The sequence below is a fragment of the Runella limosa DSM 17973 genome, from assembly GCF_000482465.1.
Taxonomy (GTDB): Bacteria; Bacteroidota; Bacteroidia; order Cytophagales; family Spirosomataceae; genus Runella; species Runella limosa.
In genome coordinates this window covers 1-115,343 of sequence record NZ_KI519428.1, presented here as the reverse complement: position 1 = coordinate 115,343, position 115,343 = coordinate 1, and the positions used below count along the sequence as shown (strand labels likewise).

71 protein-coding genes (1 of these 71 running past the window's edge) are annotated in these 115,343 nt (G+C 44.0%); 41 read left to right on the top strand and 30 right to left on the bottom strand.

Annotated elements, in window-relative coordinates:
- Positions 1–492: the 3' portion of an NADH-quinone oxidoreductase subunit J family protein gene (locus tag K339_RS0127950; protein ID WP_051398303.1), read on the top strand. Its footprint begins 54 nt before the window's first position; 492 of the gene's 546 nt are visible here — the last part of the coding sequence; the start codon falls outside the window, past its left edge; it ends in the stop codon at positions 490–492.
- Between the two features lie 11 nt (positions 493–503).
- Positions 504–1,700 (top strand): anhydro-N-acetylmuramic acid kinase, encoded by a 1,197-nt coding sequence (locus tag K339_RS0127945; protein ID WP_028526548.1) that lies wholly within the window; start codon positions 504–506, stop codon positions 1,698–1,700.
- 45 nt (positions 1,701–1,745) lie between these two features.
- On the opposite strand, the gene K339_RS0127940 is transcribed toward K339_RS0127945, so the two are convergent.
- A complete protein-coding gene (locus K339_RS0127940) occupies positions 1,746–3,002 on the bottom strand; it encodes an aspartyl protease family protein (protein ID WP_028526547.1) in 1,257 nt (418 codons plus the stop codon).
- A gap of 247 nt (positions 3,003–3,249) precedes the next feature.
- Between K339_RS0127940 and tpiA the strand changes: the two genes are divergently transcribed.
- The 6 genes from tpiA (at position 3,250) to K339_RS0127910 (ending at position 9,614) form a co-directional block, all read left to right on the top strand.
- On the top strand, positions 3,250–4,014 hold the full coding sequence (gene tpiA / locus K339_RS0127935) for a triose-phosphate isomerase (protein ID WP_028526546.1): 765 nt from the start codon (positions 3,250–3,252) through the stop codon (positions 4,012–4,014).
- Positions 4,015–4,095: 81 nt separating this feature from the next.
- Positions 4,096–5,187, top strand: a complete 1,092-nt coding sequence (locus K339_RS0127930; protein WP_028526545.1) for a hypothetical protein — start codon at positions 4,096–4,098, stop codon at positions 5,185–5,187.
- Between the two features lie 44 nt (positions 5,188–5,231).
- Positions 5,232–6,185 carry a YihY/virulence factor BrkB family protein gene (locus K339_RS0127925; RefSeq protein WP_028526544.1) on the top strand — a complete coding sequence of 318 codons (954 nt, stop codon included), beginning with the start codon at positions 5,232–5,234 and terminating at the stop codon, positions 6,183–6,185.
- A 372-nt stretch (positions 6,186–6,557) separates the two neighbouring features.
- Entirely contained in the window at positions 6,558–7,562 is a 1,005-nt protein-coding gene (locus K339_RS0127920; protein ID WP_028526543.1) for a glycosyltransferase family 2 protein, read from the top strand.
- A gap of 101 nt (positions 7,563–7,663) precedes the next feature.
- Positions 7,664–8,281, top strand: coding sequence for an L-threonylcarbamoyladenylate synthase (locus K339_RS0127915; protein ID WP_028526542.1), 618 nt, complete (start codon positions 7,664–7,666; stop codon positions 8,279–8,281).
- Position 8,282: 1 nt separating this feature from the next.
- Positions 8,283–9,614, top strand: coding sequence for a DUF58 domain-containing protein (locus K339_RS0127910; protein ID WP_028526541.1), 1,332 nt, complete (start codon positions 8,283–8,285; stop codon positions 9,612–9,614).
- A 4-nt stretch (positions 9,615–9,618) separates the two neighbouring features.
- Here the strand turns inward: K339_RS0127910 and K339_RS0127905 are convergent, their stop codons facing one another.
- The 4 genes from K339_RS0127905 to K339_RS0127890 form a co-directional block, all read right to left on the bottom strand.
- The gene (locus tag K339_RS0127905) at positions 9,619–11,490 is read right to left on the bottom strand and encodes a gamma-glutamyltransferase family protein (RefSeq protein ID WP_028526540.1); all 1,872 of its coding nucleotides are present in this window, start codon (positions 11,488–11,490) and stop codon (positions 9,619–9,621) included.
- A 30-nt stretch (positions 11,491–11,520) separates the two neighbouring features.
- The gene (locus K339_RS35080) at positions 11,521–12,207 is read right to left on the bottom strand and encodes a polysaccharide deacetylase family protein (RefSeq protein WP_037302084.1); all 687 of its coding nucleotides are present in this window, start codon (positions 12,205–12,207) and stop codon (positions 11,521–11,523) included.
- Positions 12,208–12,327: 120 nt separating this feature from the next.
- Positions 12,328–13,479, bottom strand: a complete 1,152-nt coding sequence (locus K339_RS0127895) for a glycosyltransferase (RefSeq protein ID WP_028526539.1) — start codon at positions 13,477–13,479, stop codon at positions 12,328–12,330.
- A 3-nt stretch (positions 13,480–13,482) separates the two neighbouring features.
- Positions 13,483–13,944, bottom strand: coding sequence for an Lrp/AsnC family transcriptional regulator (locus K339_RS0127890; RefSeq protein ID WP_028526538.1), 462 nt, complete (start codon positions 13,942–13,944; stop codon positions 13,483–13,485).
- A 217-nt stretch (positions 13,945–14,161) separates the two neighbouring features.
- Here K339_RS0127890 and metH point away from each other — a divergent pair, with 217 nt between their 5' ends.
- The 4 genes from metH (at position 14,162) to K339_RS36295 (ending at position 23,761) form a co-directional block, all read left to right on the top strand.
- Positions 14,162–17,953, top strand: a complete 3,792-nt coding sequence (gene metH, locus K339_RS0127885; RefSeq protein WP_028526537.1) for a methionine synthase — start codon at positions 14,162–14,164, stop codon at positions 17,951–17,953.
- A gap of 209 nt (positions 17,954–18,162) precedes the next feature.
- Positions 18,163–18,615: a D-aminoacyl-tRNA deacylase gene (dtd, locus tag K339_RS0127880; RefSeq protein ID WP_028526536.1), complete on the top strand. Its 453-nt coding sequence runs from the start codon at positions 18,163–18,165 to the stop codon at positions 18,613–18,615.
- 332 nt (positions 18,616–18,947) lie between these two features.
- Positions 18,948–20,723 (top strand): T9SS type B sorting domain-containing protein, encoded by a 1,776-nt coding sequence (locus tag K339_RS0127870; RefSeq protein WP_028526534.1) that lies wholly within the window; start codon positions 18,948–18,950, stop codon positions 20,721–20,723.
- Between the two features lie 107 nt (positions 20,724–20,830).
- Positions 20,831–23,761, top strand: a complete 2,931-nt coding sequence (locus K339_RS36295) for an ATP-binding protein (protein ID WP_028526533.1) — start codon at positions 20,831–20,833, stop codon at positions 23,759–23,761.
- A 2-nt stretch (positions 23,762–23,763) separates the two neighbouring features.
- Here K339_RS36295 and K339_RS0127860 read toward each other — a convergent pair whose 3' ends face one another.
- Entirely contained in the window at positions 23,764–24,909 is a 1,146-nt protein-coding gene (locus tag K339_RS0127860; RefSeq protein ID WP_028526532.1) for a TIGR03364 family FAD-dependent oxidoreductase, read from the bottom strand.
- 65 nt (positions 24,910–24,974) lie between these two features.
- Positions 24,975–25,661 (bottom strand): phosphonatase-like hydrolase, encoded by a 687-nt coding sequence (locus K339_RS0127855; protein ID WP_028526531.1) that lies wholly within the window; start codon positions 25,659–25,661, stop codon positions 24,975–24,977.
- 141 nt (positions 25,662–25,802) lie between these two features.
- Here K339_RS0127855 and K339_RS0127850 point away from each other — a divergent pair, with 141 nt between their 5' ends.
- The 3 genes from K339_RS0127850 (at position 25,803) to K339_RS0127840 (ending at position 36,881) form a co-directional block, all read left to right on the top strand.
- On the top strand, positions 25,803–26,879 hold the full coding sequence (locus K339_RS0127850; protein ID WP_028526530.1) for an alkaline phosphatase family protein: 1,077 nt from the start codon (positions 25,803–25,805) through the stop codon (positions 26,877–26,879).
- Positions 26,880–26,969: 90 nt separating this feature from the next.
- The gene (locus tag K339_RS0127845; RefSeq protein ID WP_037302082.1) at positions 26,970–27,518 is read left to right on the top strand and encodes a phosphonate degradation HD-domain oxygenase; all 549 of its coding nucleotides are present in this window, start codon (positions 26,970–26,972) and stop codon (positions 27,516–27,518) included.
- A gap of 156 nt (positions 27,519–27,674) precedes the next feature.
- Positions 27,675–36,881, top strand: coding sequence for a choice-of-anchor D domain-containing protein (locus tag K339_RS0127840; RefSeq protein ID WP_028526528.1), 9,207 nt, complete (start codon positions 27,675–27,677; stop codon positions 36,879–36,881).
- A 67-nt stretch (positions 36,882–36,948) separates the two neighbouring features.
- Here the strand turns inward: K339_RS0127840 and K339_RS35070 are convergent, their stop codons facing one another.
- Positions 36,949–37,149: a hypothetical protein gene (locus K339_RS35070; protein ID WP_211243855.1), complete on the bottom strand. Its 201-nt coding sequence runs from the start codon at positions 37,147–37,149 to the stop codon at positions 36,949–36,951.
- Between the two features lie 329 nt (positions 37,150–37,478).
- Here K339_RS35070 and K339_RS0127830 point away from each other — a divergent pair, with 329 nt between their 5' ends.
- The gene (locus K339_RS0127830; protein WP_028526527.1) at positions 37,479–40,034 is read left to right on the top strand and encodes a phosphocholine-specific phospholipase C; all 2,556 of its coding nucleotides are present in this window, start codon (positions 37,479–37,481) and stop codon (positions 40,032–40,034) included.
- Positions 40,035–40,129: 95 nt separating this feature from the next.
- Here K339_RS0127830 and yidC read toward each other — a convergent pair whose 3' ends face one another.
- The gene (gene yidC / locus K339_RS0127825; protein WP_028526526.1) at positions 40,130–42,001 is read right to left on the bottom strand and encodes a membrane protein insertase YidC; all 1,872 of its coding nucleotides are present in this window, start codon (positions 41,999–42,001) and stop codon (positions 40,130–40,132) included.
- Positions 42,002–42,439: 438 nt separating this feature from the next.
- Between yidC and rho the strand changes: the two genes are divergently transcribed.
- A complete protein-coding gene (rho, locus tag K339_RS0127815; RefSeq protein WP_028526524.1) occupies positions 42,440–44,251 on the top strand; it encodes a transcription termination factor Rho in 1,812 nt (603 codons plus the stop codon).
- Positions 44,252–44,339: 88 nt separating this feature from the next.
- Here the strand turns inward: rho and K339_RS0127810 are convergent, their stop codons facing one another.
- The 5 genes from K339_RS0127810 to K339_RS0127790 all read right to left on the bottom strand — a co-directional run bounded on the left by K339_RS0127810 (position 44,340) and on the right by K339_RS0127790 (position 49,350).
- Positions 44,340–45,041: an SAM-dependent methyltransferase gene (locus K339_RS0127810; protein ID WP_028526523.1), complete on the bottom strand. Its 702-nt coding sequence runs from the start codon at positions 45,039–45,041 to the stop codon at positions 44,340–44,342.
- Positions 45,038–45,802, bottom strand: a complete 765-nt coding sequence (locus K339_RS0127805) for an alpha/beta fold hydrolase (RefSeq protein WP_028526522.1) — start codon at positions 45,800–45,802, stop codon at positions 45,038–45,040. The genes K339_RS0127810 and K339_RS0127805 overlap by 4 nt, the downstream gene beginning before the upstream one ends.
- Before the next feature lie 16 nt (positions 45,803–45,818).
- Positions 45,819–47,849 carry a M23 family metallopeptidase gene (locus K339_RS35065; protein ID WP_084332337.1) on the bottom strand — a complete coding sequence of 677 codons (2,031 nt, stop codon included), beginning with the start codon at positions 47,847–47,849 and terminating at the stop codon, positions 45,819–45,821.
- 12 nt (positions 47,850–47,861) lie between these two features.
- Positions 47,862–48,638 (bottom strand): Fic family protein, encoded by a 777-nt coding sequence (locus K339_RS0127795; protein ID WP_051398300.1) that lies wholly within the window; start codon positions 48,636–48,638, stop codon positions 47,862–47,864.
- Positions 48,639–48,738: 100 nt separating this feature from the next.
- Entirely contained in the window at positions 48,739–49,350 is a 612-nt protein-coding gene (locus K339_RS0127790) for a fumarylacetoacetate hydrolase family protein (protein WP_028526520.1), read from the bottom strand.
- A 74-nt stretch (positions 49,351–49,424) separates the two neighbouring features.
- Here K339_RS0127790 and K339_RS35060 point away from each other — a divergent pair, with 74 nt between their 5' ends.
- From K339_RS35060 to pfkA, 10 genes are all read left to right on the top strand, one after another.
- A complete protein-coding gene (locus K339_RS35060; protein ID WP_051398299.1) occupies positions 49,425–49,985 on the top strand; it encodes a hypothetical protein in 561 nt (186 codons plus the stop codon).
- 292 nt (positions 49,986–50,277) lie between these two features.
- Positions 50,278–53,205, top strand: coding sequence for a T9SS type A sorting domain-containing protein (locus K339_RS0127780; RefSeq protein ID WP_169731908.1), 2,928 nt, complete (start codon positions 50,278–50,280; stop codon positions 53,203–53,205).
- Between the two features lie 76 nt (positions 53,206–53,281).
- Positions 53,282–54,490, top strand: coding sequence for an acetyl-CoA C-acetyltransferase (locus K339_RS0127775; protein WP_028526518.1), 1,209 nt, complete (start codon positions 53,282–53,284; stop codon positions 54,488–54,490).
- 86 nt (positions 54,491–54,576) lie between these two features.
- A complete protein-coding gene (locus K339_RS0127770; protein WP_028526517.1) occupies positions 54,577–56,061 on the top strand; it encodes a capsule assembly Wzi family protein in 1,485 nt (494 codons plus the stop codon).
- 69 nt (positions 56,062–56,130) lie between these two features.
- A complete protein-coding gene (locus K339_RS37960) occupies positions 56,131–58,554 on the top strand; it encodes an exo-alpha-sialidase (RefSeq protein ID WP_084332336.1) in 2,424 nt (807 codons plus the stop codon).
- A gap of 165 nt (positions 58,555–58,719) precedes the next feature.
- Positions 58,720–60,249 carry a DUF4394 domain-containing protein gene (locus tag K339_RS0127760; RefSeq protein WP_037302080.1) on the top strand — a complete coding sequence of 510 codons (1,530 nt, stop codon included), beginning with the start codon at positions 58,720–58,722 and terminating at the stop codon, positions 60,247–60,249.
- Between the two features lie 315 nt (positions 60,250–60,564).
- A complete protein-coding gene (locus K339_RS0127755; RefSeq protein ID WP_211243854.1) occupies positions 60,565–62,040 on the top strand; it encodes a hypothetical protein in 1,476 nt (491 codons plus the stop codon).
- A gap of 188 nt (positions 62,041–62,228) precedes the next feature.
- Complete coding sequence (locus K339_RS0127750; protein WP_028526514.1) at positions 62,229–63,881, top strand: hypothetical protein; 1,653 nt, start codon at positions 62,229–62,231, stop codon at positions 63,879–63,881.
- Between the two features lie 48 nt (positions 63,882–63,929).
- Positions 63,930–65,579, top strand: a complete 1,650-nt coding sequence (locus K339_RS0127745; protein ID WP_028526513.1) for a hypothetical protein — start codon at positions 63,930–63,932, stop codon at positions 65,577–65,579.
- Between the two features lie 269 nt (positions 65,580–65,848).
- Positions 65,849–66,823 carry a 6-phosphofructokinase gene (gene pfkA / locus K339_RS0127740; RefSeq protein ID WP_028526512.1) on the top strand — a complete coding sequence of 325 codons (975 nt, stop codon included), beginning with the start codon at positions 65,849–65,851 and terminating at the stop codon, positions 66,821–66,823.
- Positions 66,824–66,881: 58 nt separating this feature from the next.
- Here the strand turns inward: pfkA and K339_RS0127735 are convergent, their stop codons facing one another.
- Positions 66,882–67,502, bottom strand: a complete 621-nt coding sequence (locus K339_RS0127735; protein WP_169731907.1) for a YdcF family protein — start codon at positions 67,500–67,502, stop codon at positions 66,882–66,884.
- A gap of 243 nt (positions 67,503–67,745) precedes the next feature.
- Here K339_RS0127735 and K339_RS0127730 point away from each other — a divergent pair, with 243 nt between their 5' ends.
- Together K339_RS0127730 and K339_RS35050 are read left to right on the top strand one after the other, a co-directional pair.
- Entirely contained in the window at positions 67,746–69,164 is a 1,419-nt protein-coding gene (locus K339_RS0127730; protein ID WP_028526510.1) for a TlpA family protein disulfide reductase, read from the top strand.
- Positions 69,165–69,227: 63 nt separating this feature from the next.
- Positions 69,228–70,637 carry a TlpA family protein disulfide reductase gene (locus tag K339_RS35050; RefSeq protein ID WP_037302078.1) on the top strand — a complete coding sequence of 470 codons (1,410 nt, stop codon included), beginning with the start codon at positions 69,228–69,230 and terminating at the stop codon, positions 70,635–70,637.
- A gap of 70 nt (positions 70,638–70,707) precedes the next feature.
- Here K339_RS35050 and hisS read toward each other — a convergent pair whose 3' ends face one another.
- Positions 70,708–72,069: a histidine--tRNA ligase gene (gene hisS, locus K339_RS0127720; RefSeq protein ID WP_028526509.1), complete on the bottom strand. Its 1,362-nt coding sequence runs from the start codon at positions 72,067–72,069 to the stop codon at positions 70,708–70,710.
- Positions 72,070–72,435: 366 nt separating this feature from the next.
- Complete coding sequence (locus K339_RS0127710) at positions 72,436–72,744, bottom strand: hypothetical protein (protein WP_084332335.1); 309 nt, start codon at positions 72,742–72,744, stop codon at positions 72,436–72,438.
- 141 nt (positions 72,745–72,885) lie between these two features.
- Between K339_RS0127710 and K339_RS0127705 the strand changes: the two genes are divergently transcribed.
- Positions 72,886–73,653, top strand: coding sequence for a class I SAM-dependent methyltransferase (locus K339_RS0127705; protein ID WP_028526507.1), 768 nt, complete (start codon positions 72,886–72,888; stop codon positions 73,651–73,653).
- 119 nt (positions 73,654–73,772) lie between these two features.
- Here K339_RS0127705 and K339_RS0127700 read toward each other — a convergent pair whose 3' ends face one another.
- From K339_RS0127700 to rbp, 3 genes are all read right to left on the bottom strand, one after another.
- Positions 73,773–74,162, bottom strand: coding sequence for a hypothetical protein (locus K339_RS0127700; RefSeq protein ID WP_037302075.1), 390 nt, complete (start codon positions 74,160–74,162; stop codon positions 73,773–73,775).
- Positions 74,163–74,282: 120 nt separating this feature from the next.
- Positions 74,283–76,643, bottom strand: coding sequence for a T9SS type A sorting domain-containing protein (locus K339_RS0127690; protein WP_028526505.1), 2,361 nt, complete (start codon positions 76,641–76,643; stop codon positions 74,283–74,285).
- A 138-nt stretch (positions 76,644–76,781) separates the two neighbouring features.
- Positions 76,782–77,168 carry an RNA-binding regulator gene (gene rbp / locus K339_RS0127685; protein ID WP_028526504.1) on the bottom strand — a complete coding sequence of 129 codons (387 nt, stop codon included), beginning with the start codon at positions 77,166–77,168 and terminating at the stop codon, positions 76,782–76,784.
- 454 nt (positions 77,169–77,622) lie between these two features.
- Between rbp and murA the strand changes: the two genes are divergently transcribed.
- The 3 genes from murA (at position 77,623) to K339_RS0127670 (ending at position 82,048) form a co-directional block, all read left to right on the top strand.
- Positions 77,623–78,930, top strand: coding sequence for a UDP-N-acetylglucosamine 1-carboxyvinyltransferase (gene murA / locus K339_RS0127680; protein WP_028526503.1), 1,308 nt, complete (start codon positions 77,623–77,625; stop codon positions 78,928–78,930).
- Between the two features lie 66 nt (positions 78,931–78,996).
- Positions 78,997–80,787 (top strand): 3-keto-alpha-glucoside-1,2-lyase-like domain-containing protein, encoded by a 1,791-nt coding sequence (locus tag K339_RS0127675; RefSeq protein ID WP_028526502.1) that lies wholly within the window; start codon positions 78,997–78,999, stop codon positions 80,785–80,787.
- A 13-nt stretch (positions 80,788–80,800) separates the two neighbouring features.
- Positions 80,801–82,048: an MFS transporter gene (locus tag K339_RS0127670; RefSeq protein WP_028526501.1), complete on the top strand. Its 1,248-nt coding sequence runs from the start codon at positions 80,801–80,803 to the stop codon at positions 82,046–82,048.
- Positions 82,049–82,243: 195 nt separating this feature from the next.
- Here the strand turns inward: K339_RS0127670 and K339_RS0127665 are convergent, their stop codons facing one another.
- The 5 genes from K339_RS0127665 to K339_RS0127645 all read right to left on the bottom strand — a co-directional run bounded on the left by K339_RS0127665 (position 82,244) and on the right by K339_RS0127645 (position 90,517).
- Positions 82,244–83,677: a RagB/SusD family nutrient uptake outer membrane protein gene (locus K339_RS0127665; protein WP_028526500.1), complete on the bottom strand. Its 1,434-nt coding sequence runs from the start codon at positions 83,675–83,677 to the stop codon at positions 82,244–82,246.
- 19 nt (positions 83,678–83,696) lie between these two features.
- Positions 83,697–87,182, bottom strand: coding sequence for a TonB-dependent receptor (locus K339_RS0127660; RefSeq protein WP_229598832.1), 3,486 nt, complete (start codon positions 87,180–87,182; stop codon positions 83,697–83,699).
- A 133-nt stretch (positions 87,183–87,315) separates the two neighbouring features.
- A complete protein-coding gene (locus K339_RS0127655) occupies positions 87,316–88,404 on the bottom strand; it encodes a FecR family protein (RefSeq protein ID WP_028526498.1) in 1,089 nt (362 codons plus the stop codon).
- Positions 88,405–88,452: 48 nt separating this feature from the next.
- Positions 88,453–89,046, bottom strand: coding sequence for an RNA polymerase sigma factor (locus tag K339_RS0127650; RefSeq protein ID WP_028526497.1), 594 nt, complete (start codon positions 89,044–89,046; stop codon positions 88,453–88,455).
- 181 nt (positions 89,047–89,227) lie between these two features.
- Positions 89,228–90,517: an alpha/beta hydrolase family protein gene (locus K339_RS0127645; RefSeq protein WP_084332345.1), complete on the bottom strand. Its 1,290-nt coding sequence runs from the start codon at positions 90,515–90,517 to the stop codon at positions 89,228–89,230.
- 123 nt (positions 90,518–90,640) lie between these two features.
- Here K339_RS0127645 and K339_RS0127640 point away from each other — a divergent pair, with 123 nt between their 5' ends.
- Entirely contained in the window at positions 90,641–94,186 is a 3,546-nt protein-coding gene (locus K339_RS0127640) for a DEAD/DEAH box helicase (protein ID WP_028526495.1), read from the top strand.
- A 325-nt stretch (positions 94,187–94,511) separates the two neighbouring features.
- Here the strand turns inward: K339_RS0127640 and K339_RS0127635 are convergent, their stop codons facing one another.
- Positions 94,512–95,009 carry a GNAT family N-acetyltransferase gene (locus tag K339_RS0127635; protein WP_028526494.1) on the bottom strand — a complete coding sequence of 166 codons (498 nt, stop codon included), beginning with the start codon at positions 95,007–95,009 and terminating at the stop codon, positions 94,512–94,514.
- Positions 95,010–95,251: 242 nt separating this feature from the next.
- On the opposite strand from K339_RS0127635, the gene K339_RS0127630 reads away from it, so the two are divergent.
- The 4 genes from K339_RS0127630 to K339_RS0127615 all read left to right on the top strand — a co-directional run bounded on the left by K339_RS0127630 (position 95,252) and on the right by K339_RS0127615 (position 100,311).
- Entirely contained in the window at positions 95,252–96,028 is a 777-nt protein-coding gene (locus K339_RS0127630; RefSeq protein WP_028526493.1) for an ABC transporter ATP-binding protein, read from the top strand.
- A gap of 28 nt (positions 96,029–96,056) precedes the next feature.
- Positions 96,057–97,724: a hypothetical protein gene (locus K339_RS0127625; RefSeq protein ID WP_037302070.1), complete on the top strand. Its 1,668-nt coding sequence runs from the start codon at positions 96,057–96,059 to the stop codon at positions 97,722–97,724.
- 92 nt (positions 97,725–97,816) lie between these two features.
- A complete protein-coding gene (locus K339_RS0127620) occupies positions 97,817–98,809 on the top strand; it encodes a formylglycine-generating enzyme family protein (RefSeq protein ID WP_051398297.1) in 993 nt (330 codons plus the stop codon).
- A gap of 155 nt (positions 98,810–98,964) precedes the next feature.
- Positions 98,965–100,311 (top strand): Gfo/Idh/MocA family protein, encoded by a 1,347-nt coding sequence (locus tag K339_RS0127615; RefSeq protein WP_028526490.1) that lies wholly within the window; start codon positions 98,965–98,967, stop codon positions 100,309–100,311.
- 95 nt (positions 100,312–100,406) lie between these two features.
- Here K339_RS0127615 and K339_RS0127610 read toward each other — a convergent pair whose 3' ends face one another.
- The 3 genes from K339_RS0127610 to sufB all read right to left on the bottom strand — a co-directional run bounded on the left by K339_RS0127610 (position 100,407) and on the right by sufB (position 108,223).
- Entirely contained in the window at positions 100,407–104,177 is a 3,771-nt protein-coding gene (locus tag K339_RS0127610; protein ID WP_169731905.1) for a putative Ig domain-containing protein, read from the bottom strand.
- A 201-nt stretch (positions 104,178–104,378) separates the two neighbouring features.
- Positions 104,379–106,685, bottom strand: coding sequence for an FdhF/YdeP family oxidoreductase (locus K339_RS0127605; RefSeq protein WP_028526488.1), 2,307 nt, complete (start codon positions 106,683–106,685; stop codon positions 104,379–104,381).
- A 92-nt stretch (positions 106,686–106,777) separates the two neighbouring features.
- Positions 106,778–108,223 (bottom strand): Fe-S cluster assembly protein SufB, encoded by a 1,446-nt coding sequence (sufB, locus tag K339_RS0127600; RefSeq protein ID WP_028526487.1) that lies wholly within the window; start codon positions 108,221–108,223, stop codon positions 106,778–106,780.
- Positions 108,224–108,497: 274 nt separating this feature from the next.
- Between sufB and K339_RS0127590 the strand changes: the two genes are divergently transcribed.
- The 3 genes from K339_RS0127590 to K339_RS0127575 all read left to right on the top strand — a co-directional run bounded on the left by K339_RS0127590 (position 108,498) and on the right by K339_RS0127575 (position 115,034).
- A complete protein-coding gene (locus K339_RS0127590; protein ID WP_157607763.1) occupies positions 108,498–109,223 on the top strand; it encodes a hypothetical protein in 726 nt (241 codons plus the stop codon).
- 378 nt (positions 109,224–109,601) lie between these two features.
- Positions 109,602–114,530, top strand: coding sequence for a protein NO VEIN domain-containing protein (locus K339_RS0127580; RefSeq protein ID WP_028526484.1), 4,929 nt, complete (start codon positions 109,602–109,604; stop codon positions 114,528–114,530).
- Between the two features lie 174 nt (positions 114,531–114,704).
- Positions 114,705–115,034: a hypothetical protein gene (locus K339_RS0127575; protein ID WP_157607762.1), complete on the top strand. Its 330-nt coding sequence runs from the start codon at positions 114,705–114,707 to the stop codon at positions 115,032–115,034.
- Positions 115,035–115,069: 35 nt separating this feature from the next.
- Here K339_RS0127575 and K339_RS35040 read toward each other — a convergent pair.
- Positions 115,070–115,343, bottom strand: a 274-nt coding sequence (locus K339_RS35040; protein ID WP_037302067.1) for an integrase core domain-containing protein, incomplete at its 5' end; no start/stop codon positions are given.

The window sequence follows — 115,343 nt, the reverse complement described above, 5'->3', positions numbered from 1 at the left end:
GTACTTTCGTTTTTGACGATTTTGTGCGGGTTGATGGTCGTTTTAGCAAGAAATCCGATTCACAGCGTACTTTTTTTAATTGGCACTTTCTTTTGTTTATCAGGACACTATGTGCTTCTAAACGCCCAGTTTCTAGCTGCTGTCAATATCATCGTTTATGCAGGGGCTATCATGGTACTTTTCTTGTTTGTCATTATGTTCTTGAACTTAAAACAGGAAGACGAAGAATCGAAAACCAATTTAGTCAAAATTGCGGCTACCATTGTGGGTGGAACCCTCGGGGTTATCATGGTCGGTGTGCTACGTAAATCACAATTTGGCTCTTACAACCCTTACGAATTTGATTCGCAAGTAGGGATGGTAGAAAGCCTCGGAAATGTACTTTACACCGACTATTTACTTCCTTTTGAATTAGCGTCGGTATTGTTCCTTATTGCCATGGTAGGTGCCGTGATGCTGGGACGCCGCGAAGCTGGTGATAGACATTTTTAATCGATAGGCCAATGAATGCAAACCTCAGTAAATTAGTTGAGATTGCACAAAAGCCAACGCGACGAATCATAGGGCTTATGTCTGGGACATCCATGGATGGTTTAGACATAGCCCTTTGTCGTTTTAGTGGGCATGGTGCAAATACAACGCTTACCCTCGAAAAATTCGACACCATTGATTTTGGTGATGACATCAAAGATGAAATTCGTCGGGTTTTTGCAAAAAAAGAAATTGATTTCCAACACCTTTGTTTGCTTAACCCTTGGGTCGGAAATTTACACGGGAAACTCGTGTTGGAATGCTTGAAGAAATGGCAAATTTCCCCGCAAGACATTGATGTTGTCGCTAGTCACGGGCAAACAGTTTTTCATGCGCCCAAAATTTTGCATCGGCTAGATAAATACCCCAACGCTACCCTTCAAATTGGCGACGGTGATCATATCGCCGTTACGACGGGCATTATTACCCTGAGTGATTTTCGGCAAAAACACTGCGCGGCGGGTGGCGAAGGAGCGCCCCTTGCAGTCTATGGCGACTATTTTATTTTTTCCCAAAAAGGCGAAAACCGCATCATGCTCAACATGGGTGGAATTGCCAATTTTACGTACCTGCCAGGGTCGCTCAATGCCCAAGAGGTGTTTGTCACCGATACTGGGCCAGGCAATACCCTTATCGACGCTTTTATGCGTAAGTTTTTTAACTTGCCCTATGACAAAGATGGAAAAGTTGCCCTAAGTGGCCATGTCAATGAATCTTTGTTGGACGCGTTGAAAAAAGATGCCTTTTTTAAAGGGCCATTCCCCAAAACAACGGGCCCCGAATTATTCAGTTTGGAGTACGTACGCATTGCCCAACAACGCAGTAATACCACCTCACTATCGCCCGAAGATTTGGTCGCTACCCTTACTCAATTTTCGGCAGAAACCATCGCCGAGGCAATTTTGAAAGTGTGCCAAAAAGACCAAGAATATCGTTTGTATTTGAGCGGGGGAGGAATGCACAACCCTGCACTTATCAAAGCACTTCGCAAATTACTTCCCGACTTTCCGATGGATGCCACCGATTCCTTAGGTATATCAGGGGATGCCAAAGAGGCCGTTTTATTTGCTATTTTAGCCAACGAAACGCTTTGTGGCGATAACCTTGATTTTGGCACAAGAGAAGGAGTACCGAGTGTTTCTATGGGGAAAATTTCTTTTCCAAATTAAGCCTTGGCCTTTGTTTAAGTCTTGAACTTTAACAAAGGCCAAGGTTTAAATCATTCTTTTCAACTGAAATTTGGCAAAATGAATGACACCTTTGCGGCGAACTAACATCGCAATTTCTTTGCCCTCCCCTTTTTGAAGAAGTTTGTATATTTCACTGATAATCAAATCATCGGCTGATTTGTTATTGATAAAAAGGAGCTCGTCGCCTTCCTGCAAGCCCGCGTCCCAAGCGGGCGAATCTTCAACCACTTTATCAATAATATAGTCCTTAAAATCCTGACCTTGAGCCCGAAGTTCAATACCGCTCATATCGTGTTCAAAGGTTTCTTTCAAACGACGTTTGACGGGCTTGAGGACAATATACCGATCGGCATAGTTGAAAGTTACTTTAAAACGTCTCAAAAGCTCACAACCAATGTTTCCTTGGCGTTCGTTCCGGCTCGCAAATTTCATCCCAAATGATACACTATCAGGAAACGAAGCCAAGACGTTATCAAGCTCATATTTTCCAAAACGGACTTTATCAATTCGCCCCAAGTTCCCATTGATAACACCGTTTAACCCCCTGCCAAGCTGCGCACGTAGTACTTTTTCTGGAAGTCTGACTTGGTTATCAGCGTGTTTGTCAATCAACAACGCATGACCTGCCCCCGTGTCAATCACCACCCGAATGGGAAGTTCTTGTCCATTATCGACCAACGCAATCACGTCGGCATAAGGCTTGGTATCTTCTACCACAATCGGATAGCGATCCCCTTGGCGACTGCGGTATTTATAACTTTCAGGCTTCATCAATAACAACTCTTTGTTGACAAAATCAATCGTCACCACAAAATTATTAAACACTTCGTAACCAAAAATACCATCAATCGGAATCCCTACGTATTCCGACAGACGAAGCACGTCCTGTTCAAGAACGACGATATTCTGGTACGTTGCCCTCATTTTCCCCAATTCGAGCGTATTACCAATGGCCACCGAAGCCGTCAACGACTCTCCTTCACCAGCGCCAGTTAATACAACTTTTCGAGTAAATTTCAGTTTTTCTCTTTTCAGTGAATTGGGGTTAGTGATAATTACCGAACTCACACCCGTATCAAGAATAAAGTGAAGGGTATCTGAACCATTGATATGAACTGGAACAATGATTAGATTAGCGTGCATTTCAAAAGGGATGCGGGTAAACTTCATATTACCCTGCAAGAAGAAGCCAAATTTGTCTTCTTTTTTTTGACCTCGCTGGGCCAAAAGTAAAAGTGGCAAACAACAGGCTATTGCGAAAGATAAAAACCACCGTCTCATTGTCGTGCCGAAAAAAGGTAGGCTGTTAGTAAAGTTATGCTATTTTCTTAGAAAAACAAAAAATATACTACAAAAAGTGCCGTTTTGAATCAATTTATTCTTCTTAACTTCGCATCGAGTTTGATTGTTTTAGAAGGTTTGAGGCGGATTCTTTGGCAATTTGGACTAAGCTCAATGTAATATTGCCAAATACCTCGAAAAATCGAAATAAAATTACTCCCAAAAACTTTTAAAAATCACCCATCCAATGAGAAAAAAGATTGTAGCTGGTAACTGGAAAATGAACAAATCGCTTGAAGAAGCGTTGAGCCTTACGTCGGAAGTAGTAAATATGGTACGTGACGAGGTTCGTGGCGACGTTGAAGTCGTTTTGTGTACACCTTACATTTACTTGCCAGTTTTGCAGAAATATGTACAAGAAGTAGATCGTATTTCGCTCGGAGCCCAAAACTGCCACCACAAGGCATCTGGCGCTTTCACAGGCGAAATTTCCGCATCAATGCTTGCGGCGATTGAGGTTCCATACGTAATTATTGGCCACAGCGAACGTCGTCAGTATTTTGGAGAAACGGATGCGTTAATAGCAGAAAAAGTTAAAATTGCGTTGGAAAACGGCTTGAAGCCCATCTTTTGTTGCGGTGAGTTGTTGGAACAGCGTCAGAACGAGGATTTTATTGCCATCGTAAAAGACCAAATCACGGCAGCCTTGTTTGATTTGTCAGCCGAAGATTTTGGGAAAGTGGTCATCGCGTACGAGCCTGTGTGGGCCATCGGTACGGGCTTGACAGCCTCTTCTGCCCAAGCACAGGAAATGCACGCCGCACTGCGCGCGCACGTTGCGGAGAAATTTGGTGCTCAAGTAGCAGACGACACGACCATTTTGTACGGTGGAAGCTGCAACGAAAAAAATGCAGATGAACTTTTTGCTTGTCCCGACGTTGACGGTGGTTTGATTGGTGGTGCTTCCCTCAAATCGAGAGAGTTTACCAATATCATCAAATCGCGCATGTAATTCGTTTCAATAACATTCAAAACACAACGGAGAAACCGAGATACACCCAGTAACTCCGTTTCTCCGTCTTTTTTTACGGGTATGAAAAAGTTAATGCTTTACGCCTTGGCACTGTTGGCTTTTATAAGCTGCCAACGCCCCGCAAGTCGGGCTATTTCTGGGGCTAGTATTGTCAAAGAAGGCTTTATTGATTGCTTTCAAGCAGGACTACAAGCCTCGGGCCGTGAGCTTTGGTGCGAAGCTTCTGCCGTTTTGTACGATGGCCAAAACCTCACCCTTGCCAACGACAAAGACATGCCAAACAACGACGCTGCGGTGTTTTATTGGGCCTATTCGGAAACTGATATGTTTGCCAACAAGCCCACGTATTTGACCCAAAACCTGCTCAAAACTAGCCAGAAATACGAAGATTTTGCCCTTGCGCCCAATCGTTCTTTGGCTTTTTTAAGCACTGGCTTCGACCGTGTCAAAGAAGGAAGCAACGAATGGGATGGCTACAATGCCCTTCTCTATTGGAAAGTTGGCCCCGACCCTAAAAACATTCAACCCAAAGCTGCCCACTTGGTGGAAGGAGAAAAGTTTTCGATGAGTCTGCGTGCGGCTTTGTCGAAAGCCCTCCGTTCGGCCGATTTTCCTGACGGGATGCCTTATTTTAAAGTGGAAGGATTTGCGGCTACGCACGATAAATTATATTTTGGAATCCGTGAAGAAGGAAAAAAATACGATGATTTTAAGTACAAAGCCAAAGTACTTACTGTCTCCTATCGCTTCGCCAATGACTCTTTGATGATTTCCAATAATTTTGAAACATTGGCCGACATTGATATTGCAAGTTTAGAACCCAATTTGCCAAAGCCCTTGGCACTTTCGTGCATCGAATACGATGCCAAACGTCAGCTTTTTTGGGTACTTACTTCGATGGAAAGCGAAACACAGGGAAATAGCGCTTATCTATGGTGGGCAACAGAAGCCGACCTAAAAGCTAACAAACTAACCTTAGTCAAAGACCGTTCGACGGGGCAGCCGTTGAAGTTTACCCACAAAGCAGAAGACCTTACGCCAGTTGGGTCAAATACTTTGTTTGTCATTCACGACGACGACCGCAATCGCAGTAAAATTGGCGACCAAACCCGCCAACCACACCAAGCTGCTTATTCTATTGTGGCATTTTAAGGGAGTTTGAGCAGTCAAAAAATCACAAATTTTAAAACGGATCCATGCTCCAACACTGGTCAAAATCCAATCATCGGCAACTTCGAAAGTTACACCATTTTCTTCATCGTAAGCGGTTCTTTTCCCTTTCAGTTTCACTTGCTGACATCGTTACGATTCTGGTTGAAAAAATCCTTTTGTACAACATCGACCAACGAGCTACGGCGGTTGCTTATAATTTTACGTTGGCGGTTTTTCCCGCCACGCTTTTTTTGTTTACCCTCATTCCATACATCCCCATTGAAAACATGGAAGTGCAAATTATGGACTTTATGCACGATGCCATGCCCGAACCCCTCTATGAGTTTGCCGCCACCACGATTTATGACATCATCAGCCGAAAACAGGGAGGCATTTTGTCTTTTGGTTTTATTTTGGCACTTATCACCGCCACCAACGGCATGGGAGCCCTGATGACGGCCTTTAATACCGCCGATCAAGCCTCTGAAAATCGTGGTTATTTTAAAACCAAAGGCATTGCCATCATGCTCACGATTATGTTGTCTTTTGTGCTTTTTTTGGCAGTTTTAATCATTATTGTCGGTGGGTTTTTGGTCGATTGGCTTCACGATACCATCTTTCTTCGCGACAGCTTTACCGTTTTTTTACTAGATGTGGTGCGTTATGGCGTCATGTTTGCAACTTTTACGTTGGCAGTAGCTATTATTTATCGTTTTGCCCCAAAAATCAACCACGGCTGGCGATTTTTTAACCTTGGCGCAATCATCTCATCTTTCTTACTCATTGCGTCCACCTACGGGTTTTCGTTTTATTTATCCCATTTTGGCAGTTACAATAAGCTCTATGGCTCCATCGGAACCATCATTGCGCTGATGATTTGGTTTTACCTCGTTGCTTTGTTATTGATTTTTGGTTTTGAATTAAATTTGAGCATTTGGCGCGCCAAATACGAAACATCTACGCCCCCGTCGAAGCTTACGAAGGATACAAAAAAATAAATGCCGTACGCAGCGCGTGTCGGCATTTATGCACTACCCTAACCCATAAATATTGAAAGATGTTTTTCTACATCTTGATAATTACATAGAGAAAATCATGCCAAAGTATTTCTTTATGTTGAATAAAATTTCTTCTCTTTGGGACTAAAACACCCAATCCTCTGTTTTTCAGACCATTTGTAGTATTTAATATTTTTTCAAAAAAAATCATCAGACATTTTCCATAGCATTTTTTATGTCGAATAGTCCCTATTGCCGTGACCGTTTACTAAAAAGTAAGTATATCCCGAATAGAATTTGTAAATATTAGATTACTTTTACTAATCAAACAAATGCCCTTTTACGCAAAAGAAATAGCCTCAACGCCTCCTTATGAATCCAGAAGTGTCTGTCATCTGTACTTGCTACAACCATGCGCCGTTTATTTACGAGTGCCTGCAATCGGTAGCCAATCAAACGTATGACAATATTCAATTGATTGTAATTGATAATGCCAGTACGGATAATTCAAGACGGGTAATTTTACAGTTTATTGATCAGTACCCCAACACCATTTTTATCCGCAGCGTCAATAATATAGGTTTATGCAAAGCCTTTAATCAAGGACTGGGTGAAGCCAAAGGAAAGTACATCATTGACCTAGCAGCCGATGACGTCATGCCTCCTCAACGCATAGCACAGCAGGTCAAAGCGTTTGAAGAACTTCCCAAAGACTATGCTGTTGTATTTTCAAATGCTTCATACATAGATACTTCAGGAAAGCTTATTGGATACCACTATGCCTTAGGTAACGATGGGAAAGCCCAAGGAGTAGTTCCAACGGGCAATGTTTACAAAGAGATACTGCGACGCTATTTCATTTGTACTCCTTCTATTATGATGCGAAAATCCGTATTGATGAAACTCGGTGGGTACGACGAAACGCTGAGTTACGAAGATTTTGATTTTTTTGTTCGCTCAGCCCACGATTATAAATACCATTATATTGATGAAGTGTTAATGAGCAAGCGTGTTCTCGATGGTTCGATGGCTTCGCAATTTTATCTGGTTGGAAACGACATGTTAAAGTCCAGTTGGGCAGTTTGCAACAAAGCCTACGACCTCAGCCGTTCTCAAGAAGAATATGACTTATTAGCCGAAAGAATACGCCAATTCATCAAAAAGTGCTTCGTTGCAGAAGACGCCCAGCAAGCCACCGAATTTCGTAAGCTTCTCAATTACATCGAAGACCCAGGATGGGAAACCGAATTGCTCGTGTTTTTATGCCGTCTTCACCTTCCAGTCAATTGGATTTATCAATTTTACGCTAAGTGGCAAAGCAACCGAAAACGATCATTGATGCAGCAAGGCGTTCCGTTTGTACAGCTCGACTCTTAAAGTTCTTTGAATGACTTCCGTTATTTGTGTTCTCCAAATAAAATGATACGTTTGTAAAACAAAGCTTTTTCATTTATTTCGGAAACCAACTGAGTTGTCGAATGCCCGCAGAGTTCCTTAAAATACACCCCCAGAATCCCGAACCACGCAAAATTCAGCAAGTAATTCGCTGTCTTCAAGATGGTGGTTTGGTGATTTATCCTACCGATACCGTCTATGCCTTAGGTTGCGATATTCACAATGCCCGCGCCGTCGAGCGAATTGCACGTATCAAAGGCATCAAGCCCCAAAAAAATGATTTTTCTTTCATTTGCCATGACCTTAGCCACATTGCTGATTATGCCAAAGTGAGCAATTCGGCTTTTAAAGTTATGAAACGTATTCTGCCAGGGCCATTTACCTTTATCCTTTCGGCTGGTAGTCGCGTTCCCAAAGTATTGGCAAACCGCAAAACGGTGGGTATTCGGATACCCAACCACCCCATTCCGCTTCAAATTGTCCACGAATTGGGCAATCCCATCATCACTACGTCCATCAAAGACGATGATGATTTTATGGAATACCCAACCGACCCCGAAATCATGTTCGAACGTTTTCAACACCAAGTCGATATTGTAATTGACGGCGGATTTGGGGGGCTTATCGCTTCAACTATTATTGACGCCACCACCGACGATTTTGAGGTCATTCGCGAAGGAGCGGGAGAATTTATTTATTAGCATGAAAGTCATCAAAAACCTGTATTTTTCTCCGCTTTTCTGGACACTACTAATTGCTTTGGTAGCGGCTTTTTTGGCCTCTTACCTTTTTATCGGGCTATTTGGTTTGGTAAAATTGGCGGCAGCGGTGGCTTTGGTAGTAACTCTTGTGGATGCTTTTCTGCTATTTCGTGTCGATAAAGGTATTTTTGCCCGCCGTGATGTTGCTGATCGGCTTTCAAATGGCGACCCCAATCCCATCATTCTCCACCTTGAAAACCGTTATTCGTTCCGTACAAACCTTGACATTATCGACGAAATTCCTTTCCAATTTCAACGACGTGATGTTTTGTTTCAAACGAATTTGGCCCCCAACGAAAACCAACAACTTCGGTATGAACTCCGCCCCACCAAACGCGGCGAATATAGTTTTGGGGCCGTCAACGTTTTTGTTAAAAGTCCACTTGGTTTGTTAAAACGGCGTTACCAATTTTCACAAGACAAAATGGTGGCCGTGTATCCTTCGTATTTACAAATGCGGCAATACGAACTTTTGGCCATCTCAAATCGACTCACTGACATTGGCATCAAACGTCAGCGACGGTTGGGACATAGTATGGAGTTTGAACAAATTCGCCCCTACGTACAGGGCGATGATATACGCACCGTCAACTGGAAAGCCACCGCCCGTCGCAACGAGCTGATGGTAAACGCCTTTCAGGACGAACGCTCGCAAGCAGTGTATTGCTTGATTGACAAAGGAAGGGTGATGAAATCGCCGTTTGAGGGTCTAACACTGTTAGATTACGCCATCAACGCGTCGCTTGTACTAAGCAATATTGCCTTATTGAAGCAAGACAAAGCGGGAATTTTTACCTTTTCAGAAGTGATTGGGCAAGTTCTACCCGCTGACCGTCGAACGGGGCAAATGCAAAAGATTTTGGAAGTACTGTACAAACAAAAAACGCGGTATTTGGAAAGCGACTACGAAACGCTATATAGCCACGTCAAAAATCAGATTCGCCAACGTAGTTTGCTTTTATTATTCACCAATTTTGAAACTGTCAATGCCCTACATCGTCAGTTGCCTTATCTACGACAATTAGCAAAGCACCATCTACTTATAGTGATATTCTTTGAAAATACCGAAACCGCCGAATTGCTAAAAACACCCGCCGAAACCACCGAAACAATTTATTTGAAGACCATTGCCGAGCGGTTTTATTACGAAAAACGCCGTATCGTCAAGGAACTTGAACAATACGGCATTCAGTCAATTTTGACGGCTCCGCAGGACTTAAATGCGAATACAGTCAACAAATATTTAGAGTTAAAATCACGCGGGATGGTCTGATTTGTTACCAGCCAATGCCATAATCTTCACCGTGGTTGCTTGAGCCTCCCCAAAAACTACCGTGTTCCCAATCAAAGTAAATGGCGTTGATGGGGCCACTGGTTCGTTCTTGGTAGTTGATTTTATACCCCATTCTTCCGAGGTCTTTTCGTGTCCAAGAAGGCATAGCTTCGTTGAGGGTTAAACCGCCATTGATGCGTTCGTGGTTGCCAAAAGTCGAATACATCTGAAACGTTTTAAAACTTGGTGCTTCACACGACTCCTGAACCGTCATGTCAAACTCCACCATATTGAGAAAAAACTGGAGCAATAACTGGTCTTGTTCATCTCCTGCTTGTTTGGCAAACGACAAGTATGGCTTGCCATTTTTTAGGGCAAGGCTAGGTGTGAGCGTCACCCGTGGACGTTTCCCTGGCTCTACCACGTTGAAAGGATTTTCTTTCGGGTCAAGCACAAACGACTGCATCCGTTGACTCATTCCGATGCCCGTATTTCCTGCAATGCACGCAGGTACCCATCCGCCGCTTGGCGTCATCGAAACTACCCAACCTTCGGCATCTGCGGCCTCTACCGAGGTCGTTCCTGCCGTGAAACTTTCCTGAAATTTTTCATCCAGGGTTGCATTATTTTTAGGAGCCGTAAGGCTTGCACTTCCCCAATTTTTGAGCAAATCTAAATAGGGATTCGCTTTGCCCTCAAACGGATAAGGGTCGCCTGGGCCAATTTTGGGGTCGTTCATGTTGGGGTTAATCAACTTGCTACGCTCTTTGGCATATTCTTTAGAAAGTAATCCTTTCATGGGTTCTTCGGGGCCAAAAGCAGGGTCTCCGTAGTAAAAATCACGGTCAGCAAAGGCCAAATTCATGGCTTGGTACAACGTATGCACGTAACGAGTAGAGTTGTAGCCCATGCTTTTGAGGTCGAAGTTTTCCAAGATGTTCAACGTTTGAAGCATCGCAGGGCCTTGCGTCCACTGTTGGAGTTTATAAACTTCAATTCCTTTGTAGGTCGTCATCATTGGCTCTTCGATTTTGACCTTCCAATTGGCCAAATCTTGTTCCGTAATCAAGCCGCCTTGTTCTTGGCAACCTCTCGCAATTTCTTTGGCAATTTCACCACGATAAAAAAGGTCATTGGCCGCGTAAATCGCGTCCTTTCTCGATTTTCCTTTGGCTAAAGCTTGCTGTTCGGCATTTACGAGTTTTTTTAGGGTTTCCAATAAATCTTTTTGTACAAAAATCTCCCCCGCATCGGGTGCTTCGCGTTTGGCACCTAAGTGCGGTAAAAATACCTTTTTGGAATACGGCCACTGTTTGATAAGGTCTTTTTTCCCTTCGATTGAATTGGCCGTTTGGGCTTCGATGGGATAGCCTTCTGCCAATTGCATGGCAGGGGCGAGCACTTCTTTGAGCGACATGGTACCGTATTCGGCCAAAATGGTCATCAATCCTCCTGGTGTTCCAGGCGTGACGGCTGCCAAAGGCCCGTACTCAGGTGGGTACTTCATGCCTTTGTTTTTGAAGAAATCGGCCGTAGCTCCCGTTGGTGCTACACCCAAGGCATTAATGGCAATGACTTTTTTGGTTTTTGGATTGTAAATAAGGGCTTGCGTTTCACCGCCCCAGCTGAGTACATCCCACATGGTGCAGGTCGCGGCCAACATGGCACAGGCCGCATCCACGGCATTTCCTCCTTTGGTAAAAATCATTGCTCCCGCAGTAGCAGCCAAGGGTTTACCCGTAATGGCCATCCAGTGCTTGCCGTGCAAGGGTGGTTTTTGGGTAACAACGGGCAGGTTGTTGAACGACTGAGCGTGGGTTTGTGACCAAATCGCCACCAGTAAAAAAGTAAAAGGTAAAAGTTTTGTCCACTTCATCGGTTTTGGTTAGGTTATGATTCACTAAAATTAATGTACCAAATATGGCGAGCTTGTGGCATCGCCAAGGTTCATAGAAGGCGGAATGTGCTGCGGCAGGGCTTCAAAACGATACCCAAGACTGGAAAAATGATCCAGCATTCTAGGAAGGACATAACTCATGTTACGCCATGCTTTTAGGCTATCGTGCAACACCACAATCGAGCCTGCTTTGGTATATTTCAACGTTTTTTCAAGGCAACGCTCAGGGCTAAGGTATTTTTCAAAATCGCCCGTCAGTACATCCCACATCACTACATGGTAATTGTTAAGGAGAGGCCGCGCTTGGCTCAACTTTATCCGCCCATAAGGTGGACGAAAAAGCGACGTATCTACGGGCAAAATTTCACTACACTGCTTTACGTTTTCGAGGTAAGCCTCATCCTCCGTATTCCAGCCTTTCAAATGATTAAAGGTATGATTTCCAACGCTATGTCCTTTGGCAAGCAAGCTTGCAAACAACTCAGGGTATTTACGAACGTTATCGCCAATGCAGAAAAACGTGGCTTTTGCCAAATAGATGTCCAATTGCTCCAAAACCCACTCAGTTACGTCAGGAATAGGGCCATCGTCGAACGTCAAATAAATCACGGGTTCTTCCGTTGGAATTTCCCAAACGAAAGGCGAATAAAAAGACTTCAAGATTCGGGGCGACTTATGGACAAACAATGGAATCATAGCTGTTGATGATGTTAGTAAGACCCGTTAGTAATTGTAAAACTTTGGTTAAATTTTGCGAAATCAGCGGCATTAAAGCTGCGAAAATCAGCGGGTAAAATCAATATTGTAGGAGGCGATTTAACGCAAATTTCGCCCTTTCCAAACATAGCCTTTTCGTTGAGCAGCCAGTCCAAAAAACAGAACGTATATTGGATAAAAAAGTTGCACTATGGGAATGTACAAATCCCATGATTTTCTCCCCAAAAATCTGATAATCAAACGTAAAAACAAAAATTCAGGCACATATTTTAACAATAGAATTGTACAAAACTCAAAAGACACTACATTTTCGCAAAATGGTGCTATTAACAAAATTAGCGTCAGCAAATTGACTAAAAATACCCAAATCGCAACTAGCATGGTGGCAAGGCGTTTATTGACTGCCCATTTGCTGGCCCAACGAATGCGTTGATGGTAAAAACCCTGCCAAGAATCTTGCGCGTGGGTTGAGACGACAGCAGCCTCATTTTTTAGGAAATAAAGCTTTTCCACGCCAAAATGTTTTGAAATTTTTTGAAGTAAAAACTCATCATCGCCTGACGCAATTTGCTCCACTCCTGCAAAACCTCCAACTGCTTCAAAGGCGGCACATTCATACGCCAAATTTGCGCCGTTGCACATGGTTGGATGGCCCGCTTCTAGCAAACAAGCCCCCACGCCAATGAGGCTCGAAAATTCGATGGTTTGAGCCACCTCTCCCACCCTTTCCACAACACTTGTAGGCGCTGTTTCCAAGAACGTTACAGGGCCACTTATCAATTTCGCTCCCGTTTCTAGGTACGTTTGCGCGAACATTTCCAACCACCTTTCTCCTACCCTACAGTCTCCGTCGGTGGTGATAATCAATTGCCCACTAGCTCGCTTGAGTGCTTCCGTAATGGCCCTTTTTTTAGGCGAACTTACGGGAGCATTGACCAATGACACAAGCTGCAAATTCAACAATTTTTTTTGAATAAATTCATCAACAATCTCCGCAGTTTTGTCCGTAGAAGCATCATCCATCACCCACACTTCAAAATGCTGACTTGCTAAAGTTTGTCGCTCAAGGTCATTCAATAATACGCCAATGTGGGCGGCTTCGTTGCGCACTGGAATGATGACCGAAATTTTAAAATCAGGAGGCACGTCCAAGTGATTCAAAGGCCGCTTGGGAATACGTAACCATTGCCAACACAACCATAGACAAGCCACCGCATAGCCTCCAATCACCCCGCCAAACAAGTACAACATAGCTTATACTTTCAGGGCGGTTTCGTGTTTGATTTCGCTCATCACAAAGATGCTGTGGGTGTTTCCTATACTATCGAGTGAACCCAACTTTTCCATCAAAAACCGCTGATATTCAGGCATATCATTCACTACTACTTTCAACATAAAATCGTATTCTCCCGAAATGTTATAACATTCCATCACTTCTTCAAACGTCATCACGGCCGACACAAACTTTTCGCCGTTGGCGCGGCTGTGTTCTTTGAGAGAAACATTGCAGAACGCAATCAGGTTACGGCCTATTTTCTCGCGATTGACGAGCGCTACGTACTTTTTGATAATTCCTTCTTTTTCCAACTTTCTTACGCGCTCATAGACAGGCGTATATGACAAGTTAAGCTGCGCGGCCAATTCTTTGGTCGTTAAGAGCGCATTTTGTTGAAGGTAGCGCAAAAGGCCACGGTCGGTGGTGTCTAATTTTAACATAGTTGTATTTTGTACCGAAAAGGGAGCTAGACATTTTATCTATTTCGCGTATGATGCCTTTATCACTTCAGGGCATTTTATAGCATTTATTGCTTCAAAAGTATAAAATAAATCTAATTTTATGCTTTTATCCCCAATAATCGTCTAACGAATCAGGTTATCACTTCGTTTTGCGTTATTTTTGTACAATCCTAAGATGGCTATTTTCTCAAATTCAATGCAACAACCACCTATTCAAGAAATACTCAAATCGCGAATCCTTGTGCTTGATGGCGCGATGGGTTCGATGATTCAGCGTTATAAATTGACGGATGCTGATTACCGTGGCGAACGTTTCAAAGATTTCCCACACGAGGTCAAAGGCAATAACGATTTATTGTCGTTGACCCGCCCCGACGTTATCAGTGAAATCCACGAGGCTTACCTCGAAGCAGGTGCCGACATCATCGAAACCAATACGTTTAGCGGCACGACCATTGCCATGGCCGACTACCACATGGAAGACTTGGTGTATGAGCTTAATTACGAATCGGCACGTTTGGCACGGGAGGCTTGTGATAAATACACGGCCATGAACCCCGATAAGCCTCGTTTTGTGGCAGGTTCAATTGGCCCCACCAACCGTACGGCCTCACTCTCGCCCGACGTCAATGACCCAGGGTATCGCGCCGTTACGTTCGACGAATTAGTGGATGCTTACTACGAACAAGTTCAATCCCTTGCCGACGGTGGTGCTGATTTGTTTTTGGTCGAAACCATCTTCGATACACTCAATGCCAAAGCGGCGTTATTTGCGATTGATTTATACTTCTCAGACGTAAAAAAAAGAACTGTTCGCCCAATTCAAGGAAGTTTTCAACCAAAAACCGTAAACCAAAAACCTGAATTGCCCATCATGGTATCAGGTACGATTACGGACGCTTCGGGAAGAACCTTGTCAGGACAAACGACGGAAGCGTTTTTGACGTCGGTTTCGCACATGCCTTTGCTTTCAATTGGTCTCAACTGTGCGTTGGGAGCCGATTTGATGCGCCCCTACGTGCAAACCTTGGCCAACCAAGCGCCATTTTTTACCTCCGCTCACCCCAACGCAGGCTTACCCAATGAAATGGGTGAATACGACCAATCACCCGATGAAATGGCCGACATTGTTGAAGGCTTTTTGAAGGATAATTTTATCAATATCATCGGAGGATGCTGCGGAACTACGCCACCGCACATCAAGGCCATTGCCGAAGTAGCTGCCAAATACGAGCCTCGTGATTTGCCCGAAAACGACCATATTCAGAAACTTTCAGGACTTGAGCCCCTCAAAATCACGAAAGAAACCAATTTCGTAAACATCGGTGAGCGTTGTAACGTAACAGGCTCTAAGAAATTTGCTCGTTTGGTTCGTGAAAGCAAATACGATGAAGCCATCTCGGTAGCCCGCGAGCAGGTAGAAACGGGAGCCCAAGTCCTCGACATCAACATGGACGAAGGGATGATTGACGGCGCGCAAGCCATGACACGCTTCTGTAACTTGCTTATGGCCGAGCCAGACATTGCCCGCGTTCCTTTCATGGTGGATTCGTCCAAATGGGAGGTGATTGAGGCTGGTTTGAAATGTTTGCAAGGGAAAGCCATTGTGAACTCTATTTCACTCAAAGAAGGTGAAGAGAAGTTTATCGAACAAGCCGAAAAAGTAAAACGCTACGGAGCATCGGTGGTCGTAATGGCCTTTGACGAAGTAGGTCAGGCCGACAACTATGAGCGTCGTATCGAAATCTGTGAACGTGCTTATTGGATTTTAGTCAATAAAGTAGGTTTTTCTCCACAAGACATTATTTTCGACCCGAACATCCTTACGGTTGGTACGGGTATCGAAGAACACAATAACTACGCCGTTGATTTTATCAACGCAACCCGTTGGATTAAAGAACACTTACCGTACGCCAAAGTGAGCGGTGGGGTTTCCAACGTTTCGTTTTCGTTCCGTGGAAATGAGCCCGTGCGTGAAGCCATTCACACCGTTTTCTTGTACCACGCCATCAAGGCTGGGATGGACATGGGAATTGTAAACGCTGGTCAATTGGGGGTTTATGACGACCTTCCAAAAGACATGTTGGAGCACTGCGAAGACCTCATTCTCAATCGTCGCCCTGACGCAACGGAGCGGATGTTGGCTTTTGCCGAAACCGTAAAATCGAAAGGAAAAGAAATAGTTATTGATAACGCTTGGCGCGACCAACCTGTGTCAAAACGTTTGGAACATGCGTTAATCAAAGGACTTACTGAATACATCGACACCGACGTAGAAGAAGCGCGTCAGCAATCAAATCGCCCACTTGATGTGATTGAAGGGCCTTTGATGGACGGTATGAACGTCGTTGGAGATTTATTTGGGGAAGGAAAAATGTTCCTCCCACAAGTAGTAAAATCGGCGCGGGTAATGAAAAAAGCCGTGGCGTATTTAACCCCTTACATCGAAGCTGATAAAGCAGGCGGCGGCGCGGCGGCTGGAAAAATCCTGATGGCCACGGTAAAAGGCGACGTGCATGACATTGGCAAAAATATTGTGGGTGTAGTACTTGGTTGTAACAACTACGAAATCATCGACCTTGGGGTCATGGTGCCTACCGATAAAATTCTAGCAGCGGCCAAAGAACATAACGTTGACATCATCGGGCTTTCGGGTCTGATTACACCCTCCTTAGACGAAATGGTGGGTGTTGCCAAAGAAATGGAGCGCCAAGGCTTTACCATGCCTTTGTTGATTGGCGGCGCTACTACGTCTCGCATTCACACGGCCGTGAAAATTGACCCGCACTATTCAGGCCCCGTTATTCACGTATTGGACGCGAGCCGTGCAGTGCCTGTGGCTGGAAAATTGACGCAAAACGAGCAAACCTACGCGGATACGTTGGCCGACATCAAAAAAGAATACGCCAAACTTCGCGAAGACCACGCCAAGCGCCAACAAGCCAAAGAAGCGTTGTCGATTGTGGCTGCACGAGCCAATAAAACGAAGATTGATTGGGCGACTTTTGAACCCGTGAAACCCAAATTCTTGGGCAACAAGTACTTCCACGATTATCCGTTGGAAGAAATTGCCAAATACATCGACTGGACGCCGTTCTTCCAAACGTGGCAGTTGCACGGAAAATATCCAAAGATATTTAGCGATGCGACGGTAGGGGCAGAAGCAAAAAAATTGTACGATGATGCCAATGCCATGTTGGCCAACATCATCAAAAATAAATCCCTCAAGGCCAATGCCGTCATTGGTTTTTATCCTGCCAATTCGGTAGAAGACGACATTGTGCTTACCCAGCCAACTGCTTCTCGCAAGGGAAGTGTAGCGGCCCCTGACGAGCGCATGGGGGTTTGGCCAGCGGTGTTGCAACAAAACGAGACGCTTCGACTTCATAATTTGCGCCAGCAAAATCAGAAAGCGGCTAACTTACCTAACCTTTGTTTGAGCGATTTTATCGCCCCAAGTGGAAGTAAAGGAGGCGATTACATCGGGGCTTTTGCCGTAACGACAGGTATTGGAATTGAGGCATTGTTAGAAAAATACGAAGCCGACCACGACGACTATAACAGCATCATGCTCAAGGCCGTAGCCGATCGTTTAGCGGAAGCTTTCACTGAATTGATGCACGAACGCGTTCGTAAAGAATATTGGGGATATGCCCAAAACGAAACGTTTAGCAACGAGGAGTTGATCGCCGAAAAATACCAAGGGATTCGTCCAGCACCAGGATACCCAGCGTGCCCCGACCATACCGAAAAGCGTACGATGTTTGAGTTGTTGGATGCAGAAATACAAGTAGGTATTCAACTAACAGAAAGTTTTGCCATGTATCCTGCGAGTTCGGTCAGCGGTTGGTACTTTGCACATCCCGACAGCAAGTATTTTGCTCTCGGAAAAATTGCCAAAGACCAAGTGGAAGATTACGCTGTTCGTAAAGGAATGCCGCTCGAAGAAGTAGAAAAATGGCTTTCGCCTGTTTTGAATTACGATTAGTTGGTGAGTCGGGGTGCTTCCACCCCGACTTTTTTATTTTTCTTTTAATCTTACAAATGTTGCGCCTCTACCGAGGCTAATTTGATTTCCTCAAAAACTTTTAATCAAATACTACAAATGTTGCGCCTCTACCGAGGCTAATTTGATTTTCTCAAAAACTTTTAATCAAACACTACAAATGTTGCGCCTCTACCGAGGCTACTTTTTCTATGATTGCTGTTATCCAACGTGTTACTGAAGCATCTGTCACCATTGAGGGGCAAGTGAAAGGCCAAATTGGCTTGGGTTTTATGATTTTATTGGGAATTACCCATTCCGATACCCAAGAAGACATTGATTGGTTGTCAAAAAAAATTGTAGGAATGCGAATTTTCGGTGATGAAGAGGGAAAGATGAACCTTGACATCAAAACCGTTGGCGGTAACATTCTACTTATCAGCCAGTTTACCCTTCACGCCAGCACCAAAAAAGGGAATCGTCCTTCATTCATTGACGCAGCTCGCCCCGATGTAGCTATACCTTTGTACGAAAAAATGATTGAGCAACTTTCACTGGAATTAGGCCAACCCATTCAAACGGGAGAATTTGGCGCTGATATGAAAGTAGCACTCCTCAACGACGGCCCCGTGACCATTCTGATTGACTCCAAGAACCGCGTTTAACCTGTACCGATAACAGGTTGAACGCATTAAAATATAGAATGGCTATTCATTGCTCCAGAGGAGCTAAATCTTCGTAGAAAAATGAATCAAATCCCCCACAAAGCCCCATCTGAGCGGCCGACGTTCGGTGAAAGATGTCACCCCGATGGGGCTTTTGGATGGCCTTTACCCCTTTTTTTCTACTAAGATTTAGCCTCCCTGAGGCTACTTTTTTTAATGCGTTTAACCTGTACCGATAAGTATATTTCCAATCTTCCTGTATTTTGGGTAAAGCAACTCTTTCTACCTCAATGCGTGGTCGGCTTCTTTTAGTATGTTTCACGTTGTGGTGCATGGCATCAGGGCTACTTCATGCCCATAAACCCACTCGCTTTGCCGATTGCACTACCCCACCCACTCTTTTTGTATCAAAAGTAAAGCGCCCTTCCATTGTCAGTTCTACGACTGTTTGTCAAGATAGTTTGGTTCAACTCAATCTGCGAAACTACCCTCAAGGCAGTACATTTACGTGGCAAAAAGGTGGAACAGATATACCAAATGTTACTGATTCTGTTTTGGTAGTTCGTGGCAACCAGTCAGGCACTTACCATTGTATTGTTCGTTCTCCGCTTTGCTCCCTTCCCATTGTTTCCACCCCTTTAGTCATAACAACCAATTCCAAACCGTTGGTCAGCATTTCGGCAGGTAACCCGATTGGTGTTCCCTGCAAGGAAGGCACGATAAAATTAACAAGTAATTCAAGCGGAAACGGTACCTTAAAATATCAGTGGTATTTTGAAAATCAGCCCATTCCTAGTGCAACTAGCAACGTTTTTGATGCCATTGAGACGGGGGTTTATTCCCTCAAAGTCGTTGACGGTTTCGATTGCGCTAACGTGTCTGGAGCCTTAACGGCCATCACCTATACGCCTCCCAAGGCTGACTTGAGCACATCTCGCGCTGGGTTTTGTAAAGGTGAAAAAGTAACCCTCAAAGCCACCCAAGGACGCACCTACCTGTACCGTTGGCTACGCGATGGTCAAGAAATCAGCGGTATCAAAGATTCCATTTCGGTCGCGCAAACTGGTACATACACCGTCAAAATCACGTCTCCCAACGGATGCACCATGGAGTCAAACCAAATTTCGGTAGTACAATACGACGACCCAGTGGTATCAATTACCTCTCCAGGCAACCAGATTTGTCCAGGGGGAACCCTAGTACTAAAAGCCCAAGGAAAAGACTTAAAAACTTTTGAGTGGAAAAAAGAAGGGAAAATCGCTCAAAGTGGTGTCAAAAATGACTTCACGGTGACCCAAGCGGGAAGTTACACCGTCACAGTCAAAGATACTAACCGTTGCTTTACCACCTCAAAATCCATTGATATTGAATTAGTTACAAAAATAGAAACTACCCTAACTCCCATCCCTAATTTTTGTGGAACGACCTCGGCTCCATTTCGTCTAACAGGAACCCCAACGGGAGGAAGTTTTTCGGGAAAAGGGGTAATGGGAGATGTATTTGACCCTCAATTGGCGGGTTTAGGACAACATACCGTTAGTTACTCCGTCAAAGGAAGTGTAGCATGTATGAATGGAGAAAGCCGCCAAGATGTGACCGTTTCCCCTCCTCCTCAACTCGATTTAGGAGCCGACAAAGGCCTTATCAAAGGTAGTAGTATCGCCTTAAATGCTGACCTAGGGGCCGATTATCGTTACGAATGGTCTCCTAACACGGGCGTTAGTGACATCGCAAGTCCTACTCCAACAATGTCCCCCTCGAAATCGACAAAGTACGTTGTCAAAGCCATTGGCCCTTCTCGGTGCGTTGCCACTGATAGCATTTACATTACCGTTTTTACCCCACTTTACATCCCCGATGTGTTCAGTCCCAACAAAGACGGCGTCAATGATACGTGGGAAATTAAGGGCTTGGAAGACTATCCCGACGCTCAAATCAGTGTATATAATCGCTGGGGAGAACTTATTTATCACCGTCACCAAGTTTCATTGGCCTCCTTTGATGGGAACTGGAATGGCAATCCCCTTCCAATAGGAGTTTATACTTATCACATCTTGACCGAACCCAAAGGACAAGTCTATCGAGGTTTTGTAAATTTACTTCGTTGATTGCTTTCGTACACCATTTATTAACTTATTGGTACTTTTTCGTTTTTTTTAGTACGTTTTCCTATTTTAGCGTTCCCTTACCCTACAATTGAGTATATTTTAAAGGAATGTCGTTTGGTTCAAGATTCATTCGCAGCTACTTTCTTTCGCTTTTTTTGCAAGCGATTATCCCCTTTTTATTTTGCATTGTTTATGGACAACAGTCGCCTACCTCCATTCAAAAAAAGCGGGTTGATGAACTATATGTTCTTTTCCAAAAGAAAATCTTAACAGCTCACCTTGCTATACCCTCATGCCCTCCCTCCCATTTAAGCCATTCAAAAGCACTTGATTACGTACTGAATCACTCTGCCTTTGAAAGTCTGTACAAAAATGGGAGAATAAAATGCGCGGGAGAAATACTCACAACCGCCCGTCCAGCCAACAATTCCGCTTCGTATCCTCTTTGGTTGGTTTCACTTACCAAATTCTTACAGATTACCCAACAGCAAGATTCTGCGTCGAAATGTTTGGTACTTTTAGAACATTCTCTTCCTGCCCATTCTCCTTTAATAGGCACACTAAAATTATTCAAAACCGCTCAGTTTCGACGCCAAATTCAATTTGAAAAAGCCTTGCAAACAGCCAACGAAGCCTTACAATCCGCTCGTGCTACCAAGGATAAACGATTATCTGCCGCACTATTGAATGAAATTGGCAATACCTCCAGAGATATTTACCGCCAAGAACCCGATAAGTATTTGCCTATTTTTAAAGAAGCCCTCGAAATCGCTCAATCCCTCAACGACTCTTCGCTGATTAGTGATACCTATGAAAATCTTGTTTATACCTATTTTATGGACAATTCGATGGACATTGAACGTTCCCTCGAAAACCTAGAGCTGGCTTTAGCTACTTTTCCTAACCAAACTACCCTTTTTGGACGGTATCGTTTTACCAATACGGTAGTTGCGTTTTTAAGCTATTTATCGGGAGAAAACGAAAAAGTCATTGCTTTGTTTAAACATATCGTGCTTCTTTCGCGCCATCTTCAACGGCCTACCGACACCCGAGCTACGTTTCAGTATATTTCTGACCAATACATCAACTTAAAAAATTTCAAATTGGCCTCAATGTACTTAGATTCGGCCCAACGATACGATTCACCCGAATGGGAAAAAGATTATTTCTACGAAAACCGAGCACAAGTAGCCAAAGCATTAGGCGATTTTCAGGGAGCCAATGATTACTATAAAAAAGCGTTGGAAGAAAAAGAAAGGGTGTATTTACGACGCAATAACCAAACCATGACGCAATGGGAGACCCAATTCCGCACCCGCGAAACGGCTTTACAACTAGAACAAGAAAAGCGTCAACAATGGTTTTTGTGGGGAATTGTGGGTTTGGTAACCCTTCTTTTCTTTTTAGCAACGTTTTCTTTTTGGCGCAACCGAAAACAACTTCAGCAATTGGCGCGGCAACATGAAATCATTGAGCGCCAGAGCCAAGAACTTCGCCAACTCGACGAAGCGAAAACCCGCTTTTTTTCTAACATCACCCACGAATTTCGCACCCCACTGACCCTCATTATCAGTCCGCTCGAAACCCTTTTGAAGCAACAACCCAAACAACCTCTTTTAGGTATGATTCATGCCAATGCCTCTCGGTTGTTGGCCTTAATTAACCAGCTCCTTGATTTATCAAAAATCGATGCAGGTGCCTTACAGCCTTCATTAACCAAAGAAAACTTGGTACTTTTTCTTCGCCGCCAAGCCGAGCCTTTTGAAGCATTGGCCGACGAACGAGGCATTGAATTAAGTGTTTCCAAAAAAGTTTTGGAAATGCCATTTGGGTACATCGACACCGACAAACTCAGTAAAATCATTACCAATTTACTAAGTAATGCCCTGAAATTCACACCTCAAGGTGGAAAAGTACAGTATCACTGGGATATTAGCGACAAACTACTTTCTATCACACTGTCGGATTCAGGCATTGGCATTCCTCCCGAAAAGTTGAGCACCATCTTCGATCGCTTTTACCAAGTCGATTCCTCATCGCGACGGATGTACGAAGGTTCGGGCATTGGCTTGTCTTTGGTCAAAGAACTTGTAGGAGTACTAAAAGGAGAAATTACGGTGGAAAGTAGGCTCACCTCGGGCACAACTTTTCTCTTACGTTTTCCCATCGACGCACACGCATGGGGAATCGTTGAAACCGAAAACATTTTGGAAAAGCAGCCCGAAATCGTTCCCGATTTGGTCGAAACAGCTACTTCTGTTTTGGTAAACGAAATTACTACCCCCACTTCGGTCGTGCTTATCGTAGAAGACAATCCAGATTTGCGGACATACATTGCCAGTTTGTTTGACAATCAATGTCAAGTACTTACGGCCGTAGATGGGCAAGAGGGGTTAGAAAAAGCAATGGAAGCCATTCCTGATTTGATTATTTCTGACTGGATGATGCCTAATATGGACGGAATCAGCCTTTGTCAGCACCTCAAAAAAGGCGCCCAAACTAGCCACATTCCCGTCGTTTTGCTGACGGCTAAAACAGCGATTGAAAGTCGATTAACAGGTTTTGAAGGAGGAGCCGACGATTATATTGTTAAGCCTTTTCACGCAGCTGAGTTACAATTGAAAGTCAAAAACTGGCTCGCTAGGCAAGAAAAATTAAAGAAACATTACACAGAGTTGCTCCAAAAGCCCGTGCTCGTCCCTCCCACGCCTGAGTTGGAAGGAGCCTTTATGGAACGGTTGTTTGGAGTCATTGATAATCACCTTTCTGACACTACTTTCAGCGTGGACTCACTGGCCGATGCCTTGCAATTAAATCGGCGGACACTGCAACGAAAAGTAAACAGCTTGACAAATCTTTCACCCAACGAACTAATCCGCAATCATCGCTTACGGCGGGCCTTGACATTACTAAAACAAGGGGAATCGATTGCCGATGCGGCCTTTAAAGTCGGTTTCGAAAGCCCTTCTTATTTTACCAAATGCTTTAAAGAAACCTTTGGTATCAAGCCTTCGGAGCTTGATGTTTCATCACTTTGAAGCTAAGTAAACAATTTCTTTATATTTTCTTCGGAATATCCACCCGTTGAAGTCATTCCTTTTCCCCCAATCCCTGTGATAATTTGGATGTGATTGTCGATTTGACGTTCATAGATTTCCTCAGTGGTTTGGCTATAAAAACCTGCCCAAGTCGTACGAATTTTGTCCACCTCAAAAGTAACAATTCGCTCAGCTTCACTGATAATCAATCCATTAATATAATCGGTTGTATGGAAGCCCAAATCATCTACGTGTTGAGCATCTGCGTACTCATGCGAGTCGCCGATCACCACCGAACCATCTTCGGCTTGTTTAAATAACACGTGAATCCCCCACTTTTTAAGATCGGAATAATGCTCTGGAGTAGTCATTGACGCATACGAAGGCATTTGTTGGAAGGATTCATAACGGCGAATGGTCAAGCCCGTTAGGATATTTCCTTTCATTGATAAATTAGGAAAAGGTATCGTCTGCATCATTTGTAATTTGCTAACAATCAAACCGCTGTTGGCAAACAATTCGGGATACAACATCCTAAATTCGTGACCGTTGCAAATCAGCACTTTTTCAGCCTCAAATTCTTGTCGATTGGCCAAGCGTACCGTGGCTTTTCCGTTGGCACTCTGGCAATCAACCACCGTCGCATTGTTAAGAAAAGTAATGCCAATTTGTTCCTTACAATACCCCAACAATCGCTGCATCAATACAGGCGAATCGACACTCAACTCCTGCGGAAAAAACAATGCACCTACGGGATAGCTTGGTCGTAAGTAAGGATAGAGTTCAAGGCACTTTTTGCGGCTTAATAATTCGCAGGTGTAGCCTATTTTTTGGTAATAATCATACAGTTCATTGGCCAACTGCCATTCGTCGTCGTCAGACGCCACATAGACAGAACCATTGTTACGAACGGTCAAGTCCACCTTCGATTGCAACGCTTGGTATAGTTCTAGGCTACGTTGCCCATAATTAAACCACCGTCCCGACAGCCCCGAAGGCACCACTTGTCCAAAGTTACGGACGGTAGCTCCAACGGGAAAATTATCTTTTTCAAGCAATAAGACCGACTTGTTTTGGCGAGCTGCGTGATAGGCATGAAACGTGCCCATGATGCCACTTCCTACCACAATTAAATCAAATTTTTGCATAAATTAAGTATAATATGTGCCAATCGTCATGACGAGGCAAATGAAAACAAAACTAATACAATACATCAGATTTCCTCCAACAATTCTGTCAAATGCTCAAAAATATGGGTTGGATTTGCCGTAGCGAGTTGAGGGCGGGTTTGTGCGCCAGTAAGGACGCCCGCCACGAGCCCACAGCCCGCATTGTGGCCTTCTTCAAGGTCAATGCCCGAATCACCGATTTTGGCAACTGCCTTGGGCTCTCGTACGCCTACCAAGCGCATGGCTTCCAAAATCATGTCGGGATGCGGGCGGCCTTGGGTCACATCAGAGGCTGTCACCAGGGCATCAACTGTTTGTGGAACAGACCACCCCAACTGCTGCATCAATAAAGTAGCCACTTCACGCGAGTAACCTGTATTGAGCACTACTTTTATATTTCTGGCACGTAACTCCTCAAACACAGCCTCGGCATCGGGCATGGCGCGGGCGATACCGCTGGCGTAAACAGTATCTAACTTTTGCTTAAAATCTTTATGTACAACCCCCACCGCAGTATCGGATGGAACATGCCTATTTAGATGCGTAATCACATCTTTTATGGCTTGGAATTTTTCTTTACCTGCCGCAATTTCCAATACTAATTCTAAAGAGCAGTGATAACCCGCTTCATTAAGCGCTTGATGAATGGCCTTATATACGGCATTCTGCTCGTCTATGGTCGTTCCAGCCATGTCAAAAATGACTAATTCTATTTGATTTGCTTCCATCATTACTTTTTCAGCTTTAAGTGGGTCAAATGTATATAATTACTAAACAAAATTACACAAATTTCAAATAAATTCGAGTTAATTAATTTCATTATTTATTAACTTTTTATTAGTTTTACTAAATACTCTAAACCCTTTTATCCCATGAAGTTTACTCTTGCCTTGTTACTGTTGATTTCTATTGTACCAAAAAGCATCGCCCAGCGCCAAACCGAAAACGTCATTCTGATTACCACCGACGGCCTTCGGTGGCAAGAAATGTTTGGAGGTGCCGATTCTTCCCTGCTTTTTGACCCAACTTACACCAGCGACACCGCCAAGCTCATCAAGCAATTTTGGGCCAATACACCCGAAGAGCGACGTCAAAAACTGTTTCCTTTTTTCTGGAATACCATTGCTAAACAAGGCCAACTCTACGGAAATCGCTGGAATGGCAGCCGCATGAACGTCTCAAACACCTACTGGTTTAGCTACCCTGGCTACAATGAGATTTTGAGTGGCTTTGCCGACGAGCGTATCAACTCAAACGATAAAATTGACAATCCCAATACCACCGTATTTGAATTCATCAATAACCAACCCAAGTACAAAGGCAAGGTAGCCAGCTATGCTACTTGGGATGTGGTGCCTCACATTGTGAACGAAAAACGCACGGGCATTCCCGTCAATGCGGGGCACGAACCCGTAGCGAACCCCAACCCTCGCGAACAATTGCTGAATGACATTCAAGACAAATTGCCAAGTCCTTGGGGCGAAACTCGCCAAGATTTTATTACCTACTACATGGCCAAAGAGTACATTCAAAAAAATAAGCCTAAGGTATTTTTTCTTTCGTTTGACGAAACCGATGACTTTGCCCACACGGGAAAGTACGACCAGTATTTGTTAACGGCCAATATGGTCGATAAATTCATCGCAGATTTGTGGAGCTACCTCCAATCACAACCTGAGTACAAAGGAAAAACCACCATTTTACTGACCACCGATCACGGACGCGGACATACGCCTAAAGCGCGTTGGAAAGACCACGGCACCAAAACGCCCGATTGTTTTCAAATTTGGATGGGAGCACTTGGCCCCGATACCCCTGCGAAGGGAGAAGTAAAACACACGGAGGTGTTATTTCAAAACCAAATCGCTCAAACGCTCGCCAAAGCACTTGGGCTACATTTTACGTGTGAACATTCAGTAGGAGAAGCCATTCAAACTGTTTTTAAATGAGTTGTTCTTCGTCTGACGAAGAACAACAGTCAGACGAAAAAAACAGATAATCAGCTAAGGCGCAGATAATTCAAATTTTCATTCAAAAAAATGTCCGCAATCACCACCATTCGCCAGTTGTTTGAAGCACAAGGCGACGACCAATATTTTGGAGAAGACGTAAGTCAACTCGAACACGCGGCCCAAGGCGCCGATTTAGCCCGTAAAGGTGGCTTTGACACGGAGGTCCAAGTAGCAGCTTTCTTGCACGATATTGGACACCTCATGCCCACCGAATTAGAAGAAGAACTCATGGCCGAATATGGCCGTAAAGACCACGAAGAAGTAGCGGCGGAGTGGCTTCGGGCACAAGGGTTTCCCGAAAAAGTCTGCATTTTGGTAGCCAACCACGTCAATGCCAAACGGTACTTGACCTTCAAAAACCCCAAGTACTTCGCAGGCTTATCTGAGGCCAGCCTAAAAACTTTGGAGTTTCAAGGCGGGGCCATGTCGGCCGAAGAAGCAGCTGCCTTTGAGCAAAACCCGTATTTTGAGTTAATCATTCAGATGCGTCGCTGGGACGAAGCTGCGAAAGTGACAGGCTTGGCCAAACCCGATTTAGAGCACTACCTTCAACTGTGCGAAGAAGTACTGGTTTGAGTTTTTCTCGACTTTAAAAATGCTTTTTTGTGCGTTATTTCGACAAAAATGACACGTTAGAACAAATCGGACAGCAGTTGTCCGATTTGTTCTAACACATAACCCACTGAATTTAGCTGTTTTGCGAAGTACATAGATAATCACTTCGTGAAACGTATGAAAGCGAATCTCTACCCTTCTTTTCCGACCAAAAGCAACTACTTCTTTGTCATTTTTTGCTGCTGCTTTCTTGGTCTCTCGTTGGTTTTTACCCAACCCATTTTTGCCCAAATAACCATCACCGAAGACTTCGAGTATGGTGGAACCTCAGGCAACCTTACGGGGCAAAATGGTGGCACTGGCTTTGCCACAGCTTGGGCAAATGGCACCAATGCTTACACCAGTACGGGGCTTAGTTTTGGCGGATTATCCAGCCCAGGAGGGGCAATGACCGTCGCTAGTGGCCAATCTGCTTCTCGCAGTATTACTACGGGATTTTCTGCCTCTGGACCAATATCGGGCAGTTTTCTATTTAAGTTAAATTCTGCCCCTATACCAAGTTCGGTATTGATGCTCGGATTGGGAACAGCTGCATCTAGCAATAATCAAAATCATTACCTGGGCTTTATGCCCGCCAACGATGGTCAATCTGGCTTAGCTTCTTTAGGTATAAAGGGGACAGGGATACAAGGTATGACCAATGGAAACGCATTGAGTACCTCCACCACTTACCTGTATGCCTTCTCATACGATAACGGCTCTACTTCTGCATGGATACTAACCTTGGCCCAATACAATAACTTCTTTGACGGAACGACACTCAACCAAACGGCGATGAACGCTGCTAGCATCGGTTCAGCTTCGACCAATGTCACAGGTAAAGTCACCATCGCTACCTCTGCGTCCAATCTTGCGACGATGAATAATCTCTTTACCTACTTCTTCAGCAATGGTAGTTTGACCATCGATAGAATACGGCTTTCTGGAACAGCCGCCTTGGGCGGTTTAGGAAGTACAGCGGTCACATATACCTTCAACGGAACCACTGACATCAATTGGGCAACCGCTTCCAATTGGAGTGGAGGGGTCGTTCCTACCACAGCAACCCTCAATAGTGGCGAAGCCGTTGTCATAGCCTCCAATTGTACCATGTCGGGCGGGTCAATTTCCTTCCCTTCGGGCACTTCGTTTACGATTAATGCCTCCACTACTTTTACCATGAACGCTATGCCTACCATTACCATTCAATCGGGGGCAACGCTTAACATTGATGGTACTTTAGCAGCAGATAATGGTACTTTAAACAATGCGGGTACTATGACTACTGCCTCAACGGGAAACTTCTCAAATCTGAATGGCAGTTTTAACAATTCAGGAACGTTCAATCACAGTGGTACCAGTACCTCTACCTATGGCAGTTTTACAAACACGGGTACGATCAATAATTCGGGAACCTTGATCGCTGGTCAATATATCAATGTTCAAAACAATGGCACGTTTGTAAACAATAGTGGCGGTTCAGTTCAATTCAATGGCTTTATCAATGCGGCTAATAAAACTGTGACCAATAATGGGACAATGTCAGCAGGGCTCGACAATTCGGGGACGTTTACCAACAATAACACGTTTTCATTTAACTACCTGAATGTCACCAACAAATCAGGAGGCACAATAACCAACAGCCCAGGAGCAACCATGTCCCTCGGCCTATTACCTTTTAGTAACGCAGGTACGTTTAACAACGAAGGCGCTTTTTCAATGACCCAAGGAAGTGGATTAGCAAGCATAAGCAACACTGCTTCAGGGATAATCACCAACTCAGGTACCTTTACCGTAGGTTCTGCTGTCACGGCCACCAATTTGGGTACCATTACTACCCAAGCATCTGCAACGTTTACTAATAACGGCACCGTGACAGGTACGGGGACATTTAACAGCAACGGTACCTACAATGGCACGGGCACTTTTTCGAGTACGTTGTTTACCAATCCAGGCGGAGGAACGGTAGCCCCAGGTACCTCTCCAGGTTGCCTTACGTATTCAAATGGGTACACCAATAGCGGAACGCTCACGATTGAACTAGGAGGTACAACGGCCTGTACGCAGCACGACAAGCTCAACGTGACAGGGACAGCTACGCTTAATGGAACCCTCAACGTCTCACTCATAAATAGCTATACTGGAAGCAATGGTCATCAACTCACCATCATTAGTGCGACGTCTCTATCAGGTACGTTCTCAACGGTGAATCTGCCTAGTAATTGGTACATCAACTATAACTTACCTAGCGTTGGACAAGTGACGTTGTCATACAACTCTCCTCTTGTGGCAGGAGCAGCCCTTGACTTTGATGGAACCGACGATTACGTCAGTTTCCCGACGACAGGAATGACTTCAACGGCAGGGACGATTTCTTTTTGGATGAATGCAGCAACTTCTCAAACAGTAGGTGCACCAGTAATCGTTGAGCTTGGCACTGAAAACGTAGCTATTTTTCTTTATGATAATGGGACAAAAATATTTTTCCGAGCGGGCTGGACAGGCAATCAGTTTTCGGTACCTTTTTCAGGCTTAGACACTTGGAAGCACATTGCAATGACGTGGGAAGGCGACGGACAACTCATAAAAGGGTACGTGGACGGAGCACTTGTTGGCTCTTTTACGATGTCTGGTAATGCTAGTTTTGGTACGACAGGTTATTTAGGGAGAAGTTCGCTTTATAGCAATGGCAGTACCAACTTTAAAGGGGCTTTAGATGATATTCGATTCTATAACCGTGCGCTTTGCGCAGAAGAAATCAGTCAATTAAAAGGATGCGAAGTGGATGCCTTGTCTGCTAACTTGCAAGTGTATTTCAAGGGCAACCAAGGAGTAGCCGCGTCGAATAACACAAGCCTTACCACCCTTACCGACGACGCTACCCTCATCGGAGGCGCCAACGACGGTACTCTTTTTTCATTCTCCCTCAACGGCAGCAGTTCCAACTTCATCGGAGCGGGTGGGGTCGTTACTGGCACAAGTTGTCCTACGGTAGTCATGCCCGAAATCGACGTGCAGGGAGGTACGCCCTTGGTATCCATTTCTGATGGCACAACGTCAACCTCAACGACCAACAATACTGATTTTGGAGGGGCATTGGTCAACAGTCCTGTTGTTAAAACATTTACCATTAGTAATTCCACTGGTGTGAGCAACTTGGTCGTTAGCAGCATTGGAAAATCAGGTACTCACCAAAGCGAGTTTACGGTTGGTGGAGCCTCTTTCCCGTTGACCATCGCGACAGGTAATACAGCAACTTTTACAATTACGTTTGTCCCAACAGCGCTAGGGACGCGGACAGCGGCGATAGAAGTCAACAGCAATGACTGCGACGAGTCTTTGTATAATTTTGCGGTGACAGGCGTTGGCGCAAATGCTGGGGCTGCCCTTCACTTTGATGGCTCTAATGACCTTATTACAGCATCGGGCTTACTCCCAACCCCACCTACTCAGTTCACCGTCGAGTTTTGGCTAAAACCCGAATCATTAAGCGATTATAACCAAGAAATTTCGATTGGGAGTGCCTCTAGTGGGCACTGGAACGGCTTTACATTTCATTCCACGGCCAACGGCTCAGTGTATGTAGGTACTGATATAGCGAGCCGAATGACCCCCGCAGACATTCCTGCCAACACGGTTGTCCTTAATACCTGGCAGCACTTTGCGTATGTTTATAACAATGGGACGGGCTATTTTTATAAAAATGGCGTTTTGTTATATACCAAGGGCAACAGCGCCCCGCCTAGTTTTGATGTATTACGCATTGGCTCGGGCTGTTGCCTGCCAATTAAGGGAGCATTAGATGAATTGCGTATTTGGAACACAGCCCGTACTTGTGAACAAATTAATCAACAGCGTAATTGTGAATTGACGGGCACAGAAGCAAATCTAGTAGCTTATTACCCTTTCAATCAAGGACTTGCGAACAACGACAATAGCGGCACAACTACGCTAAACGATTTGGCCACAACGATTGGCGGAGCTAATAACGGTACTTTAACAGGCTTTGCTCTCACTGGAACTACTTCCAACTGGATTGCCTCTGGTGGGGTCATTTCAGGGACGAATTGCCCTGCGGTAGTCGCTCCCGAAATTAACGTACAGGGCGGCTCTCCTTTGGTTTCCATTTTGAACGGTAGTACATCCACCGCCACGGCCAATCATACTGATTTCGGCAGTGTGAACACCAGCAGCGCTTTGGGACGGACGTTTACCATTCAAAATACAGGCAATGATGTTTTGACCATTACTAACATTACGTCTAATAATGCTACGTTTGTGGTGAGCAATGTGCCCACAACGGTTGCAGCCAATAGCTCTGCTACGTTTACCCTGACCTTTACACCCACAGCCACAGGCGCCCAAAATGCTACCATTACGGTACTCAACAACGATTGCGACGAAGCCAATTATACGTTTAATATCTCTGGGACAGGAAGTTGCGTAGCACCGTCCTTCTCAGCTTGCCCTTCCAACCAAACAATGACAGTGGCATCAGGTAGCTGTACCGCCGATTATACCATAGCAGACCCGCTATCGGATAACTGTTCGGGAGCAACTTGGGGATATACGTTGAGCGGAGCAACTACAAGAACCATCAGCGGGATTGCCGATGGCACAAGTAGTGGGGCAATTAGCTTTAACATTGGTACTACCACAGTTACTTTAACAGGGACAGATGGTACCAATTCAGCCGTGGGCTGTACGTTCACAGTGACGGTAAATGCCCCTGAAATCAACATCAAAGGGAAAGATCAGGATATTCCCGATGGCACAACGGGTACGTCGGTATTGAATGATACAAATTTTGGCACTACTTCAGGAGCAGCCATTACGAGAACCTTTACCATTCAGAACACAGGAACCGCTCCGCTTGTGATTAGTGCCATCACGAGCAGCAATGCAAAATTCACAATAGGTAATCTGAGTTCGCCAAGTCCGCTTTCTTCTGGCATTTCTGTAACATTTACGGTTACTTTTTCCTCTAACTCAGCTACTACCCAAACCGCTATTATTTCGATTTTGAACAACGATTGTAACAAATCAACGTACGATTTTGAAGTATCCGCGACAAGTAGCTCGGTCAATGCCAATGCCCTACATTTTGACGGAAGTGATGATCTCATTGAAATTCCTATGCCAACCCCATTGTTTGGTACAAATTCAACCACCGTTGAGTTTTGGGCAAAAGGAGCACCTAATTTTTCATTTCCCATCAACTTTACTGGGGCTGGAACGACGTTAGTTTGGGGACCCACCCTGGCACTAGCTGTTTACGGGGACAATGCCTATGTCACGGATTATCACATCGAAGATTGCTGGCACCATTATGCTTTTACTTACAACGGGGCAACGAGCACAGTATATGCCTATGTGGATGGCCAACCGACACCTACGGCCAGCTTTCAAGGCAATTTCCCCACCGTTAGTACAGATATGTGGTTGGGTTCACGGGTAGGCGGTTATCCCTGGAATGGTACGATGGATGAGTTACGTATTTGGAATGTTCAACGAACGCAAGCGCAAATACAAGCCAATTTATTCAATGAGTTAGCAGGAAATGAAAGTGGCCTGGTGGCCTACTACAACTTCAACCAAGGTACGGCAGGCGGCGACAATACAGGCAACACCTCCCTTCTTGATGCACAAACCAATGGTACTGCTAGAACTGGAACCATGACGGGATTTGCGCTCAACGGAACAACTTCCAATTGGGTTGCTTCTGGTGGGTTGCAGCATTATCCCGAAATCGACATTCAAGGGAATACCACTTCGATTGTCGATGGAGACACCTCTCCTACTGACACGGATCATACAAGTTTTGGCGATGTATTTATTGGAAATTCGCTTGTGAGAACCTTTACTATCAAAAATACAGGAACCAAAGAATTGACCATCTCTTCCATCGGAAGTTCAAATTCTTTATTTACGGTGGGAAGTTTGAGTTCCGCCAGCCCATTAGCGGTAAACGCATCCGCTACTTTTACCGTTACCTTTACCCCCACTGCCGTTGGTGCTCAATCGGCAACCATCACGGTCAACAACGACGACTGCAACGAAGCAGTGTATGATTTCGCGGTTTCAGGCTTAAGCTCATGTGCAGCAACTGCTACCATCAGTCAAACCAATTCAGCCATTTGTGCGGGCAACAATGCCATTTTTACTCTGATGGGGACTAGCGGTGCCGTTGTTACTTACAACATCAACGATGGTTCTAATGCTACCACCACCCTCACGGGAGGAACCGCGACTATGACAATTTCGGGCGTTACTACAAACCAAACGCTCAAGTTGGTATCAGTCAATGACGGCGCTTGTACGCTGAACCTTTCAGCCTCGGCTACGGTCACGGTCAAAGCTCTTCCGACCATCAACGTACCTGCCACGGCGATTTGTATAGGTGAAAATCTTACGCTAATGCCCAATAATGGAGGGGTTTGGACCAGTAGCGATGAAAGCAAAGCCACCGTCACGAGTACTGGACAGGTAACGACGATTGCGAGCGGAAATGTAAAATTTATCTTTACCGAATCAGTAACAGGATGCAGCAGTACTACTCCTACTATCACTGTCAATGCCTTGCCTATTTTAGTAGCGGGGACGGCTACTTCTCCAACCACTTGCGCAGGGGCAAACGGAAAAATTTATTTTACTACTACCAATTTACCTGATGGCGATTACCTACTTACCTACACGGGTACGGGAAGTCCTAAAACAGTTAATATCGTAGCCAATGGGTTTACCCTAACTTCTTTACCTGCGGGCGAATACAGTAAGTTTTCCATTACTCGTTCAGGCTGTACAGGTTCGGACATAACTTCTAAAACCTTGACTGACCCCAATCCCCCAACAATTACCCTCGGCGCTATTCCTCCCATTTGTGCAGGGGCAACGTCATTTACGATTCCGTACACGGCAACTACTTTTTCGCCCGTTACTTATTCGGTTGCTGGCGCTGGAATTGTTGCAGAAACCAACCAAAATTTAACTCCTAGCCTTATTACGGTGCAGTTATCGGCTCCCGCATCAGGAACTTCGATAAGTTTTACTTTGGCCGTCAAAAACGGAAATCAATGCATTTCCCTACCGCTTATGGGTGCAGTTGTGGTTCGTCCACTCCCGACAGCTACCATTCAAGGTACTACAACGGTGTGCCTCAATGCACCTATGCCAACTATTCAATTTACGGGAACTGCGGCTACTTCTCCCTACACATTTTCTTTCAGACTAAATGGAAATGCTACCCAAAGTATCACGACCTCTAATGGTAATAGCGTCAGTCTCAATGCTGCGACCAACCAAGCAGGCGTGTTTACCTATACCTTAGAAAAGGTCAGCGATGCGTATGGTTGTAGTCAGCTTCAAAGCGGTTCGGCAACGGTTACGGTGTTAACCAAACCAACTTTTACCTTAACCACCCAACAAGTGACATTGAATGAAGGAAATTCACAAACCTTCTGCGATACAGATGCCAATCCTGTTAACAGTTTGCAGTTTAATGTTTCGGATTTGTGCGTGGCGGGAACTCCAGTGTGGCGCGTTCAAATAGGCAGCGGTCCGTGGAGTAGCTGGTCTCCCAATCCACCAGTTACCCAGTCATCCAATAACCAAATTCACCGCTACCAAGCGGCTTGCGATGCCAATTGTCCAGTAACTTATACCAGCCCAATTGAAGTGACCATTAATAGCCGAGCTTCGGTACCGCAAAATGCGTCATTGGCAGTAGATGGGGTTACAGTTGCAGTGGGCGAAACGAAAGAAGTGTGTAGTTTGGTTAATACAACGATTCTTTTCGCTGCCAACTGTGCCACGGATGAAATAATGCTCTATTCGGTGGATGGAGGCGATTATAGTGCAGGAGTGCCCGTAGGATTGGTGGACAATCAATACCATAATTATCGGGTGCGTTGCCGCAAATCGAACGCACTTCCATCGTGCATAGAATCTGAGTCAGGTGTGATGCGTTTAAAATTGGTCTTAATTCCGTCTGCCCCAACAGTCTCATTATCATCAACTGGAAGTTGTAACTCCACGGCAAGTTTCAGTGGGCAATCATCTTGTGGTAGTTTGAAAACAGTTTGGTACAATGCCACTACCCACATCGCCTTGCCAAGCCTGCCCGCCACTGTTCCTTTGGAAACTACCTCGTACTACGCCCGTTGTCAGACAGAAAATGGCTGCGTAAGTGAAAAAAGTAACGTGGTAACGTTTACGATAACACCTACTCATGTAGCTCCCATCGTGACCGTTTCTCAAGAATTAGTTTGCACTGGTACCACAGTGACCATTTCAGCCAATTGCCCTACAGGAAGTACCACCTTCTGGAACACAGGCATCACAACGCCAAGTTTTGAGGTATCATTCAGCAATGTCACCAAGCAAAGTTACTGGGCAAAATGTATCTTTGAAGGCGGTTGCCAAAGTGCAGAGAGCATTCGCAAAGACATTTACTGGAATGCTTTTGTCGTAACATTAATCAATATCGGCCAAACCAAATCAGCGGTAAAAACCAACGACCGTTCTGCTTGGTCGAGCCAATTCATCACCCGCGACGGCGGCCCTGAATTGAAGCAGAGTACGCAGCAAAATCCAACGCTTTATTATGTTGAGAATACCAATAAAATTGCGCCTCGTTATTGGACAATCAACGTAGATGCTTGCGCATTGGGCACAAATGGTTCACTAACGTTTGATATGTTGGCAACCCCAGAAATGGGCATCATCCGTTCATTTAATACCCACGAAAACAACGCCCCCTACTTTATGTACGCCAACCGTGATGGCTGGGCGGAGTTATACGCTCAAAACCATCCAGCCTACGGTTTTTTTGCGGACAATGGCAACGGAGGAAACAAATACGACGAAGGCTTACCGAAAGGTTTGTATAAGTTAAGCGTACGGTATTGGGATAAAAAAGGCTGGGGTAGTATTTATCCCGCCACGCGCCAAGCCCAGGGCAGTGTACTGGCTTACCAAGAATATTGGTTCCGTATTCAGTCCAAAGATGGCCTCGGAGTGGGCGCGGCGAGGAAAGAGTCGGCCCCTCGCACAACTGATGGTTTGGATAACGAACAACGGATAACTGATAATGGCGACTTCGCTTCAGTTTTGCCCAACCCCGTTACCAACACCCTTCGCCTCAAAGTACAAAAAAGCAAAGGACAGGTAGTTCAAACTACATTGAGAGATGCCTCGGGCCGACAAATTTTTAGTCATTCTTTTCAGCCTGAATCAAACACACATCAGGAAGAAATGGACGTTACGAATCTTCCCAATGGCCTTTATTTCTTAAACGTACAAACCGAAATGGAGCAAGTAACGTTGAAAGTGATTAAAATAAATTAAAAAACACACAAATAAGGAGGTAGCACCGAAGGCTACCTCCTGTTATCATAAAAAGTACTTCCTAAAACTACTCAGCGGTTGCGTCTTTCGTTTCGCTCACGGGCGCTACTACTTTCGCTTTTTCTTTTTTTGAAGATTTTTGCCCTTCTTTTTTGTTACCTTTTTCGGCTTTCTTAGCTTCTTTTGCCTTTTCTTTTTCTTCTTTCTTAGCTATTTTAGCAAGCTTCTTTGCCAATTTCTCAGCAGCTTTGCCCACAGCTTTTTTCACTTTTTTTGAGCTTGTTTCGTCGGTAAGTGCGGCGGTTATTTTCTCAATAATTGCACTTGCTTGGGCTTTCTTTTCAGATTTCATTGATGGTTTACTGATTTAAAAGGTTCAAATAAAAAAATCTACAAATACATAGCTATTTTTCGGTTAAAACAAAATTTTCAAGTTATGTTTATGTTAAGTTTCTACCGCGACAAAAAATACCATAACCGCCAAGTATTTCTTTTTTTTAGCGAAAATAACCATTTCTTAACGCCTTTCCTTAGCCTTTATGTACACTTTTGTCGTAGTATTGCTATCTGTTCCATTTTCATCACCAACTTTTCTATATGGATTCTAGAAGAGAATTTCTCAAAAAAGCCGCTCTACTCTCTAGCGGTGCAAGCCTATGGAGTGCCTTACCCCAATCTATCCAAAAAGCATTAGAAATTAATCCCCAACAGGGAAGTACTTACCTCGACGCCGAGCACATTGTCGTCTTGATGCAAGAAAACCGCTCATTCGACCACGCACTTGGTGCCCTCAGAGGGGTTCGGGGTTTTAATGACCCTCGGGCCATTCGCCAACCCAACAAAAACTTGGTTTGGTTGCAGTCTAACGCCAAAGGCGAAACCTACGCCCCTTTTCGCCTTGATATTAAAGATACCAAAGTGACTTGGATGAGCTCGCTCCCTCACTCTTGGGAAAATCAAGTGGACGCACGAAACAACGGAAAATACAACCGCTGGCTTGACGTCAAAAAATCGGGCAACAAAGCCTATGCCCACATGCCGCTCACGATGGGCTATTTTACCCGCGAAGACCTCCCATTTTATTATGCCATGGCCGATGCCTTCACGGTCTGTGACCACAATTTCTGTTCGTCATTGACAGGTACGACCCCCAATCGCCTATATCTTTGGTCGGGAACGATTCGGGATAAACCTAGCATTGAATCAAAGGCCAATGTTCGTAACTCAGATGTTGATTACGACGATTTAGCTCACTGGACGACTTTCCCTGAACGGTTAGAAGATAATGGCATTTCGTGGCGAATTTATCAAAACGAGTTGAGTATTTCGATGGGTTTCAACGGCGATCAAGATGCCTGGCTTTCTAACTTCACCGACAACCCCATTGAGTGGTTTTCTCAATATAACGTTCGTTTCTCAACTGGCTATCAAAAATTCCTTGCCAAACAGGTTATTGAATTACCCAAAGAAATTGCGGCGTTAGAACAAAAACTGCAAACGCTTCCTTCATCTGGTAAAGAAACTGAAACAGCACAAAAAACGCTCAAACAGAAAAAAGATGAACTAGAAATCGCCAAAAAAGACCGCGAGCTTTGGAGCAAAGAAAACTTTGAAAAACTTTCACAGCGCGCCAAAAATCTCCACCAAAAGGCGTTTACGACCAACATAAACGATTCTCACTATCACGAATTGGCTACTCACCGATACGAGGATGGCAGCGTCGAACGTGAAATGTCGGTTCCTAAGGGTGATACCCTTCACCAATTCAGAGAAGATGTAAACACAGGAAAATTGCCAACCGTTTCGTGGGTTGTTGCGCCCGAAAACTTCTCCGACCACCCTGGAGCGCCTTGGTATGGCGCTTGGTATATTTCGGAGGTAATGGATATTTTAACCAAAAACCCTGAGGTTTGGAAAAAAACCATTTTCATTGTTACGTATGATGAAAACGACGGTTATTTCGACCACGTTCCGCCTTTCGTAGCCCCCAAACCTGACTTGAGCGACGGGTTGGTTTCCAAAGGCATCGACCCGAGTGTTGAACACGTAACCATGGATCAAGAACGTAAACGCAAAGAATACAGTGCGCAAAACCCTGGCCGCGACGGAGCCATTGGGCTGGGCTACCGCGTTCCGATGCTGATTGCCTCCCCTTGGAGCCGTGGTGGGTTTGTCAACTCGCAGGTATTTGACCACACCTCTGTATTGCAGTTTATGGAACACTTCTTGAGCCATAAAACCAAGAAAGACATCAAAGAAACTAACATCAGCGCATGGCGACGTACGGTATGCGGGGATTTAACTTCGGTCTTTCGCCCATACAGCGGAGGAGAAATTCCTTTGCCCGAATCCGTTAAAAAAGACAGTTTTTATCAACTCGTACACAACGCCAAGTTCAAAAATCCACCTTCTAACTTTAAGGCCCTTTCAGCAGAAGAAATTGCCGCAGCCAACCAAAATCCTGCCGCTACTTCATGGATGCCGAAACAAGAAGAAGGTACGCGCCCCTCGTCAGCCATTCCGTATGAACTTTACGCCGACGCGGTACTCAGTGCCGATAAAAAATCGGTGTCTGTTCAGCTAAGTGCCCAAAATCGTGTGTTTGGGGCAAAATCAGCGGGTTCACCATTTCACGTTTATGCCCCACACAAATACCGCGCAAACGAAAGTGCTCCTTTTGAAGACTTAAAAGCTTGGTCGTACGCCGTAAGTTCAGGCGATTCACTAACGCCATCTTGGCCGCTTTCCAGTTTTGAAAACGATGCCTATCACCTTTGTGTGTATGGCCCTAACGGGTTTTTCCGCGAATTTAAGGGGCAAGCCAATAGCCCACAGTTGAGTGTAAAAGGGGTATATGAAACATCGAAGAGTTCAAAAAACCAACTTTCGGGCAATTTAACCCTACAATTCCGTAACGCAGAGTCTCAAAAAAGACTGCGCGTAGTGATTACGGACAATGCCTACAAAAACGCCCCTAAAACGGTGGTTGTTGAGGCTAAAAATGGGCAAGCATCGCTCGTACTCGACCTCAAGAAAAGCCACGGCTGGTACGATGTCAGCATCCGCGTAGAAGGTGCGGAGGGTTTTGAGCAACGTTTTGCGGGCCACGTCGAAACGGGCAAAGATTCTGTGAGCGACCCTGCAATGGCATAAAATTGATAGATAACAAAAAAGGGCAGCCATGAGCTGCCCTTTTTTGTTATTAGCGTGTGCGTCGGGGTGCTCACACCCCGACGCATCCTTCCTAGTTATTTTTTCTTTGCTTGCGCACGTTTTGCTTCAACTTGCTTTTTCGCTTCGTCTGCTTGTTTTTTGGCTTCATCAGCCGCTTTCATCGAGCGCTCAAGCATGTCAGAGAACTTCGATTTTTTCTTCTCACCTGACGCGATTTTGCGGCGGTTTTCTTCCAAAATCGAACGAATTTTATCATCATTCACAAAACGACGAATCACCTGCTGTTGTAAAATAGTCACTACGTTCGATACCAAGTAGTAAAAGCTCAAACCCGCAGGGAACGAGTTCATCACAAACATAAACATCACAGGCATAAAGTACGTCAGCATACGCATATCAGGCATCCCAGGCTGCTGCACTTGCGCAGGCGTTATCTGGTTGTTGTACCACGCATATACCAACTGAGAAATGGTCATCGCCAATGTAAAAATACTTACGTGAGCACCGTAGAACGGAATCGCAAACGGCAATTTGATGGGCGCATCGTAAGTAGAAAGGTCACTTGCCCACAAAAACGACTGCTGACGAAGTTCAATCAAGTTGGGAAACAAGAAGAACAACGACATCAAAATAGGCATCGTCGCCAACACAGGAATACAGCCACTCAACGGACTCACACCCACTTGTTGATACAACTTCATTTGTTCTTGCTGCATTTTGGCCGCGTCATCACCAACTTTTTCTTTGATAATAGCCAGTTCTGGCGCCAACATCCGCATTTTAGCCATACTTACATACGACTTATATACGAGTGGGGTCATCAATAATTTGACAATCAACACCAACACCACAATCAGCACGCCATAGTTAGAGAAAAACTTCTCCAAAAAGCTAAACATAGGCACAAAGAAGAACTTGTTGAGCGGTTTCAAAAACGCATACCCCAAGTCCACGTTGTCGCCAAAATCGGTAGCTGTACCAATATTCTTTACAATTTGGTAGTCGTTTGGTCCAAAGAAAAGCTGGAAGTTTCCTTTGCCAGCTTTCAAGTCGGCCGTTGAAAGGCTTCCTTCGCTTTGCATGGTTTTAATGTAGGTCGTGTCCGACTGGTTAACCAACGATTTTAAGGTTGCATTACTCAAACTCGACCCTTTCGTAATAAAAGCAGAAAGGAAATATTTGTTTTTGTGAGCAAACCACGAGACAGGTTGTTCTATTTTTTCTTCTACATTATCGCTTTGCCCACGCCCAATATCCGACAACTCTCCGTCAGCGTAGTAATTTGTCGTCACTACTTTGCGGTTTTCAGCCATGTCATTTTCTAGCTGTTTCAACTTATCTTGCCATACAAGGCGCGTAGGCTCGTTCTTCACAAGGCCATCTAATCCAACCAATTGCACATCATAATCAATCAAATACCCACTTCCCTGAATGGTGTAGGTTTGTTCGATGTACTGATTAGCTCCCAAAGGCAAACGGAAAGCTAATTTTGTTGATTTGCCCGTCGTGATTACTTGATTGCTTGCCTCCGTTGTAAAATACAAATCCGCCAAGTTGATTGTGCCTTTGTTGGTAGGGAGTTCGAGGTTAAACTTACTACTTTGCTCATCAATAAGGTACAAAGGAGCATTGGTGTAGGTTTTGAATTTTTTCAATAGTACTTCTTTGACATTCCCGCCTTTGGTGCTAAAAGTCAAGCGAACATCATCGGTTTCTACCACAATATCTTTTGCAGTACCGATGGCTGCACTGGCAAAATCGCCGTAGATGGCTTTGGCAGCTACCGAATCCAATTGACGAGGGGCAGGTGCAACAGCGGCCGTGGCACTAGACTTGGTTTGCGTCGCAGGATTCGTCTTGGGAGGCTCAGTTTGTGGTGCTAGGATTTGGTACCCTACTAGCATCATCATGATGAGGGCTAATCCAATGATTTGATTTCTCTCCATTTGTTTGGTTTATACGTTATTTATGACACGTTATTTGTTACACGTTATTCGTACTCAGCCGTTAGGAAACATTCTCATGATTAACGGTAAACTAATAACTGCTCTTGCTGTGGCAAAAGCGGGTGCAAAGTTAGTGAGTTTTCAAGAATTAGCACCTGTGAGAAGGATGAGCGGTCATTTTTTAGCGAAAAAATCACAATAGCGCCAAAAAAAATAACAAATACCAAAATTTTCTTGACAGAATCCCGTTTAAGAAGTATAATTGCGAGACTTTTCTGACAATACTACGGCTTATCTGATACACATTAACCCAAAAGCCGTCTCTCTTGTTCAGTTCCAGCTATCAATCCCTGTTTTTCCTGGTTTATCCTCTTGTTGTTAAATAACTAATAATAAACATTTCTCCGTGTAAAGGTTCTCTTTACCCTTCATTTTTATATGCTCAGCATTGATGATCTAAATCCCAAACTCCTAGCGGAGTTACGGGTAATTGCCGAAAAAAACGGTATCAAAGACCCTTCTAAGTTTTCAAAGAAAGAACTGATCGCTAAAATTTTAGAAAAACAGTCCTCTACTTCTGACACTCCCGCCGAAAAATCAAAATCTGCACAACCTTCAGGCAAACGTCCTCGAAAAGTTGCTGCGTCAGGCCCTGATGCTCCAACAGAAGATGCCGCCGCTGAAGGTGCTTCCTCAGAATCGGTGGAAGTAGTTTCTCAAAATACCATTGACTTTTTTCATCCTAGATCAAACGATTCGTTTGATAAACGTGGCAAACGTCAGCGTATTCATAAAAACGAGAAACCGTTTCCTGACAATTCACCTCAGGATACACCTCGCTTTTTTGATGAATCTACTCCCGAACCCACTGCAGCACCCGCCGAGGCGCCCGTACAGCCAGCAAGTGAGCAACCAGCAGCTGAGGAAGAATTTGCCGATATAAAAATCGAACTTCCTGAGGATGACTTTTTCGACACCTCATTTATTACCGAAAATTTTGAAGCAGAAGCCCCCGCAGAGGCAGAAGCCGCCGAACCACTTCCCGCTAAAACGGAAGAGCGCTCGCGTGACTATCGCCCTGATGAGTTCCAGAATAAAATCAAACGGCAGTATAACAACTACGTAAAAGAATTTGATGGACTTATCATCAACGAAGGGGTACTCGAAATCATGTCAGATGGTGGGTACGGCTTCTTACGTTCTGCCGATTATAATTATTTAGCTAGTCCCGACGATATTTATGTATCGCCGTCTCAAATAAAACTCTTTGGCTTAAAAACTGGCGATACCATTCGTGGCTCAGTACGCCCGCCCAAAGAAGGAGAAAAATACTTTGCCCTGCTTCGCGTCGAAACCGTCAACGGTAAAACAACCGAAGAAATTCGTGACCGTATTCCGTTTGAATACCTCACGCCATTGTTCCCGCAAGACCACATCAAACTCAGTGGCAAACCTGACAACTATTCTACGCGTATTCTTGACCTTTTCGCCCCCATTGGAAAAGGCCAACGTGGGATGATTGTAGCGCAACCCAAAACGGGTAAAACTGTATTACTCAAAGAAATTGCCAACGCCATTACGCGCAATCACCCTGAAATTTACCTTATCATTCTACTCATTGACGAACGCCCCGAAGAAGTTACCGACATGCAGCGCAGTGTTCGTGCCGAAGTGATTTCTTCCACTTTTGACGAGCAAGCCGACCGCCACGTAAAAGTAACGGGTATGGTGCTTGAAAAAGCAAAACGGATGGTAGAATGTGGCCACGATGTGGTGATACTTCTTGACTCTATCACGCGTTTGGCCCGTGCATACAACACCGTTACGCCTGCTTCGGGTAAAATCCTTTCGGGTGGGGTCGATGCCAATGCACTTCACAAACCTAAGCGCTTCTTTGGTGCTGCCCGTAACGTGGAAAATGGTGGCTCTTTGACCATCATCGCTACAGCCCTCATTGATACTGGTTCAAAAATGGACGAAGTTATCTTTGAAGAATTTAAAGGTACGGGTAACATGGAACTCCAACTCGACCGCCGTTTGGCCAACAAACGTATGTATCCAGCAGTCGATGTGAACGCCTCAGGTACACGACGTGAAGATTTGCTCCTCGACCGTGAAACCCTCCAGCGTATGTGGATTTTGCGCAAATACCTTTCTGATATGAATCCAAACGAGGCGATGGATTTCTTATTGGAACGCATGAAAGGAACACGTACCAACGAAGAATTCTTGATTTCGATGAACCGATAGAAAAACGACTTTTCGTTCTATCTTACTACTTTATTAAAGAGGCTGAGTCAACGACCCAGCCTCTTTAATTTTTCTTTCCCACTTTCAGTTATTCTCCCAACAAAAAAACGGTCGGTTTTTTGTGAAGCTCAGGCACTTGGGTTTTCCATTGTTTGACCGTCAACGTTTTGACAAATCCTTCGGGTGATGTCACGTTGCAAGCAACACAAACACGGGTGTTTGGCTGGCATTGTGCCAATATTTCCTTCATCATTTGGTTGTTCCGATAAGGCGTTTCAATAAAAATCTGGGTCTGCCTCTTGGCTATCGCCTCTTTCTCCAATTGCTTGACGGCTTTCCCGCGCGGAGCTCGGTCGATGGGCAAATAACCGTGAAAAACAAACGATTGTCCGCTCATACCAGAGGCCATCAAGGCCAACAATAGCGACGAAGGCCCAACTAATGGCACTACCTCAATGCCCAATTGGTGCGCGTATTTAACGGCTACAGCTCCTGGGTCAGCTACGCCTGGGCAGCCCGCTTCTGACATGACCCCTGCATCTTTATTTTCAGCAAGTAGTGCTTTCAACTGGGCTAAAGTGTCGGCCTCGGGAGTATTTTTTTGAAGTTCGTAAAAAGTGAGGTTTTCAATGGTTTTCCCCAACCGTAAACTACTCACAAAACGACGTCCTGTGCGGAGTTCTTCGGCAAAAAAAACTTCTAGGTCTTTTACTGCTTCGGGTACGTGGGCAGGCAAAACGCTTTGGGTTGTTCCATCTGCAAGCGGCGTTGGAATAAGGTATAGCTTCATTTGGCAAAGTTCATCAACGATTTTACAAATGCCTCTGGTTGCTCTGCTTGTACCCAGTGTCCTGCGTTTTCGATGGTATCGAGGGTAACATTCGGAAAAAGCGTCTGAATAGTCCAGAAATCAGCATCTTTGATATACCTTGATTCCGCACCTCGAATAAAAAGCGTAGGGGTGCGTATTGTTTGGGTATTTTCCAAATCTGCCCCAATCAACTCGATGTATTGTTTTATCACGGGCAAGTTGATGCGCCACGCAAACACACCTTCTTCGTTGCGGTACAAGTTTTTCAATAAAAATTGACGTACCGACGGGCTTGGTTCGTATTGACTCAAAATGGCTTCGGCTTCGTTGCGGTTTTGAATTTCGGTCAACGGAACGGCACTTAGCCCTTTTAAGATTTCGGCATGATGAACGGGGTACGACTTGGGAGCAATGTCAACCACCACCAATTTACTGAACGTATCAGGATAAAGCATGGCGTATTGCATCACCGTTTTTCCACCCATCGAATGTCCCACCAAAATCGGATTTTCAATGTTGTTTTGCTGTAAAAAATCGTGTAAATCCGCCGCTAATTCTGGATAGGTATGGCTGGGGGCATGAGGCGAACGTCCGTGGTTTCGCTGATCAACGGCATAGACCGAAAATCCTTGTTCGGCAATGACCTTGCTTATTGTCAACCAGTTATCACACGACCCAAATAGTCCGTGTAAAATAACCAGTGGTTGACCTGTGCCTACTTGACGAAAAAAAAGTTGCATATTTTTAACTGCCTAATTATCGCTTAGCGCGTTTTTTGGAAGATTTTTTTGATTTGCCCGTAGCTTTAGCCGCTTTTTTTCGACGACCAGCGACGGCTTTTGATTTGGTGCGTTTTGAAGCTACGGCAGGGCGAACTACTACTTCTTTGATTTCGCTTTCAACAACCGCTACATTCCCCGCTCTATCCCGCACCTCTAAGCGCAACGTACCTTCAAAATCGAGGGAATCCACCAGTTTGTCAGACCAAATATAACTGCGTTTGTAATCATAATTCATCAACACCCACTCGCCATTGACGTAGGCATCAAAACGTTCGATACCCGACATGCCATCTGAAATTCGGGCCGAAATACTTTTTTTATTGGCTTGAATCACCCGAACCGCAGGCGGTGCCTCGTCCGTTGCCAATCCAAAACTTCCCAGCTCACGGGTGGTAAAATCAATCGAATTTCCTTCCCATTTTCCCCCCACAAACCTCATACGGCCGCCATCTAAGCGGTACATGTGGGTTTTGTCGGGATTTTCGGGCAAAATATCAGGTCGAAAGTTAACTCCTATCGCATCCCGAAGTGGCGTATAACCATCGTTGATAATCAAACCATTGGGTCGCGACTGAACCGCTAAATACAGCGTGTCAAATATGCTTTTGTTACCAAAACGAATGGAAAAGCGGTCTTCTTTATACGTTTCAATTCGGTCGGGACGGATACGTTGCCGAAAATCGGTACGAAGCAATTTATTCCCAATCCGAATCGAATCGGGCAAATGTTCGCGTAAATCCAGCAAATAAACCGTCTCTCCGTTTGATTTGTACGCGGGCGAAAGTTGCAAGGGCGCACGTTTGCTAAAAATCTCTGCGGGAACGGCTTGCGACAAGCCCAATGCACTGATTTTCAACACGTTTTCGGTCGCATCCGTTTTTATGTAGGCCAAAGTTGGCGCTTGTTCCGACTCTCCCAAAGGCATCATAAGCGCTTCCGAAAGTTCGCCTTTTACCTTAAATCGCAATATCGACGAATTTTCGTAGGAGTCAAAAAGCGTCACTTGTACTTCGTGCGTCAGCGTGTCCCGAATTTGAAGTTTTCCCCGATAGCCATCCGTTTTTTGGAGGCCGTACAAGTTACCGTCGGGGTTATAACATTTTAAATACCGAAGCCCGTTGCGTTGTTCCGTCGCATAATCAATGATATTGTTATAGTCGCGGGTGCTCCAGCTGGGAAACGACGTCATGTTGTAAGCAAACACTTCTTTCCCGTCCAATTTGATTTCAACACAATTGACCCCATTACGAAAGTTGACGCCGTTCATGGCATCAAAGGCAATCAGCTCCAAGCCAATTTCTCCCCAAGCTTTAACAGTTTGGCCAATGCTATAGCTTCCATCTTTTTGGCGAACAGGACGAACGCTGATTCTTTCAAACTCGCCATTGACACGACTTATCAATGACATCGGACGAATGGCCAATGAATTAAAATACGGCGGCACATCGTCTTCTACTTCTGCAAAATCAAAGAACAAGGGGTTCAGGTAGTTGTCTTTTGAATCTCGAATTTCAAAGTGCAAGTGTGGTCCTCCTGACCCGCCCGTGTTTCCAGACAATCCAATTAATTCACCTTTCTGAACGGGAAATTGTTCGGGCGACGGGTTGATTTCTATTTCAAACGTTTTGCGTTCGTACTGTTTTTCCCGCAAATAACTCCCCATGGGGTCGGCAAATGACAACAAGTGCCCATAGACGGTGGTCATGCCGTTGGGGTGCTTAATAAAAATCACATTTCCATAACCTGTCGTTTGAACTTTGATTTTAGAAATATACCCATCGGCAGCGGCCAGCACTTGCAAGCCTTCGCGTTGCTGGGTGCGAACGTCAATCCCCGCATGGAAGTGATTTGCGCGCAAATCACCCAATACACCCGCTAAGGTGTTTTTTTGCCCAGGAGAAATCGGAAACAGAAAATAGCCTTTGGGAAAACTCGCTTTTTGAGCAAAGCTTCCAATCACAAAAACTATACTAAATAACGGTATGAGAATGCGTTTTAAAATCATGTATTTTTTATCTTAATTCGTCAACGAGTTTGGTAGCATAAGCAGGAACGGTATTCCTTTTTCATACTTCAAATCGTCATAAAACAAGCCAATACGAGCTAAATTGTGGTAATACGATTTCAGGTTGTTGTAATAATACAATTCACTCGGCACATACCAAGCTCTATCGCCTAGCTTAGAGGCTAAAAACCATTTTTCAAGCAGCCTCCCCGTTCGGCCATTGCCATCATTGAAAGGATGTATTTTTACAAATACCAAATGAATTAACGAGGCATAATAAAATATCTCTTCAAATTTCAAATTGGCATCCAACAAATCATCCAATTCTCCCCAAAACGTGTCATACTCACTCTTTACCAAATGGGCTGATGCAGCTTCGTATTCTACACGCTGCGACTTTTGCTCCATAATCAGCATATTACCCTTTCTTACTTGTCCCCGCTGAGAATCAGGCAATAAGTGTAAAGTAGCAACTCCGTGAGCCTTATGAAAATGGTCTTTTGAAAGTGGGTAATCCTTGGCAAATTCGTAAGCAGCGTACAAGTCGTTAGGCTTTTCGGTAAGATTGGGCAGATACTCTACATTTAATATTTTATGTTTTATATAGCTATCCACTTCCAATAGCTCCCCTTCAATTTTAGAAGACGACATGACCGATACAGCCGTAGCAAATTTGAAATTATCAGCCGTCCATTCCCTTGCCCTTATTTTGTCAAACTCATGTTCAAGCTTCACATCAAGCATTGAAAGCCAAGTACCATAATAATCATCCACTAATAATCTTTTCATCTACACTTCATGATTTTTCGCGTACAACTGCTTCCAAATAGTCGCCTTTATCATCCACTTTATTCCTCCCTAAATGCCACCTAGGGTCGATAACTTTCCGCTATTTTACCTCAAATTCCAACATTTTTTTACCTTCAACGAAAGCTGTGAGCTTGTCGCCTGCTTTTACAGGCCCTACTCCTTTGGGCGTACCTGTAAATATCAAATCACCCGTTTTGAGGGTAAAAAAGCGAGATACAAACGATATAATGTAGTCTATTTTGAACAACATCAACGAGGTATTGCCTTGTTGGCGCGTTTCGCCGTTTACCTCCAAATGGAAATTGATGTCTTGCATATCCGCAAAATCTGCCTTTGAAACAAAGTCGGAAATCGGGGCGGAACCATCAAATGCTTTGGCCAATTCCCACGGCAAGCCTTTCGTTTTCAGCTTTGATTGTAAATCACGTGCGGTAAAATCAATTCCAATGCCTACTTGGTCGTAGTATTTGTGGGCAAATTTTTCGTCAATGTTTTTACCCATCTTGCTGATTTTCACCACAATCTCTACTTCATGGTGAACATCTTGGGAAAAATCAGGCAGATAAAATGCTGCCCCTTCTTTCAACAACGCCGTGTCGGGCTTTTGGAAAATGACGGGATCTTCGGGAATGGCATTTTGAAGTTCGTGAATATGATCAACGTAGTTGCGACCTATGCAAATGATTTTCATAATTTTCTGGATTTTACGCGCACAAAACTACGGACTACCTCCCGTAAAAGGAAATCTATTCTTAGCTTTGTAAAATGAAGTCATTTTATCAACTCCTGTTCCAAAACGAAACGCTTTATCGTGCCCAAGAAGTAGAGGCGATAGAAAAAATAGTCAAAGAGGTTGCCACGTCTTTGGTACAAGAACCTCTGGTGGAGGCGCCTACACCACCGCCCCCTGCTCCTGTAGCCGCTCCAACTCCTCCTCCACCGACTTTTGAGACGCCCAACCTCAACCATCAGGTATTAATTTTAATCAACGAGTCGCCAAAGATGTCGCCGAGTAATACCATATTCTTGGAAAAAGTACTCAAGGCGGTTAACTTAAACCTAGATGGCGTAGATATTTTGAACTTATCTGGGGCCAAACAGATGGATTTTCGTCCGTTGCTTCGAAACAAGAAAGTACACCATATTATATCGTTTGGCGTTCCATTTATCCAAATCAATTTGGAAATTATGATGAACCGCTACGACCCCAAACAAATCGCGGGAGTCAATTTTCTTTTATCCGAATCGCTCGACATTGTGCAGAGTGACGACAAAAACAAACGCGCGCTTTGGAATTGTCTCAAAAGTATGTTTTTAGGAACTTAACCAGGCCTTCCAAGTTTTGAAAACAGGTTGAACGGATTAAAATATGGGGTCGCTATTCATTGCTCCAGAGGAGCTATATCTTAGTAGAAAAATGAATCAAATCCACCACAAAGCCCCATCTGGGCGGCCGACGCTCGGTGACATCTTTTACCGAGCGTCGGCCGCCCAGATGGGGCTTTTGGTTCGCCTTTGCCCTCTTTTTCTACTAAGATTTCGCCTCGCTGAGGCTGTTTTTTTTAATGCGTTTAACCTGTTTAGTAAAGAGTCTATTCCTACTCTAATCCATAACGGTATGAAAACAACACTCCCTTTCTTATTGCTTTTGGGCATTAGCTTCTCATCGTTTTGTCAAAACTTTACGGGCGGATTTCCTTTTAGCTTTCCTTACAACGACGGAAGTACTGCCGCTTTTCTTCCAAAATTCCCTGCCAAAACCATTGGCAACCCAGACCGCGTTTCGGTCAATGGCAGCAACTTCATCGTCAACGGTCAACCTTTTCGTTTTTGGGGCGTAAACATTACTTCAGCCGCTGCTTTTCCTGCCAAAACCATCGCCCCCGACGCCGCGACCCATGCCCGTAAAATGGGTATCAATTTGGTGCGTTTTCACCACTTAGATAATCCGTGGGGAGGAAATGAAGGCAGTATTTTTGTTTCAGGGCAATCGACCCGAACCTTAAATTCAACAACCCTCGACCGCCTTGATTTTTTTATCAATGAGCTGAAAAAGAACAATATTTATACGAATATGAACTTGAACGTTTCACGGACGTTCAAGGCTTCCGACGGCGTAGCCAATGCCGATTCACTGCTCGATTTTGCCAAAGGCGCCACCATTTTTGACCCACAGTTGATTGCACTACAAAAGGAGTACGCTACCCAATTGTTAGGCCACGTCAATCCTTATACTGGCTTAAAACTCGCCGAAGACCCTTGTTTGGCCATGGTTGAAATCATCAATGAAAATTCGTTGTATGGCATGTGGAAAGACAATCAACTCAAGTCCAGAAAAGATGGTGGTTCTCTACTTTATCGTCAGGCAGTTAGGCTCGACAGCCTTTGGAATGCGTTTTTGGTGACTAAGTATCAAACCCAAACCACCTTGCAAACCGCTTGGCAAGGATCAAACCTTAACATCGCAGAAAGAGTAACCGATGGAGGTTTTGAAGGCGCAACGTTGAATACCAACTGGTCAATGGAGCAAAATGCAGGAGCAACCGCCAGCGCTACTCTAGACAATTCGCAAGCCCAGTCAGGAAGTAAATCGGCCAAAGTAACGGTCACGAACAAAGGCACCGAAACTTGGCATTTGCAGTTTAAATACCTCCGTTTTTCTTTGCAAAAAGACACCACATACACCATTCAGTTTTGGGCAAAAGCCAACCAAGCAACTGTACTCAGTGTTTCGCTCATGCAAGATAACTCCCCCTATAACTGGTACGGTGGACAAAATTTCAATTTAACCTCTGCTTGGCAACAATTCAAAATCAATGTAGTGGCAGGGGACGCTTTGATGGGTAATGGACGTTTGGCTTTTCAGGTAGGAAATTTACCAAACGGCACCACGATTTGGCTCGATAATGTTTCCCTAAAAGAATCGACGCGTACGGCTTTTCTAACGGGCGAAAACCTAGCCGCTCGTAACATCCAACGGATGGAGTACAAAGACCGTGGCAATTATTCCAAACAACGTGTCGCAGATTTGGCGCAATTCTACATCCAACTTCAAAAGAAGTTTATGGAAGATATGCGCACATTTCTCCGTACCACCCTCAACGTCCAAGCGCCCATCACAGGTACCAACGCCCTTACGGGTATCCAAGAAGGGCTTGAGCACGAAAACATGGATTACTACGACGACCACAGTTATTGGGACCACCCGCACTTCCCAAACGTGGCATGGGATGCGTCAGATTGGACTATTAGCAACAGCCCGATGGTCAAAAATGCGTATTTCAGTGCCATTTCTTCCGTTTTTTCGGGAATTCCGTTGGCCTCAAAGCCCATCACCATCAGTGAGTACAACCACGGCTACCCCAATCGCTACCGCGCCGAAATGGTTCCAGCCATAGCTGCGTATGGTGCTTTTCACGGCATGGATGGGGTCATGTTTTTTGAATACAATAGCGACGTCAACAGCACTTGGGCTGCCGATAAAGTGGGAGGTTATTTTTCCATTCACCGCGACCACAGCACCATGAGTTTGTTTCCCTCTTGCGCCTGGGCGTTTCGGAATGGCCTTATTACCGAAGCCACGCCCACGTTGGTCAATTACTCCGAAAAAGACATTTATTGGTCGTTTGAAAAAGACAACAGCGGCCGTTGGGGAAAATACGTCCCCTACGATTTTCGACTCCAACTTACCCATTCGCTGCGCACCAACACCTACCACCATGCCCAAGGACTCAGCAGTCAGGTGTTTCCAAACGTAAGTAATGGTACTTTTCAAACATCAACCCAACAGACCACACTAAACACACAAACGGGCCTTTTAACTACCAATACACCTCGTTTTGTGACACTTACGGGCTTTTTAAAAGATGTTCCCAATACGCAAGTTGGCAATTTCACACTCAAATCAGCCAGCGAATTTGGCGCACTCACGTGGGTATCGCTCAATTCAAAATCCTTGGCAGATTCCGACAGTTCGTTGATTACCATTACGTCCCAAACCCAAAACACAGGAATGGTTTGGAATGCTACCAACACTTCGGTCAACAACAATTGGGGGACGTCCCCAACGTCAGTGCGCCCCTTGGCCATTGAAGCCCGATTGACGCTTAATGCTGAAGCGCTACGTATTCACAAACTTTCGACGACGGGGCAAATTGTCTCTACCAGTGATGTGCTTCCCTCCGCTCCCAGTACATTCGATGTTTCCTTTGTCCAAAGCACTGACCAAACCCTTTGGTATGCGCTTCAAGCCATCAAAAAATCAGATTTATTACTTTCAGTGACAACCTCCAATCCATCGGGGGATGTGGTCAATGTTTATCCGAACCCAGCTCAAACGCTACTAACCGTCGATTTTACCTTATCAGCGCCCAAGCCTGTATCGTTTGAAATCTACAACACGGCAGCAAGCCTTGTCTTCAACACAACCAATACCATTGGCGTAGCGGGCAACAACCGCATGACCGTCAACGTTCAGCATCTGCCCAATGGAACTTACTTTTTGCGGGTAGGAAGTCAGGTAAAGCGCATCGTGATAAGCCGTTAAAAGCGGTTCTTTAGTTGACAAGATTGTATTACATTTACAAAAAATTGTCTAATACCATTTTCATCTCCCTTAAACTATGGCCGAAGCATTTGTTTATGACGCAGTTCGTACCCCTCGCGGGCGTGGGAAATCGGACGGTTCTTTGCACGAAGTTCAACCTGTTCAACTTCTTACGTCTGTTTTAAAATCAATTCAAGAACGTAACCAACTTGATACCCGTTTTGTCGATGACGTCATCATGGGCTGCGTCACGCCCGTTGGCGAGCAAGGGGCCGACATTGCCCGTACGGCGGTCATTGAAGCAGGCTATGCCGAGTCAGTGGCAGGGGTACAACTCAACCGTTTTTGTTCGTCGGGCTTAGAAGCCATCAACCAAGCGGCCGCTTACGTCATGTCAGGTCAAGTCGATATGGTGATTGCAGGAGGTGTAGAGTCGATGAGTCGCGTACCGATGGGAACCGACGGCGGAGCATTGTTTATGAATCCTCAGATTGTAGCTCGGCACAACATCGTTCCCCAAGGAATCTCGGCCGACCTGATTGCCACCAAATACGGCTACTCTCGCCGCGACGTTGACAGCTACGCTGCGGAATCTTACCGACGTGCCATAGAAGCTCAAAAAGGCAATCGTTTTGCCAAATCACTTGTTCCTTACAAAGATGAAATAGGCATTACCCTCCTCGACCGCGACGAGGGCGTTCGCCCAGGTACTACGGTTGACTCTTTAGCAGCTTTAAAACCCGCTTTTGAAATGATGGGAAGCATGGGGCTTGATGCCTTGGCTTTGATGAAATATGCCGATATTGACAAAATAAACCACGTTCACCACGCAGGAAACTCCTCACAAATTGTGGATGGAGCGGCGGGAATTTTGATTGGTTCAAAAGAAATCGGTGACCAACTCGGTTTGCACCCACGCGCCAAAATCAAAGCTTTTGCCATCGTTGGTTCGGAGCCAACCATCATGCTTACGGGGCCTGTACCTGCCACCCACAAAGTGCTCAAAAAAGCAGGCATGAGCATTGCAGACATCGACTTGTTTGAAGTAAACGAAGCCTTTGCTGCCATTCCTTTGTTTTTTATGGAACAATTGGGCGTTGACCACACCAAAGTCAACGTCAACGGTGGAGCTATTGCCTTGGGCCATCCCCTAGGTGCAACGGGAGCTATTATTTCTGCTACCTTGATTGATGAGCTCGAACGTTCTGATAAACAATTTGGCCTCTCTACCCTTTGTATTGGCGGCGGAATGGGCATTGCCACCATTTTTGAACGCGTAAATTAGGAGTACAAAAAAATAACATAAACATAAAGTTACTGGAGCGACCATTTTATCGTACATATTGTTGTCTTCTTTAACTTTATGTTTCTATGCGGCTACTTTACCTCCTTATATTCATTTTTCTAGGCACTGGGACACCGCTTTGCGCCCAACTTCACAAGCTTTTTAACCAGTTTTCTTACGATTTGGAGGCAGGTGCAGCTTTTGCTACCGAAACCCAGACGCCCTTTTGGCTAAGAAGTAATCAATACGGAATGGTTCCCCAAACCAATCCTTTTGTAACATTACGGGTCAATCCGCACCGTGATTACCGTACAGACTCGACGCGTCGTTCAGCATTTGACTGGGCAGCAGGCGCATTTTTTGTGGTAAACCGTACGTTTGGCGACGCCCAAGGCGGCACTACCCTCCTATGGCCCGAAGTCTATGCCAAACTTAAATGGAAGCAAATAGAACTTTCGGCAGGCAGACAACGCGAGGTCGTCGGATTAGGCGACAGCACACTTTCTTCTGGTTTTTATGCGTGGTCGGGCAATGCCATGCCTTTTCCCAAAATTCAACTTCAAACGCACGGATTCATTTCGCTAGGATTCCTGAAACATATTCTGGCGTTTCAAGGAGCATACGCCCAAGGCTGGTTTACTGCTTCTTACATCAATCAAGCCTATTTTCACCAAAAACAATTCTACGTTAGATTTGGCAAACCGCATTGGCCGCTTCGGCTCTACGCAGGCATGAACCACCAAGTACAGTGGGGCGGTCATGCCGATTACCTTAACAATTCGCCTGCCGCCGTCAATGGTGCCCTGCCTAATACCTTTCAGGACTACCTTTCGCTGGTCACGGGGCGGTATCCTGATGACTATGCCAACGATCGCTTCAATTCTTTCGACGGCGCCAATCGCATCGGAAATCACCTCGGCAGCTACGACCTTGGCATTGAATTGAAAACTACGAAGTTTCAAGTGCTTCTTTACCACCAACACCCCTACGAAGATGCTTCTGGGCTCGCATGGCAGAATAGACCTGACGGGCTGACAGGACTGCGCTGGCTACGCAAAAGTTTGAGCACGCATCCACTTTTTCTCAAACACATTGTACTTGAATACCTCACAACCACCAACCAAAGTGGCGAACAATACAGCACAACATCAAAATACCAAGGAGCTGACAATTATTTTAATCACGGGCAATACTTGGAAGGCTGGTCGTACAATGGATTCACCTTAGGCACGCCATTTATCGCCCCTCGTGCGACAATTCAGCCCAACAATTCGGTTTTAACACCTGGATATTTTTTTCCAAATAACCGTTTGCGCGTGGGATACATTGGCACTGAATGGCAATATAAACAGCAACTTACGGTACGCTCTCGGTTTTCGTATAGCCAAAATTTGGGTGCTTATGGCTGGGTAAACCCGCGTACTTTTTATCAGTTTTCGGGTTTAGTTTCTGCCCAAATACGCCTAAATCGTTGGCCAAAAACTTCTATCAAAGGTTCGTTGGCGTACGACCAGGGCGAACTGTTTTTGCCTAGTTTTGGGGGATATTTTGGAATTTGTAAGTCGTGGTAAAGTAGAAATAAGGTAAATTGCGCATTCATAACCAAATCTACCTTTTACTTTAACCACACGTATTCGCCCATGCGCTTAAAACTGCTCAATTTCGTTGTGATTTTCACAGCGTTTACGTCCTCTCTCCTAGCCCAAACTCCCGCAGTTAAGCTCATAAAAGAAGGATTTATTTACGAAACTGCTCCCTTTCCCGAATGCCACGCATCAAGTATTGTCGAATTAGGCAAAGACCATTTGATGGCTACTTGGTTTGGCGGAACCCACGAACGCCACCCAGATGTGTGTATCTGGACGTCAGAATCTAAAAATGGCAAATGGAGTGCCCCTAAAAAAATGGCCGACGGCGTGATGGACGCCAGCACACGTCACCCAACTTGGAACCCCGTTTTGTTCAAAAGCAAAGCTGGAAAACTTTTTCTCTATTACAAAGTAGGCCCCAATCCTCGCGAATGGTGGGGCATGGTGATGACCTCAACCGATAATGGGAAAACATGGTCGAAGGCCGAAAAACTACCCGAAGGCTTTCTTGGCCCCATCAAAAACAAGTCGGTACAATTGGCCAACGGTGACATCCTGCACCCGACGAGTTTTGAAAGCAATGACGAAAAAATATGGAACGTTTACCTAGAAAAAACCGACAAAGACGGTAAAAATTGGCAAAAAATCATGATTGACAATGGCTCTTTTGGAGCTATTCAGCCAAGTATCCTTACCTATCCCGACGGCCGATTGCAGCTACTTTGCCGTAGTCGCCAAAATGTAGTGGTAGAAACGTGGTCGAGCGATGGTGGAAAAACGTGGTCGCAAGTAGCAGGTACTTCATTGCCCAACCCTAACTCGGGAACGGATGCCGTTACGCTTAAAAACGGCACGCAATTGATTGTTTATAATCCCTTGATTCGCGGCAAAGAATGGTCAAACGGACGTCAGAAATTACGCTTGGCAGCCTCTACCGACGGCAAAGAATGGCGCGATATTTATGTGTTTGAAGATGAACCAAAAGGTGAATTTAGCTACCCCGCCATCATCCAAAGTAGCGACGGACTCGTTCACGTTACTTATACCCACCACCGCAAAAAAGTAAAACACGTGGTGTTGGAAATTCCGAACGTATTGCCTCCCAAAGCCGTAGGCCCTACACCAACAAAAGCCCAAATGGATTGGCACGAAATGGAACAAAATGCGTTTATCCACTTCACTACCAACACTTTCAGCGATTTAGAATGGGGCTACGGCGACGAAAAACCTTCTATTTTCAACCCTACCCAAACCAACGTAGAGCAATGGATTAAAACGTTGAAAGACGCAGGTTTTAAAGGCGCGATTTTGACCAGCAAGCACCACGATGGTTTCTGCTTGTTCCCCAGTAAATATACCGAACATAGCATCAAAAACAGTCCGTACAAAAATGGCCAAGGCGATTTGGTAAAAGAAGTAGCCGAGGCATGTAAAAAATACGGTTTGAAGTTTGGGGTATATTTGTCGCCTTGGGACCGCAACCATCCCGAATATGGCAAACCTGGGTACGTGGAGTACTACCGCAATCAGTTGAAAGAGATTTTTGAAAACTACGGTTCTATTTTTGAAATGTGGTTTGACGGGGCCAACGGAGGCGACGGCTACTACGGTGGCGCGCGCGAAAAACGCCGCATTGATGGGCGGACATATTACGACTGGCCAACGACGTTGCAAATGGTACGCAAGTTTAACCCCGAAGTAATTTTCTTCAGTGATGCAGGTCCAGGCGTGCGTTGGGTCGGAAACGAACGCGGTGTGGCAGGCGAGACCAACTGGAATACCATCAACCCTGATACACTTTATGCAGGAAAAGGTGGGATTGAGAAATTGTTAAACACAGGTTCGGCCGACGGAACGCAGTGGATTCCTGCGGAGGTTGACGTTTCTATTCGTCCAGGTTGGTTTTATCATGCCAAAGAAGACCAAAAAGTTCGTACACCAGAAAACCTTTTCGACATTTACCTCACGTCGGTGGGAAGAGGTTCAACCTTATTATTAAACGTTCCGCCCGACCGCCGTGGCTTGATTCACGAAAACGACGTCAAAGCGTTGACAGGTTGGAAGGAGATGATTGACCGTGAGTTTAAAACCAATTTGGCCCTAAAAACCAAAGCAACGGCCAGCTCGCACCGTGGCAAAGTAGCGAATTATGCAGCCTCAAACACCACCGACGGCGATAAAAATACCTACTGGACGACCAACGATGACGTCACCACTGGTTCGGTAGAAATTGACCTTGGCAAAGCACAAACCGTGAAATATGTAACGTTGAAAGAACACATCCAATTGGGACAACGGGTAAAAGCGTTTACGGTAGAAGTTTGGCAAAATGGGCAATGGCAAAAAGCAGCAAGTGCTACAACTATTGGTTACAAGCGTATTCTTAAACTTGCGCCCGTTACAACTCAAAAAATACGAGTAAGTATCACAGAATCAAAAGCTTGCCCAGTTATCTCTGAGGTAGAAGTATATTAAAACATTTTCGGCTCACTACAGTCAACCTCTCGAAAGTCTTAGATCTTTCGAGAGGTTTTTTTTTTTAAATTTCTCATTCCCTTAAATCCAGAAAAGGTAGTTCTGCGTAGATACATACAGTTTAGAAATAAATGTACAACCCAACTAGCAAAACTAACTTAGATCATGACTTATCCACCAAAATCACGTCTCCTCCTTTCGGCAATGGCGGCAATCATTGCGGTCTTTGTTTTCAACGCCTGCCAAGACCACCGCATGGCGCCCAATCCTCAAACCTTGCCCGATGCACCTTTTTACGCATTAACTTCTTCTAACCAAATTTTAGCCCTCAATGTAAAAGCCACCAACACTCCTACTGCGACTGTCGGTATCACAGGCTTGATGCAAGGAGAACGTATTTTAGCCATTGATTTTCGTCCAGCTACGGGGCAGTTGTACGGTGTCAGCGACGGTAGCCGCATTTATGTTATCAACCAAATGACAGGTATGGCACGTGCCATTGGTAGTGCCCCATTTACTCCTGCGCTCAATGGTTCAATGGTAGCATTAGACTTCAATCCAACTGTTGACCGTATCCGTCTTGTTACTGAAACAGGCCAAAATCTTCGCCTTCACCCAGAAACAGGTGCTACAGCGGCAGTAGATGGCAACATCAACGGTGCAGCAGGTGCCATGGTTGCTGGAGGCGCTTATACCAACAATAAAGCAGGGGTTACTACCACTGTTTTGTATGACATCGACCCTGCCACTGACCGCCTTTATCGCCAAGACCCACCTAACAACGGCACTTTGGCCGAGGTAGGCTCATTGGGCTTAGACATCACGGCAGTAGGTGGATTTGACATTGCTCCTGACGGCAACGCTATTGCTTCAGTGACTTTTGGCGGAAACACTGAATTACAGCAAGTCAATTTGATGACAGGTCGTATGCAGAAATTAGGTGACTTACCTAGCAACGTTATCGGTATTGCCATCCCAACAGAGCCTACCGCTTATGCCGTTGACAATACGAATAACCTCCACATTTTCAACCCAATGAACCCAATGCCTATCACGAAAGCCATCACAGGTTTGCAATCGGGTGAAATGATTTTGGGAATTGATTTCCGTCCTGCCAATGGTCAATTATACGCACTAGGAAGCACTAGCCGTCTTTATACTATCAATACTTCAAACGGTGCGGCCACGGCTATTGGCGCAGGACCATTTGCTTCTACATTGTCAGGTACAGATTTTGGATTTGACTTTAACCCAACCGTTGACCGCATTCGTGTCGTAAGCAATACAGGTCAGAACCTTCGTTTACACCCCGATACTGGCGCAACTGCGGCAGTAGATGGCAACATCAACCCAGGTACACCAGCTGTTACCGCTTCTGCTTACACCAACAATTTTGCAGGTGCCACTACAACAACCCTGTACAACATTGAAACTACAGGCGGTAACGCCATGCTATACACCCAAAACCCGCCAAACAACGGTACGCTTGTTCCAGTAGGTTCACTTGGTATCCAGGCTGAAAGCGGAAACGGTTTTGACATTGGTGGCATGAGTGGTATGGCTTACGCATTGCTCCGCTCGGGTGGTACAACGCGCGTTTATGCCATCAACCTAACCACAGGTGCCGCAACAGGTGGCGCTTCTATCCCTGGCAATCCAATGCTTCGTGGAATGACCTTAGGATTAGGGTTTTAGTAAATTATTGAAGACTTGTTAAGTGCCATTGGGCTGCTGGAGATTTTCTGGCAGCCTATTTTTTTATCTCATTCATTAACTTCATCTTTATTCTACGCACTTTTTATTCATTACTTTTACCAAGTCATTCCTAACTTGGCGTTTATGCTATTTTCCAACTGGCTAACTTTTGGGGACAACCCATTCATTTTCTGGAGTATTGGTCATCTTTTTATTGGTATATTTACTTGTTGGCTCCTTTTGCGCAACCAACCTATTAACGATTCTCTCTTTTTTATTACGGTTTTTCTATTTTCGGGAATAATGCGGCTACCCGTGTTTCTGTACAATCTCCCGCTCAACTTGGATGAAAGCCAGATGCTGGCCCAAGGAATCACATTTTCTTATGATCCACTCGTTTATCGTTCGGTTGACCCCACCACCAGCGGCCCTATTAACACCTATCTTTTAACATTATTTGGCTCTTTTGGATTTCGTTTAGATTTTCACCTTGCCCATATTTTGAGTTGGCTCCTAAGTGTTTTACCCATTCTCTATTTACACAAAACACTTAAGCTACTCATATCGAACCATATAGCTCAACTAGCAACGCTTCCTGTTATCGTTTTTTTTAGTTTTATTCAAAATGCCGACCTTGTTCATTATTACAGCGAGGGCATTGCCATTTTATTCCTTTGCGTATGTACTTACTTGCTCGCTCGTTGGACAGTCAAACAAACTATCAGTCTGTCCGAGCTTATTGTTTTTGGAGTTTTCAACAGTTTAATTGTATTGTGTAAAATTCAGGCATTGCCACTGGCATTTGTACTAGGTGTATGGAGTTTGGTTTTGATTTATTTTTTCCAAAAGGCGAATTGGGTAAAATACGTCAGTACTGTATCGGGTGTTATTATTTTGGTATGGGGAGGATGGCTTTGTTACATGCAAGCCAACGGGGTATTAAACGACTTTATTCTTTACTACATCAAAGCCAATGCACAGTTTAAAATATATTTTTCAGAAAACACCTCCTTTCTTCATGACTTTATTCGCTTTCCTGCCACTGTTCGGAAAGTAGGTATGGAATTCAACTATTACATTTATCCATTCATTGGGCTGGGGCTGGTATTTTTTGTCAAAACTTTTCCAAAACAAGCATTTGTAAAAATGCTAAAGCAAGACCATTTCTTTTGGTTAATGGTTTTAGGCTATTTCATCGCGGCTGTCGCCGTCATTGTTCGGACTGGCAGCTACTACACCCATCATTTTCTCTTTTTTATTCTTCCAATGTGCCTATTGACGGGGCGCTTTCTACACCAACTAGGGCATCAATCCCCTTGGAGGTGGCTTTTGCTGTTGACACAGCTTGTTTTCATTGGCAACGGAATCAAATACATTCGTAACGGCTCTCCCATCAACAACTACTCAACGGAGTTTTCGAATCAAAACGAAATGAGTGCTGTAGGAAAAGCCATTTTAAAATATGCCAGCCCAAAAGACTATTTAGTGGTATGGGGATGGTCGTGTGAATACCATGTTGAAACTCAAATGCCCCAAGGAGTCAACGAAAATCACTCTCCCAGAACAGCCATAAAGCACCCTTTACAAGCCGTATATTATCAACGGTATCTTCGTGACATACAGCGTTCAAAGCCTAAAATCTTTGTTGATGCAGTCACTAACCGCACTTTTTGGATGAATGACCCCAAACGATACGGACACCAAAATTACCCCGAGTTAGCCAAATTTATAACTGACTACTACGCGCTCAAACAAGAAATTGATGGCATAAAAATTTACGTAGCCCATTAAATTGTTAGACGTCTTCTTTTACTCATTAATGGCCTTAGTATTAAGGTTTTAATATCTTGATACAATATCCCTATAATGGACCTCAGTAGAAAATCCTTTAATGGCTTGTTATTTTAGCAAAACGCCGATTTATTTTATCCAATAAAGTATTATTTCGTTACTTTTGTTGCAGTTTTAAATCGTATTCTATGCAATTTACAAGTTGGCTCGACTTCGGGAGTTCTCCTATTTTTTGGTGGTTGATTGGGCATATTTTTTTAGGAAGTTTTACCATTTGGCTCATTTTAAAGAAGCAGCCTTTTACTGAGCTTTTTTTCATATCGGCGCTTTTCCTTTGTTCTGGATTTATGCGTCTTCCCATCTTTCTGTACAACCTTCCTCTCAACCCCGATGAAAGTCAAATGTTAGCCCAAGGCTTAACTATAACGTTTGACCCCTTAATTTACCGTTCTTTTGACCCAACTACCAGCGGGCCTATCAATACGTACCTTTTGACACTTGTGCATTTACTGGGCTTTCCACTCAACTTTCACACCGCTCATGTGCTGAGTTGGATTATTACGTTAATCGCCATTTATTTCCTCTACAAAACCCTCAAATATTTAGTCCCAACCTATATAGCTCAACTAACCGTCGTTCCTACAGTTGCATTTTTCAGTTTCGCTCAAGATGCCAACTATATTCATTACTACAGCGAGGGTATTGCAAGTATTTTACTGAGTTACTGCATATTTCTTCTTGTTCGTTGGGGGCATCTTAAAACTTTTACTATTACCGAATTGATTGCTTTTGGGGTATCTATAACAGTTATTGTTTTATGTAAAATACAAGCGATTCCCTTGGCTTTTATCCTTGGCGTTTGGAGTTTGGTATTAATTTTTATGGTACAAAAGAAGAAATGGGTTCTTTACGCAGTTGTAATCTCTGGTAGTGTAGCCGTAGTGGGAGGAGGATGGTTATTATACATGTACGTCAACGGGCTACTTGATGATTTTTTCCTTTATTACATCATAGGCAATGCACAGCTAAAAGTCCATTTTTCGGATGCTTCGCATCGAAGTCCTTGGCTCTTTCTTGCCCGTTTTCCCATGATTATCTACCAAACAACCTCAGAGTTAAACCATTGTTTCTTCCCATTTGTAGTTCTTGGGTTCGTATTTATTATCAAGCATTTTTCAAAAACAGTCTTAACCAAAATAGCGCAAAGCAACCACTATTTTTGGGCTATGATGGTCGGTTTTTTATTAATGTCTATAGCCGTTATTATACGTACAGGCAGTTTTTACCCGCATCATTTTCTGTACTTAATTATTCCTTGCTGTTTATTGACGGGCCTGTTTCTCCAACAACTCACTTTTCCTTCCCTTTGGAAATGGGGCGTACTTTTAACTCAACTGGTGTTTTTTGGTGAAGGTATTAAACGCCTTATCAATCACGCTCCCCTCAATGCCTACACAACCGCCTATTCGCGTCAAAACGAACTGGGGCCTGTAAGTAAAACCATCTTAAAATATGGAAACCCCGGCGATTATCTAGCCGTTTGGGGGTGGTCTTGTGAATACCATGTGGAAACCCAAATGCCCCAAGGAGTCAACGAAAACCATTCGGTTCGGAGTGCCATGAAACACCCTTTGCAGTCGGAGTATTACCAACGGTACTTACGCGACCTTCAACGAACTAAGCCAAAAGTGTTTGTAGATGCCATGACAAGCAAAACCATTTGGATGCATGACCCCAAAATTTACGGGCACCAAAACTACCCCGAATTGGCCAAATTTGTAGCAGAAAATTACACCTTCAAAGAAGAAATAGATAGCGTAAAAATCTACGTTGCTCGTTAGGAGCCAGTTCAATAATCCACCCTCAGTATTACCTATTACACACTTGTTATGAATCCTCTGGAGATTCAGTTTAGTGCGAATCCATTTGCGTTCCAACTTGTTGGTCACCTGCTTATTGCAGCATTTAGTATTTGGATTCTACTCAGAAAACGGCCCTTGTCGGATGGCGTTTTTATTGTTATTTTGGTGGCGTTTACCGCCTTTATGCGGCTTCCCGCTTTTCTGTTCAACCACGAACTCGATCCCGACGAAAGCCAAATGCTGACCCAAGGTCTAACGCTTTCCATCGACCCTATGGTGTATCGCTCCATCGATCCTACCACGGGGGGGCCGCTAACCAGTTATTTATTAAGCGGATTTGCTTATTTGGGCTTTACACTCGACTTTCAATTTGCCCATATCCTAAGTTGGGTTCTGACCATTGCAGCACTTATAATAAGTTATTTCACCGCCAAAGTTCTGAACCTTGCGGCTACAGTTCAGTGGGCAATACTACCATTCATTTCTTTTTTAAGTTGTATTCAGTTCACAGATTTTGTTAGTTTCTACAGCGAAATCGTATCCATTCTAGTCCTCAGTGTCACGGTCTTTTTCTTAGCCTATTGGAATCAAAAAAAAGGTTTTCAGGCAACTGAGTTAGTGATTTTCGGGATACTGCTTGGCACTATTCCTCTGTGCAAACTGCAAGCCCTACCAATGGCCTTTGTCGTTGGCATTTATGCTTGTGCTCAATTGTTTTTCTACCAACGTTCCAAACTCATTTCCTATTTCCTTTATTTAACGCTAGGTTTTGTGGGTTGGTGGTCTATTTGGTGCTTATTTCTTGCCAACAACGACGTCTTAGATGATTTTTACACCTACTACATCGAGGCCAATTTGGCCTATAAAGACAACTTTGCCACCAATGGTGTACCGCGAAGTAAGTTCGTTAACTTCTTTCGTCTCCCTTGGGTTATTGTCCGCAAAGGCTGTGGGTTTGAGTGGCTTTTATATCCCTTTATACTGCTTTCGATGATGGCTAGCTTTGTAATAATCATCAAAAAACGGGCAGGTAAAAGTATCTCGCTGGACGCTTATTTCTGGGTGATGTTGGTTGGTTATTTATTAATGGCCAACCTAGCTATCACGCGTACGGGCAGTTATTACGAGCATTATTTCCATTACCTGTTTTTACCTTTTTTGCTATTCTTTAGCCTTTTTTTAAAACACCTTCCGTCGCAAAGCAGGTGGATCATGGTATCGACCCAAGCCGCTTTTTTTGTGCTTTTTGTCATCAATATTGTCCGCAATAAGCCCACCAATATGTTTGCTTCCACCCCACGTTCTGGCGATGTTATACGGGCAAACATTGCCCACCAAATTCTTGAATATGGTGCCCCAGGACAATACATGGCCGTGTGGGGGTGGTCGTGCGATTTGTACGTTGCGACGCAGATGCCCCAAGGGGTAAACGAAAATCATACGACTCGTAGCGGGATGCACCATTCTTATCAAAAACGCTATTATCAACGGTATTTGCGTGATTTGCAACGAAACCAGCCCGCCATTTTTGTGGATGCTGTCACTCCAAGAACTATTTGGATGGATAACCAAAAAAAATATGGACACCATAACTATCCCGAATTGGCCGACTTTATTGCTAAAAATTACCTGTTTAGGGCAGAAGTAGAGGGAGTAAAAATTTATTCGCACAAATAACAAAACAAGCCATTAGCTCCTGACTAACAATCAATTACGCATTTTAATTTTCATAAATTACCGTCAAAATTACCTCGAAATCAGTTATCAAAAATGATAGATTTTGACCCATTACGCGGGAGATGCTTTGGTTAAATTTTGAAGAAATTTTCAAAATATTCGGTATTTCACCGAAATACAAAATAAATTTGTGTGTTTGAAGTAGCTAATACGCCTAGTGCATCTTATTAACTGCTGAAATAACTAACCACCTTAATACCTAACTTATGATTAAAAAAATAGCAGTCTTTACCTCTGGTGGCGACGCCCCTGGTATGAACGCGTGTATTCGCGCTGTGGTTCGAAGCGCCATCTATTATGGTATCGAAGTATATGGCATCCGACGCGGGTACAACGGCATGATTGCCGGTGACATTTATCAGATGACTTCTCATTCTGTTAGCAATATTATTCAACGCGGTGGTACTATCCTCAAGTCGGCTAGAAGCAAAGAGTTCATGACCAAAGAAGGCCGTCAAAAAGCCTACGAACAAATTCAAAAATTTGGCATTGAAGGACTTGTAGCCGTTGGTGGTAACGGAACTTTTACGGGGGCAACTATCTTTTTTGACGAGTACGGCATCCCGACTGTTGGTGCCCCTGGAACCATTGACAACGACCTCTACGGAACAGACCATACCATTGGCTACGATACGGCAGTAAATACGGCCTTGGAAGCCATCGACAAAATTCGTGATACGGCAGACTCGCACGACCGCGTGTTTTTTATTGAAGTAATGGGTCGTGACTCTGGTTACATTGCCATCCAGTGCGGAATTGCTGGCGGGGCCGAAATTGTAATGGTTCCTGAAGTACTCACACCGATTTCGGAAGTAGTAGAAACCCTCAAACAAGGCTGGAACCGTTCAAAATCATCGTCTATCATCGTGGTAGCTGAAGGGGACGAAGAAGGAAACGCCGCCGAAGTAGCCGATAAAATCAAGGCACGTTTGGAAGTTGATATGGACATTCGGGTAACCACCCTCGGTCACATTCAGCGGGGAGGTATCCCTACGGCTTATGACCGCATCTTAGCCAGTCGCCTTGGATTGGGGGCTGTGGAAGGCTTAATGAATGGAGAAAAAAACATGATGGTGGGTATTATCAACAACGAACTTGTTTATACTCCTTTCCGTGATACCATTCGTCTGCCAAAACCAATCAGCGAAGACATGTTGCGAATGGTAAAAATCTTGAGTACATAGTACATTTTATTTTACATCTGGTGGTGTCATCCGACTCCCCAGATGTATTATTTTTCTTCTACAAATATCCCATTATTTTATAGATGGTGTAGCCGACCATTTCGTGCCAAACGAAATAAAACGCAACGAGTGCTTCTTCCGAAGGGAAAAACTTATCAATCCAGATGTCATAATTTTCTTGCAGAAAGTGGGCAGGAGAAGGCACCACCTCTACCCCCGCTTTTCGGAAACATCCCAAAGCCCTTGGCGTATGAAATGCCGAAGTAATAACGACACATTTGTTGGTTCCTAATTGTTGTTTTAGGATTTTTGCCGTGTAAGCCGCATTGTCACGCGTGTTGCGCGCCATGGGTTCCTGAATAATATCTTCGGCAGGTACGCCCGAATAAATCAAGTATTGTCGGATACCATCGTTTTCGGAAGTAGTATGTTTATTAGTCAAAAATGACCCTTCTCCTCCGCTGATGATTATTTTTTTGATTTTGCCCAATCGGTACAATTCAAAAGCTTGCGTAGCTCGGTCACCACTTTTGCCCAACCACACTTGCTTTGTTTGGTAGTCATACTTTTTGATGATGCCGCCCGTCAACACAGCTCCCACTTGGTACTCACTCGAAATCGCCTGAGAAGGCGTCTCCCATGCCTTCAAAAGTTCATTCACCAAGATGGGGCTACTCATTAGATATAAAAAAAAGAGAGACAATCCAGTAATCCAACGGCTTCGGGTACGGTTTTTGAGAAACATTGCGTAAACAATAGCAATTGAAACCATTGTCAGGGGCATTAATAATACGTCAAATGTCTTGGAGAGAATATAAAACATAAACAGGGTTGTAAATCGAACGCTAAAAACGCGAAAATTTCGTTTAAGTAACTAAAAATAATTACGCTATTTTTGGGATTACAATAAAATAAAATCAACATGAAATTTACGAGTACGCTTTTCTTTCTTCTTCTCTGCGTCTTTTACGGCGTGAATGGACAAGGCAACTATCGAATTGAAGGACAAGTGAAGAATTTTAAGGGTGGAGATTGTATTTTGGCAAACTACTATGGAACGCAGATTTATGCCAAAGACACTGCCAAAATCGACGCCAACGGAAAGTTTGTTTTTGAAGGTGAAAAACCGCTGTTGGGTGGCGTGTATGAAGTGGTCTTTCCAGATCGCAAAAATTTATTTCGCGTATTAATCACTGATGACCAACAATTTAGCTTCCAATGCGATACCACTGATTTGATTTCAAGCACCAAATTTTCTGGTAGCCGCGACAATGAGCTTTTTTACCAGTTTCAAAAGTTTATGCGGGAAAAAGACACCCAATATAAACAATTGAGAGACAGCAAACTCCCCGAAACCGACAAGCGATACAAAGATTTGCAAGAACAACGCAAAGCCTTCTATGATAAATTTATGACCGAAAACGAGGGCACCTTTACGGTGAAGTTGTTCAAAACGTCGGCAGAACCAGACATTCCCCCTGCTCCCAAAAAAGCCAACGGCAAGGTAGATTCCTTGTGGATATTCAATTATTACAAAGCTCACTTTTGGGATAGCTTTGACTTTGCCGATGAACGAATGATTCAGACACCGTTCCTTGAACAAAAACTCAAACGCTATTTTCAAGATTTGACGATTCAGTCGGAAGACTCCATTACCAAAGAAGCCGATTTCGTCGTTGGGAAAGCCATTGCAGGTAAGAAAAAAGACATTATTTCGTACTGTATTTGGTTCATTACCAACCAATACGAAAACGCCAAAATTGTAGGAACCGAAGGCGTATTTGTCCACATGGGCGAAAAATACTACCTCACGGGTATCATGCCCGTCTCAGACACGAGTACCCTCAAAAACGTTCGCGACCGCATCAAGGTGCTAAAACCACTTTTGGTCAACAAAGTGATTCCTGACATTGGGGTAATGAGCTACCGCGCCGCCGACCGCCTTGAGTACATCCATGCCGTCAAAGCCGACTATCAAGTATTGTTTTTTTATTCGCCCACCTGCGGGCACTGCCGCGAATCGGCGCCTAAGTTAAAAGCTTTGCAAGAAAAACTTTATACGCAAGGCGTGGAATTAATGACCATTTCGGTGGACGGCAGCGAAGATGAATGGCGGAAATTTATCAAAGAATTTAAGCTCGAAAACCTTACCAATGGCTACGGATTGGTCGCTTCAAGACAGGTAGTGTATCGTACCGACTACGATGTTTTTTCTACACCTACGATTTATATTCTTGACAAATCGAAAAAAATCATTGCCCGCCGCCTCGGCGTCGAAGATATTGAACCGTTTTTGAATGTTTACAAACGCCAATTGGCGCAGGAACAAAAAAAGCAATAGTTTATTTGAACCTCCCGAAAATTTGAAACTTTCGGGAGGTTAGCCCTTGTAACCTACCTACCGATGAAAAAAATCAGTTTACTTTTTTTTGCTTACTTCTTGCTCAATTACAGCTGGGCACAAAATGGCTACAAAATCGAAGGCACCGTCAAAGGATTGAAACCTGGCGCATATACCTTGGCTCATTATTTTGGGTTTGACCAAACCATCACCAAAGACACCGCCCTTGTTGACGACAAAGGTGTTTTGAGTTTTACGGGCTCAAAATCGTTACCCGAAGGGCTTTACATCGTTTTAAAACCCAACAAAAACCGCTTACTTGATTTTATCGTTGGCCCAGAACAGCACTTTTCGTTTGTCAGCGATACGTTAAGTATTGTTGGTAACATGAAAATAGAAGGTTCGCCCGACAATGAACGTTTTTTTAATTACCAGCAAAAAATGCTTGGCTATTCCCAAGAATTAACCTTGGTTCAAGCCCAAGCGAAAGTGCGTCAGGACATGATAAGTCAAGCAAAAACTGGGAATATTCGTCGTCAAATGTCGGAATACTACCATCAGTTTGTCAAAGAAAACGCGGCTACCTTTACGGGGAAAATTTTGAGTGCAAGTAATGAAATTGCGCTTCCTACGCCTCCCAAACGCCCCGATGGCCGTCCTGATTCGGCTTGGTTGTTTAACTATTATCGTGCCCATTTTTGGGACAATTTTGATTTTAGCGACGAACGTCTCGTTCGCACGCCTTTTCTCCAACGCAAACTCGACCGCTACCTTCAAAACTTGACGTTTCCAGCGCCAGATTCACTCATTCAGGCCAGCGATTATGTGATCGGAAAAGCCCTGAAGGGGGGAAGCAAAGAAATGCAAGCGTATTGTATTTGGTATTTGACCAATCAAGCCGAAACCCCAAATACTGTCGGAGGCGATGCTGTGTTTGTACACTTGGCCGAAAAATATTATTTAGGCGGCATTATGCCCATCACCGACTCAAGTACGGTGCAGAATATTCGTAGTAGGGTAGCAATTATGAAACCATTGCTCGTCGGTAAGTCCATGCCTGCACTTACCCTCAGCGATACCTCAAAAACCATTTTTAAATTGGCTGATATTCAATCGAAATACACTGTCGTGTTTTTCTATGACCCCGATTGTGGACATTGCCGACAGTCCACGCCAGAATTAAAACGGTTTTCCGAAAAATACGCATCGAGTGTTAAAGTTCTGGCCGTATCAGTAACGGGTTCACCCGACAATTGGAAAAAATACATCCATGATTTTGGCGTAGGTGCATGGCGTCACGGGTATGATTTCAGTTTCAGGACTGATTTCCGCAAAGAATTTGACGTCGTAAACACTCCCATGGTCTATGTGTTAGACAAAGACAAGAAAATTATCGCCCGCAAGATGGCTGTAGAGCAACTAGATAATTTTATCGATTTTTACGAAGAACAATCGAAGCTTTCAACGAAATAAGGCTCAATAAGAAATCCCCGCGAAATTGAATTCACGGGGATTTTTTTGTGGAAAATAAAGCCAGTAATCATTAAGCAAATAAAGCGAGAATCGCGGCCAAGTCTAATTTTTGTTGCTCTCCTGAGTGCATATTTTTCAGCGAGTACGTTCCCGTTTGAATTTCTTCTGACCCAATGATAAGCACGTATGGAATACGCTTACGGTCAGCATAATCAAATTGTTTCTTGAGTTTTGAGGCATCAGGGTACAATTCGGCATTGATACCTGCCTCGCGCAATTGACGAAGAACGCCCAATCCGTGTGCCTCGGCGGCAGCGTCAAAATTGGTAATCATCACTTGGGTAGAAACCGACTGATTTTCGGGGAATAATTGGAGTTCTTCCATCACATCATAGATGCGATCAACCCCAAACGAAATCCCCACGCCCGAGAGCCCAGGCATCCCGAATGTCCCCGTTAGGTTGTCATAACGACCACCACCCGAAATACTTCCCATTTGTACACCGTTGGCTTTTACCTCAAAAATCGCCCCCGTATAATAGCTCAAGCCACGTGCGAGGGTCACATCGAGTTCCATTTGCGGGGCTTTTAAACCAAAATTAGAGACTTTATTCCAAACCTCTTCCAACTCAGTTACCCCTTTAGTACCAATTTCAGAATCAGCCAACCACGCTTTCAAACGCTCAAAAATCGTTGATTGGTCGTTAGTTAATTCATAAATGGGCTGAAGTTTAGCGATGGTTTCCGCCGAGAATCCCCGCGACGCCAGCTCTTCTTCTACCTTTTCTTTTCCTATTTTATCCAATTTGTCGATGGCCACGCACATTGGGCCTTCCTGTCCTGGAGCGCCAATTACCTCAGCAATTCCGCTCAAAATTTTACGATTATTGATTTTTACCGTAAAATTTTCAACCCCCAAACCGCGCAACACTTCGTGAATCATCAGCACAATTTCGGCCTCACACACCAGCGAATCGGTGCCTACCACGTCGGCGTCACACTGATAAAACTCACGATAACGCCCACGTTGCGGCCGATCAGCACGCCACACAGGTTGAATTTGATAACGCTTAAAGGGCATCACCAAGTCACTACGGTTCATCACCACATAACGCGCGAAAGGCACCGTGAGGTCGTATCGTAGTCCTTTTTCCGACACCTTGAGGGTCATTTTTTTGTACCCCTCTTGCAAATCGGTTTCAGTAACTTTTTCAATAAAATTACCTGAGTTCAGAATTTTAAACAGCAACTGATCTCCTTCATCGCCATATTTTCCCATCAAAACGGAAAGGTTTTCGATAGAAGGTGTTTCGAGTGGCTGAAACCCATATCGCTGAAAAACGCGGCGAATTGTATCAAAAATGTAATTACGCTTATTCATTTGCGCGGGGCCAAAATCGCGCGTTCCACGGGCCAAAGAGGGTTTACTCATTGTTATAGTCGGTAGTTGATAGTCCACTGTCCACAGTGCTTTTTTTGAATTCAGTTCATTGACCATCGGGAGTGGGCCAATGAACTGTGGACTTTTCTAATTACAAAAGTAGCGTCTCTACCGAAAAAAAAGAGCGAAAGAGCTTACTTTTTTAAAAATGAATCCGTATTTTTGCGGCTCATTTTACAAGAAACATACAATACATTTAGATAATACGACAATGGCAGTTACTAAACTTTTGCGTAAAAGTAAGCGCAACGTAATGATTCCACAGAACAAGCAAGTGTTAATGAAACAACGCAGCTGGAAACCAGAAATTAAGAGAGTGGACGTTGAAGCTATCAAGGCTGAGTTCGCCGCTAAAGCTTAAACAATCTTGCCGCCTTGAGCGGCATTTTTCTTTTTCAGCGCAAGCTCAATCTCCTTTTGCATCTTTTTCAACTTTCGCCGCGTTTCTTGTCGGAATTGGTATTGAATCCTAAATACAATCGCCTGACCAAAAAAGCAAAGCCCTGCATTGATGACCACCAAGCTGTAGGTTCCCATCATAAACCACTGACGAAAGGGAGCGTTTGTATGCTTGAGGTGGCCTGCTTCACTAAAAACGCACAAGCCATAGCCAATCATTAATAGGCTAAGGGGTGCCAAAATGTATGATTTTGTACGCGAACTCATGCGCTTGATGAGCTTTTTACCGGGCGGTTTCGATGTTTTTGGAATCATCTTTGTTAGTGGTGTCGTAATTGGTTTTGGAATTATGGCGAAAAGTAAAAACTTTGCAGCACTTGTTGAATAAAAATTTGATAAAATTCACGAATGAAAGACGTTATTAGTTGGGTTTTGCGGCATATCCCGCGTAAGTACTTACAGTTGGTTAGTCACATTGGCGTACGTGTATTGGCTATTTTTTACAGTGGCAAGGGAGTCGAATGTAGCGTATGCGGCAGCGAATTCCGAAAGTTTTTACCTTATGGCCGCTCAGGGCGCGACAATGCTCTTTGTCCCAATTGCCTGTCGCTCGAACGCCACCGCCTGATGTATTTATACCTCCAACGCAAAACCAACTTTTTCAAAGACAACCTGAAACTTCTTCACGTAGCTCCCGAATATTGTTTTATCGACCGTTTTGAACGTTTAAAAAACATCGACTACGTCACGGCTGACATCGAATCGCCTTTGGCAAAGGTCAAAATGGACATCCACCAAATTCCATTTGAAGCCAACACCTTCGATGTGGCTTTCTGTAACCACGTCATGGAGCACGTTGACGATGACATCAAGGCCATGTCCGAGCTTTATCGGGTGCTCAAACCTGGCGGCTGGGCTATTATTCAGTCTCCGCAAGATTGGTCGAGGGCTACCACGTTTGAAGACCCCAGCATTACCGATCCCAAAGAGCGTGAAAGACTTTTTTGGCAAGATGACCACGTGCGCCTTTTTGGGCGCGATTACGGCCAACGTCTCGAAAAAGGTGGATTTAAAGTAACCGAAGATCGTTTTGTGATGGACGAACTCAGCAAAGAAGAAGCAAAGCGTTTTGCCTTACCTGGTAGCGAGATTATCTATTTTTGTCAAAAAGTATAATCTCCACCAACAAGATACAAAAGAGCCACGGGAGAAATCTCTCGTGGCTCTTCAACTAGTAGAAATATTTCCTCTTCTAAACTCACAATAGAAAAGAAACAGTGTGGATTCTTAAAAACTTATCTTGCCAATGTGTCAGTCTTCACGTCGTCTTTCTTCACTTTTATTGCACTTCTATTTTCTGACACCGTTGGTTTAAACTGACTCTTGTAATAATTGGGCAACGCCGTCGGGTTTTGTGGGCTATTACCAATGACTGGTGCGCTAAGAGCCACAATTGACTCTTGCTGAAAATTAACACTCCCTTGTCGCTTATAATTGTGTACCGACGCTACGTTGTTGTTCAATTTTAAAGGGGCTACTCGATCTTCAACCACAATGTTGGCGCTTTTTGTTGTGCTTTTTTGCGAAACAGGGCGCTTGTAGTTATGTGGTGAATTGAGTTGGGCCATGACGGATGTGGTACCTAACAATGCAACAGCTGCTATGGTTGTGATGAACGATTTCATGGTTGTAACGATTTATGATTTTTGGAATACGTCCTTCTTTTAGGACATGACAAAGGTACTACACCCATATTAGAGGCGTATTAAGGTAAGATTAGAATAGCCTTAGAATTAACAGTAATTTTAGGGATGAATGACGACTTTTTGGGTGAGTTCGCGGCCTTCAAACAGGGCTTTGAGCCAATACATACCTGCCACTGTTTGCACAGTTACTCGGCCATTGGACTGATTTACAGGAATATCACGCCCTAGTACATCATGTAGTTTTATTTGAGCCCGCTCCCACCCTGTCGGAAGTTTTAATTCAAACTCTCCCAAATTAGGGTTAGGAGAAATATGTAGTTCGGCTTCGGTCGTTCCATCCACTCCCAACGGCAGCATTACCTCCACCGTCAAAGGGGGTGATGTACGGCTGCATCCATCGCGACTTACTTTCACCGAAAAAGCGCCACTTTCGGCTGTTTCATAGCTCGACGCCACCGCTCCCGCAATTTCCTGTCCATTTTTCAACCATTGATAGGTTAACCCTGCACCTTCATTGGCTTGCAATTTGGCTTTGTTGGGCGCATATACGGGTGGGTTTGTCACCAAAGTCGCAGAGGCATTGGGGGTTGATTTTATTTCAATGGTTGAAGAAAGTGAGCTTGTTCCACAAACTGAATCAGAGACCATTACGCGATAAACACCTTCGGTGGTGGTTTCAAAAGTAGATTGACGATTGGTGATGATTGCCTGCCCGTCGCGCTGCCACTGGTACGTCAGAAAGCCCAACGAATCGGCGTTTGCTTCTAATTTAACCGTTTGTCCTCCGCACAAAGATGGCGAAGTTGTGGCCAAGGTAGCCGTCAATTGGGTATAACAAGGGCGCATTATTTTAATGACAGAAGTAGCGTAGCTAACATTACTTTGGTTTCCCATGCTGGCATTTTTACTCATCGTAATCACCTGAGACGTCAGCAAGTAGGCGCCTTTTGTCTCCTTAGAGGGGTACGCCCCCGCCATGAAACGCACCTGATAATTGGGCTCACCGACGGGCGCATTGATGGGAGTTTTCCAAAGTAATTTCCCTTCTTTTGTATATTTACTAAGCATAAATGTGTTCGCAACATCCAAGTTCCACGCGCCCAGATAAACACTTGCCGTCGGATTTTTTGTTGAAAATGTTTCAGTTACCAACAAACCCCCATCTAGGTCCTCACTCACAACGGCACGAGCAGTCGCTCGGTTTATCGTCCACGCGATTTCACCTTGTGGATTAACGGCATACAATTTATCCAATGTTGTTCCATAAAACCAGCCATTGCTTCCTTCCATCAGATGAAAAAGTGACAGTTTTGTTTTTTCAGCACCCGTTGGAGAAACAATCGTTAAATTATACTGATTCAGGTATTGGGTATAAGCAATGATGTTCCCCGTTGAAGTAATTTTTAACTGATCAACGTACGGAGGCATCTGATAACTCCACTCACGCGTCCCTGTTTTACTATATTTGGCAAAAAACGTATTCAAAACATTACGGCAATACAGCACAAAACCATCATCAGCCGTTTTTTGAATTTCTACCCCCATATTACTATTCAAATTGGGAATCGAAATCACCACTTCGTTTACTTTCGCGCCCTCTGCTGAAAACGTCAACACTCGCCCCAACGAATCGCGCTGCGTCAAAACATACCATTGTCCTTGCGTATCCGTCCCCACTACTTTGGTGTACGTCAGTGGCGATTCAATACTGGCACTCCACTTTTCGATTCCGTTTCCAGTAAGCACCTTCAAGTCAGTCTGCTGAGAAATAATTGTGTTAAAATTATTGATGTCCCGTACGGTTTTTGAGCTAATAAACGCCGTTTCTTCTCCTTGATACATCGGAGTGACGGTAGCACTTTCGCGCCAAGTGGTTTCATTTTGGGTTCGGTTATAGTTGGCCGTAGCAACTGCCCAAACCCGCTTCCCTTGCGCATCGTACCGAACGAGGCTATCGCTATAATCCCCGATTGTCGCCGTGGTACTCATGATAAGTGCGCCATTTGACAGTGGGTTGACTGAGCTAATATAAGCTGGTTGCGATTGGGTAACCTTTCCTATCTCATCGAAATTAGGGGAATAATAGGTACTGGTTGTATAAAACTTATTGGTAGCCTCGTCCCAACCACCGCTTAATTTGGTTGAATATCCTTTCACAAAAGCCCATGCGCCGCCTTGCGAAGGCATATAACTGCCTTCTGTTTTGTAAAGGCTATCGCGGACAATGCTTCTATAAACAATGGAAGTACTGCACTTAGAAGCACAAAGACGGTACGGGAAACTAAAAAGTATATTGCCGTTGGGCGTTGCCTTACTCACAGGCCATCCCAGGGCAACCTCACCCAACAAAGAGGCTCCGTAGGCTTTTTCCCATTGTTTAGAAACTTCTAGGGATGACTGTGCCCAAAGTGAACATATACTCAGGGCAACAAAGAGGGGGGTAAACAATAATCGTTTCATAGTATAAATATTAAAAACGGTGTAGGGAAATGTTACTATTCAATTAAATTAGACGCATTTCACAATAAAATGGTTGGAAAGTACAAAAAAAGAGCCGATTCCAAGGAATCGGCTCTTGCTCTCAATATTGTTGTAAGCTTACCAGCGCTTTTTATAATCGTTATCACGACCACCGCCGCCGCCGTAACCACCGCCACCGCCACGGTTACCACCGCCGCCGTAGCCACCACCGCCACCGCGGTTGCCACCACCGAAACCACCTCCACCCGTGCGTGGACGATCTTCGCGTGGGCGAGCCTCGTTTACAACGAGTACTTTACCTAAAAACTCATAACCATTAAGTTGTGAAATCGCTTGATTTCCTTCTTCATCGTTAGGCATCTCGACAAACGCAAAACCACGGCTTTTGCCTGTGAACTTGTCCATAATAATGCGGGCAGACGATACCTCCCCAAATTCCGCAAATAATTCGTTTAATTCGTCATCGTTCGCCTTGAACGGGACATTTGCTACATAAATGTTCATTGTGCATTAATTTGATATAATGTGACTTGGTGCGCTATGGACGGCCTTCGATCTAATACTCCGTCTAGCAAATGACAAGTACACAGCAAGTCGAGAGAAACAGAGAAACTACCTATAGCGAGACAAATATAAAAGTAATTTCGGCTTTATTCATAAAAGCAAGAATGTTTTTTGAACTTTTTTAAAGAGAGAAGCAACCCTCGTTCACTTTTTTGCGTACATATAGTTGCAAGCCAAAGGTATTGGTCAAATACTTTTAGTTTGTAGGCATATCATGCCTTATTATTTGAGGAACGCACACGCGAAAGTCGTGGACGGCAGTTGCTGTCCACGACTTTTTTTTATGCCCTCGGTGCTTCTTCTCATTGTTATCTTTTTTCAAAAATTGATAGCTTTGCAAAAAAGATACGAACCGAACGTTTATTTCAATCCCCCTAACGCTTATTTCCAACACATGGCTTCATTCAAAATAGCAGGTGGGCATTCATTGAAAGGTGAGATTACTCCCCAAGGTGCCAAAAACGAAGCATTGCAAATCTTATGTGCTGTCTTACTGACCAAAGAACCTGTTACTATTCATAATATTCCCAATATCAGAGATGTAAACCAACTCATTGATTTATTGGGAGATTTGGGGGTAAAACGCACCCGTTTGAGCGACTCATCCATTCGCTTTGAGGCTTCTGATGTCAACCTCGAATTCATGGAAACCGAAATGTATCGCCAAAAAGCTGCCGCTCTTCGCGGGTCGGTGATGCTTTTAGGCCCCATGTTAGCGCGTTTCAAAAAAGGGCGTATTCCTCGTCCGGGTGGTGACAAAATTGGCCGCCGCCGCTTGGATACTCACTTTTTGGGATTTGAACGTTTGGGTGCAAAATTTGAATACGATGCCAACGACGGCGGATTTTATCAAGTGGACGCCAGCGGGCTGAAGGGTGTTTATATGTTGCTCGACGAAGCATCTGTCACTGGTACAGCCAATATTGTGATGGCGGCCGTGATGGCAGAAGGCGTAACTACCATTTATAACGCCGCTTGTGAGCCTTATTTGCAACAACTTTGTAAAATGTTGAACCGCATGGGCGCAAAAATCTCAGGCGTAGGATCCAACTTACTTAGCATCGAAGGGGTTTCTGAACTCTTTGGAACGGAACATACCATGCTCCCAGACATGATTGAGATTGGCTCGTTTATCGGATTGGCGGCCATGACCAAAAGTGAGATTACCATCAAAAACTGCTCAGTGCCTGATTTGGGCGTTATTCCAGGTGTTTTCCAAAAATTGGGTATTCAAATGGAATTCCGAGGCGACGATATTTTTATCCCTTCTCAAGAACACTACGAGGTAGAATCGTTTATCGACGGCTCGATGCTGGTTGTGGCCGATGCACCTTGGCCAGGTTTTACGCCAGACTTATTGAGTATTGTTTTGGTAACAGCCATTCAGGCCAAAGGCACGGTTCTTATTCACCAAAAAATGTTTGAAAGCCGCTTATTCTTTGTGGACAAACTGATTGAAATGGGTGCCCAAATCATTCTTTGTGACCCACACCGTGCCACAGTCGTTGGGCTTAACCGCGCTACGCAGCTTCGTGGTATCCGCATGACCTCCCCCGACATCCGTGCGGGAGTATCGTTGTTGATTGCTGCTTTGTCGGCCAAAGGAGTGAGTATTATTGATAACATCGAGCAAATCGACCGTGGTTATCAGAATATTGACACCCGTCTCAATGCCATCGGCGCTGACATTGTTCGGCTTTAGTACGATTTGACTTTAACACGTAATCCAATACCATCGCTGCCGAAAGGCACATTTTAACAAACCAACATGATACGCAAATTAGTACCGCTTTTTAGTCTTGTTTCGTTAGTCGTAAAAAGCCAAACCGTTTCTTTAAATGACCTGAGCTCCTTCAAAAACCCCTCTGCCAACTGGTCAATTGTAGGAGATGCCGTAGTTGACCTTGCTCAAAACAATGCCATGAGCACCACTGCGGGGAAGGGTGTGTTGGCTTGTATTCATCCCAAAGGAAAATACGGTCGTCAGTACGATTTACTCTCCAATTTTGAACACGGTGATGCCGACGTAGAGTTTGACTTTATGATGGCCAGAGGCTCCAACTCAGGCTTTTACCTACAAGGTCGGTACGAAATCCAATTATTTGATAGCTGGGGCGTACGTCAACCCCACGCGCACGACTTGGGTGCTATCTATGAACGTTGGGATGAATCTAGACCAAGTGGACAAAAAGGATATGAAGGCTATGCCCCTCGCATGAATGCCAGCAAAGCACCAGGTTTGTGGCAGCACATGAAAATCATTTTCCAAGCGCCTCGTTTCGACGGTGCTGGTAAAAAAATCGCCAATGCAAAAGTCTTAAAAATTGAGGTCAACGGCATCACAGTTCAGGAAAACGTAGAACTTGCTGGCCCTACCCGTGGCAGTCTTGACGGAGAAGTAGCCAAAGGCCCCATTCTTATTCAGGGAGACCACGGCTGCGTAGCTTTCCGTAACCTATCGGTGAAGCAATACGGCGAACAAGTGCCTCAATTGAAAGACCTAAAATACGCTCAGTACGACGGGATTTTCATGGCCGAGCCTGATTACAGCAAAACCAAATTGGTCAAAGAGGGTTCGTTGGAAAAACTTACGTACGATGTCGCCAACAAAGACAACGGCTATCTGTTGCGTTTTACGGGAAAATTGGTTGTACCTGTCGCTGGAGAGTATCGTTTCCAAACCGTACACAACGGTGGTAATGGCATCCTTCGGGTAAACAACGAAGAAATTTTAAAATGGAAATGGTGGGATGGTCAGGCCAAAGTTACCTTGCCAGCAGGCGAAGTACCATTTGAGTACGTTTACAACAAAAATACCGACTGGGCAAAATCATCGCTCGGTTTGTCGATAGAAAGTGACTTTAACCGTGCCATCGAATTGCAAGGATTGGGATCTGTTAACCTTAGCAGCCCTACCAACCCTATTCTTGTTGCGCCAGGCAGCACGCCAGTAGTTCACCGTAGCTTTTTCCGTAGTTTCAACGAAAACGTTTCACACGGGATTTCGGTAGGTGAGCCAACAGGCATCCATTACGCCGTCAACCTAGAAAAAGGAGCATTGGCTCGCGTGTGGAAAGGCGATTTCTTGGACGTGACACCCATGTGGAACGACCGTGGCAATGGCATGAGCATTCCTCAAGGAAGCGTTTTGAATCTTAGCAACCAACCTACTTTGGCCTTGATTGCCAGTGACCAAACGGCTTGGCCTGCTTCATACGGCGAAACCGATGGCTTCCGTCAACGCGGATACGAAATCGACGCCGCAGGTCGTCCTACGTTCAAGTACGACGTAGCTGGCGTAAAAGTTGAAGACCAAATTCGCCCAGACGCTGATAGCAAATTCTTGAACCGCGAGCTTCGCATTACAGGAACTATTCCTGCGACGTTGAAATGCCGTTTGGCAATGGGAAAAGAAATTGTAAAAATCAGCGACAATACCTTTGTTGTCGATAAAAGTTACTATATTCAAGCTGACGGAGCGGCTATCCGAACCATTGGCGGAAATCAAGAGTTAGTAGTGCCAGCAGCGTCAAAAATCAATTATTCGCTGATGTGGTAACTAAACCTAACTTATGAAATATCGCTACCGAACGCTTGCTTTCTTATTCGCTCTTTCCATTATTACTTTTCTTGACCGCGTTTGCATGAACGTCGTCAGTAAATACGTAAAAGCGGATTTAGGTTTAAACAACCAAGAATTAGGCTGGATTTTAGGCGCATTTTCATTGGCATACGCATTATTTGAAATCCCAACGGGGGCCATGGGCGATCGCCTTGGCCCCCGTCGTGTTTTAACGCGGGTCGTACTTTGGTGGTCTGGTTTTACAGCACTGACGGGCACGGCCTTCAACTTTCTTTATCTACTTGTTGTCCGCTTTTTATTTGGTATGGGCGAGGCTGGCGCCTACCCCAACGCCACCATTGCCATTTCGCGCTGGTTTCCTGCCATCGAGGTAGGCCGTGCCCAATCTGCCATTTGGGCGGCGGGGCGCATCGGCGGGGCGCTTACTCCCCTGCTGGTCATTCCGTTGGTTCATGCGGTGGGTTGGCGCTGGGCGTTTGTCGTATTAGGAGCCGCAGGAGCGCTTTGGGCGTTGGCGTGGTTTATTTGGTTCCGCGACGAACCCAGCACCATGGAAGGCATTTCTGAAGAAGAAATTCAGGAGATTGAAACGGGCAGAAATCTCAAACAGACCGACCACGCCATTCCTTGGAAGACCATCATTCTCAATCCCGACATCTGGGCGTTGATGTTGATGTGTCATTTGTTTTTTTACGGCTCCTATTTCTTCACCAACTGGTCTTCTACCTATTTTCAAGAAGGCCGCCACATGACCGAAGAACAGTCAAAAAACTTCATTTCACTGTCGTATTTTTTGGGGGCTATTGGCTGCATAGTAGGCGGTATTCTAAGCGATTTTTTGACAAAAAAATACGGTTTAAAAGTAGGCCGTCGCGCCGTGGCTCTCACGGGTTTGGGCTTATCCAGTTTCTTTTTCTTAGCCGCTGGCCTTACGCCCGACGACCAGTTGGCAGGTTATTTATTAGCCATTTGTGTGTTGACCAAAGATTTGGCGCTACCCGTTGCTTTTGCGGTGTGTGTGGATATTGGCAAACGAAATGCAGGAACGGTAGCTGGCTCAATGAATTTTGCGGGACAAATGGGCGGTTTTTTCATCACGATTATTTTTGGGATAGTGGTCGAAAACACCAAAAACTTCAACATTCCCTTGTTTCTTATTGCGGGCTGTTTGTTTGTGGCCGCGCTGCTTTGGCTAAAAATTGACCCGACGAAAACGGTGAATTTGAAAGAAACCTAAATCTTTCACCTTGAGCTACTACAAATGTTTCGCCTCTACCGAGGCTACTTTGAATTACCCTAGAACTTTTGCTTAACGATTAACCTTACCGACAAAAAGCAAGAGCAGCCCCATGTCATAGAGCTGCTCTTTTTGTATTTCTAACAATGGTAGATATAGTTTAAATGGCCGCGTAATAGGCTGTCATCGCTAAAATTAGTACCCTGGATTTTGCTTAATCTTGGATGGATTAATATCTATCTGGCTTTGCGGAACGGCAAAAACGAGGTTATTTTCAGTTAAACTGGCTTTAATGCCAATCGCTTGTGCCTTGGCCGTAAGTACGGGAATGGCGCGGCCTGTTCGTACCAAATCAAACCAACGATGTCCTTCAAACGCCAGCTCCATACGACGCTCTTGCTCGATAGCTAGGCGCATTTCGGCCTGATTTAAAGTGCCTTTTGCCGCTAATCCCGCTCTTTGTCGAATGCGGTTAAGATAAGGCAGTGCCTCCGCAGGTTTGGCCGTTTCGTTGAGAGCTTCGGCATACATCAACAACACATCTGCGTAGCGCAACACAGGAAAATTATCTTCCGAATCACCACTGACAGTTGGAGCATCCGAATATTTACGGACGTAATTGTACTCAACGCGCACTCCTTGGGCGTTGGTATAACCCGTTGCCATTGAGGCATTTTGGCGCAAATCTCCCGCTTCGTAGGCATTTACAAAATCGGCGGTAGGGCGGTTGTTTCCTCCTCCTCCAAACTGCACCACCGAATTACCAGAATTTTCGGGAGCGTAGGTATTAGGAAGGCCGTTGCCTTCTCCGATTGAGCCTTTTTTGTATTGAATATCAAAAATCGATTCTTTATGATTTTTGTTGGCCGCTTTGAATACATCTGCGTAGTTGGGCAACAAATCATATACAGCACCGTCGATGACCTCTTTGAGCTTTGTTGCTGCCTCGGCGTATTGTTTACGGGTCAAATATACTTTTCCGAGCAACGATTTGGCCGCACCTTTGGTCGCACGCCCTACATCAACGCCTGTATATCGGTCAGGAAGGCTTGCTTCGGCTTCAGTCAAATCTTTGACGATTTGGGCATATACATCTGTTACCGCCGCTCTGTCAAAGTTATATCCTTCGGCAGGGTCGGTGGTTTCTTTCAGCACCAAAGGCACGTCGCCAAATACCCTTACTAAGTTAAAGTACATCAGTGCCCGCAAAAACTTGGTTTCACCAACAACCCGCTTTTTAAGGTTCTCATCCATCGTAACTGCGGCAATCCGATCAAGAATAGCATTCGCACGGTAAATACCACGGTAGCCGTCGTTCCAGCGAGTAGCTAAGAAAGGGTTGGTAGTACGTAGATAAAACTTATCAAACTCATCTTGGTCAGTAACCGAACCTGACAATACGGGTGTAGTATCGTCGGATGGTATTTCTGAAACTACGTAGTAACTGCCATATTGCCCCGACGACTGAAGTGAACCATAGGTCGCATTGAGGGCAATCACCATGTCATTGCCAGTTTTATAAAAAGTAGCAGTACTGGTAGAGGAAATAGGGGCAAGCGCCAAAAAACTCTCTTTACAACCGCTCAAACTTAATACGACGGCGGTAAGGTATATGTATCTTCTTTTCATTGTGTTACCGTTTTTGGGATTAGAAACCGATATTCAAACCTATGGTGTACGTACGCGCCAATGGATACGAGCCATAATCGACGCCACCCGTAAGGGCGTTTTCGTAACCACTCACTTCAGGATTGAAGCCTAGGTATTTGGTGGAAGTAAAGGCATTTTGGATACCACCATACAATCGAAGGCTTTGGATTTTAACGCGTTCGAGGGTTGCTTTTGGCAAGTTATAACCTAGGGTGATATTACGAACTCGGAAGTAACTTGCACTCTCAACCCAACGACTCGAAATAGCATTGTTGTTGCCCGTCGTTCGTTGATTGGCACGAGGGACAACCCCGTTGCCAGGGTCTTGCGGTGAACGCCAGCGATTGAGTACGGTCGATAATTGATTTTGACTTCCCTCTAAGTTTTCAATAAAACGGCGGCTCAAGTTTAGAATCTGCCCACCTTGTATTCCTTGAACGGTAATTCCAAGGTCAAAACCTTTGAAAGACAAGGAATTTGTCATACCATAAATAAAATCAGGCTGGTTATTTCCGATAATCGTGCGGTCATCAGCATTGATTTTACCGTCGTTGTTGATATCCGCAAACTTCACGTCACCAGGGCGCGCCGTGGCATCGTGTGGGTAGCTGTCCAAATCGGCTTGGTCTTTAAAAACACCCAATTGCTGATAGCCGTAGAAGTTTCCAAGTGGTTTGCCAATCACTGTAATGTTGGTTTCCCCCACACCCGTACCACTTCTAATGGCATCGCCTGTGGGCCCGAGTGCCAATACTTTGTTGCGGTTAAACGAAATATTCAAATCTGTCATCCATTTCAAGTTGCCCGTGGTGTTGCGAGTGACAAGGCCAAATTCCATTCCTTTATTTTCAACTTTACCAATATTACGGCTGGCAGTTGAGAAACCTGTGAGGGTAGGTACTTGTACCGAAAGTAGCAAATCGGTGGTAGTTCTTGAATAATAATCGGCAGTGAAGAAGATTCGATTTTTCCATAAACCTAACTCCAAACCAATATCTGTTTGACGGCTTTTTTCCCAAGTTAGGTTGTCGTTGCCGATGGTAGAAGTAGCCAAACCATTGACAAGCGCATTTCCGAACACGTAGTTATCTGCCCCCAAAATACCGATTGAGCCATAATTAGAAAAGGCATTGTTTCCCGCCAAACCATAACTTACCTTGAGTTTCATTTCTGATATGGTCGGAATGTTTTTCATGAATGGCTCTTCCGTAACGCGCCAACCAATAGACGCCGAAGGAAAAATACCGTAGCGTTGATTGGCTCCAAAACGCGATGAACCGTCGCGACGAATAGAAGCATTGACCAAATAGCGGTCTTTGTAAGTATAACCTACCCGTGCAAAATAAGAAGCCAACGACCACTGATCGCGCAAAGAGCTACCACCGATGATAACGCCCGCATTGACTGTACGTACAATATCATTGGGGAATCGGTTAGCATTGACACTATTTGACTCAAAATCATTTTTTTGTGATTCAAAACCCACCAAAGCATCCAGATAGTGATTGGCCATTAAGCTTACATTATAACCTAAAGTATGGCTTGTAACCCAGTTGATGGATTGGCGCGTAGCCGAAGACCCCGAATTGGCGTTGGGAGGCAACAATTGATTCAGAGGAATGGCCGATGTCTGGAATTGATTTTGACGGAAATAATTTAAGTCAGCGCCAAAAGTAGCCCGATATTTAAGGGTTTTCCAGATGGTCAAATCTGCGTATGTATTGCCCAACAAGCGCAATGTAGTGGCCGTATTGTCTAACTCCGTAATGTTAGCCACGGGATTGGTAACCCCCGCCCAATCATAAGCTCCTGCAATCGAAGCTTGGGAGTTGTAAGTCACGCCATCGGCTTGGTAAATAGGAATGATAGGTGCTTGCGATAAAGCGGCGTTGATGACACCATTGCTTGCCCAGTGGCCATCCGAATTGACGCGGCGCTCGGTCGTAAAAGAAGGGCTAACGCTCATTCCTATTTTCAATTTTGGCGACAATTGGGCGTCGATATTGGAACGAAACGTGTAGCGTTTTAACCCCGAAGTATTGATAATACCGTCTTGTTTCAAATAATTTCCCGAAACCATGTACTGTATTTTTTCAGTTCCTCCCGAGCCCGACAGTTGGTAGCTACTGATGGGTGCTTGTCTAAAAATCAGGTTTTGGTAGTCGTATGAATTCAAAGAGGCAGGGTTGTCAAAGTCGATGCCAGGGTATTCGCCGCGTGGGTAGCGATAGCGATTTCCAGCAGCGCGTACGCTGTTGAGGTCAGAAGCCTGCGCACCCGTTACGCGCTCTAAATAAGCATTGTTGGAGGCTTCTTTGCTAAATTCCGCAAATTGTTGGGCATTGAGCATGTCCATTTTTTTGCTGATTTCTTGCACGCCAGTATAATAATCAAAATTGATACGACTACGTCCTGCCTTACCTCGCTTGGTCGTAATCATCATTACCCCGTTGGCTCCTCTTGAACCAAAAATAGCGGTGGCAGAGGCATCTTTCAGGACATCGACACTTTCGATATCGTTGGGGTTCATTAGGTTAAGACCGCTACCATTGGTTAAATCGCCTGAGTTGAGGGGTTGCCCATCCACTACAATCAACGGCCCATTTCCTGCGCTGATTGACCCAAATCCTCGGATTTTGACCGAAGGACTGTTGCCAGGTGCACCTGTGGTTTGCTGAATCAACACTCCAGGTAGTTTTCCAGCCATCCCTTCTGCCACGTTGGTCACGGGCATATCTTTGATGTCCTGTGCGCTGATAGAGGCGATAGAACCCGTTACGTCTTTCCGATTTTGGGTACCATAACCCACCACCACGACTTCGCTCAGGGCTTTGACGTCCACTTTCAAGGTAACATCTACGGTAGTACGGCTCCCAACGGCAACTTCTTGGGCTTCATAACCAACGAAACTATACACCAACGTGACATTCCCTTCTGGAATACTGAGGTTGTACTTACCATCGCTGTCTGTAATAGCACCTTTGGCTGTGCCTTTGACCACCACACTTACCCCAGGCAACCCTCCCCCACTTTCATCGATTACTTTTCCGATTATTTGTCGGTCGATGGGGGCGAATTCGTTTGGGTGGACAGACGTTTGATTGGGCGTGGCCGTTTTTTCAACTTTTACACGTTTGAGTAAAATGCGATTACCTGCTACTTCGTATGCCACTTCCATGGGCGTAAGTAAGCTTTCAAGTACAACTGCCAAGCGTTCGTTGTTAACCGCTAGAGATACACGCCGCGTGCTTTTTATCACGTTGGAGCTGTACATAAATTGCACATTTGTCGTTTTTTCGATGCGCTGAAGCACTTTTTTGATTTCAGCGCTTTCAAAACTTAGCGTGAGTCGTTGATTCAGGAGTTCCTGAGCGTGCATTTTGTGGGCATGAGATATGCTCAAAAATAGCACAGCAACCATCAGTTGCGTCAAAGTAAACCTCATAATTCGAAGCCAAAATTGACCAGTAAAAAGGTTTTGCATAAATTTGTCTGGGTTTATAACATTGGTTTTGAGACATTCATCTTCACTACCATCTTTTTTTAGATAGCTTAGACACACATTTGAAAAAAGTTAAATCCAAATCGGCCGTGCTGGAACCACTGCCGATTTTTTTTTAGATACATCCTTGGGCGTCAAAGATGATTTGGCCGTCCACAATCTCGTAGGTTGCCCCCGTGATTTTACAGAGTAAATTAAGTTTATCATATAAGGATTCGTTTGAAAGCGTTGCGGTGATTTTACAGTTTTTAAGGCTTTCATTGTCAAACTGAAAATGAATTCCATAAGCTTGTTCTAATTGATTTAAAACTTGCGGTAGTGGACTTTCGTCATACTCGTAGTGATTTATAATGGCTTCGGGGCGCAATACAATCGGTGCTAACACCAATGTTTTACTGAGTTGTTTTTCTTTTTCTTCAAAAACCGCCGCTTGGTTAGCCGTCAATATCACGCCTTTGGTGGTGGTCATCACAGCAGGGGTTTTCTCATCAATTGAATACACCGAAACTTTTCCCGACCGTACTTGCACCGTTACGCGATTATCTGATTTGTAAGCTCTTACCGTAAAAACAGTTCCCAATACTTTGGTGGTTAGCTTACCTGTTTGTACCAAAAATGGTTCTTTTTTCTTTACTACTTCAAAAAGTGCCTCGCCCGTCAGAAACACTTCGCGGTTTTCACCCGTGAATTTCGGCGCGTATTTTAATCGACTATGAGGGCTAAGTTTGACGGTGGAGCCATCCTGTAGGGTCAACATTAAGAAACCCTCCGTTTCGTTCACCGTTTCGGCCAGTGAATTGTCAAACGCAGTAATTGAACCCATCAGTGGCGTTTTTTCGTACACATTCATAGCCCACCAAGCGCCAAAGGAAAGAATTACGAAGGCCATGACCGCCGCAAATTGATAGAGGGGACGCTGCCACCAAACCCGTACGGGAGTTGATACGTCTTGGTCAGAAGGTTTGGTGATTTTTTCCAAAAACTGAGTTACTTCCTGGCGAACTTCTTTTTCGGAGAGTGATTCGGGCGCTACATTCATGGCCCGAATAAGCAACTCCGCTTGACGAATGTCCGCCTTTTTTTCGGGATGTTGTTGTAGAAAGTGCATCCAAAAACCCTCATCGCCTCCTTTTCCACGCACCCAATCTCGGAATGAGTCGTCTTTAACAAAATCTAAGGCGTTATATTCTTCGTATTTTTTCATTTGATTGGTGTAATGCTTTTCAGTTAATTTCCCAAAGGCTCCGATTGATTATCTCACCCACATGGCTACCAACAACAAGTTGAGTCCCACCTGCCAGTGTTTTCTTAAACTTGTGAGTGCCTTTTGAAGTAAATTATACAGCGATTGGCGGCCGATTTGCATGGTTTCGGCAATTTGATCGTAGCTCAAATCTTGGTAAAATCGTAGATAAATAAGCTCTTTTTGACGTTCGGGCAATTGTCCCAATACGTGTTCCAATCGTTTGAGTTGATATACTTCATACTCGTCCTCAATCATGCGCAGGTCGGCAGAAAACAACACATCAAAATCGTAGTCGTCGTTTAATTCGTAAAAATGATTGTGTTGTTTTGACAACTCCCTCAACAACTTCGTTTTGAGCGACTTCAGCAAATAAGCCCGCACATTTTCAACCTCTCCGATGGTCGCATGTATTTGCCAAAGACTCAAAAAAAGCTCTTGGATACAGTCTTTCACCATCTCCCGTTCGGGACAAAAGCGCACTCCCCAATGAAATAAATCGGAGTAATTCAACTGCATCAATTGCGCCAGCGAAGTGGGGTCACCTGCGCGGTAATCTTGCCAGAGTTGTTGGGTATGTTCGTCTTTGGGTCTGGGTTTCATGGGTTCAAATGGGACCTTTAATGACACGAGACCTAAAAGCAACAAACCTAACCCTTGAATTATGAATTTTTTGATAAAATTTTGAACAAAGGCATTCAAAATTGTTTGTAGTCTCCTCTTTGGTAAGTGTTGCGCAGCACTATCAGTATTAAAATCAGCACCAATCTGCGTACGCCAACTCTCACAAATACTTTTTCATATACGCAATAAAATGCGCCCAATCCGTAGGTAAAACGGTATGGCCTCCTTCGTGCATAAAATACCCCAACTCATTCATCAACAGCGAAGTATCACCTGCGGCGGGCATAGCCGATGTAGCAGGGGCTTGTTTGTTAAACAATTGATATACAGGACTGGCTGCTTGGGCCGACAAAAACTCACCTTTAGGATCTGACCAATAATCGGTGCTTCCTGTCTGTAATAATAGCGGACGCGGGGCCATCAATGCCACCAAGGCATGGGCATCAAAAGGCAATTTGTCTAACTGCGTTGCATAACTATGGTATTTCGGGGCAAACTGGTACAAATACCGCGACGGATCGGTAATGTGCTGCACCGTTTCTCCGTAATTGCGCCGTGCGAGTGCCGCCCCACCTTCTCCCGAAATACTCGCGATTACCATCTTAAAACGGGTATCGTGAATGCCTGCCCACAGCACCGTTTTACCTAACCGCGAAGCACCTTGAAGAGCTACCCGCTTACTATCGATTTGCTTATCAGTTTGAAAATAATCCATGGCACGGCTCAATCCCCACGCCCATGCCGAAATCGCCCCCCATTCATTTTCATTCACGTCGGTCTGCCCAGCTGGTAAATATTTACTTCTGATACCGTACTTAATTCCGTCTTTAAAATCGGGCTCAATGTCGCCGTAATAAACCATTGCAAAGCCGATGCCTGCGTCAATAAATTGCTCTACGTTTATTTTACCAAATGCACTGGGCTTGTCTGCTTTTATTCTTTTCCCCTCCCGCGACCAAATTGTCCCCACCAAAAGTCCACTATCCTCAATCACCTGATTGTAAGCCGCAAACGAAATCGACAACAACAAAGGCGAAGGTTTGATAGCGGCTACAGGAAGATACACCACCAAGTTCATTTTCCAATCTGAAGTATCTTTTGTAAAATAAACCGTTACTTGTTTGCGTAAAGCCTTCCCGCCAAATGCCAGTGTTCCTTTATCAAAAACGTTAAAACTCATCGCTTTGGGGCGAGCTGGCATTTTCCCAAACTGAATTTCTTCGACCCATTTCAGTAATTCTGGGCGGCGTTTTTTCGCCCATATTTTCGATGAGGTTACCCTTTGGCCGTCTGAGCAGGTCAACAAACGGGGCAAGTTGTAAGCTGCCACCGAATCTTCTTGATAATTGACAGGTATTCCCGCCACCAACGTAGGCCGATTAGCAGGTTGCTGGGCCAATCCAAACATCGAAAATAAACTAAGAAGGGCTGTAAACGTTGCTTTTTTCATGTAGGGCGACATTATCTTTTTCTTTTCACAAAAAGTGAAAATTCAGAATCAACTACTTCTTATCTTGGGAAATAGGCACCAAACTTCTAATTCCCCTTATTTTTGCAAAAAACAAAAAAACGAATGGCATTTCAGCGTAAAAGTACTTTTGGGCAAACGTGGTGGGGACAACAATGGATCAATCTACTGGAAGGTCTCGATGAAAGCGGGCGATTGGCCAGAGGTCGTACGTATGCCAACAATGGCTCCGTCCAAAGCATCGCGTTTGAGGGCAATAAAATAGCGGCGCGGGTAAAAGGCACCAGCCCTCGACCTTACAAGATTTCGTTCAATATCGACCCACTCTCCCCGTCTGACAAAGCCCGATTGCTGAGTTTGATTACTGAAAATCCGCTGTATTTGACGCAATTGCTGAATCGTCAGCTACCTTCGGAGTTGTTCAACGACTGTCAACATCAAGGAATTTTTCTATTTCCGCGTTCGTGGGAGGCTTTTCATTCCGATTGTTCGTGTCCCGACTGGGGCGACCCTTGCAAACACCGCGCGGCGGTGCTGTTTTTGGTCGCTAATGAAATTGATAAAAACCCTTTTTTGATTTTTGAACTCCGTGATTTTGATTTGTTCAAAAGCTTGGAAACGTTGGGGTTTGCATCGTCTGACCAAAAAGACGTAGAAACGCTCGACGTAGCCGATATTCGCCAACCGTTTGAAGGCTCAGAAGAAATGGTTTTTCAGCCAAACGAAGCCTTATATACCCCGCTGGATTTTTCGACGCTTCCCGATATTTCGGACAATTTATTGTCACTTTTAGGTGATAAACCTTTGTTTTACCGAACGGGTAATTTTAAACAGGTTTTACAAAAGTTTTACATTAATACCGCCAAAAAAGCGCGCGAACTTGCCGTTTCCGAAGAACCGAGTGAGCAAGAGTATGACAAAGATTTGGACGCGGTAGAAAGCGGCGAAATCATCATGGACGAAGCACTGGGCTTTTTGCAGGCCAATTTCAGAGATACCCGCGAGCGAGTTGTGTTTCAATTTGACGAACTCCCCAAGTTTATTGATTGGATTCATCACTTGCCTTCGTCGCAGTTGCCGCAGCTCTCTCCTACCCTCAAAGGGCTTTATTTTTTGAATCGTTTGGCGCTCAAACTTCTTGAACGCGGCGCCATTATTCCCCAATTGCTACGTGCCAAACTCAAGCGAGAATACCATTTGGTGCGTTGGATACCTGCCACTGTCAACGAACAAGTAGCCACCCTAACGGCTCACGTACGGGCTGTGTTGCCTCCCGAAATTCTTTATTATAAAATTGGGAAACGTGACATCTTTATTCCCACCGAAACCGATTTTATGAATGCCCTGTCTTCGCTCATTTTGACCGAACGCATACGGCAATTCAACGACCATTTTGACTACAAAGCCACCGACACCGACGATTTATTTTTTAGAAGCTCAATGGTTTTCTTTGGAGGTTTTGAATCCCGCGAAATCCCGAGTAATATTCAGTTATGGTTAAATAAATTTTTCATTGCCCAACGCGATTACGTGCCGTTGGTGCAAGTAGAAGAACTGGAAGAGGGTTTTAAGGTCAATCTGTTTGTGGAACATAAAAGGTCTGAACTCGGCATCCCGATTCCCCTCCAAACGTTCATGACCGAACGCAACTATGCGCCCGTACGCATCGGGGTGATGCGCGACCTTTCGATGATGGCGGAGCATTTTCCGCAACTTAATCAACTGATTGCCAGCAATGGAACAAAAACATTGCAGTTCGACTCCGAGGTATTTGCCGACATTCTCCTGAAGATTTTGCCAACGATTCGACTGTTTGGCATCAAAATTCAGTTACCAAAATCGCTCCAAAAATTGCTTCGTCCGCAGCTTACCATGACGCTCGACAGCGAAGACGATGGCAAAGTTGCGGCTTCGTCGATTATCAGTTTGGAAAATATGCTCAAGTTCCGCTGGGAAGTAGCCGTGGGCGAAGAACACATTGATACCCAAAGCTTTGTACGGATGATTGAAAACTACCGAGGTTTGGTAAAAATCAAAGACCAGTACGCGTATTTTGACGAAAAAGAAATCAAAACCTTACTCGAAAAGCTCAAAAATCCGCCTTCGCTGGATAGCAATGAATTACTACAAACGGCCCTTACAGAAGAATTCAACGGTACGGGCGTGACCCTCACAAAATCGGCGCAAAAGTGGATGAAATCGTTGTTGAAAAACGAAACCGTTGCACTCCCCGAGCGCCTTACCGCCAACTTACGCCCCTACCAACAGCGCGGCTACGAATGGCTTTACAAAAATGCTCGTTTGGGAATGGGTAGCCTGATTGCCGACGACATGGGGTTGGGAAAAACCCTGCAAGTCATCACTACCCTCCTGAAAATGAAGCAAGAAGGGGCTTTCAAAAAATTGAAAGGGCTGGTCGTAGTGCCAACGACGTTGCTCACCAACTGGTCGAAGGAAATCAGCAAATTTGCCCCCGAACTTCGTCTGCACCTGTACCACGGTTCGGGACGAAGCTTGACTCCGCTCAAAGATGCCGATATTTTGCTCACCACCTACGGCGTGGTACGCAGTGAGGAAGAGGGTTTGAGCAAGCTAAAATGGGCAGTGATGGTCATTGACGAAGCGCAAAACATCAAAAATCCCAATACCGCCCAAACCAAGGCCGTCAAAAAAATGAAATCGGGCATCAAAATCGCCATGAGTGGTACGCCCGTCGAAAACCGCATGGCCGAATACTGGTCGATTTTTGATTTTGCCAACAAAGGCTACCTCGGTAATCTGAAAAAATTTGTGAGTGACTACGCCATTCCGATTGAGATTGACCGCGACCAACACGCCTTGGATAAGTTTAAGCGCGTTACTGAACCGTTTATTTTAAGGCGGGTAAAAACGGACAAAAAAATCATCCAAGATTTGCCCGACAAAATCGAAATCGACCAAGCTTGTACGCTCACGGGCGAGCAAGCGGCCTTGTATCAAAGTGTAGTGGACCAAGCGTTGCGCGGGATTGAAGGTCAAAAAGATGGATTCAAACGCAGTGGGTTGATTTTTAAAATGATGACCGCCCTCAAACAAATTTGTAACCACCCCACGCACTACCTCAAAAAAGGCGGCGCTCAACCTGAAGCATCAGGCAAGACGCAATTGCTGTTGGATTTGATTCGTCAAATTCTCGAAAATGGCGAAAAAACGCTCATTTTTACCCAATATGAAGAAATGGGGACGTTGTTACAAACGATGTTTCAGGAGCAAATGCAGTTGGAAGTACCGTTCCTTCACGGAGGTATCAGCCGTAAAAACCGCGATGAAATGGTGGACGATTTTCAACACAATCGCTCGACGCGTATTCTGATTTTGTCGCTCAAAGCGGGCGGAACAGGGCTCAATTTAACGGCTGCCAACAACGTGATTCACTACGATTTGTGGTGGAACCCCGCCGTAGAAGCCCAAGCCACCGACCGCGCTTTTCGGATTGGCCAAACCAAAAATGTGTTGGTTCACCGATTTATCACGCAGGGTAGCTTTGAAGAAAAAATCAACAAACTCATCCAAAACAAACGCGAACTCGCCAACCTCACCGTCACGGACGGCGAAACGTGGTTGGGCGATTTGTCAAACAATGACTTGCGGGAATTGGTGAGGCTGGGGTAAAATGGCAACCGATTGGCTGGCATTTAAACGTAGCCATGAAGGTGTGCCTGAAATCATTTTTTTCTCTGGAAATAACTCAACCAGTAAGGGGCATTTGATTGTTTGATAAATTGATGCCAATTTGGTAAAAATTGGAGAATCAAGATTGAAAAGTGTGTGCGGGTAGCCAGCGATTGCATCCGTATTTTAAATTTGTTAACACAACTAAAATACGTAAACCCCCGAATTACACCAAACAAGTGCATATTCGGGGGTTTACTTTAACAGTTAACACCTTACATTCTTAAAAAAGCCTAACGCCCCACTCTTCGCAGTCGTTGGTTCCCTAGAGCGGTTTTGCCATGATGTAATCTTGCATTAAAAACCCATCTCCAATGTCAATATCTTCGCTTCCTACAATGGAAAAGCCCATTTTTTCGTAAAAACCAACCGCTTTGTTGTAACGATTGACGTTTAGTAGTAGCGCCGAATTGTTATTGTCCGTAGCAATTTCGGCTACTTTACGAATCAAAGCGGCACCCGCTCCTTTTCCTTGACTGGCAGGTAACAGGTAAATTTTATGAATCTTTGTGTTGGGTTCATTTTTGTAATTGAGTTCGTACGAAACGTACCCTAGCCACTCTTCGTTCTCTTTTATCAACAGAAAAACGTGCCCTTTTTCCTCGATTTGCGCTGTTAACGACGGAATACTGTACATCCAGTCAAGCATGTAATCAATTTGTTTGGGCGATAAAATATCCCCAAAGGTCATAGGCCATGTTTGGTAGGCGATGCGCTGAATTTCGGGCAGTTCTGCCGTAGTTACGTTGCTAATTTCTAACATTTGTCTTATTAATAATTGATAGACTTTCCACGTTTTTCATCAAACTTGAAAAGTCTGCTGCTAAATTAGGCTTTCCAAGCTAATTTCAAATGCTATCTTCCCAAAAATTACACAAAAAGACATTTTACACCGTTCATCTATATTTTAGTTTCAAAATGTGAACTTATTCGTTATTTAACGTCTCAATGGCATAAGGGCATAACCGCCTTACTATTTCTTCACAAAACCTAAACGAATTTAACATGGACAAACAGCCTGTCGTGAGTTTACGCGGCCTAAAAAAATCGTATGGCCGCGATTTAATCCTTAAAGGAATTGATTTGGACGTTTATACGGGTGAAATCATTGGGTACATTGGCCCCAATGGCGCGGGCAAAAGTACAACCCTGAAAATACTGATTGGAATGCTTCCCGATTTTGTAGGGGAAGCAAAGGTGCTCGGGTACGACATTCGAGAGGATGCCCTTGAAGTCAAGAAACGCATTGGCTACGTGCCCGAAAATGCCATGTTATACGAAGTCCTGACGCCCATGGAGTACTTGTTGTTTATAGGAAGACTACACAAAATGGAGGATGACCTCACCGAACGTCGAGCGCACGAATTATTGGAGATTTTTGGTCTAAAAACCCACGCAGACGTCAGAATGAATGCTTTTTCCAAAGGAATGCGACAAAAGGTATTGTTGATTTCGGGGCTTATTCACAATCCTGACGTCATCTTTTTGGACGAACCTCTCTCTGGGCTTGATGCCAATGCCGTGATTTTGGTGAAAGAAGTGTTAGCCAAATTGAAAGCCGCTGGTAAAACCATTTTTTACAGCTCACACATCATGGATGTGGTAGAAAAAATCTCTGATAGAATTGTGATTATTAACCAAGGAGCTATTATTGCCAACGGTACTTTTGAAGAACTCAAAGCTCAGGCGCAGTCGGGTTCGCTAGAGCATATTTTCCAAGGCTTGACGGGTGACAACGAGAATAGCCACCGTGCCGAAGATTTTTTACAAGCATTGAAGTAAAGTCCAAACCACTCAACTATTCTCCCCAATGAGCAAAGCAGTTTTACGAATCCTAGACTTGATGCAGGGCGTATTTCGGTGGTTAGGTGCCGATTACGACATTTTACGAAACATCGTTGAAGTCAAATTCAAGATGCAAAACCGCCGCCCGATGGCGGCTTTTTCTCACTATAAATCCTATAATAACGACCAAGATACAAACAATTCATTTTGGCTAATGGTCGGCTTATTTTCCATTTTTGGCGGTCTTATGGGTGTCTTTATTTTTTTTATTGACAATCCCTACTACGCTTATGCCCTGCCGTTTGGGTACATTATGATCATGTCGGTGCTTACTTTGGTTACTGACTTTTCTACGCTTCTTCTCGACACGACCGACAACGTTGTTCTTCTTCCTCGACCTGTCAATGGACGTACCATTTTATTAGCCCGCTTGGTACATATCTCCTCGTATGTGCTTATTCTGTCCTACGGGATTGCTTTTTTCTCTCTATTTTTCACCCTTTTTAAATACGGATTACTTGCATTTTTTGCCATTATCTTGGCGGTGTTTTTGTTGGCCATGCTCTCCGTTTTTTTTACCGCGCTGTTGTATATACTTCTGATGCGGTTTACAAGCGAAGAGCGGTTAAAAGACATCATCAGCTACTTCCAAATTGCATTCACCCTTTTGGTAACGGCTGGTTATCAAATGGTAGGGCGTATTTTCAATTGGCTCGACCTCGATACCACCACCGTGGTTATTCGTGGATGGCATTACGCCCTCCCTCCGCTCTGGCTCAGTGGTTGGATGCAATTTGTCATTAAAAACTCATCCCAATTCTGGGTGTTGAGCCTTTTGGCCTTTGTAGTACCGTTGGCTTCCGCTTGGGTTTTGATACGATTTTTAGCACCAAAATTCACCCAACAAATTGCGCAGCTTGGCACAGGAGATGGCGGGGGTGCTGAAAAAACAATCACTCAAAAGCGTCACGGTTTTGTAAGCCGTCTGGCGACGATGGTCACGGGGAGTTTGCTTGAAAGAGCTATTTTTGAACTTTCGTGGAAAATTACTGCCCGCGACCGCAAGTTTAAGATGCGTACTTACCCCACTTTTGGGTCGTTAATTCCGTTGGTTTTTGTTTTTGGAAAGGAGCTTTTTGATCCCCAAAAGTGGTCAGAGATGGCACAAGGCTACCTTTATTTAATGTTGCTTTATATGGCCCATATCGTAGCAGGAACGTTTCAATCTCAAAGTCATTTTAGTGAAGATTTTAAGGCGGCATGGGTCTATTTTGCCACGCCCACCGATTCCCCGCGCGACGTAGTGGTCGGCAACATAAAAGCCATTCTTCTTAAATTTTACACCCCATTTTATTTGCTACTTAGTACATTCGTTTTGACAATTTGGGGCATCAAAGCACTCGATGATTTATACTTAGCCTTTGTGGCTTCAGTGTGTTTATCCATGATTGAGAGTAAAATTGGTTCCCAAAATCGCCTACCGTTTTCCAAAAGCCTAGCCACGATGAAAGAAGCAGGACAAACTTCTCAGTTTGTCATATTCATGCTACTACTTCCTACTTGTGGGTTTGCGCATTGGGGATTGACATTCATCCCATTTGGCGTGCCAGTAGCCTGTGTTTTTGCCACCTTTATCGCTTATGTTTTGTACAAACAATTCGACAAACTGACCTGGGAGCGCTTTGACTTATAGAAATCTTTGGCGCTCTATTCGTGAAAATCATTGGATTGCGGTATCTTTCGGGCTCTAATCTTTTTTAGCTCATTTCTATTATCAAAACATCAATGCAGTTCGTAAAAAAAACACTCCTTCTTTGTGCTTTCTGCGGAACGGCCTTTGCCCAGCAGAAATTCGAGAACTACGCGCAAGCCATTTCGGGAAGTAACATTAAATACGATATGGTTGCCATCAAAGGTGGCGATTTTATGATGGGTAGTCCTGCCAAAGAAAAAGACCGTAAAGAAGACGAAGGTCCTCAGCACAAAGTAAAAATTGAGCCTTTTTGGATGGGTAAGTACGAAATTCCTTGGGATTTCTATGATCTTTTTACCACCAAAAATATCGAAATTGAAATGGCAAAACGTTTTCCTGACCCAGAAAACAGCCTGCCCAAAACCGATGGAAGTACGCGCCCAAGTGCTGCTTACGTTGATATGTCATTTGGAATGGGGCGCGGCGGCGGTTATCCCGCTGTCAACATGACCCAATACGCAGCGATTTATTTTTGCAAATGGCTTTACGAAAAAACAGGGGTGTTTTACCGCCTTCCTACCGAAGCCGAATGGGAATACGCTTGCCGTGCGGGTACCACTACAGCCTACTCGTTTGGGGATGACCAAAAACTACTAGATGAATACGCTTGGTACAAAGCCAACAGCGGAGGTGGGTACAAAAAAACGGGTACAAAAAAGCCTAATCCATGGGGACTGCACGACATGCACGGAAACGTGATGGAGTGGACACTCGACCAATACGCCAAAGATTATTATGCCAAAAAAGCGGGCGGCCAAGCCAAGGAAGCGTTTTTGAAAGTAACCGAATTGTATCCAACGTCGGTTCGGGGTGGTTCGTGGGATGATGATGCAAGTGTGTGCCGCAGTGCCACCCGCATCCCGTCGGTTCCTGATTGGAAAATTATTGACCCGCAAAGTCCAAAAAGTGAGTGGTGGATGACCAGCGCTTCATTCGTTGGTTTTCGCGTAGTGCGTCCCGTTAAAACTCCTTCAAAAGAAGAAATCGCCGCTTACTACAACCCGCCTTTGATTGAGGACTATTAATAAGTATTTGACCTTCAACATAAAAATTACCCGTAGATTCATTCTTTACGGGTAGTTTTTGCTTTTTGGCCCCTTTAATAGGCTGATAGACACATTGATTTTAGGTCGCTAAATCAACGACATCCACAATTTCCAACTTAAACTCTTTTCTAAAAATGGAAACTAATCGCCGAGAGTTTCTCAAATCGTCTAGTTTATTAACAGGAGGTGCTTTATTAAGTAGCCTACCTTTTGCTTCATACGGATTTCATTCGTCAAATGATGATACCATCAAAATCGCCCTTGTTGGTTGTGGTGGTCGCGGAACGGGTGCAGCTGCCCAAGCCCTTAGCACCAAACAAAATGTAAAAATCGTAGCCATGGCAGATGCGTTCCAAGATCGCTTGGACGACGCATACACCGCCTTGACCAAACGCAAATACAAAGATGATGCTGGGGCAGAGATTGATGTTAAATCAAAAATTGATGTACCAAAAGAGCGGATGTTTGTGGGCTTTGACGGTTACAAACAGGCTATCGCCTTGGCAGATGTGGTCATTTTAGCCACGCCTCCAGGTTTCCGTCCAATGCACTTTGAAGAAGCCATTCGCCAAAATAAGCACGTATTTATGGAAAAACCTGTGGCTACCGACGCGCCAGGTATTCGTAAAGTACTTGCAGTGGCTGAAGAAGCAAAACGCAAAAAATTGAACGTAGTAGTTGGGCTTCAACGTCACTATCAACGCAATTACCGTGAAGCAATGAACCGCATTCACGACGGAAAAATTGGCGATATCGTCGGTGGAAGTGTGTATTGGGTTTCGGGTGGCGTATGGAATCACCCTCGCAAACCGAATCAAACTGAAATGGAATACCAAATGCGTAACTGGTACTATTTCAACTGGTTGTGTGGCGACCACATTACCGAGCAACACGTTCACAACATCGACGTAGCGAACTGGGCAAAACAAGGCTATCCTGTATCGGCCCAAGGTACGGGTGGGCGACAAATCCGTAACGGAAAAGAATTTGGTGAAATTTTCGACCACCATATCGTGGACTTCACTTACGCTGACGGAACGCTCATCAACAGCCAATGCCGCCACTATGAAGGAACATTTAGTAAAGTAGATGAGCAGTTTTTGGGCACCACAGGCCGCATCGACAGCTTCAATGGCAACAACACGGTTTTGAAGTCATACCAAGGCGGAAAAGTCATTTATGCCCACGAAGGCAAAGGCGACCGTAACCCATATCAAGTAGAGCACGATGAGCTTTTTGCCGCCATTGCCAAAGGTGAATACAAATTTGCCGATGCCGAAAACGGAGCAAAAAGCACCCTTACTTCCATCATGGGTCGTATGGCTACGTATTCTGGTAAGTTGGTAAAATGGGAAGAAGCCCTCAACTCAAACATTAGCCTTTTCCCTGACCAAATTGCGTGGGATGCCAAACCAAAAATCTTACCACTTGCTGATGGGTTCTATCCTGTTGCAGTTCCTGGTAAAACCATTGCCGTTTAATCAGGCTTCGTCCTAAAATAATTTTCCCCGTCACCTTTGCAAATTTGCTTGGTTGACGGGGAATTTTTCATTGTAGGGTAATTGACGCTGTGCTTTTATTCTTGTTTCAGTACCTTAATCACTTTATTAGGCATGTCAGGATGCGACGTTTGAAGTAGGTACGTACCTTTTGTCAACTGTAACGGTGTCAGTTCCAATTCGGCCTCAAGTCCCTGCCAACGAACCTGCGACACTGGCATCATAAATCCTCCAAGGCTTACAATTGAAAACGTGGTCAATTGTGGCTTGTAGGTATCAGGCAAGATCATTTTTAAGACCGACACAAACGGGTTCGGATACGCACTCCATACTTCCGCTACCTCTACTTCTTCCTCGCCTATTCTGGCATTACCAGCTATCAGCGTAAATGTAATCGTTGCTTCCCCAATTACCTTATTGGCCTTAATCGCTTTTGCTGTTAGTTTATAAGTTCCCAGCTCGGCACTAAAACCACCATTGTCATCAAACAATCCATAAGGAGCAGCTGCGTCTGAAAAAGTTTGGGTCTCAGCACCTGTCATGTTAAACTCAATGCGATCCACCGCCTGACTTGATTCCGCAAAAATATTCACAAAAGTTGCTATGGATTGAACAGAAGAAAGTGAAATCCTGTCCCCATCACGCAGGGTACGAATAAACCTTCTTGATGAAGAACCTCCTGCTTTGTACAGGCTAAAAACAAGATTGGCAGTCATAGCTGTCCTTTCACTCACTTTGATGACAAAAAACTCGTCAACGATCGCTCCTTGGTTATCTATGGCACGAACCGTCACTGTATAATTACCCGCAGTTGTTGGTGTTCCTACGATACTCCCCCCTTGGAATGACAAGCCTGGAGGCAAGTTGCGTACCAAAAGACCAAACAAAATGCCGTCAGGATCACGGAAGCCATTCAAGTCAATGTTCAGTGAAAAAGCTTCCCCAACGACGGCTTCTTGGTCGGGGATTTGGGTAACGATTACTGGTGGAATATTTCCATTACTCAACGTTACCCACAACGTGAGGGTTGTTTCTCCAAATGCGCCCAAGCCATCATAGCCTCGCACCACAATTTTATACTCGCCCGCTACGCTTGATGTTCCCACGATTGCCCCATTGGCATACACAAATCCAGATGGCAGGTTACTTACTTCTAACCGAACTGTTCCACCCTCAGGGTCACGGAAAAGCCCTTGCGGCAATGTATATGAAAACGGATTACCCACCACCACCCGTTGGGTTGGCAAAGTTGTAGTCGCTACTGGTGGTAAGTTTGAGGAAATACTTCTAACGGATAACTGAAAGGACGTTTCAACCGAGGCATTTTCATTGTCAATTCCCCGCACAGTCACTTTATAATCACCCGCTGTTACCGCTTTCCCCGAAAGTTTGTTGTTGGCATACGTAATTCCTTGCGGCAAATTTTGCACCAACACCCTTACAATATATCCATCATTATCACGGAAAATGTTAGGTGTAATTTCGTACTCATAAGCTTGTTGCACGACCGTCACTTGGTCAGGAATCGTGGTTACAACAATAGGACTTTGATTGACAGAGAAGACTTTTAATAAAAATTGGGTTTTGACCGAAGCATTTTCATTGTCAAATGCTTCTACTGTCACCGTAAAACTCCCTGCTACCTTTGGGGCTCCGCTGATTACGCCACTATTTGCCACCATTCCCGATGGTAGTCCAGTTACAGCAATTCTTGAAATTTGTCCGTCTTTGTCTTGAAAAGTACTGGTTGGAATGATAAAGATAAAATTACGGTTGATAGTGGCTTGTTGCTCAGTAATTTTTGTCACTACGATAGGTGCTTGATTGACCCGCTGATTTGCCACTACAAAATTAATGGTCGTTCGACCTACACCATTGGCAGGGATGATTGAAGTTGAATTATAAGCTTCAAGTACCAGTTGATAATTTCCCAGCTTTAGGGTTGTTCCTCCATCATCCCCAAATAACGCAAACGGAACATCTGTTTCGGTACGGGTCTGATTAACTGGCCCTGTCAGTTTCATAACCACTGCTTTGGCTGACGCATCTGGTGTAGATATAAAATTTGTAGGGAAGTTGAGGTCATTAAAGTTAAGGGTATCTCTATCTTTTACATTACGTAAAAATGTACGATTCAGATAATTACCCGCTTTAAACAAAGCCAATGTAGAAGGTTTTTGGGCAACTACTTTAAGATTGAACGTTGTGCTGGTTGAAGCGTCGTACAAATCGGTTGCCGTAACCGTAATTTTATACGTACCCACCGTCAGCGAATTACCACGAATCGTGTTTTTGTCAAAATAAAAACCAGTGGGTAGGCCGCTCACCGCGTACGATTCAATGCTGCCATCGGGGTCTTGAAATGCGCCTTCGGGTATGGTGTAGGTAGCATCAAAACCAGCGGTAATGGTATAGTCTGCGAGTGCGGTTTTTACCACAGGGGGCTGATTTACTTCTGGTTCGCCCAGTAAGTCCTCCACCAATTGAATTTCGACTGGACCGCTTACGCGTTTTTCTTCCCAACGATTGTTATAACCTGGAATACCGTAGCTCCCAGTTCTTACCAATTCTGACAGTTTAACCACCATTTTTTGTTTATTCACAATGGGGGTCATGGGTTTAGATAACCAGTTGGTCGCTACACTTTTAATCATGGGGGCAAACCAATTTAAGTCAGCCGTATTGTTGATTACGACGTTGACCAGCTTACATCCACGTTCAAAATGTTGACCTAGCATTTGCTCCATGCCAAACTGCGACAAATCGGGTTCACGAAACGCTTCGTTCATAATCCACTTATCACCCATGCTTCCGCGCAACACGTCCGCACTAAAATAGTGATTGTAAAATTGAGAATCATTGATTTTAGTACCGTCAACGTTACGAGCTAAATCCTTGAAAGCCAATGTTCCACGACGAAAACTTAGTCCATCGTGGACTGATCCAAAATCATTGATAACCTTATAATTAGCATTCACTCCTTTGACGGTGCTGCTTACCCCGTCCAAAAAGTTTTTTAGAAGTGTATGTCGATAAATGTACCAATCAGACCAACGTTTGTTTTCTGGATGGTTGTAGTCGGTTGTAATTGGTTGAATATCACCAATCGCACTGTAGTCAGATTTCCAAGCATCATTAATTCCTTTTAGAGTGCCATATTTAGCCGCCAACCAGCTTTGATAACCCGTAAGCATTGTGGGCGTATAATCATACAACGATAAGTAAGGATCACCATAGCCTATGTTGCCATTAGGAATATACCCTTCGTAGTGGTAGCCCGCTTCTTGGGTAGTAGTTGTTGTAGCGGCAACGCACAAAACGCGCCCTTCTTGCAAATACGAAACATATCTTTGGCTTACTTCTTTAACAAAACCGAGGGCTTTGGTGACAGAAGGCTGGTGCGCCATGCTAAAAATCTCTTTAAACACGCGGCCCTGTTGGTCTTTAGAGGCTTCGCTTTCGGTCCAAAAGCCTTCGTTTCGATTACAGCAGCGTGCCAAGTGAATCCGAAAGAAAATCTTCAATCCTAGCTCTTTACACAACTTCACTTGGTTATCGAATTGCCCCCAGTTGGCCGTACTCGACGCTTGGGGGTAAACAACATCCCAGCGTACCGTAATCATGGCGGCGTTACAACCTTGCTTGGCGGCTTCGCGTATGACATTAAGGCCATGTTCGTCTCCTTCGGTAGTATTCAATAAAGCAACGCAGAGGTAGCGTTGATTATCATCTGCGACATAATGGTGCGGTTGAGGTGAAGTGAATGGGTCAGAATTAATCTTTGCGCTGGTTTTTAAAGAAACCACCCATGCCAGTACACACAAAATTCTTGCTACACGTATAATCATTTGGGACATGTTTTTGATAAAGGGGTAATCTGATATACCTGTATCAAAAACCGTGCAAAAAAGCACCCTATAGGGCTATTATAGCACTTTTTTTTATAAACAACCTCTCTTTAAACCGATTAATATTGGGATACAAACCGCTTTGATACCCGCCCATTGACAAATTTGCTTATGGCATGATTTTTGAGGAATGAGGTTATTTCAAACTTTCTTCTCTTTACAGATAATCTCAATGATTACTGCTTTAGACGTAGGTGTCATACTTTGGTCAGCATAACTATTGATGGGTACGAGGGTGTTTGCCTCTGGAAAGTAAGTCGCAACGCAACGCTCAGGCAATGAGTACGGTACAACGACAAAGTTAGGGGCTGTTCTGGTTACGCCACCGTGATAATTGAATAAATCTACCCTTTCGCCAGCTACTAACCCTGCTTTTTGGATGTCATTTTGGTTCATTAGGATAACGCGCCGTTCGTTGAAAATTCCACGGTAACGGTCATCTAGCCCATAGACTGTTGTGTTAAATTGATCATGACTCCTGATGGTCATCATCAAATATTCGGTATTACTTAACACAATTGGGCTATACCTATTTATTGAAAACATGGCCTTCTGGCTCACGGTTTTAAACTCTCCTTGGCGAGGGCCATTAGGCAAGTAAAATCCGCCTAATTGACGCACGCGTTGATTATAATTTTCAAAACCTGGAATCGTGCGCTCAATCGCTTCCCGTGTATGGTCATAGTGTTGTACCAAATAATCCCAATTTACTTTTGAGGTATTGCCCAAGGTAGCCTTTGCCAATCGTCGAACAATGTCAGGTTCGCTCAACAAATGTGCCGAGACGGGCGCTAGTTTACCCATGGATTTATGCACGACACCCATCGAATTTTCGACACTTACAAACTGAGGCTCACCTTCTTGCAAGTCTTTGTCTGTACGTCCCAAGCAGGGCAGAATAAATGCTTCCTCACCCGTCACCAAATGACTACGATTGAGTTTTGTAGATACGTGCGCGGTAATCTGACACTTGCGGAGGGCTTGAGCGGTAAAAGACGTATCGGGTGTCGCCGAAAGGAAGTTTCCTCCCATGGCAAAAAACACGCCTACTTTTTCTTCGTGCATTGCCTTAATGGCCTCCACGGTGTTATAGCCGTGTTTGCGAGGAGGGTCAAACCCAAACGTTGCTTGTATTTTATCTAAAAATGCTTGCGGAGGAGCTTCCCAGATTCCCATCGTGCGGTCGCCTTGCACATTGCTATGACCCCGAACAGGACAAGTGCCTGCGCCAGGTTTCCCAATCGACCCTTTTACTAAAAGTATATTTACCAGCTCACGAATGGTATCTACGGCGTTTTTGTGCTGCGTCAGCCCCATCGCCCAGCACCCAATGATGTTTTGGGACGATTTTATCAATTCCGCCGCCTCTTCCACTTCCTTGACATGTAGGCTACTATCACGTATCAGTTGTTCAAAATCATGTTTTTCAAGGTCTTCCAGCAGTGCCTCAATACCCTGCGTTTTTTCACGAATAAACGGCCAATCAAACACCTCACCCGTCGTTTTTTCGGCCTTGTACAAGTACTTTAAAAATGCCTTAAACAACGGAACATCCCCATTGATACGTACTTGTAAGTACTGGTCGGCCAAGGCCGTTTTTTCGCCCAATAACCCTCCTACCGTTTGCGGATTACTAAAAGCGACCAACCCCGTTTCTTTCAGCGGATTAATGGCCAAAATTTTTGCCCCATTTTTCTTGGCTTTTTCCAAAGCCGACAACATTCGAGGGTGGTTTGTTGCTGGGTTTTGGCCCGCAATAATTATTAAATCTGCTTTGTAAAAATCATCCAATTTTACCGATCCTTTTCCTATCCCTAAAGTCTCGTTGAGGGCTACCCCGCTCGACTCGTGACACATATTGGAACAATCTGGAAAGTTGTTGGTACCAAATTCCCTGACAAAAAGTTGGTACAAAAACGCTGCTTCATTGCTCGTCCGCCCTGAGGTATAAAAAACAGCATCATCGGGAGAAGCAAGGCTTTTTAGGTGCGTGCCAATTTTCAAAAAAAGCTCGTCCCACGAAATGGCTTGATAATGGGTCGCGCCTTTGGGCTTGAACAGTGGTTCGGCCAAACGACCTTGTTGACCTAATTCGTAATCGGTCCACGTCCCCAATTCTTCAATCGAATGTTTGGCAAAAAAATCGGCCGTCAAGCGTTTGGTTGTAGCTTCATCCGCAACGGCTTTTGCACCATTTTCGCAGTACTCCCCTATCCGCGAACGCTCATCGTCGGGGTCGGGCCAAGCACAACTTGGGCAATCAAAACCGTCTTTTTGATTGAGGTTCAACAAGGCTTTTACGCCCCGCCCCACGTCCATCGCGCCAAACACATGACGCATTGCGCTTGTTACGGCAGGAAGTCCTACGGCCACTTCTTTGGGTGCTTCGAGCGAAAGCCCCGTTAGTTTTTCGGGGGTAAGTTCTACGGGATGGGGCGTTTTTTTCATCTTTTTGCCAATAAAAAACGGTATGACTTTCCTTAAAAAGCCATACCGTCGTAGTTGGTTACTTTATCTAAAGAGGTAAATTCTGTAGAAAATTATCCTACCGAACCTTCCAAGCTGATTTCTAACAATTTCTGGGCTTCTACCGCAAACTCCATTGGAAGTTGGTTTAAAACCTCTTTCACGTAGCCGTTGACAATCAACGCCACGGCTTGTTCGGTTGGAATACCGCGTTGGTTACAATAAAACAACTGGTCTTCGCCAATTTTTGAGGTCGTTGCTTCGTGCTCTACCGTCGCGCTTGAGTTTTTCACTTCAATGTACGGGAAGGTATGCGCACCGCAAGTATCACCCAACAACAACGAGTCACATTGTGAGAAATTGCGCGCGTTCTCGGCACGCTTGAATACCTCTACAAGACCACGGTAGGAGTTTTGGCTTTTTCCTGCTGATATACCTTTTGATACAATACGGCTTTTGGTATTTTTTCCAATGTGTATCATTTTGGTACCAGTATCAGCTTCTTGCATGTTGTTGGTCACCGCCACCGAGTAAAACTCTCCAATTGAGTTATCACCTTTTAAGATAACCGAAGGGTATTTCCACGTAATGGCCGAGCCTGTTTCTACCTGCGTCCAAGAGATTTTAGAGTTAGCGCCTTCGCAAAGACCACGCTTTGTTACGAAGTTATAAATCCCACCTTTACCGTCTTTATCTCCTGGGTACCAGTTCTGAACGGTACTGTATTTTACTTCGGCTTTTTCGTGCGCAATGATTTCTACCACCGCCGCGTGCAACTGATTTTCGTCGCGCATAGGGGCCGTACAGCCTTCCAAGTAGCTCACGTACGAACCTTCGTCGGCAATGATAAGCGTACGTTCAAACTGCCCCGTTCCTGCCGCGTTGATACGGAAATAGGTCGAAAGTTCCATGGGGCAACGCACGCCTTTGGGGATATAGCAAAACGAGCCATCCGAGAAAACGGCAGCGTTGAGCGCTGAATAAAAGTTATCTTTGGCAGGTACTACCGAGCCTAAGTACTTACGAACCAAGTCAGGATGCTCTTTGATGGCTTCGCTGATAGAACAGAAAATAATTCCTTGTTTTTTTAGCTCACCTTTAAAGGTTGTAGTAACCGAAATTGAGTCGATAACGGCATCGACAGCCACGCCCGACAGGCGTTTTTGCTCGTTGAGCGAAATGCCCAAACGCTCAAAAGTACGACGCAACTCAGGGTCGATTTCGTCGAGTGAGTTGACCGTTTTTTTCTGTTTTGGGGCCGAGTAATATTTAATGACTTGGAAGTCGATGGGAGGGTAATGAACGTTTGGCCATTTGGGTTCTACCATGGTTTGCCACACGCGGAACGCCTTCAAACGCCATTCGGTCATCCATTCGGGTTCTTCTTTTTTTGCTGAAATCCAACGAACTGTGTCTTCGGAAAGTCCTGGCTCCGCTTCTTCGGCTTCAATATCCGTCACGAAACCATATTTGTATTCCGAATTGGTTATTTCTTCTAACAATTCAACTTCTTTGCTCATCGCGTATAGATATGCGTTTATTCTAAATTTCCAACAAAAAACGGGAGAGTAATGTTCTATTTTGGGCGCAAATATATTTAAAAAAAATCTAAATAAGAACAGATAGGGCGATTCCCAACCCTCAGAGCTACCGCCACTTGTCCTGCCCAAGCCGAAAAAACAACTCTTTTTTTTCGCCTCCATTCCAACCTTCCATGCACCATCCACGTCATTTCACTGATTTCCGAGGCCTTGGATTCACCATTATTCATTTAAAAAACGAAAAAAAACAGCAATGAAAGTAGTATCAGTAGCCCCCGTCAAAAACGTTATTTGGGCCTTTGGAACCGTTCTCGCCATGGGATTGAGCAGTTGTAACACCGAAAACGAAACGCCGAACCCCAACCCAACCTTCACCACCGACTTCAACAAAGGAGCGGATAGTTGGACGGCTGGTTTGGTCGATTACAACGAACAGCAAGAGGGAATCATGGAGTTTAGTTCTAAGATTGCGGCATTGCCGACGGACACCCTCAAAAAATCAATGATGATTCAGAGTCACAACCGCAGCGACGATGCCTTTATGTATTTGAGCCGTAAGTTGACGGGATTGACGCCCAACCAAACCTATAAAATCGGGTTTGAGGTAGAATTGGCCTCTAAATATCCCCAAAACAGCGTTGGCATCGGCGGTTCACCTGGCGGATCTGTGTATTTAAAAGCAGGCGCTTCGGGCACAGAGCCCCAACGCGCCAAAGACAACACGGGACAGTGGAAGCTCAACTGGGACAAAGGCGCACAAAGTGAAGGTGGTAAGGACGCCGTACTCCTTGGCACGATTGGCATTGAAGGTGAGGATGTGAAATACCAAATCATCAAACGTACCAACAGCCAAACGCCCTTCTCAGCCAAGACCAACGACAAAGGCGAGCTTTGGCTCATCGTAGGCACCGATTCGGGTTTTGAGGGATTGACCACCTTGTATTATACCCAAATCAAGGCGTCGTTGACGAAGCAGTAACATTTTATAAAGTACCAAAATAACAAAATAGCACGGGCAAAAAGCTCGTGCTATTTTGTTTCTGTATGCCCCACCCCCTCCCCTTTTTACCCATTTTCAGTTCGCCAATTTTACCGAAAAAAAAATTCGTTAGGATAGTTGGGGGTTTGAATTTATGTTTTTTAATTTGTGAACGCTCAGTAAACGAAGTATCAAAATGAAGGACAAGCGGGTGGCGAAACGTGGCTGTGGGTGGAAGTTTGTTTGAGAGATGAAACAAGCTCATGCAAAGCGGAGATAGGTGACGTAACAAACGGTTGCAAATATTTAATAACGATAGAGTGGTGTCTATCCACTCATTGTATGCCATTTTAAGAAACGACACAATCAACAAAGAACGTGAAAATAAAAAGTGCAAAATCTTTCCGTTTTTGGTACAAAACCAAAGTTAAGGAAATTGAAAAATATAGCCCAAGCCACAACGAAAACTTTGTTGGCACATATCACACTGAGAACGGAAAGAAGATTAAGGGCTTTTTTGAGATGTATCACGGAGATAAGCCTGATATTGCAAGTTATTTGCCTTCAATTCTCAAAATTGCAGAAGACGGACAAGCCATTTATGAGTTTCTACAAAACGCAGTAGATTGTAACTCAACGCATTTTTATATTTTCTACAACGAAAAATACTTTTTGGCGATTAACAACGGAGAACCTTTTGATATTGAAGGCTTACAATCTGTTCTAAATATTGCCCAAACTACTAAAAAAAGTTGTGATAAAATTGGCAGGTTTGGTATTGGTTTCAAATTGGTTCATAGGTTAGTTGGTAAAAACGAAGGTGTTAGCGAACTTGTAAACCAATACAAGGGTCCCATTCTTTTTAGTTGGTCAAAATTACAAGACTTGCAAGGGCTAATGGAAAAACAACATCTTGAACCACTTTTACCAAACAAAGAAAACTACCAAGAGTTTATAAATGCACCTTATTTGCTAAAACTTATTCTTACCAACTTTCCAGCAGAGCCTAACGAAACAGTAAAAGATTTACACTATAAAGATAGAGTTGTATTTAGCCAAGAAGAACTAAATGAATTGATAGACTTTCTAAATGATAGTTTTCAGCGACACGCAGAAAATATCAAAATGAATGTATTGAAACAAGGTAGTATTTTCTTTTTACGCTTGGGCGAAGGTAAAAAAGAAATGTTAGACAGAGATTATGAAGATTTGGAACAAGGTGTTCAGTATTCAATGAATACCTTAAAACGCCTACAAAAAGTTTATATCAACAGCGAAGACATCGGAAAGCAAACCCTTGAATTAGAAGAATTTGAAATCGCCAAAAATTCTAAGGAATTTACTTTGATAAACCCTGAATATAAGGAGTGTAATATCAAAGTTTCATTTGGATATTATCGCAACTATAAACAAAGTGAAAAAATAAAGACTTCGCCTAATTTCTATAAATATTTTCCAATGGGTGATGAAACTAACGGTTTTGGTTTTATTATTCATTGCGACAGTTTTAGTAATGAAGCAAATCGTAGAAAATTACAAAAAGACAGCATAAACAAAAACCTACTTCCCGTTATTTCAAATTTCATTATATCAAGACTTAATGAATACAAAGCAAATAATAGAGAGCAATTTTTGCGTTTGTATGCTTGTTTACTCTTGTCTGATGTGCCTGATAAACAGAATAATGAATGGTTAAAACCCATTTTTTATGAAGATTTATTAGATTACTTGTGTGCCAACATTCCAACTAAAAATAATCAATTTTCAGAAGAACCTGAAAACGTGAAAATCAACAAGTTAAAGTTAAATCTTAACTTATCTGATTTTGGGTTAGAGCATATTCAATGGTTTGAATGGGAAAGTGATAACGATTTTGACTTGACTTTACAAGCCATTGACAGCAATAAATTAGGGCTTGAAAGTTGGGATATTCGTGATATTGTTGAAAATGCAGACCTTGATTGTATTAACGAATGGATAGAAAGCCAAAATGTAGAGCAGTACAACTTATTTTTGAATGAAATTGAAAAAAGTGATTTGCGTAAAGCCACTAAAAATAGGCTTTGCGAAATCAAACTTTTTAAGTTTTCAGATGACTGTTTATATTCTGCAAACGAGTTAAAAACAACAGATGGTTTAATTTTTAACTTCACGAAGACGATAAAAATTAAGTCAGAACTTGAAAAATTAGGCTTTGTAACTTCCGAACTTGACATTTCTAAGTACGAAAATATTTTTTCTGCACTTTCTGTAAAATTGCCAACAGACAAAAATTTGTACGAAAGCATTGCGAGCAAGTGCGAAGACAACGAATTAAGTCCCAAAGAAAAGCAAAAATTTTTCCTAAACTTTGTTCAAGAAAACACCAAATTTGACAATATTGCAGAAGGAACATTACGGAATTTGGCTTTATTTTGCGACAATGAAAATGAAGTAAAACCACTTTCTGAACTAGTAGACAGTGCTTTACCTGCACCTACTTGGATAAATCCATTCAAAATTAAAGCAGATGAAAATTTTGCAGGTTTGAAAAAGTACTTGATTTCTGAAAAAGAATTGTATCAAGAAATCATTTTTCCAAATTGGGATAGCATTATTTCAGAAGTTACAAACATCATAGAATTTTACCAAAAAGTAAAGTTTTATTATGACGAAGACGATAAAAACACACCTTTGAAAAAGAAAGCCTTTATTTTTATAAACGAAGATGAAAGGTTTGTTACAGCAAGTGATGTTTTCTATAACTCTAAATTTTCACAGATAAACAGTTACTCAGATTTTCAAAACGCAATTTTTAATCTTACTGATACACAAATACCACAAAAACAGGTTTTTAATTATTTGAAAGAAGCACCTTTTGAAGTTAAAAACTCTAATTTGTTAGATTTAAGCATTAACGACAATACAGAACTAAGCCTTGATGAAGTAAAAGCAGTTTTGGCATTTTGCAAAAGCAACAATGAAAACTTTTTTCAGAAGTGCACCATTGAAAAGCAAGGTAAAACGTATTACATTTCGTCTAAAACCAAGGACATTTTTCAGGTTTTCCCAAGTAAAGAAGTAAGAACATTCATAGAAAATAATCTTTCTGATACATTTAAAATGTTGCCCTATGAACTTGACGAATCCAAAGAAGATAGTGGAGTTTTATATCGTGAACCTTTTTATAATCAACTCATAGAAAGCGTTGATGTTGATGATTACAAAACTAAATTGATTGATATCGTTGCTTATGACGAGCCAAAACGTAAATTCTTGTTAGAATTGTCGGAAATACGTTTTGTTGCAGGCGAACAATACGATAAGGAAAGTTTTGAATACAAAATATTGAATTTTGCTTGTGATAGCAAAATTCTTAAAGAAGCAGACTATTCAAAATTTAGAGAAAAAATCGTCATTGAAACAACCGAGCAAGATTTAACACTTGCAGAAATTCCACCATTTGCAGACAAAATAAAAATTGAAGATTACGAATTGAGTCTTGCCAAAATTTTACCTAATACCTACCAAAACAGTAATTTTTTGAGTGAGTTGCTTAAACTGTTTATTGACTTAGGGCTTTCAAAAGATAGGATAAATCTACTTTTCAATATTAGTCAAGAACCTGAACCAGAAAGTATTTTTTGCTTACTTGCAGAAGGCGAAAAATTATTGAACAACGAACATCAATTAGCATTTTTATTACTTTACAATCAACATATTGAAGAAGTTGAGTTGAATAAATTTGAAGTTGAAACTTTGTGGGGAAACGTTAGTGTAGAATATAAGTTTTTTATTTTGGATAAACCATTTTTAGATAAAAGCATTGTTCTACATCAAAAATATAAGAGCCTTGGTAATTTGTTAGAACTTCCTATAAGTTACAATAATGATTTATGGATTGCAAAAGAACCTTACTTTTCTGAAAGTACTTTTATATGTCCATATTTGAGTACTGAAATGCTAGAAGAACAAAAACTAAGTTTAGTTGAGTTTTTATTTAACCAATGGAATAAAAAAGATAAGAAAACAGTTATTCAGAATATTGATTGGACAAATATAGACGAAACTGAAACAAAAAAGCTATTAGGGTTTAATCCAAAATATTCTGTTTATCCTTCTGAATTTGTCTTAGAAATTGAAGAATTACCTGAGTATTTTCAAGAGTGGATTAACAACGATAACACTAAGATTAGTTTTATATCAGATTTAGGTGTTTTTACAGAAAAATCCATTTTGGTTTCTTTGCGTAAATCATTCCTCAATCAAGGTAATTTTAACAAGTCAAAAATTGCACAGGATAGTCGCCTTGCAGACGAAAAAATGCTTTTCAATACTTTTGAATGGATAAAATCAAAAGAACTTGAATTGAATAGCAAAGAAGAATTTGAAGTATTGGAAGAAATGGTAAGAGTTATCAACTCAAACCGAACCAAAGGGCAAGAGTTGGTTATTCAAAATGAATATAATTTTGAACTTTTGGAAATTGAAGCAATAGAATGGGAAACACCCTATTACGAGAATTGGAAAGAAGAATTAGGAGATAAATTTAGTATTTATCTTTTTGAAGGTGCTTTGCCCAAAATTATCAAACTTGATGAAATAACGGACTATGTTTTTTATCGTTTTAATCAAGACGATATTGTAATCAACGAAAGTAACAGCATTTTTATCAATCGAAACGCAGATATAAAAAAGGCTTTGAGTTCGTTAATTGCGGGAGAAAATGACTTTTCAACGGAAGATTTGTTGTTATTGTACCAAACCAAAGAAACAGTACAGACAGAAAATGACGAAGTTGCAGAACTGAAGAGCGAAGTGGATAGGTTACGACAAGTTATAGAAAGCCTTACACGAGTTTCAGGCAGAGATAACAATGATGCTACAACAAAAACAGATGACTATTTTACAGAGATTAAGGAGAAAAGCGAAGAATATCTCTTTAATATTTTGAAAAAAAGTTATCATTCTCAAATAGTGAAGTGGTTAAACTACAACGAAGACACAGAACAATTTGAAGAAAGTTGGAAAAATCACGACTTTGAAATTCTGAATAAAAACGGAACTGTTTTGCATTACATTGATTGTAAAGGGACACCACAACAAAAAAGGACTTTCTACTTGACAAGTAATGAATGGGAGTTTTTCCTTGATTGTGTTCAGAACGGAAAAAGTTATCAAATTTACCGAATTTTCAACGTAGAAAGTAATCCAAATTCTGTTCATATAGACAATCTTTGGGAGTGGATAGAAACAGGAAAAGTAGTTCCTTATTTATCAGCAACGGAAACGATAAAAGGCGGTAGAGTGTTTCTAACTTTAACGTAACTACTTGATAACGAACAAAAACGGCATACAACATTGCATTTGTGGCAAGGCAGGCAGACGTGCTAAATTGAACTTTGTTGCTTTCTATTGACTTTTGTGCGTGTGGAAACGATAGTGCTACTAATCCCGCCCTGCACAAATGCTTTTCCGCTGATGGTAATGCTAATTAACAACATGGAAGAACAATCAGATAAACACAAAAACTTAATGCGGTTATACTTTTTTACCCTGCCATTGCTGATTTACATGACTGGTTGCAAATCAGATAATGTAAGTCAAAAAGTAAATATTGAACTTTTGCAAGATGGCTCAATCAGTATGGGCAGTGTGTATTGGAAATATGAATCTCATAAATACGGGCAGTTTGGAAATCCGACCGAATCAAAAGACTTTACAGGAAGCATTTCAACTGAACGCTTTTTTACTAGCCCAAACTCCTTAAGAATTAGTCGGCAACATATTACAGAAACTGATAGAAGTGCATATTGGTGTGCTAACCGCTAATTATTGGACACGTAAATGATAGAAAGTTAGAGACTTCAAGCACAGATTTTTGTCTTATTTTGAGTTAAATTTTTCATGTCAATGTTATGTTTGAGCAAATACTTGTAAGGGCTTTGAAAGTTGATTCCTCCATGTATTCTCTCGAAATTATAAAAACTTCTAAATTCCTCCAATGTTTCTCGAGCTTGCTTCAAATCGTCAAATTCAAACCTCTGACATACAGAGCTTTCCATGATGGAATGGTAGGCTTCGATGTGCGCATCTTGTTGGGGTGTTGCAGGTTTTGTGAATTCTTGTTTGACTTGTTTA

Bases quoted from the DNA above. Each gene is read 5' to 3' on its own strand.
- K339_RS35080 (WP_037302084.1), bottom strand. From the start codon at position 12,207: ATGATTCCATTGTTTGTCCATAAGTCGCCCCGAATCTTGAAGTCTTTT.
- K339_RS0127915 (WP_028526542.1), top strand. From the start codon at position 7,664: ATGCCCGCAGAGTTCCTTAAAATACACCCCCAGAATCCCGAACCACGC.
- K339_RS0127635 (WP_028526494.1), bottom strand. From the start codon at position 95,009: ATGTTAGAAATTAGCAACGTAACTACGGCAGAACTGCCCGAAATTCAG.
- K339_RS0127675 (WP_028526502.1), top strand. From the start codon at position 78,997: ATGATACGCAAATTAGTACCGCTTTTTAGTCTTGTTTCGTTAGTCGTA.
- K339_RS0127705 (WP_028526507.1), top strand. From the start codon at position 72,886: ATGAAAGACGTTATTAGTTGGGTTTTGCGGCATATCCCGCGTAAGTAC.
- K339_RS0127625 (WP_037302070.1), top strand. From the start codon at position 96,057: ATGAGCAAAGCAGTTTTACGAATCCTAGACTTGATGCAGGGCGTATTT.
- K339_RS0127700 (WP_037302075.1), bottom strand. From the start codon at position 74,162: ATGAAATCGTTCATCACAACCATAGCAGCTGTTGCATTGTTAGGTACC.
- K339_RS0127770 (WP_028526517.1), top strand. From the start codon at position 54,577: ATGCGGCTACTTTACCTCCTTATATTCATTTTTCTAGGCACTGGGACA.
- K339_RS0127690 (WP_028526505.1), bottom strand. From the start codon at position 76,643: ATGAAACGATTATTGTTTACCCCCCTCTTTGTTGCCCTGAGTATATGT.
- K339_RS0127710 (WP_084332335.1), bottom strand. From the start codon at position 72,744: ATGAGTTCGCGTACAAAATCATACATTTTGGCACCCCTTAGCCTATTA.
- K339_RS35050 (WP_037302078.1), top strand. From the start codon at position 69,228: ATGAAAAAAATCAGTTTACTTTTTTTTGCTTACTTCTTGCTCAATTAC.
- K339_RS0127760 (WP_037302080.1), top strand. From the start codon at position 58,720: ATGACTTATCCACCAAAATCACGTCTCCTCCTTTCGGCAATGGCGGCA.
- K339_RS0127790 (WP_028526520.1), bottom strand. From the start codon at position 49,350: ATGAAAATCATTTGCATAGGTCGCAACTACGTTGATCATATTCACGAA.
- K339_RS0127940 (WP_028526547.1), bottom strand. From the start codon at position 3,002: ATGAGACGGTGGTTTTTATCTTTCGCAATAGCCTGTTGTTTGCCACTT.
- K339_RS35060 (WP_051398299.1), top strand. From the start codon at position 49,425: ATGAAGTCATTTTATCAACTCCTGTTCCAAAACGAAACGCTTTATCGT.
- K339_RS0127830 (WP_028526527.1), top strand. From the start codon at position 37,479: ATGGATTCTAGAAGAGAATTTCTCAAAAAAGCCGCTCTACTCTCTAGC.
- K339_RS0127650 (WP_028526497.1), bottom strand. From the start codon at position 89,046: ATGAAACCCAGACCCAAAGACGAACATACCCAACAACTCTGGCAAGAT.
- sufB (WP_028526487.1), bottom strand. From the start codon at position 108,223: ATGAGCAAAGAAGTTGAATTGTTAGAAGAAATAACCAATTCGGAATAC.
- yidC (WP_028526526.1), bottom strand. From the start codon at position 42,001: ATGGAGAGAAATCAAATCATTGGATTAGCCCTCATCATGATGATGCTA.
- K339_RS0127605 (WP_028526488.1), bottom strand. From the start codon at position 106,685: ATGAAAAAAACGCCCCATCCCGTAGAACTTACCCCCGAAAAACTAACG.
- K339_RS0127895 (WP_028526539.1), bottom strand. From the start codon at position 13,479: ATGTTGTACTTGTTTGGCGGGGTGATTGGAGGCTATGCGGTGGCTTGT.
- K339_RS0127640 (WP_028526495.1), top strand. From the start codon at position 90,641: ATGGCATTTCAGCGTAAAAGTACTTTTGGGCAAACGTGGTGGGGACAA.
- K339_RS0127850 (WP_028526530.1), top strand. From the start codon at position 25,803: ATGAAGTTTACTCTTGCCTTGTTACTGTTGATTTCTATTGTACCAAAA.
- K339_RS0127670 (WP_028526501.1), top strand. From the start codon at position 80,801: ATGAAATATCGCTACCGAACGCTTGCTTTCTTATTCGCTCTTTCCATT.
- K339_RS0127930 (WP_028526545.1), top strand. From the start codon at position 4,096: ATGAAAAAGTTAATGCTTTACGCCTTGGCACTGTTGGCTTTTATAAGC.
- K339_RS0127795 (WP_051398300.1), bottom strand. From the start codon at position 48,638: ATGAAAAGATTATTAGTGGATGATTATTATGGTACTTGGCTTTCAATG.
- K339_RS0127750 (WP_028526514.1), top strand. From the start codon at position 62,229: ATGCAATTTACAAGTTGGCTCGACTTCGGGAGTTCTCCTATTTTTTGG.
- K339_RS0127855 (WP_028526531.1), bottom strand. From the start codon at position 25,661: ATGATGGAAGCAAATCAAATAGAATTAGTCATTTTTGACATGGCTGGA.
- K339_RS0127630 (WP_028526493.1), top strand. From the start codon at position 95,252: ATGGACAAACAGCCTGTCGTGAGTTTACGCGGCCTAAAAAAATCGTAT.
- K339_RS0127655 (WP_028526498.1), bottom strand. From the start codon at position 88,404: ATGAAAAAATACGAAGAATATAACGCCTTAGATTTTGTTAAAGACGAC.
- K339_RS0127890 (WP_028526538.1), bottom strand. From the start codon at position 13,944: ATGTTAAAATTAGACACCACCGACCGTGGCCTTTTGCGCTACCTTCAA.
- K339_RS37960 (WP_084332336.1), top strand. From the start codon at position 56,131: ATGCGCTTAAAACTGCTCAATTTCGTTGTGATTTTCACAGCGTTTACG.
- rbp (WP_028526504.1), bottom strand. From the start codon at position 77,168: ATGAACATTTATGTAGCAAATGTCCCGTTCAAGGCGAACGATGACGAA.
- K339_RS0127925 (WP_028526544.1), top strand. From the start codon at position 5,232: ATGCTCCAACACTGGTCAAAATCCAATCATCGGCAACTTCGAAAGTTA.
- K339_RS0127840 (WP_028526528.1), top strand. From the start codon at position 27,675: ATGAAAGCGAATCTCTACCCTTCTTTTCCGACCAAAAGCAACTACTTC.
- tpiA (WP_028526546.1), top strand. From the start codon at position 3,250: ATGAGAAAAAAGATTGTAGCTGGTAACTGGAAAATGAACAAATCGCTT.
- K339_RS0127730 (WP_028526510.1), top strand. From the start codon at position 67,746: ATGAAATTTACGAGTACGCTTTTCTTTCTTCTTCTCTGCGTCTTTTAC.
- K339_RS35065 (WP_084332337.1), bottom strand. From the start codon at position 47,849: ATGATTTTAAAACGCATTCTCATACCGTTATTTAGTATAGTTTTTGTG.
- K339_RS0127905 (WP_028526540.1), bottom strand. From the start codon at position 11,490: ATGAAGTGGACAAAACTTTTACCTTTTACTTTTTTACTGGTGGCGATT.
- K339_RS0127845 (WP_037302082.1), top strand. From the start codon at position 26,970: ATGTCCGCAATCACCACCATTCGCCAGTTGTTTGAAGCACAAGGCGAC.
- K339_RS0127590 (WP_157607763.1), top strand. From the start codon at position 108,498: ATGAAAGTAGTATCAGTAGCCCCCGTCAAAAACGTTATTTGGGCCTTT.
- K339_RS0127860 (WP_028526532.1), bottom strand. From the start codon at position 24,909: ATGCAAAAATTTGATTTAATTGTGGTAGGAAGTGGCATCATGGGCACG.
- K339_RS0127610 (WP_169731905.1), bottom strand. From the start codon at position 104,177: ATGATTATACGTGTAGCAAGAATTTTGTGTGTACTGGCATGGGTGGTT.
- K339_RS0127745 (WP_028526513.1), top strand. From the start codon at position 63,930: ATGAATCCTCTGGAGATTCAGTTTAGTGCGAATCCATTTGCGTTCCAA.
- K339_RS0127660 (WP_229598832.1), bottom strand. From the start codon at position 87,182: ATGCAAAACCTTTTTACTGGTCAATTTTGGCTTCGAATTATGAGGTTT.
- K339_RS0127920 (WP_028526543.1), top strand. From the start codon at position 6,558: ATGAATCCAGAAGTGTCTGTCATCTGTACTTGCTACAACCATGCGCCG.
- K339_RS0127805 (WP_028526522.1), bottom strand. From the start codon at position 45,802: ATGCAACTTTTTTTTCGTCAAGTAGGCACAGGTCAACCACTGGTTATT.
- hisS (WP_028526509.1), bottom strand. From the start codon at position 72,069: ATGAGTAAACCCTCTTTGGCCCGTGGAACGCGCGATTTTGGCCCCGCG.
- murA (WP_028526503.1), top strand. From the start codon at position 77,623: ATGGCTTCATTCAAAATAGCAGGTGGGCATTCATTGAAAGGTGAGATT.
- K339_RS0127645 (WP_084332345.1), bottom strand. From the start codon at position 90,517: ATGAAAAAAGCAACGTTTACAGCCCTTCTTAGTTTATTTTCGATGTTT.
- rho (WP_028526524.1), top strand. From the start codon at position 42,440: ATGCTCAGCATTGATGATCTAAATCCCAAACTCCTAGCGGAGTTACGG.
- K339_RS0127665 (WP_028526500.1), bottom strand. From the start codon at position 83,677: ATGAAAAGAAGATACATATACCTTACCGCCGTCGTATTAAGTTTGAGC.
- K339_RS0127810 (WP_028526523.1), bottom strand. From the start codon at position 45,041: ATGAAGCTATACCTTATTCCAACGCCGCTTGCAGATGGAACAACCCAA.
- K339_RS0127780 (WP_169731908.1), top strand. From the start codon at position 50,278: ATGAAAACAACACTCCCTTTCTTATTGCTTTTGGGCATTAGCTTCTCA.
- K339_RS0127945 (WP_028526548.1), top strand. From the start codon at position 504: ATGAATGCAAACCTCAGTAAATTAGTTGAGATTGCACAAAAGCCAACG.
- K339_RS0127775 (WP_028526518.1), top strand. From the start codon at position 53,282: ATGGCCGAAGCATTTGTTTATGACGCAGTTCGTACCCCTCGCGGGCGT.
- K339_RS0127870 (WP_028526534.1), top strand. From the start codon at position 18,948: ATGGCATCAGGGCTACTTCATGCCCATAAACCCACTCGCTTTGCCGAT.
- K339_RS36295 (WP_028526533.1), top strand. From the start codon at position 20,831: ATGTCGTTTGGTTCAAGATTCATTCGCAGCTACTTTCTTTCGCTTTTT.
- K339_RS0127615 (WP_028526490.1), top strand. From the start codon at position 98,965: ATGGAAACTAATCGCCGAGAGTTTCTCAAATCGTCTAGTTTATTAACA.
- K339_RS0127735 (WP_169731907.1), bottom strand. From the start codon at position 67,502: ATGAGTAGCCCCATCTTGGTGAATGAACTTTTGAAGGCATGGGAGACG.
- metH (WP_028526537.1), top strand. From the start codon at position 14,162: ATGCAACAACCACCTATTCAAGAAATACTCAAATCGCGAATCCTTGTG.
- K339_RS0127910 (WP_028526541.1), top strand. From the start codon at position 8,283: ATGAAAGTCATCAAAAACCTGTATTTTTCTCCGCTTTTCTGGACACTA.
- K339_RS0127620 (WP_051398297.1), top strand. From the start codon at position 97,817: ATGCAGTTCGTAAAAAAAACACTCCTTCTTTGTGCTTTCTGCGGAACG.
- dtd (WP_028526536.1), top strand. From the start codon at position 18,163: ATGATTGCTGTTATCCAACGTGTTACTGAAGCATCTGTCACCATTGAG.
- K339_RS0127575 (WP_157607762.1), top strand. From the start codon at position 114,705: ATGGAAGAACAATCAGATAAACACAAAAACTTAATGCGGTTATACTTT.